This window comes from Clostridium sp. ATCC 25772 (genome assembly GCF_001573875.1).
Classification (GTDB): Bacteria; Bacillota; Clostridia; order Clostridiales; family Clostridiaceae; genus Clostridium_J; species Clostridium_J senegalense.
This window is the reverse complement of record NZ_LFRG01000002.1, coordinates 57672-139306: the sequence shown is the minus strand read 5'-3', so window position 1 is coordinate 139306 and position 81635 is coordinate 57672. Positions and strand designations below refer to the sequence as shown.

General features: G+C 27.1%; 68 protein-coding genes and 2 other annotated features (1 of these 70 only partly in view). Of the genes, 10 read left to right on the top strand and 58 right to left on the bottom strand.

Features of this window, described 5'->3' with window-relative positions:
* Positions 1-117: 117 nt before the first annotated feature.
* From AZI32_RS01190 to AZI32_RS01135, 12 genes are all read right to left on the bottom strand, one after another.
* Entirely contained in the window at positions 118-1077 is a 960-nt protein-coding gene (locus tag AZI32_RS01190; RefSeq protein WP_345968943.1) for an ABC transporter permease, read from the bottom strand.
* A gap of 70 nt (positions 1078-1147) precedes the next feature.
* The gene (locus AZI32_RS01185) at positions 1148-2737 is read right to left on the bottom strand and encodes an ABC transporter substrate-binding protein (RefSeq protein ID WP_061994091.1); all 1590 of its coding nucleotides are present in this window, start codon (positions 2735-2737) and stop codon (positions 1148-1150) included.
* Between the two features lie 167 nt (positions 2738-2904).
* Complete coding sequence (gene upp, locus AZI32_RS01180; RefSeq protein ID WP_061994090.1) at positions 2905-3534, bottom strand: uracil phosphoribosyltransferase; 630 nt, start codon at positions 3532-3534, stop codon at positions 2905-2907.
* 12 nt (positions 3535-3546) lie between these two features.
* Positions 3547-3996, bottom strand: coding sequence for a ribose 5-phosphate isomerase B (gene rpiB, locus AZI32_RS01175; protein WP_061994089.1), 450 nt, complete (start codon positions 3994-3996; stop codon positions 3547-3549).
* A gap of 39 nt (positions 3997-4035) precedes the next feature.
* Entirely contained in the window at positions 4036-4488 is a 453-nt protein-coding gene (locus AZI32_RS01170; protein WP_061994088.1) for a low molecular weight protein arginine phosphatase, read from the bottom strand.
* Positions 4489-4530: 42 nt separating this feature from the next.
* On the bottom strand, positions 4531-5583 hold the full coding sequence (locus AZI32_RS01165; protein WP_061994087.1) for an L-threonylcarbamoyladenylate synthase: 1053 nt from the start codon (positions 5581-5583) through the stop codon (positions 4531-4533).
* A gap of 52 nt (positions 5584-5635) precedes the next feature.
* The gene (locus AZI32_RS01160) at positions 5636-6361 is read right to left on the bottom strand and encodes a ZIP family metal transporter (RefSeq protein WP_061994086.1); all 726 of its coding nucleotides are present in this window, start codon (positions 6359-6361) and stop codon (positions 5636-5638) included.
* A gap of 141 nt (positions 6362-6502) precedes the next feature.
* A complete protein-coding gene (locus tag AZI32_RS01155; protein ID WP_061994085.1) occupies positions 6503-7075 on the bottom strand; it encodes a hypothetical protein in 573 nt (190 codons plus the stop codon).
* Positions 7076-7393: 318 nt separating this feature from the next.
* Positions 7394-8473: a peptide chain release factor 1 gene (prfA, locus tag AZI32_RS01150; protein WP_061994084.1), complete on the bottom strand. Its 1080-nt coding sequence runs from the start codon at positions 8471-8473 to the stop codon at positions 7394-7396.
* A gap of 199 nt (positions 8474-8672) precedes the next feature.
* The gene (prmC, locus tag AZI32_RS01145; RefSeq protein ID WP_061994083.1) at positions 8673-9521 is read right to left on the bottom strand and encodes a peptide chain release factor N(5)-glutamine methyltransferase; all 849 of its coding nucleotides are present in this window, start codon (positions 9519-9521) and stop codon (positions 8673-8675) included.
* Positions 9496-10467 (bottom strand): DUF1385 domain-containing protein, encoded by a 972-nt coding sequence (locus AZI32_RS01140; protein WP_061994082.1) that lies wholly within the window; start codon positions 10465-10467, stop codon positions 9496-9498. The genes prmC and AZI32_RS01140 overlap by 26 nt, the downstream gene beginning before the upstream one ends.
* A gap of 25 nt (positions 10468-10492) precedes the next feature.
* Positions 10493-11095, bottom strand: a complete 603-nt coding sequence (locus tag AZI32_RS01135) for a thymidine kinase (protein ID WP_061994081.1) — start codon at positions 11093-11095, stop codon at positions 10493-10495.
* Positions 11096-11332: 237 nt separating this feature from the next.
* On the opposite strand from AZI32_RS01135, the gene rpmE reads away from it, so the two are divergent.
* A complete protein-coding gene (gene rpmE, locus AZI32_RS01130; RefSeq protein WP_061994080.1) occupies positions 11333-11536 on the top strand; it encodes a 50S ribosomal protein L31 in 204 nt (67 codons plus the stop codon).
* 107 nt (positions 11537-11643) lie between these two features.
* On the opposite strand, the gene rho is transcribed toward rpmE, so the two are convergent.
* From rho to AZI32_RS01060, 13 genes are all read right to left on the bottom strand, one after another.
* Entirely contained in the window at positions 11644-13077 is a 1434-nt protein-coding gene (gene rho, locus AZI32_RS01125) for a transcription termination factor Rho (protein ID WP_061994079.1), read from the bottom strand.
* A 438-nt stretch (positions 13078-13515) separates the two neighbouring features.
* The gene (locus AZI32_RS01120; RefSeq protein ID WP_157450815.1) at positions 13516-13944 is read right to left on the bottom strand and encodes a DUF1934 domain-containing protein; all 429 of its coding nucleotides are present in this window, start codon (positions 13942-13944) and stop codon (positions 13516-13518) included.
* A gap of 10 nt (positions 13945-13954) precedes the next feature.
* On the bottom strand, positions 13955-14938 hold the full coding sequence (locus AZI32_RS01115; RefSeq protein WP_061994078.1) for a DUF814 domain-containing protein: 984 nt from the start codon (positions 14936-14938) through the stop codon (positions 13955-13957).
* Between the two features lie 344 nt (positions 14939-15282).
* Positions 15283-16314, bottom strand: a complete 1032-nt coding sequence (locus AZI32_RS01110; RefSeq protein ID WP_061994077.1) for a D-alanine--D-alanine ligase family protein — start codon at positions 16312-16314, stop codon at positions 15283-15285.
* 461 nt (positions 16315-16775) lie between these two features.
* Positions 16776-17471 (bottom strand): stage II sporulation protein R, encoded by a 696-nt coding sequence (gene spoIIR / locus AZI32_RS01105; RefSeq protein ID WP_157450814.1) that lies wholly within the window; start codon positions 17469-17471, stop codon positions 16776-16778.
* Positions 17472-17639: 168 nt separating this feature from the next.
* The gene (locus AZI32_RS01100) at positions 17640-18809 is read right to left on the bottom strand and encodes a Ger(x)C family spore germination protein (protein WP_061994076.1); all 1170 of its coding nucleotides are present in this window, start codon (positions 18807-18809) and stop codon (positions 17640-17642) included.
* A 3-nt stretch (positions 18810-18812) separates the two neighbouring features.
* Positions 18813-19904, bottom strand: a complete 1092-nt coding sequence (locus tag AZI32_RS01095; protein WP_061994075.1) for an endospore germination permease — start codon at positions 19902-19904, stop codon at positions 18813-18815.
* Positions 19905-19945: 41 nt separating this feature from the next.
* Positions 19946-21397, bottom strand: a complete 1452-nt coding sequence (locus AZI32_RS01090) for a spore germination protein (protein WP_061994097.1) — start codon at positions 21395-21397, stop codon at positions 19946-19948.
* Positions 21398-21953: 556 nt separating this feature from the next.
* Positions 21954-22796, bottom strand: a complete 843-nt coding sequence (ispE, locus tag AZI32_RS01080; RefSeq protein ID WP_061994073.1) for a 4-(cytidine 5'-diphospho)-2-C-methyl-D-erythritol kinase — start codon at positions 22794-22796, stop codon at positions 21954-21956.
* Between the two features lie 161 nt (positions 22797-22957).
* The gene (locus tag AZI32_RS01075; protein WP_061994072.1) at positions 22958-24520 is read right to left on the bottom strand and encodes an SPOCS domain-containing protein; all 1563 of its coding nucleotides are present in this window, start codon (positions 24518-24520) and stop codon (positions 22958-22960) included.
* A 409-nt stretch (positions 24521-24929) separates the two neighbouring features.
* The gene (locus tag AZI32_RS01070) at positions 24930-25166 is read right to left on the bottom strand and encodes a Veg family protein (protein WP_010293838.1); all 237 of its coding nucleotides are present in this window, start codon (positions 25164-25166) and stop codon (positions 24930-24932) included.
* A 404-nt stretch (positions 25167-25570) separates the two neighbouring features.
* Positions 25571-26476: a sporulation peptidase YabG gene (gene yabG / locus AZI32_RS01065; RefSeq protein WP_061994071.1), complete on the bottom strand. Its 906-nt coding sequence runs from the start codon at positions 26474-26476 to the stop codon at positions 25571-25573.
* Between the two features lie 573 nt (positions 26477-27049).
* Positions 27050-28051, bottom strand: coding sequence for a CotS family spore coat protein (locus tag AZI32_RS01060; protein WP_061994070.1), 1002 nt, complete (start codon positions 28049-28051; stop codon positions 27050-27052).
* 223 nt (positions 28052-28274) lie between these two features.
* Between AZI32_RS01060 and AZI32_RS01055 the strand changes: the two genes are divergently transcribed.
* Positions 28275-29399 (top strand): glycosyltransferase family 1 protein, encoded by a 1125-nt coding sequence (locus AZI32_RS01055; protein WP_061994069.1) that lies wholly within the window; start codon positions 28275-28277, stop codon positions 29397-29399.
* A gap of 74 nt (positions 29400-29473) precedes the next feature.
* Here the strand turns inward: AZI32_RS01055 and AZI32_RS01050 are convergent, their stop codons facing one another.
* From AZI32_RS01050 to AZI32_RS01040, 3 genes are all read right to left on the bottom strand, one after another.
* Positions 29474-30487 (bottom strand): CotS family spore coat protein, encoded by a 1014-nt coding sequence (locus tag AZI32_RS01050; protein WP_061994068.1) that lies wholly within the window; start codon positions 30485-30487, stop codon positions 29474-29476.
* A 92-nt stretch (positions 30488-30579) separates the two neighbouring features.
* Positions 30580-31344 (bottom strand): hypothetical protein, encoded by a 765-nt coding sequence (locus tag AZI32_RS01045; RefSeq protein WP_061994067.1) that lies wholly within the window; start codon positions 31342-31344, stop codon positions 30580-30582.
* 32 nt (positions 31345-31376) lie between these two features.
* On the bottom strand, positions 31377-32378 hold the full coding sequence (locus AZI32_RS01040) for a CotS family spore coat protein (RefSeq protein WP_061994066.1): 1002 nt from the start codon (positions 32376-32378) through the stop codon (positions 31377-31379).
* A 332-nt stretch (positions 32379-32710) separates the two neighbouring features.
* On the opposite strand from AZI32_RS01040, the gene AZI32_RS01035 reads away from it, so the two are divergent.
* Positions 32711-33835, top strand: a complete 1125-nt coding sequence (locus AZI32_RS01035; RefSeq protein ID WP_061994065.1) for a glycosyltransferase family 1 protein — start codon at positions 32711-32713, stop codon at positions 33833-33835.
* Between the two features lie 235 nt (positions 33836-34070).
* On the opposite strand, the gene AZI32_RS01030 is transcribed toward AZI32_RS01035, so the two are convergent.
* From AZI32_RS01030 to AZI32_RS01010, 5 genes are all read right to left on the bottom strand, one after another.
* Positions 34071-34985, bottom strand: coding sequence for a GNAT family N-acetyltransferase (locus tag AZI32_RS01030; protein WP_061994064.1), 915 nt, complete (start codon positions 34983-34985; stop codon positions 34071-34073).
* A 92-nt stretch (positions 34986-35077) separates the two neighbouring features.
* Entirely contained in the window at positions 35078-35830 is a 753-nt protein-coding gene (locus tag AZI32_RS01025) for a YdcF family protein (RefSeq protein WP_061994063.1), read from the bottom strand.
* A gap of 196 nt (positions 35831-36026) precedes the next feature.
* A complete protein-coding gene (locus AZI32_RS01020; protein ID WP_061994062.1) occupies positions 36027-37094 on the bottom strand; it encodes a mannose-1-phosphate guanylyltransferase in 1068 nt (355 codons plus the stop codon).
* A 164-nt stretch (positions 37095-37258) separates the two neighbouring features.
* Positions 37259-38368, bottom strand: a complete 1110-nt coding sequence (locus AZI32_RS01015) for a M20/M25/M40 family metallo-hydrolase (RefSeq protein ID WP_061994061.1) — start codon at positions 38366-38368, stop codon at positions 37259-37261.
* 206 nt (positions 38369-38574) lie between these two features.
* Positions 38575-40134, bottom strand: a complete 1560-nt coding sequence (locus AZI32_RS01010) for an AbgT family transporter (protein WP_061994060.1) — start codon at positions 40132-40134, stop codon at positions 38575-38577.
* A 487-nt stretch (positions 40135-40621) separates the two neighbouring features.
* Here AZI32_RS01010 and AZI32_RS01005 point away from each other — a divergent pair, with 487 nt between their 5' ends.
* Positions 40622-40840, top strand: a complete 219-nt coding sequence (locus AZI32_RS01005) for a hypothetical protein (protein WP_061994059.1) — start codon at positions 40622-40624, stop codon at positions 40838-40840.
* A gap of 102 nt (positions 40841-40942) precedes the next feature.
* Here AZI32_RS01005 and AZI32_RS01000 read toward each other — a convergent pair whose 3' ends face one another.
* The 3 genes from AZI32_RS01000 to AZI32_RS00990 all read right to left on the bottom strand — a co-directional run bounded on the left by AZI32_RS01000 (position 40943) and on the right by AZI32_RS00990 (position 47501).
* Positions 40943-42661 carry a phospho-sugar mutase gene (locus tag AZI32_RS01000; RefSeq protein ID WP_061994058.1) on the bottom strand — a complete coding sequence of 573 codons (1719 nt, stop codon included), beginning with the start codon at positions 42659-42661 and terminating at the stop codon, positions 40943-40945.
* Between the two features lie 227 nt (positions 42662-42888).
* Positions 42889-43272 (bottom strand): hypothetical protein, encoded by a 384-nt coding sequence (locus AZI32_RS00995; RefSeq protein ID WP_061994057.1) that lies wholly within the window; start codon positions 43270-43272, stop codon positions 42889-42891.
* 212 nt (positions 43273-43484) lie between these two features.
* On the bottom strand, positions 43485-47501 hold the full coding sequence (locus AZI32_RS00990) for an AAA domain-containing protein (protein WP_061994056.1): 4017 nt from the start codon (positions 47499-47501) through the stop codon (positions 43485-43487).
* Between the two features lie 824 nt (positions 47502-48325).
* Here AZI32_RS00990 and AZI32_RS00985 point away from each other — a divergent pair.
* Positions 48326-49822: a 4Fe-4S dicluster domain-containing protein gene (locus tag AZI32_RS00985; protein ID WP_061994055.1), complete on the top strand. Its 1497-nt coding sequence runs from the start codon at positions 48326-48328 to the stop codon at positions 49820-49822.
* 24 nt (positions 49823-49846) lie between these two features.
* Here the strand turns inward: AZI32_RS00985 and AZI32_RS00980 are convergent, their stop codons facing one another.
* The 3 genes from AZI32_RS00980 to ileS form a co-directional block, all read right to left on the bottom strand.
* The gene (locus tag AZI32_RS00980; RefSeq protein WP_061994054.1) at positions 49847-50842 is read right to left on the bottom strand and encodes a LacI family DNA-binding transcriptional regulator; all 996 of its coding nucleotides are present in this window, start codon (positions 50840-50842) and stop codon (positions 49847-49849) included.
* 174 nt (positions 50843-51016) lie between these two features.
* Positions 51017-51283, bottom strand: a complete 267-nt coding sequence (locus AZI32_RS00975) for a hypothetical protein (RefSeq protein ID WP_061994053.1) — start codon at positions 51281-51283, stop codon at positions 51017-51019.
* 158 nt (positions 51284-51441) lie between these two features.
* The gene (gene ileS / locus AZI32_RS00970) at positions 51442-54543 is read right to left on the bottom strand and encodes an isoleucine--tRNA ligase (protein ID WP_061994052.1); all 3102 of its coding nucleotides are present in this window, start codon (positions 54541-54543) and stop codon (positions 51442-51444) included.
* Between the two features lie 103 nt (positions 54544-54646).
* Positions 54647-54863, bottom strand: a binding site (T-box leader).
* 223 nt (positions 54864-55086) lie between these two features.
* Here ileS and nrdG point away from each other — a divergent pair.
* The gene (gene nrdG, locus AZI32_RS00965; protein ID WP_061994051.1) at positions 55087-55599 is read left to right on the top strand and encodes an anaerobic ribonucleoside-triphosphate reductase activating protein; all 513 of its coding nucleotides are present in this window, start codon (positions 55087-55089) and stop codon (positions 55597-55599) included.
* Between the two features lie 64 nt (positions 55600-55663).
* Here nrdG and AZI32_RS00960 read toward each other — a convergent pair whose 3' ends face one another.
* The gene (locus AZI32_RS00960) at positions 55664-56302 is read right to left on the bottom strand and encodes an MBL fold metallo-hydrolase (RefSeq protein ID WP_061994050.1); all 639 of its coding nucleotides are present in this window, start codon (positions 56300-56302) and stop codon (positions 55664-55666) included.
* A 295-nt stretch (positions 56303-56597) separates the two neighbouring features.
* On the bottom strand, positions 56598-58718 hold the full coding sequence (gene nrdD, locus AZI32_RS00955) for an anaerobic ribonucleoside-triphosphate reductase (protein ID WP_061994049.1): 2121 nt from the start codon (positions 58716-58718) through the stop codon (positions 56598-56600).
* A gap of 470 nt (positions 58719-59188) precedes the next feature.
* On the opposite strand from nrdD, the gene AZI32_RS00950 reads away from it, so the two are divergent.
* Together AZI32_RS00950 and AZI32_RS18715 are read left to right on the top strand one after the other, a co-directional pair.
* Positions 59189-59386 carry a cold-shock protein gene (locus AZI32_RS00950; protein ID WP_061994048.1) on the top strand — a complete coding sequence of 66 codons (198 nt, stop codon included), beginning with the start codon at positions 59189-59191 and terminating at the stop codon, positions 59384-59386.
* Between the two features lie 378 nt (positions 59387-59764).
* Positions 59765-59941, top strand: a complete 177-nt coding sequence (locus tag AZI32_RS18715; RefSeq protein ID WP_164474733.1) for a hypothetical protein — start codon at positions 59765-59767, stop codon at positions 59939-59941.
* Between the two features lie 92 nt (positions 59942-60033).
* On the opposite strand, the gene AZI32_RS00945 is transcribed toward AZI32_RS18715, so the two are convergent.
* From AZI32_RS00945 to AZI32_RS00905, 9 genes are all read right to left on the bottom strand, one after another.
* Positions 60034-60840 (bottom strand): hypothetical protein, encoded by an 807-nt coding sequence (locus AZI32_RS00945; RefSeq protein ID WP_061994047.1) that lies wholly within the window; start codon positions 60838-60840, stop codon positions 60034-60036.
* Positions 60841-61028: 188 nt separating this feature from the next.
* Positions 61029-61604, bottom strand: a complete 576-nt coding sequence (locus tag AZI32_RS00940; protein WP_061994046.1) for a hypothetical protein — start codon at positions 61602-61604, stop codon at positions 61029-61031.
* A gap of 470 nt (positions 61605-62074) precedes the next feature.
* Positions 62075-63499 (bottom strand): hypothetical protein, encoded by a 1425-nt coding sequence (locus AZI32_RS00935; protein WP_061994045.1) that lies wholly within the window; start codon positions 63497-63499, stop codon positions 62075-62077.
* A 233-nt stretch (positions 63500-63732) separates the two neighbouring features.
* Positions 63733-64575, bottom strand: a complete 843-nt coding sequence (rsmA, locus tag AZI32_RS00930) for a 16S rRNA (adenine(1518)-N(6)/adenine(1519)-N(6))-dimethyltransferase RsmA (protein ID WP_061994044.1) — start codon at positions 64573-64575, stop codon at positions 63733-63735.
* Complete coding sequence (gene rnmV / locus AZI32_RS00925; protein ID WP_061994043.1) at positions 64568-65119, bottom strand: ribonuclease M5; 552 nt, start codon at positions 65117-65119, stop codon at positions 64568-64570. Before rnmV ends, rsmA begins: the two co-directional genes overlap by 8 nt.
* Before the next feature lie 418 nt (positions 65120-65537).
* The gene (locus AZI32_RS00920; protein ID WP_061994042.1) at positions 65538-65825 is read right to left on the bottom strand and encodes a hypothetical protein; all 288 of its coding nucleotides are present in this window, start codon (positions 65823-65825) and stop codon (positions 65538-65540) included.
* Between the two features lie 104 nt (positions 65826-65929).
* Entirely contained in the window at positions 65930-66949 is a 1020-nt protein-coding gene (locus AZI32_RS00915; RefSeq protein WP_061994041.1) for a 3D domain-containing protein, read from the bottom strand.
* 436 nt (positions 66950-67385) lie between these two features.
* Entirely contained in the window at positions 67386-68150 is a 765-nt protein-coding gene (locus tag AZI32_RS00910) for a TatD family hydrolase (RefSeq protein ID WP_061994040.1), read from the bottom strand.
* Between the two features lie 32 nt (positions 68151-68182).
* A complete protein-coding gene (locus tag AZI32_RS00905; RefSeq protein ID WP_061994039.1) occupies positions 68183-69694 on the bottom strand; it encodes a DUF445 family protein in 1512 nt (503 codons plus the stop codon).
* A gap of 505 nt (positions 69695-70199) precedes the next feature.
* Here AZI32_RS00905 and gltS point away from each other — a divergent pair.
* On the top strand, positions 70200-71384 hold the full coding sequence (gltS, locus tag AZI32_RS00900; protein ID WP_061994038.1) for a sodium/glutamate symporter: 1185 nt from the start codon (positions 70200-70202) through the stop codon (positions 71382-71384).
* 386 nt (positions 71385-71770) lie between these two features.
* On the top strand, positions 71771-72541 hold the full coding sequence (locus tag AZI32_RS00895) for a histidinol phosphate phosphatase (RefSeq protein WP_061994037.1): 771 nt from the start codon (positions 71771-71773) through the stop codon (positions 72539-72541).
* A gap of 63 nt (positions 72542-72604) precedes the next feature.
* On the opposite strand, the gene rbr is transcribed toward AZI32_RS00895, so the two are convergent.
* From rbr to pstC, 8 genes are all read right to left on the bottom strand, one after another.
* Positions 72605-73198 (bottom strand): rubrerythrin, encoded by a 594-nt coding sequence (gene rbr, locus AZI32_RS00890; RefSeq protein ID WP_061994036.1) that lies wholly within the window; start codon positions 73196-73198, stop codon positions 72605-72607.
* A gap of 160 nt (positions 73199-73358) precedes the next feature.
* Positions 73359-75293, bottom strand: coding sequence for a methionine--tRNA ligase (gene metG / locus AZI32_RS00885; RefSeq protein WP_061994035.1), 1935 nt, complete (start codon positions 75291-75293; stop codon positions 73359-73361).
* A 64-nt stretch (positions 75294-75357) separates the two neighbouring features.
* Positions 75358-75608 (bottom strand) — a binding site (T-box leader).
* A gap of 139 nt (positions 75609-75747) precedes the next feature.
* Positions 75748-77064, bottom strand: coding sequence for an erythromycin esterase family protein (locus AZI32_RS00880; protein WP_061994034.1), 1317 nt, complete (start codon positions 77062-77064; stop codon positions 75748-75750).
* Positions 77065-77224: 160 nt separating this feature from the next.
* Entirely contained in the window at positions 77225-78544 is a 1320-nt protein-coding gene (locus AZI32_RS00875) for an erythromycin esterase family protein (RefSeq protein WP_061994033.1), read from the bottom strand.
* Between the two features lie 274 nt (positions 78545-78818).
* Positions 78819-79493, bottom strand: coding sequence for a phosphate signaling complex protein PhoU (gene phoU, locus AZI32_RS00870; RefSeq protein WP_061994032.1), 675 nt, complete (start codon positions 79491-79493; stop codon positions 78819-78821).
* A gap of 18 nt (positions 79494-79511) precedes the next feature.
* Complete coding sequence (gene pstB / locus AZI32_RS00865; RefSeq protein WP_061994031.1) at positions 79512-80267, bottom strand: phosphate ABC transporter ATP-binding protein PstB; 756 nt, start codon at positions 80265-80267, stop codon at positions 79512-79514.
* 14 nt (positions 80268-80281) lie between these two features.
* Positions 80282-81106: a phosphate ABC transporter permease PstA gene (gene pstA, locus AZI32_RS00860; protein ID WP_010293916.1), complete on the bottom strand. Its 825-nt coding sequence runs from the start codon at positions 81104-81106 to the stop codon at positions 80282-80284.
* 1 nt (position 81107) lies between these two features.
* Positions 81108-81635 carry the 3' portion of a phosphate ABC transporter permease subunit PstC gene (gene pstC, locus AZI32_RS00855; protein ID WP_061994030.1) on the bottom strand. The gene runs 366 nt beyond the window's last position, so the window shows 528 of its 894 coding nt (coding positions 367-894); the start codon falls outside the window, past its right edge — the gene reads right to left on this strand; the stop codon is at positions 81108-81110.

Sequence of the window (81635 nt, the reverse complement as noted above, 5' to 3'; positions counted from 1 at the left end):
GTTGCAAATTCTCCTATTGAGTAGTATTTCATACTTTATCACCTCAATTAAATTATACAACTATATCTATAAAATAACAATATTTTTTTATACATATTTATAGGTTTACTTTAACAGTTATTCACCTCTACGCATTCTTGGATCTATAATAAGATAACATATATCTGCCAGCAAATTACCTATAAGAACCATTATTGATGTTAACATAGTCATAGCCATAATCATTGGATAATCTAACGCTTGAATAGAATTTACACCAAGTCTTCCCATTCCTGGCCATCCAAAAACTGTTTCAGTTATAAAAGCACCAGATACTAGTGACGGTAAGCTCATACCTAGTATTGTTACTATTGGTAAAAGAGAGTTTTTCATAACATGTTTAAATAAAACTTTATTACGTGGCAATCCTTTTGCCATAGCAGTAGTTATATAATCCTCTTTAAGTTGACCTATTGTACTAGATTTTACATATTTAGTTAAAACTGCTGTACTTGAAAAGCTAAGAACAACAGTAGGAAGTATTCCATGTTTTATTATGTCCCATGCAGATTCTATACCAATAGTCCTCATCCCAACACTTGGTAACCACCTAAGCTTTAAAGAAAATATAGTTATTAATATCATAGAAAACCAAAAGCTTGGTATTGATATAGCAATATAACTTAAAAAATTTACTATATTATCTAATAACTTATTTTTATGTAATGCTGTATATAATCCTAATGGAATAGATATTGTTACCGATAAAACAAGTGATGCCCCCATAAGACCTAATGTTGGCAATATCCTTGAGCCAATTTCGCTAATTACTGGTTGTTTTGTTATTAATGAATATCCTAAATCTCCATTTAATGTTGTTTTAAGCCAAGAAAGGTATCTTATCATCACCGGTTGATCTAGTCCTAAACTTGCTCTTATTAAATCAGCTTGTTCTTTTGACATTCTAGCTGTTATAAAACCTTGCGCTGGGTCACCAGGTGCTAAGTTCATAAGCATAAATGATATAAAAGATATAAAAAACAACATAGGTATTGCTTGAGTAATTCTTTTTAAAATTTTTTTCTTCAAAAACTTCACTTCCTCACTAAAAAAAGGCTCAAAAACCTAATGTATCATATAAAAAGGTAAATGAGCCTAGTTTATTATTTTATTCTTGTTTCATATAAATTTTTGATAAATCTTCAAACATATATATAGGAACTAATTTAGCTTCTTCAATTCCACCAAACTTAGCATCTACCCCTATTAAAGACTTGTAATATTCAATAGGATAAACAACTGCATCTTCTGCTAGTGTCTTTTGAATTTTTATATATATTTCTTTTCTTTTAGCTTCATCGACTTCTTTTGCACCTTGTTTCCATAATTCATCTAATTCTTTGTTTTCATATAGTTGAGCATTCATCTCTCCATCTGAAGTAAATGCACTTGAATAGCCATCTGGGTCATTTCCCATAACATATCCATTATAAATTATGTCATAATCTCTTTCTACTTCACCAAACATTTTAGCAAAGAATGTATTTTTATCAAGTTTTTGAGGGTCAATTTCTATTCCTATAGCTTCTAATTGTTGTTTAACCATCATAACTAAATTGTCATCACCCTCTATATATTGAAAATTAATTTTTATTTTATCTGCTCCAGCACTTTTCATAAGTTCTTTAGCTTTTTCTATATTATTATCATACTTTTCAACGTCGTCACTATAATATTTAGTATCTGGTGTTAAAATTGAGTATGCCTTTTGAGTATTATCTAAATTTTTAAATATAGTTTTCAATAATTCTTCTTTATTTAATGCATAGCATATAGCTTGTCTTACTTCTTTTTTCTTTAAATTTTCATTTTTCTCATTAAATACCAAGTAATTTAGCATACCTTCTTCAAATTTAAAAGTATTAAATTTAGAATCTTGAGAAAATTTTTCATATCTTTCTTCTGTTAAATAAGATGCTGAAATTTCACCATTTTCAAAAGCAACTCTAGATGTATTAGCGTCTGGTATTATTCTATAAACTACACTATCTAAATGTGGTTTTCCACTATAATAGTCATCAAATCTTTCTAATGTAACCATTTCTCCTTTTTTCCACTCTTTAAATTTAAATGGACCAGAACCAATTGGATTATTATTTTTTTCTGATTTTGCTAAATCTGCTTCCCCTTCAAATACATGTTTTGGAATTATTTTCAAAGAACCTATTCCTGCATCAAATGGTGCATACGGTTGAGGTAACTTAAATTCAACTGTTAAATCATCAACCTTTTTCATTTCAACTTCCTTACCATCTACTATAAAAACTTCTCTATCTTCTATTCCTTGTTTTTCATCTTTAGCAACATTAACAGTATATATTAAATCTTCTGCTGTTATTTTTTCTCCATCATGCCATTTTAAATTGTCTTTTAATTTTATCTTATATGTAAGTTTATCTTCTGATACTTCCATAGAATCTGCTAGATAATATTTTGTTTCATCCTTATCTATTACAAATAATGGATCAAATAGTGCTCTATTTATAGTAAACGTTACCCTGTTTTGTTGAAAAAATGGATTTAAAGATGTTGGATCAGTAGATGATGAAAATATCATTGTTCCTCCATCTTTTATTTGTGTTTGTTCTGTTTTTGCTGAATCCCCTTTTGTGTTAACTGAATTTTTATTGCCACAGCCTACAAGCCCTAATGTTAAAAAAGCTGATAATGCAAAACATAAAAATCTTTTGCTCTTCATAAAAATCTCCCCTTATTTAACTTATTTTGTAAATAGTCTTAATAGAGAATAGCACAGAATTTGAGCATTTGTAACAATTATGTAAATTTATTATAATTAATATTTATCTATTTGTTTTTCAAATAAAAAATGATAAGTAGATAGGTTCTACTTATCATTTTAATAACTTATTTTGTTCCGAATAATCTATCTCCGGCATCACCTAATCCCGGAACTATGTAGCCATCCTCATTTAATTTCTCATCTAAACCTGCAAGATATATATCTACATCTGGGTGTACATTTTGAACTGCTTTTACTCCCTCTGGTGAAGATACTAAACACATTAATCTAATACTTTTAGCTCCTCTACTTTTTAGAGCACATATTGCATCAATTGCTGAACCACCTGTTGCAAGCATTGGATCTGTAACTATTACTTCTCTCTCTTCAATATCTTGAGGTAATTTACAGAAATATTCTACTGGTTGTAATGTTTCTTCATCTCTATACATTCCTATATGACCAACTTTTGCTGCTGGTATTAATTTCAACATACCATCAACCATTCCAAGACCTGCTCTTAATATTGGTACTATAGCCATCTTCTTACCTGAAAGCATTTTACAAGTTGTTTTGCATATAGGAGTTTCTATTTCTACATCTTCAACTTGCATATCACGAGTAACTTCATATGCCATAAGCATAGCTACCTCTTCAACTAATTCTCTAAAATCTTTAGCCCCTGTATTTTTATCTCTTATTATTGCTAATTTATGTTGTACTAATGGATGTGTTATTATTGTTACTTTACTCATTATTTGTTCCCCCTATTTTGAATATTTTTCTTCTATTTTAGTAATTTTATCTATTCTCTTTTGATGGCGGTCGCCTTGAAATTCTGCATTTAAAAAAGTATCTACTATGTCTAATGCAAGACCTTTTCCAACTACACGCTCACCTAAAGCTAATATATTAGCATTATTATGTTCTCTTGTTGCATGTGCACTGAAAGTATCACTACAAAGCGCTGCCCTAATTCCTGGTACTTTATTAGCTGTTATACTAATTCCTATTCCTGTACCACATATTAAAATTCCAAAATCGAATTCCTTTTTTACTACTGATTCTGCAACCTGTAGCGCAAAATCTGGATAATCACAAGAGTCTTCAGTATATGTTCCGAAATCTTTTATTTCATATCCCTTTTTCTCTAAATGTAGTATTATTTCTTTTTTCAAGTTTAATCCACCATGATCACTGCCTAATGCAATTCTCAAATTGAACACCTCCAAATTATATAAAAAAAAAGATATCAGTTAATTACTAGTATCTTTTTTTAAATTATCAATAAGCAATAGAATATTTTCTTCTAACTGGTTAAAAGTCTTTAAATACATATCAACGTCACCACCAAAAGGATCGATGATATCATCACTTTTACCTAAATACTCATTAAATGTGAATACCTTGTCCTTAAAGCTAGGCTCTTCATTTAATATGTAAGTTTTCATATATTTAGTCATTGTTAAGACTAAATGTGATTGCTTCATAATTTCCATATTTAATTGTACTGGCTTTCTTTTCAATATATCTATGTCATACTTATCTTTTAATACAAAACCTGTATTAAAAGAGGTTTTAGAAGAAGGATTAATAAATAAGCCTGCTGAAATTGCAGATACATTTTTAAGCTTGCAATGATAATTAAACAATGCTTCCGCCATATTGCTCCTACAGGTGTTACCAGTACATATAAACAATATCTTCATTATTATCCTTCTCCTTTCAATATTTATTCAAACTATATTTTTTTATTTAATTTCTATAATGTCAAAGCCTGCACTTTTGTTTAATCTATTCATTATAGCTAAACCAACTCCAGTTTCATCAAAGGCTTCACAAAATATAACATCCACATCTTCAGAATCAAAGCTTCTTAAAACTCTAAATAAATGTTTTGCAACATCATTTAAACTATCTCTACTACCTAAAGTTTTTACTAATCCACCATTATATTTTTCCATAGTTTCATCTGTTGCTATGATTCCTACCTTTTTTTCATTTTCTATATAATTTAACATCATTTCGTTAATTTTTGCAATAGTTTTTTTAATTTCTCCTTTAAAAATTTTCACAGGAGCTTTTGGTGCATAGTGACGATACTTCATTCCTGGTGCTTTTGGCTTAAAACCTTCCTTTGGTTTTGAACATACAGATGGATCTATATAAACATCTTTATCTATCTCTTTCAACATTTCTAATGTTATTCCACCTGGTCTTAATATGCATAGTGGTTCAGAAGTACAATCAACTATAGTAGATTCTATACCTACTTCACTTTCATTCCCACCTAATATATATTCTACCTTGCCATTTAAATCTTCAATACAACTTTCTAAATCTGTTGGACTTGGTCTTCCTGATATATTTGCAGATGGTGCTGCTATAGGTGCATTAGAGGCTTTTATAAGTTCTAAAGCGACTTTATTACTAGGCATTCTTACCCCTACTGTAGATAAATTCGCACTTGTAACTCCTGGTATTATATCTTTTTTTTCTAAAATTAATGTTATTGGGCCTGGCCAAAACTTATTTATAATCTCTTTTGCTGCAGCTGGTATTTCTTTTACATACTTTTCTATATCAAAATCTGCAACATGGATTATTAAAGGATTATCTTGTGGTCTTCCTTTTGCTAAAAATATTTTTTTTACAGCTTCTTCATCTAAGGCATTTGCACCTAATCCATAAACTGTTTCCGTTGGGAAAACTACTAATCCACCTTCTTTTATTACTTGTCCAGCTTCTTCCAATATAACATGGTCTAAATTTTCTTCTGTTAATCTTGCAACTTTTGTTTCCATAAAAACACCTCTATTTTTTATCTATTTAATGATTTTAATTTATCATAATGTTTTAAATAGTATTTAACATTATAAATCCTATAATTATCCCTAAAATTGTAGTTATTCCTGCCGTAAATCCATCAGTTAACTCATTTGTTTCCAACATCATTTGACCAAAAACTACATATATCATAACACCACTGGCAAAAGCTATACATCCACCTAAAATTAGCGGTGATATTGTACCTAATACTATTCCTAGCCACGCACCTATCATTGTTGGAAATGCAACCCAAAATGCATATCTTAATATTTTACTCGGTTTAACCCCTGATACAACTAAAGGTGTAGCAATAGCTAAGCCTTCTGGTATATCATGTATAGATATTAAAATAGCCATTTTCATTCCTAAATTACTTTCTTTTAAAAAACCAAATCCCATTATAAGCCCTTCCGGAAAATTATGTAACATCATCGCCAAAGCCAACAAAAAAGCAACTTTCAAATGAGAATCTCTTTTTTCATTTATCTTTTGACTTAATAAATCAGTAATTAAAATTACTATTATTCCTAAAAGAATATATATTAAAGTAATTCCAAAACCATTATATTTTATGGCCTCTGGAATTAGTTCTAAAAATATTATCGCAATCATTATTCCGGTAGCAAAGCCTAAAATACTTCCCATTAATTTTTTAGATGGCTTTTTCAATAAAACACCTATTGAAGCTCCTATTAGTGTTCCTAATACAGATATTAATGCTGAAAATATACCTATATAAATTATAGTTCCCATAAAAATCCCTCACTCATTACAAATTATAAGGTATAAAACTTTATTTTATAACTTTATCATTAGAAAATTTTGAATGATAAACTTAACTTTAAGTTTGACTCCCTACATAATCAATGTATTTTAAGGAAACTAATTTTATTCTTAACTTCTATATTCTTTTATCTTTTCTATAGCTTCATCTGTAAATGCAGCTCCAACACAAGTTTTATATAAAAAATCTAATAATAAATACTTTTTCACTCCACCTTTTCTTATTACAAAATAAAAATAAGGACCATCATTTTCTAATTTTACTCTATTGTAATATTTATTTATTGTTTTTTGTTTATCTAAAAATCTAAAATCTACATGTTTCAGCCTTTTATTTCTAAATCTTGATTTAGTTATAATTAAAATCTCAAAACTTTTAACAGATTTCATAATATGTATTATCGCCACTTTATCTGTTGATATAGTATATTTTCTTCTTAATACACCGACTTCTATCACTATTTTTTTGTTAACTTGTTTAAAATGTAAATGTTCCTCATTATATCTTATAAGTATTAGTTGAAATATTAATATTTCAAGTATTATCAAATATGCTATAAAGAAAGCACTCAACATCTTTGAATAGATAAGTACTGCTGGCAATAATATAAAAATAAAGCCCATAAACAGCACAAATCTCTTATAAGATTTTTTTTGCTTCTTTAGGACTTTATATATATCCATACTCTCACGCTCCAATAAAAAATTTAAATATAAAAACTTTTATTCATTATTCAAATTTTAACGCATTTTCACTTTTGTATATTACATGGATACAAGCTCGAATTTAAATTGAAACTACTTTCGAGCATGTGTTCCACTGTTATGAATGTCTAAAATTTACAATATCTAAATTAATATACATTTTAGAACCCATATAAGAACTCTAATTTAAATCAATTGTAATTTTAATATAATTAGAATTTCTTATGATTTTATACTAAGTAAGCCCCAAATATTATTAGGTATACCATACTTTTTGAGCATAGATTTATATAGTTATTAGCCAATATTATTTCCCATTGACTTCATTTTTTCGGCTTGATCTGCTGTTATTAAAGCATTTAACATTTCATCTATATCTCCATCAAGGAAACTTTCTAATTTATATAATGTTACACCTATTCTATGGTCAGTAACTCTTCCTTGTGGATAGTTGTAGGTTCTTATTCTCTCACTTCTGTCCCCTGTTCCTACTTGACTTCTTCTATCTTCTGCTATTCCTGCTGATCTTTCTGCTTCTGCTTGTTCATATAATCTAGCTCTTAATATTTTTAAAGCCTTTTCTTTATTTTTAAGCTGTGATTTTTCATCCTGGCAAGATACTACAAGTCCTGTTGGTAAGTGTGTCATTCTAACTGCTGAGTCTGTAGTGTTAACGCACTGTCCACCATTTCCTGATGCTCTAAATACATCTATTTTTAAGTCATTTGCATTTATTTCTATATCTACATCATCAACCTCTGGTAAAACTGCAATTGTAGCTGTTGAAGTGTGAATTCTACCACTTGATTCTGTATCTGGAACCCTTTGTACTCTATGAACTCCTATTTCATATTTTAACTTACTATAGGCCTTATCACCTTTTACCATGAATACAACTTCTTTGAAACCTCCAATATCAGTTTCATTTGCACTCATAACTTCTACTTTCCATCTATTTCTTTCAGCATATCTTGTGTACATTCTGAATAAGTTTGCAGCAAATAGTGCAGCTTCATCTCCACCTGCTCCACCTCTTATTTCGATAAATACGTTTTTATCGTCATTTGGATCTTTAGGTAATAGTAGTATTCTCAATTCTTCTTGTGATGATTCAATTATTTCATTAAGACTTTTAATATCTTCTTGAATCATGTCTTTCATTTCTTTATCACTTTCTTCAACTAGCATTGCTTTGTTTTCTTCTAAACTAGATAAAGCATTTTTATATTCTCTATATTTAGCAACCATAATTTCCATATCTGAATGCTCTTTGCATAGTTTTTGCCATTCTTTCTGATTTGCCATAACAGAAGGATCGCTTATTTTATTTGAAAGCTCGTCATATTTATTTTCTATGAATTCCAATCTCTCTAACATAACTTTATCACTCCGTACATCATAAATTTTATTTTTAAACCTTATTAATTCTTAAGGAAATTTTTATTATATTTCAATCTTTTAGATTTATTACCATTGCCATGAATCACTCTTTTTAACGTCCTATTTAAGTAATAAATTTCATCATTTCATTATACCAATATTTTTTTTTCTTTGCAATTTAATCAGATTTATTTAACTATTTTTGGCCTATAACAACTCTATCATTTTCATATAAATCTTTTAAACTATAAACCTTTGAAAAGCCTTCTATTTCTAGTATTTCCATAACAGCTTCCTTTTGATCATGACCAATTTCGAAAGCAATATATCCATTATTTCTCAATACATTTTTGCTTTGTTTAGCTATTTTCCTATAGAAAATTAAACCATCTTCCCCACCATCTAAAGCTAAATGTGGTTCATAGTTTTTAACATCATCCATAAGGTTTGGAATTACATCCCTTCTTATATATGGTGGATTAGATACTATCATATCAAACTCTATTTTATTTAAAATACTTTTTTCTAGTAAGTTGCTAAATTCTAAATGACATCTTTCATCCATGTTAAGTTTTTTTATGTTATCACCAGTAACTTCTATTGCATCACTACTAATATCATATAAATTTATATTAGTATTTTTAGTATGGTAAGCTATGGATAATCCTATAGCACCACTTCCACAACACAAATCACATATATCCTTAAGATTGTTATTTTCTATAATTTTTATACATTCTTCAACTAAAATCTCTGTATCTGGTCTTGGTATTAATACACCTTCTTTTACATTTAAATTAATACCCATAAACTCAGTTTCACCTAAAATATATTTTATAGGCATTTTTTCACTTCTTAATTTTATAAATTCTAGGAACTTTTCTACTTTTTCATTTTCAATGTCTTTGTCCCTATTAAGCATTATATACAATTTATCAACCTTTAAAACATTGCAAAGTAATAATTGGGTATCTAGCATATAACTTTCTATATTATTATTTTTTAATATATCATATCCTTTAGTTAATAACTGTGCTACTTTCATCTTTTACCTCTTCTTTAGAATCTTCTATTCCTTCAGCAGATTTTAATGCAATAATAGCAACCTCTAACATTTTTAAGTCCGGTTCTTTTGTTGTTAGTTTTTGTAACATTAAACCTGGTTTTGCTATTATTTTTGCTAAATTACTTTCACTTTTACCTAAAAATCTTATTACTTCATAGGTAACCCCTGTAACTACTGGCAATAATAATAATCTTGATATTATTCTTTGCCATACTGACTCCCAACCAGTTAATGAAAATATCATTATACTTATAATCATAACCAAAAATAAAAAGTTTGTTCCACATCTAGGATGAAATCTTGTGTATTTTTTCGCATTTTCAGGAGTCAACTCTTCTCCAGCTTCATAACATGCTATAGTCTTATGTTCCGCGCCATGATACATATATGTTCTTTCTATATCATCAAGCTTTCCTATTAATACTACATATAAGAAAAATATTAGAACTCTTATGACCCCTTCAGCTATATTTAAAATTATAGTATTAGCAGTTAAATACTTTTTTATAAAACTCGCTAGTACCGTTGGTATTATAAAAAACAATACCGATGCAAAAGCTACTCCTAAAACCAATGATATTCCTACTAGTACATCATTACTCTTATCTTTAAAAATACTTTCAAACCATTTATCAAACTTACATTCTTCTTCGTAATCTTCAAATAGTGATGCTGAATAATTTAAACTGTTTATACCTATAATAAGTGATTCTATAAGTGCAATAAAACCTCTTATTATAGGTAACGATAATATTTTAAATCTCTTACTCGCTATATTGCATTCTTTTTCATCAACTTTTATAGTCTTATCATCAACTCTAACAGCAGTGGCTATTCGTTCTTTTCCTCTCATCATTACGCCTTCTATTACAGCTTGCCCGCCAACAGAAGTCTTTCTTTTTTTACTATTTAAACCCTCTTCCATAATAAACACCTACTTAAATATAAAATTAATTTTTATCACTTTCATATATTTCTTTATAGTCAAAGTAACATTTTGGGCATAATGCTTCATATTCTACATTATCCTCTTTATCTATAGCAATTTGTTCTCCTTCAAATACGAATTTCCCATTTATTTTTCTACCATTTAAAAGAGCCTTTTTCCCACAATTACATATAGTTTTAAGTTCCTCTAAGCTATGCGCCAACATAAGCAATCTTGCACTTCCTTCAAACCCATTCATTTGAAAATCTGTTCTTAAGCCATAACATATTGTAGGCACATCCAATTTTACAGCTACTTCAAATAGCTCATCTATTTGCTTTGATGTAAAAAATTGAGCTTCATCTGCCAGTACACAATTCACACCTCCATTATTTTTTATATAATCATTTATCAAATTATATATATTTATATTTTTGTCTATCCAAAAATCAACGTTTCTTGTAACACCTAGTCTAGATACTACTTTGTCTGCTCCCTTAGTATCTGTTTTCGGTTTTATTATAAGAACCTTCATTCCTCTTTCCTCATAATTATGTGCTACTTGCAATAAATTTGTAGATTTTCCACAGTTCATTGCACCATACCTAAAATACAATTTACTCATAAAACACCTCCAAGATATATTTTTTCACTTCACTTTAAATTGCATATTTTATTGTAATCCATTATTATTTTTAAATCAAACAAAGAAAATTTTTCCCATCCTTTAGTTTCAATATTTTTAAAGACTATAGTTATTAAATATTGGATATAATGTTAATGTTGTTGACTTTATATTTTATGCCGTGATATAATTTAGTAGTTGACAATACGGATATGTAATTCGAAAGAGGTGAAATACATGAAAAACGGAATACATCCAAATTACAATCACGAAGCAGTAGTTAAATGTGCTTGCGGTGAAACTTTCACAACTGGATCTGTTAAGGATGAATTAAAAGTAGAGATTTGCTCTAAATGTCACCCATTCTTCACTGGAAAACAAAAAATTGTTGATGCTGGTGGAAGAGTTGACAAGTTCATGAAAAAATTCAACCTTAAGTAGTAAGGTTATAAAAAGCAAGATGTTTTCTTGCTTTTATTTTTTTGTAATTTATAAAAATAAAGCTATGAATTATTTTTTTAATTCATAGCTTCTATTTTTTTAGTTATTTATTTTAATAAGTCAGAACTTTTTCCAATTATATCAAAAAAATCTTTATTATTCTTTGTTTTTGATAAAAGATTTATTAATTTTTCCGTAACCCCTTGTGAATTTCCATCACTATACATAGTTTGCCTAATGTTATATGTAATTTCCAACTCATTTTTACTTAATAATAAATCTTCTCTTCTAGTTCCTGATTTATATATATCTATAGCCGGGAATATTCTTCTTTCTTGAAGTTTTCTATCTAGATGAACTTCCATGTTTCCTGTACCCTTAAATTCTTCGAAAATCATATCATCCATTCTACTTCCAGTTTCAACTAACGCTGTTGCAAGTACAGTTAAACTGCCTCCTTGCTCAACATTTCTAGCTGCACCAAAAAACTTTTTAGGCATTAAAAGTGCACCGGTATCTAATCCACCAGATAAAGTTCTTCCTGTTCTTGTTATTGTTAAATTATATGCTCTTGCAAGTCTTGTTAAACTATCTAAAAGAATTACAACATCTTGACCTTGTTCTACCATTCTTTTAGCTCTTTCAAGAACCATATAAGCAACTTTTGCATGATGTTCTGGTTCTTCATCAAAAGTAGAATAAATTACATCTCCTTGGATAGAACGTTGCATATCCGTTACTTCTTCTGGTCTTTCATCTATTAATAAAACAATTAAATTAATTTCAGGGTGATTTTTTGATATGCTTTGAGCTATTTTCTTTAAAAGTGTTGTTTTTCCAGCTTTAGGAGGTGCTACTATAACTCCTCTTTGACCTTTTCCGATTGGGGATATTATATCCATTAATCTAGAAGATAAATCACTTGAATCAGTTTCTAATTGTATTCTTTCCTTTGGGTATATTGGAATAAGTTTTTCAAAAGATGTTCTTCTTGCAGCTATCTCTGGGTTTTCTCCATTTATACTTTCAACAAACAATAAAGCCTTATATTTTTCTCCCTCTTTAGGTATTCTCACCTTTCCGGATACTTCATCTCCAGTTTTTAAATTAAATCTTCTTATCTGAGATAAAGAAACATAAATATCATCTGGACCACTTAAATAATTGTTTGACCTTAAAAGCCCGAAGTTTCCATTATCACTAATCTCTAAAACACCTTTCGAAGAACCAGACTCACTTATAAGTTCCTTTAATCTTTCTTTCTTTTCTTCAAAAGATTCTCGTTCTGTTACCCCATTGTTTTGGCTTTGTCTATTATCTATGTCATCGCTTTCAATAGTTTTAGTATCATCATTCTTATTGTCCTTAGGAGCAATCTTTTCTCTTAATACTACTCCTGATTTTTCTATTGAAACAGGTGAAACTTTTTTTATTGCTTCTATTAATTCCAACTTTTTAAACTTAGAGATTCCTTTTATAGAAAGTTCTTTTGCAATTTCTTTAAGCTCTGATAAATTCATATCTTCTAAGTTCTTTTCCATTAATTTTTCCACCTACACAATCCTCTCTTCCTAGTTATTTTTAAAATTTATTATAACTATTTTTATAATAAAATTTATATCACAAACAATATGTTAACATTTTTTAAATTATTTAAATATACGTCATTGAAATAAATTATAACGTATATAGTTTATTTTATCCATATTATTCAAATAATTAACATGTTTTTTTATATTATTAATAAATTTTTACAATAATTTAATATTAATATGTGTTAAAAAGCAAAAATCATTACTCTTTTTAACATTTCAATTATATTTTTATATTTTTTCAAACTATAATAGTCCATTATACATACTGGTACTATAAAATTCAACAAATAGAAAATATTCATATTGAATTATACGCATTGGGATTTTATTAATATTTTATAATTTTAAAAGGTGACATTTTCCATGTCACCTTTTTATCTCACATTACTCTTTTATAGTTATTTTTGCAATTAATTTTGTTTCTAATGGTGGTTGACCCATAGCAGACATATCATATTCTACTTTTATTTCTCCTCCAAAATCACCTATATCAATTTTAATAGATTTTGTTCTTATTTTTAAAGATAACCCACCATGAGGTGTACTATACAGTATATCATCTTCTTTATTTCTTTCAAAGTTCATTTTTGTAGTTATAGAACCTTCTCTTATTAAAGAAAATCCTGTTTCATTTATTTTTAGAGTAGTATTAGTGTCTTCCATACCAGATGCTTCTGTTTCTTCATAAGTAGCATAATAATAGCCATCTTCTTTATAAAAAGACCCAGCTGTCACAACTTCTACTGCTCCATCATCCCCTTGTGTACTTATAATACTTATTATAGCTTCTTTTTTTATAGATTCTTTCTCCATATGCCCTCCACTAGTTTACAATATATTTATCTAATTCCTTATCTGTTATCGTTTCTACTTCTATTATGTTATTTGATGGTTTACCATATTTTCCATATTTAACAACAACTTTTTCTGAATCTTTTCCTTTTGAATATCTAGCTGTTACTTTTGCTGCAAACTCGATATCTTCTTGTGATAATTCTCCTACACCAATAACCATAGAACCTTTAAAATCTCTAGCTAAGAATATAGTATCATCTTTACCTAATAATTTTTTAATGTGTTCTGCTTCGTCAGCTGTTCTTGTTGATATTATTTTTGCATTTTCGCTTACTCTAAAGTGTCTACCAAATCTTAAAAGTTGTATTTCTCTTTCTTCTACATCTTTTTTATTTTGTAGTATATCCTTTAATCTTTTTGAGTAATTTGGTTCTGTTAACTTACATCCACCTGCAGGAGACGGATATTCTTTAATACCCCACTTTTCTGCAAGTTCCATCTGAACTTTTCTACTTCTTCCACTTATATCTAAAAGTTTTTCCCTATCAACTAAACCTTGCTGTTCCATCTCAGTTGGTTGAAGATTTTTAGCACATAACGGTCTTAATATCTTATTTCCTATTCCACTTTCCTTTTTAACTTTATCTAAAGCTGTTCTATTTTGAGACATAGGCCTTTGATTTAAAACTTCACCAGTTATTATAAAATCAGCCTGGAACTTTTCTAACAGTTCTCCAGAATATCTCATCATCATAGCATGACAATCTATACATGGATTCATATTTTTTCCGTAACCATTTTTAGGGTTTTTAACCATTTCAAAATGTTCTTTGCTAAAATCTACAACTTCAAGTCTAACACCGATTTGGTCAACCATCCTTCTTGCACTGTCTTCATTAAAAAAATATGATTTAAAACATATTCCTATAACTTCTATCCCTTGATCCTTCATTAATTTAGCGGCTAATATGCTATCAAGCCCACCTGAAATCATCGCTAATGCTCTTGTCATATATATTATACTCTCCTTATTTTTTTATTTATACGTTAAACATTATATATAATAATTTACTATAGTTTATATCTCTATTATTTTGTTCAATATGTATTTTTTTATAAACATAATAATAAAATCATTTAAATTTAAATAATTATTACATTTTATATTATAATACAAAACTTATTTATGCAAATACCGTTTATACTATTTATTTTTTATACCTCTAACTTTGATTTTATTTTATCCTTTTTTAATATAACAATACAAAATTATTTTCAACTTATACTTTTAAAAAGTTTTTTCCTATATAAAGCGATAACACTGCTAGATTCCTCTAACAGTGCCTTATAGTTTAATTATCTATTATTTCTTTCTATAGCTAATTCTATTAAATCGCTTATTAATTCTTTATAAGGTTTTCCTGTTGCATCCCACATTTTTGGATACATACTTATACTTGTAAATCCTGGAATTGTATTTACTTCATTTAAATAAACTTCATTTGTATCTTTATCTACTAAGAAATCTACTCTTGCCATACCAGCACAGTCTAATGCTTTAAATATTTTCACAGCTAAATCTCTTATTAATTCTATATCTTTATCATTGAACGCAGCTGGAATTAATAGTTTTGAAGCTGCATTATGATATTTAGCTTCATAATCATAGAATTCCTTTGCAGGTATTATTTCTCCTGGTGTAGATGCTGATGGATTATCATTTCCAAGTACAGCAACTTCAACTTCTCTTGCATTTATACCTTTTTCAACTAAAACTTTTCTATCATGTTTTAATGCTTCTTCTATTCCTTTTTCTAATTCTTCGCTATTGTGAGCTTTAGTTATTCCAACTGACGATCCGCTATTAGCTGGTTTAACAAACACAGGATAAGTTAAATGGTTTTCTATTTTATTTATTAATTCTAATTTATTCTTATTATATTCACTATTTACAACAACAACATAAGGTGCTTGTTTTATACCTGCATGTTCTAAAATATATTTTGTATATATTTTATCCATACAAACAGCTGAACTCATAACTCCAGGACCAACACATGGAACATTCATTAACTTGCATAAACCTTGTATTGTACCATCTTCTCCAAATTGACCATGTAAAACAGGGAATACTACATCAACCTCTTTATTAAATATTATTTTTTCTCCTGATGGAATCTTATAAAATTCATCATTTTCCCAGTTTCCACTTTCTATATTATCTACATTTCCAGTGTATTCAAACCACTTTCCTTCTTTGTTAATACCAATAGGATATATATCATATTTATTTTGATCTATATTTTTTAATACAGAAGTTGCAGATACTCTAGAAACTTCATGCTCTGTTGATTGTCCACCAAATAAAACTGCTACTTTTTTCTTCATTCTTCATCTCTCCTTAGATTTCATTTAAAAAGTCAATCATCATTTTATACTATCATAATAAAATTTTACTTTAAATCTGTTCATATGTATATAGAATTGAACTATGAATTTTTATCCTGTTTATTTAGATAAAAATTTTTTCAAATGCCGTTTTATACATTTATAGTTTTATCAATTGCTACATTTTTAATATGATATTGATAAATGTAATCTTATTTTAAATGAACTCACCTAATAGTTTCAACCTCAATTTAACCCTTAAAACTTTTTACTTTTTGATAAATATAGGTTTTAAATCAATTTTTCGCCCACTACCGAAATATAGATACTTATTTTTACGATTTATGTAGGTAGTTTAAAATGAAATCGATTTTAATATTACATTTATTGTCTAAAACAAAAAAATAAAGTAGTAATTATATTAATTTCCAAATAATTTCATTACTACTTTATTATATAATTTATTTTTTTATTATTTCTTTTATTGTTTCTACTGCTTTTGATTTTATAACTATATCATTTTGTTGTGTATTATCTATTATTTTATCACTTGTAGGATTATTCTTTAAGTTATTAACCATATCATACTCTTTGTCATCTAAAACTTCTTTCATTTCTTTTTCTGTTTCTTGATAGGCTACCTTCCCCTGTTCTACATCTACAAAACAAAGAGGTGGAAACATGACACACCACCAATTTTGGCCTTCTCCGTTCCCTATTATTATTCTATAAGCTTCATATTTTCCTTGTGGTAATGTAATATTTCCATATGTTTTAACAGGAAAATACTCATTAGACAATGTACTTTGTAATTTATAATTATATCCGTTTTCTTTTAGAGTATTCTGTGCAATATCTAATATTTCTTTATCTTCTTTTTTTAGTATTTCTCTAGATTCACCTATAGATTTTGAATCCTTTAACTTTGGAGATATATATTTTAAAACATTGTCTCTAACTTTTAATTTTACAGCTTGGTCATTTTCATCATCACTATTTGCAATAACATGAAATCTTATAATCTTTTTAGATACTTCCTCTATAGATGGATTTGAATTTTTTTTATATATTGAAAAACCTAATATACTTCCCAAGGTTATAGTTGCTACCATTGCTGATGCTATTATTTTTTTTATATTAACTTGTACACTTTTCATTTTAACTCCCCCTATAACTTTCAACTTATATTTTAATTATTTACATGATTTCAAATTTTATACATTAAAAATTATTTTTTTAATATATTTTTATAAAAAACTTATCTTTAAATTTATAATTTTTCAAAATAAAAAGACTGCTGACTTTCAGCAGTCTTCTTGTTAAATTTAATTAGAAACCCCTACATTTCTTATCTTGCTTTCTACATCAAAAGTTATATCTGCATCTTTATACAATTGACTCCAATTGTCTTTTATCTCACTCCAAAGCATTGGCTTAAATTTTATTATATGATCTCGTATTTCTAGTGGGTCTATATTGTAGTCCTTTTGCAATACTTTAAAGGTTTCCAAAAATTCTCTTTCCATAGAATCACTTAGTTGATTTTGTATATTATTTATTTTATCACTATCAAGCATTCTAGCACCCATATAAGCCCCTGTTATTTCACCTTCTGTAATAACATGATAATTTAAATGCAGCTTATTTTTTTCTTTATCATAAGAAACTCTAAGTTTTGAATCAGTATCATCAATTTGATAATCAACTATTTTATCTTCTATAAATGCTATTTTTTCAGTAGCTCCTATATCACCCTTTATAAGCTGAATATTAGATACTTGAGAATTATTTAAAATTCCCTTTGGTGTTAATTTTTCTAGCACCTTCATACCATAAATCTTTAAATCTTCCCCTTCTATTCCTATATAAGGTATTAGCACCTCATCCCTTCCAATACTTGAAAAATAATTATGAAGGGTAACTGGTACTATTATACTTTTCTTACTGCTGTTAAGCATAAGCCCTGATATGTAATTTTCTATATTATCTTCTGTTACAGGTTTATATCCCACATAATCTTTAGCATCACCTTTTGTTATAACCATAAGCATAGATCTATTTAAAATAGAATCTCTACTTATATAATCCAAAACTCCACTTAGCACATCTGGATAGTCAAAAATTCTTTCACTTAATAATAATAATTTACTATGTCCAAAATGCAATTCTCTACTAGTTTTAGATAATGCATTAAAATACGCATCTGTCATAGAATACCCAGTAGATGTTATAGATATTTCTTCTGCGGACCCTTTTTCTGGCTCCATATTTCTTATATCAGGCATACCATAAGTAACTTCTATTAATGCTAATCCTTCTTCAGTAAATGGATCCTTTGTTTTAATTTCTTTTATATTATTTCTATTTTCTATGTCTTTGCCTACATCTATAGCTATAGTTGATACAAATGCTTTATTATCAATTTCTACACTATCTGAGCATCCAACTAACATTAAACTCATAATCATTATTACTATAATTCTTTTCATCTTCATAATTTAAGCACTCCTTTTCTTCTTTATCAGATTTATAAAGTAAGATAGGAATATAACTATTATTAAAGCTACTCCAAATATGATTTTAAACGGTCCAAGCCCAGCAGTATATATTTGAGCCATATTCTCTGGATATAAGGACATAGCATAGACTAAAGGTATGTATATTATAGCCGCAATCTTTATGTCTTCTATATTAAATATATCTTTAACCATATGTGTGGAAAAATAATATGTACTAACAAATGTTGCATAATAAAATAAAACCCATAAAGCCATAACCAATCCATCCCATCTTTCTAATACACCACTTCTTACATTGATTGATCTTAGCATAGTTATGGTAGGAAATATTCTTTCTGCCGTTTGAGCAACAGATAAATTAGCAGTTACTAAAATTATAGTAATTGTATAGAAAACACCTATAAATATAGTACTTCTTCTTAAGATTTTATTTATATTTTTCTTATTTTCTACAAGTGGCAATAACACAAATGCTATGCAAAATCCATTTACCAGAAAAAATAACTCAAAAACACTCTTCATATACTCTGTAGGTGTGTGGGTAAACACTGGTAATATTCTTTGAAAATCTGCAGTTGGTATTGCAAGTAGTAATATTATTGTTACCGGTATGAATAATAAAAAGAATATTATTTCATTAAAATATACTAAATTAGCTAAACCACCTCTAACTAAATATATACCAACAAATATTATTAACACTATTACCACTTCTAGTTCTGTCTTTGGTAGTAAAAATATTTTAACAACATCAGCAAATGATCTCAATGATACTGATAAAACAATTATCATGGCTATTGAATATGCCAGAGCTATTAGATTGCCCCAAAACCGTCCATATGTATTTCTTAGTATTACTACTATTCCTTGATAATCATTCATCTTAATTAAACTATGTATCATATAAAGAACTATAAATAGAAATATTGTCATAAGTATACATGAAATCCAACTATCTTGTTCCACTATTCTTGCTACAAAAGAGGGCCCATAAAATAGACCTATACCAACCATAGAAGCTACTAAAGTGGTAAATAATCCATAGTCTTTTATCATAAATTTATCTTTCATTTTTAAAACCTCCATTAAGATTTATGCCATATAATTTTAAATTACTCTTTTTGTCTAATCTTATCTTGAGTATGCATAAATCTAGGTCTATATTTAAAAATGCTAAATGGCAGTCTTACATACATATCCTTCATATCTTTCTCTGAAAGATTTACTCCTGGAGATAAATAAGGTATTCCAAAACTCTTTAACCTTATTAAGTGAATAAGTAAAAATATAACTCCTATAACCACTCCATATAAACCTAAAAATGCTGCCAATATTATAATCATTACCCTGAAATAAGAAAAGGCATAGGTAATAACATAATTTGGTATCAAAAACGTAGCTATTGCTGTAATTCCTAAAACTATTACCATTATAGGACTTGCAAGTCCTGCCGTTACTGCTGATTGCCCTAAAATCAAACCTCCAACAATACCTATTGTAGAACCAACAGGTTTAGGAAGCTTTGTTATAGCTTCTATAAGAAGAGCTAAACTGAACTCCATAAATAAAGCTTCCATATATGCAGGAAATGGAACACCCTCTCTGGACCTAGCCATTGCATAAGCAAGTTTCGATGGTATTAATGAGGTATGGAATGAAGTTATAGCAACATATAATGCTGGCAATACTATTGCTAACATTATAGCTAAAAACCTTATGATTCTAACAATTGATCCATTTAACCATCTATTATAATAATCATCTGGAGATTGAAGAAAAGTAGCCATTACTGCTGGTACAATTAATGCAAAAGGTGAATTATCAACTAATATACCAATTCTACCATCATATAAACCAGCTGCTACCACATCTGGTCTTTCCGTACTTTGAATTTGTGGAAATGGACTAAAAGGATTTTCTTCTATATACTGCTCTATATATCCACTATCTAAAATAGCATCTAAATTTATATTGTCTAATCTTTCTTTTAATTCTTCTAATATTTCTGGATCAACAATATCTTCAATATACATTATTGCAATATCAGTTTTAGATCTTACTCCAATTTGTTTAGACTCTACTTTTAATCTAGTATCTCTTATTCTCCTTCTTACTAAAGCGGTGTTAAATCTTATAGTTTCAGTAAACCCTTCTCTAGATCCTCTAATAACAGTTTCACCTGCTGGCTCTCCAATACCTCTATTAGGCCAAGATCTATTTGCTATTACATGGGCATAAGGAAGTCCTTCAACAAACACTAGTGTTTCCCCTGAAAGAACAGACAGTATTCCATCACTCATTTTAGTGACATCTTTAATATCAGAAACCGATATTATACTATTTTTTAAAGTTTCAAACCCATCTATTTTATCTTTATTTGCCATAGCTGGTTTTAATAAAAAATCATTTAGTAAATCTTTATCTGCCATACCATCAATATAAACTAATCCCAATTTTCTATTTCCAGCATAAAAATCTCTAAAAACTACATCAGTAGCATTTTTAAATACAGCTTTAACAAAATCCATATTTTCTTTAGTAGATAAATGAATTTTTTCTTCCATATTTTCTAATTTATATTCCAAACTATCACTCCCAATCTTGAAAAACACAATAGTATATTAATCTTATTATTAAATTACATATATTAATCTTATAAAAAATAATATTATTGTTAATAACATAACCCCGCCACTAATATATCTTGCTTGTTTATACGCTTTATAATTTCCCTTAAGCTTAAAATACTTAGCATCAGCAAAAAATACCATACTCCCGGAAATTATCACTAAAATCAATAAATATAAATCAAATTTTTCAATTAGCTGCAAAATTATCACCTCTCATTTTTCCAGTCAGTTTATTGTTTGCAATATTTTGTTTCTATATTCAAAAAAAATGCTAATTTTAAAGTTACCTTTAAAATTAGCATTTTTAATTTCTAGTCTGTTTTTATATCTTACAATAAATTCTTCTTAATATTATAGGACTCCAATATAAAGTTTTAATTCATACCTTTAGCAAGTAAAAGTTTTTCAGATTATATAAACTCACCTTTCAGCCTGTGTCCCTATATAACATCCTTAAAACATATAATTAATTCAATTAAATTCTTATTAATTATATTGTCCTTGTTATATAACAATCTCTATATTTTTCTTTTAGTTTATCATAGCAATCTTGTGCTTTTAACATATCCTCGAAGAATCCAAAAACTGTAGGTCCACTACCACTCATCATAGAACCTAAAGCTCCGTTTCTCATCATTTCTTCTTTTATTTGTTTTATAAGTAAGTGTTTTTTTATAGTTACATTTTCAAGCACATTTCTCATATTTTTAGATACATATTTTATATTTTCTTGCTTCATTGCGTTTATTAATTTTTCCGTTTCTGGATGTTTATGTATTTTATTTATTTCTAATGCTTTATATACATCTTTTGTAGATACTCCAAAATTAGGTTTTACTACAACTAATATTTTATTCTTAAATGGCTTTAATTTCGTTACAACCTCGCCAATACCTTCGCACAAAGCAGTTCCCCCCACTACACAATAAGGAACATCAGCACCTATTTTAAGCCCTAACTCCATTAACTCACCATCAGTGACATCTTTTTTAAACATACTTCTCATAGCTTTAAGTGTAGCAGCTGCATCTGCACTTCCACCTGCCATGCCAGCAGCAACCGGTATATTTTTTACTATATTAACTTTTACCCCAGATGAAATGTTATACTTTTCCATAAATAATTTTATAGCCTTATACACTAAATTATTTTCATCAACAGGCAAATACTTCTTATTACAATTTATAATTATATCTTCGTCACATTTTTCAAACTCTAATTCATCATATATATCAACTGTTTGCATTATCATTCTTAATAAATGATAACCGTCTTCTCTTTTTCCAACTACATCTAATGATATATTTATTTTACCGTAAGCTTTAACTCTCATAAAGTTATTCACCACCAAATTAAATTATTTTACAATTTAGTATACCAAAGCTATTGAAAAGTTTAAAGATTAATTCGTAATTTATATATAAACTTTAAATTTAAGCTAAAAAATAGACTATCCCTTAAGATAGTCTATTATCATAATATAATTTTTCTAATCTAAATAACTGCTCTACCTGGTATTATTAATTTATCCATAGGTTTTATATCTTTCTCATTTTCAATACCATTAATATTTAATATTTTTTCTTTTGTAGTATAGTATCTCTTGCATATTTTCCATAAATTATCGCCCTTTTGAACTACATATATAGTTACACTTGCTTTCTTCTGTGGAATTTCACCTTCAATTACATCCATTTCAACTAAAAACTTTTGTTTAATAGGATACGATACTATTCCATATCCTTTTATTATAGCTCTAACACATACATTTCCAGCCTCAATAGAGGATTCTAACATTTCTAAGTTCAATTTACAAATACAGTCCATATCTATTTTAGCGCCATCTATATCTATAGTTGTTGAAAATGGTATTTCATCACTTGCACAAGCTAAATATTCTTTATCATCGCCAGTAGAATAAAGCACATCTGCTTTTAATACTCCTTCTACTAAAATTTTATCATCCATTAACTTTTTATCTGTGATATTTACATCTGCAGTTGTCATTATAACCTTACTAGGTTTAGGCATATCATCTGAAATTTCTATATCACCTTTTGCTAATGTTTCTATTTGATTTTGTCCTTGAATAACATTAATATTAAATTCTTCTTTGTCCATCTTAATCATTTTTGTTGGACAATACCCATCTTCTATCATTTCTATTTCTTCTTTAGCCATAACATGAGTGATTGTTTTAACTAAAAATTCTATATCTAAAATTCTATTTTCTCCCATATCATCTTCTTTTATATCATATTCAAAAGAATGTACTGAAAAATCTGTATTATGTTCCATACCATTTTTTATTTTATCGTTTTCTAATTCTTTTGTTATAGGTACATTTTCACTTATACATATAATTTCTTTACTATTTTTCCCTTTATATAACACTTGAAGATTTGCTACACATTCTAAGTGTATACCACCATCATATAACCTTACTTCTTTTTTTCCTAATGTAATGAAGTATTTAATTATTTTTCCTATTTCCGGTCTATCCATATCAATTTTAAGTTCTGTTTTACCTATCATTTCTCCCTCAAAACTACCAATAACTTTATCAAGAATCATAGGTTGTTTTAAAAATTGTAAATCTCCATCACTTTCAACATCCTTAACAATCTCAAAAGTATTTTTCTTTATCACATTACAAACAATATTAGCTACTCCTTGAATGCATATTTTTCTTTCGTTTACAATTATGCATTGAATATGTTCAATATCTACATTTGAGTCGCAATTCATATCAGCAGTTGCTCCATCTGCATCTACATTTGTACTTATTTTTGTTGTGTAGTTTACAGCATGCGCCTCTGTGTTATCTTCCTCTTTATTCATATAAAGAACGTTAAAATCAACCTCAAACTCCACTAACACCTTACCATTCATAACTTCCTTATTTACAACTAAAGGTTTTGCATTTAGCATCAATACATCTGAAACATCTGGAAGCGTATCTGGTATGACATATTCTTCTTTTATTACAACGTCTTGAGAATTTTCTCCAATTGATTGCTCGTAGTCTATATTATCTTTAACTAGATTCAAATCCATAAAAGAATCCCTCCTATCTATTAAATACCTACTAGTAATTTATATATATAATTTATATTATTTATTACTAAATCCTTATATTTTTTAATAAAAATAAATTACATTTATCTTCAAATTAAACAACTAAATTACAAAATTTTTCTTGTTATCTTTTTTAAATTTATTGTTGACATTTGTCGATATTTGTTATATTATAAAATTGGTTATTGACCATATAACCTCTCATAAATTCTCAATACCCTTTTATACCATAGCTGAAAGATGGATCCCCCATCTTTCATTTTTTTTATAAACTAACTCTTATAATATAATATTATTGAGAAAAACTATTTAATAGAACATTATAAAAATATTTTTATATAAAAAAAAGGATACATTTTCATGTATCCTTTTCTATTTATGTCAATGTCTAACTAGCAAATACTAACTGAACTGTTTTAGTTAATACATCTGAATAACTATATGAAACGGTTCTTTGTGCACAATCTTCTAACCTAACTGTAAAGATGCTCTCATATGCCTTTTCTAATACTCCGTCATTAATTAGGATTTTTCTTCTGCCTCCGTTAGCTTTTAATGTAACTTTTTCACCTACATGACTTTCAATGTCTTGTTTTATTGAAAGTAGAACATTTTTGGTATGCATGGGAAACACCTTCTTTCATTATCATTATATCGTAAAACCTCTTAAAATTCAATGCAAAATTTTAATTCTATTATTTTCAAGCCATATTGTCAATGCTTTATAGCTGTTATAATAATTAAGTTTTTATTGAATTTTATAGTTTTTCCTCATTATAAATCCATATTCCTTTGTTTTTCAACTTATGAATTAAACAATAACGAGTTTAGTATGTGTAGTCTTCTAGTTTTATATACTTAACAACTACTTTTGTTTTCAAATTGTTAACATAAAAAAGTCTATAATCCTGAATTCTAACGATTCAACTCACTTAAAATACATAAAACGAGTATACAATTTATAGTTAAATACAAATTATATACTCGCTAAAAATATACTTATACACAAACCTTAATTTCTATTATTTATTACTTTATATATTGAGATTTTGGATATCCTTCTCTATATTTCCCCCTAGTTTGTAATCCACCTACCCCCCTTATACCGGTTATACTGTTTTCTAATGCATCTTGTATATTCACTATAGAATCTATACTTGTATAGGCTATTTTTTCACAAATCAAAACTGGGTCTAAGCAATGGATAAGTACCCTATTCGGAGAGCTAGCGAAATTAGCACCTGCATCTAGAAGGGCCTCATAGCACGATTGGCATGCTCCTGCAAATATAACTAAATCATCATAATTAGATTTATAAGATCTTAGTATAGAAACTGCTTCCACAAAATATTTAGAATTTCTATATTGACCTAAGTCCATATAATCATTTATCTCCTTATTCATTCCATCATGACCTGTTATTATAACTATATCCGGATTAACTTCTTTTACTAAGTCTAATATTACTTTGGGCTGGTCACACTCTTTTACAATTCTCCCCTCAGCATCAATAGATAATTCTTTATAAGTTTTTAAACATATCTCTAAATAATTTAAATCTCCATCAATATGAAGTATTTTTCCTGGTCTTCCAAAAAATAATTCTTTTTTATCTATAACACTATTATGCCTTTTCATATAATCATAATAAGACTTGTCTAATATATGTGCAGCTTCACCTCTATAATTACCTTTTCTTTTATTTACAATTCTTTTTAAAGAACTATTAACTTTTTTATTAAAAACTTTATCCATCTCACCTAATCTGCTTCCACTTAGTACTTCTAAATCTTCTTCCGTAGCATCCGCTTCTATTCTTATATTTAGTCCCTTAAGAACATAAACATTTTTTCCATTTTCATTTTTTATGTCAATTATTTTAAAAGCTATATAACCTTCATAGGATTTTCTCACAACGACATCTCCTACTTTCAAATATATCATCTCCATATTCCAAGCTTTAATACCATTTTATTACAAAATATTATTATTGTTACTACTTTTGGTCATTATGGATGATTGATATTTTTTATTATTCTTTGAACTAACATCTGTTTTTTTCATCTATAGGGTTCCAAATTAAATTTTAAAGTTATTCATTTATCAAATGAAAAAACTCAAATTAATATTTTATCAATAACTAACAGATTATTTTAGTTAAAAGTTAAGAGTGAATAATTCTTAACTAAATATATTTGCACTTATTTTTCTCAACTGATAACAAAAATTTGATGAATAAATTTAAATTGGAGCTTGTTTCCATATATAGGGTTCCAAGTTGACTTTTAAAATTATCCATTCCAAAACTTGGATACCCAAAATAGTGAGACATGCTCTGAATCGCTTAGAATTCAACACTACATTTTGTATTAAAATATTTTAAAGTTATTGAATAAATTTAAATTTGAGCTTATTTCCCTATATATATGTATTGTTTTAAACAAATAAAGAGTCGAAAAACTAAGTTTTTCAACTCCTTTATTATTCAAAATATAAATTTAATAATAGCTATAAATTATAAAGTTCTTTGAATTCTTCAATAAATTTTTTGAATTTTTCTTGCTCCTCTATAAGCTCTTCAATCTTCTTATTAAAAGTACTTTGAATCCAATTAACTTCGTTATAATAATACCTATTTGATAGACGCCAAAAACGTTGAGGAAATAATAAAAAAGCATATATAACCTTATATTCTTCCTCTTGTATTTTACTTTCTGAATTATATGCATCTATTATAAGCTTGGCAATATTTAAATCCCAGTCTCTTCTTTTTAATACTTTCATTAAAAAATTTGCTATATCATAGGCCCTAACTTCTCTCTTGCAATAATCAAAGTCAATAACATTAATATTATTTTCATTATCTATAATAATGTTATGATAAGTATAATCATGGTGGCAAAAACTTTTTTCTTCTTCTGCCCTTTTACATATTTCAAAATAATTAGAGCTATTAAGGACTTCCAATGCTTCTTTTCCAAGTTCTTTATAATAGTCTACACTTTTTATATAATTCATATCAAAATCACGTTTATGAGTCTTTTTTCTTCTTACCATCTCCCTCATCCTATCAAAAGATTTTATTCTTTTTTCCATAAGATGTGGCCATCTTCCCAAATCTGTTTTTAATTTGCTATTCTCAGGTGGTTCATATCCTTTTGATGCACTATGAAGCCTTGCTAAGCTTTTACTAGCTATAACTAAGTCTTCATCATTTTTAAAATCACACTCTCTTCCATCTATCCATTGGGATAAGGTATAAATATCTTCATTTACTAATGCATACGGGTTTTCATCTTTGTTTAAATAATACCTATCTATGTTATGAAATCCATTTTTATATAGGTGCTCTTTAGCACCGTATACAAATAAAAGCTTTTGAGTGCCATAATTTATTTTTTTTAAGCATCTCGTTCCACTATCTGTTTTCAAGCAGTATACGCCTTTACTTGGTTTTATGCTTTCAATTTTCAAGTCAAATTGGCGCTCTATTTCAAATTCTCTCATCATTTTTAACACCTCCCATATAATTTATATGTTTAATAACAGATAAATAGAATTGCTTAATTTTAGCTAAATATTATATAAGCATTTTTTATTGATAATTAAGCCCTTTTAATTATTAAATTAAAATTTAATAATTATAATACTATTTATTAACATATTTTAATATAAATAGTTAATATACTTTAATTAGAAGAATTCACATACTGATTTATTAAGGAGTTTTATTATGAAAATTGGAATAGATGCAAGAGCTGCAAAATGGTATAGAGGCACAGGAATTGGTACCTATACCTATCAGTTAATAAATTCATTAAATAACATAGATGATTTAAATAAGTACTTACTTTTTATTAACTGCAATTATAATAATGATATAAAATTTAAAGATAATTTTATTTTGAAAACCATAGCCGACAAAGAAAATTCTCCGTTCTGGGATCAAGTGAATATTCCTAATTCCATTTCAAATACGAACCTTGATATATATCACGTTCCTCAAAATGGTGTAGGATTACCTATTCAAAAGAATTGTCCCTTTGTTATAACATTACATGATACAATTCCTCTTCATATGCCTGAAACTGTAGGTGATAGATACTTATCTATATTTAATAGCAATATGAAATGGATTGTAGACAACAGCGATGGCATAATAACTGTATCAAATTTTTCAAAAGAAGATATAGCTAGAGATTTTAATTATCCTAAAGATAAAATTTTTGTTACACATCTTGCTAGCGAAAGTATTTACAAACCACTTAATAAAACTATTTGCAAAAGTATTATTAGTAAACATTACAATTTACCTTCAAACTATATATTATATGTAGGTGGGTTTAGTCCTAGAAAAAATATAGTAGGACTTATAAAGGCATACAGTAAATTACCAAATAATATTAAAGAAAAACATAAGTTAGTCATTGCAGGTAGTAAGGGCAAATCTTATTCTATCTACAAGAAATGTACTTATGATTATAATGTTGAAAATAACGTTATATTTCCAGGTTTTATATCTATGAATCACATGCCTTATCTTTATAATTGTTCTAGTTTATTTGTATATCCATCCTTTTATGAAGGTTTTGGACTACCTCCAATCGAAGCTATGGCTTGTGGCATACCAGTAATTTCTTCTAATGTGACATCTATGCCTGAAATCATAGAAGATGCTGCCCTATTTTTCACACCTGAAGACATTGATGAATTATCTAGTAAGATTGAAGAGGCGCTTTGTGATGAAAATATAAGAAATTCTTTAATTATAAAGGGATTTAAAAAATCTAGTTCTCTATCCTGGAACAATGCAGGTAAAAAAACTTTATACGCTTACAATAAAATAATTCATGGTTAACAAATTTAAAAATTTCATAATAAAAAAGGTATCTCAATTTGATAATTTATCATTTCATGAGATACCTTTTTGCATTATAAATTATAATAATTTTTAAACTCTTTTAAAAAATCTTCACGTTCTTCTTTATAGCTAACTTTTCTTTTTAATCTTAAAGTAAAAGTCTCTTCCTCCCACATCTTTTTTCTTTTATAATAATCTTTAACTATACTATAAAAATCTTGTGGAAACACTAACATTCCATATAATATTTGAAAATCTATTTCTTCTAAATTATAAAATTTGTTATATTCACTTATTAAAAACCTTGCTTTTTTAAAATTAAATGCAAAATTTTTCAAAACCTTATTTATTAAGTTACATAAATCATGCACTCTTAAATCAATTACTGAGTAATCAAAATCAATAAAATAAATTTCTTTATCTTTTATTATCATATTGTGATACACCAAATCATTATGACATAACACAATCTTATCTTCCCAACTACATGCTTTTAAATACTGATATTCACTTAAAAGTTTAATACTTTCATCCATGCGTTTCAAATTATAATCTACATTTTCTAGAAATATTTTATCAAATTCACTTTTTTTCTCATATTTACTTACTAAAGATTTAAATATTTTGATTTCTTCTTTTTTTATTGTAAGATTTCCAATCAAAGTTCCAGGATTATATCTATATCCATTATTATCATATCTAAATCCTTCTGAAGCATTGTGCATTTTTGCTAAACCCTCAGCTATCATTTTTAACTCTATTGGATTATTAAATTCACATTCTCTTCCTTCAATCAAATTCATAACAATATAATACTTATTATTATGTTTTGTGTAATAATTACCATAAATATTTTTTTCATATTCTATGACATTTAAAAACTTATTTTTCTTTAAGTATTCCATAGCTTTACTTATAAAATCTAAGTGTTTTATATCATAATTTATTTGTTTTAAAATTTTATTTCCTTTATCAGTAAATAAAATAAGCACTTTTCTTATTGGTATAACATCATATACTTTATAATCATATTTTTTAATAACCTCATCATATAAAGTGTATTCTTCGCTGTCACCCCTAACCATAAGACAACTCACCCCACTTTTTTAAAGCTGTAATTCAAATTCTATATTTTTTCAATTATAGTTTTAATTGAATCTTAAGTTTAAATCTAAAGCTATATCAAAGTTTCTCCATCTTCATCTACAGATTTATTCATTTTTCTTATATAATCTTCATCATTCCAATTTCTTTTATTTTTTCTATACTTATCATAAGTCCTCATAAATTCATGGGGATAAGACATCATAGCTAATATAAATTTTTCACTATCTTCCCCTAATCCTTCTGACTTACAAAAATGTTTTATATGCTCTTCCCACTTCAAATTTGCACCTTTTCTTTTTAATTTACTTAAAAGAAAATATCCATCCATTTCTACCATATTATAAGATATATCATAAAAGTTAACTATTTCTATACTCTTATTTTGTTGTAAATTATCAAAGCCAACATCAGTTAAACATATTTCTACATTTTCCATACTTCGAGCTATTAGCTCCATGTAATTATTTTCGTATATGTGATCAATGCATTTTTGCGCTCTTTGTAAATTGTCATCTCCATTTTTTTGTAAAAATTCTTCAAACACACCATCAGGACCATCTCTTTTTATTTTATCCATATGTTTATTCAGTCTTTTTATTTGAACCTTATACTCCTCAACAGCCTTACAGGTATCATTGTTTATTCTATATTTCAAATAACCATTAAAACCACAAGCTTTTTTATGAAATTCATTTATAATTTCAATTTGATTGAACACTCTTTCATCTAAACCTCTTTTACTTAAAGACTCATTATCTTTTAAAATAAAATCTATTTTCCTTACACCCTTTTCTTTTAAATATTCTTGAAAATTATCATAAAAAAATCTTCTCATTACTTAAAATACCTCCAATCCCAGTTATCCTTTTATAACTTATATTCTTTAAAAATATCTATAAATTCTTGTTTCTCATTTCTATCACTTATATATAGATTTAATTTTTTCAAGAAAAATTCTTCACCCCATGATTGTTTTTCCCAATAATATTGAATTCCTCGTTGCCAATAATCTTGAGGAAATTCCATAAAAGATGCCATTATAAAAATATCATCTTGATTTAATTTATGACTTTCCATATAAGCATAGAGTACCTCCTGTGCATTACATATATCCCATCTACTATATTTCATTCTTCTTATAAGCAAACTGCTTAAATCATGAAGATATGAGTCCAAAATGCAATAGTCAAAATCTATAATATTTATTCCATTTTGATTCACTAATACATTATGATGGGCATAGTCATGATGACAAAACCCCTGTGATTTCACATGGTTTTGCATAGTTTCCATATATTTAGAATTAAATAAATCATTTATACTTTTTTCACATCGGTCCAACTCTTCATCCATTATAGATAAATAAAGCTTATCAAAGTCGCTCTTTTCAGCCTTACTATCTATTCTCCTTTTAAAATCTAATATCTCATTTTTTCGTATCTTATATGTTTCTATCCACCTAAACCACCCTACCCTAGGATTCATATTAGGTTTAATTATAAAACCTTCACTTTTATTATGAAGCTCTCCTAACTTTCTAGCAGCATTTTTTACATCAATAACATTATTGTAATTACACTCTCTTACGCTTATCCATTTAGTTAAATATCCATAATTATTGTTAAACTTTATATAATCACTACCTTTAGTAGTTTTTATAATCTCTGGTATATGTTCAAACTTACTATTTTGAAGATGCTTTATAGCACCTAATATAAACATAAAATGTTCAAAATCGTATTTTATAATTTTTAAACAATATATATCTTCATCAGTTTCTATTCTATAAACGTTTTTATTTTTTTCTACATTTAATACATTAAGATTATATTGTAATTTTATAAATTCCTCTATATTGGGGTTATTCAAAAGTATCCCTCCCTAAATTCCTTATATATGTAATATATGAATTTTTATGTTAATATGTGTTTTATTTTTCTAATTTGTAACATATATTTTCCATTGTTCTAATATAGTAATATATACTTTTATATTTTTTTAAACATCCCTAAAAAATTATAAACATAAGAGAATTTATATGTTTGCTATTAGGTTATATATTTTAATAATATTTAAATTAATTAATTTATATAACCTAAATTCTATTGATTTCTTAGTCTTATATTAACTTTTAACATATTTGCACTATATTTTAGTTTACTTTTTGATTTAACAAGAACTATTTTAAGGGGGATATTTTTATGAAAATTGGGATTGATGCACGTGGTATCAATTGGTATAACGGTACTGGTATAGGTACTTATACTGAAAATGTTTTAAAAAATTTAATTAATATAGATAAAGATAATTATTATCACATTTATTGGTCAATGGATAAATATGAATGCTATCAAAAACCTAATACTAAAATCATATCAACATCTCGAAAACACCATAAATTTTTTCAAGATTATTTTTTCCCTTATGATTTAAAAAATCAAAATATAGACCTATACCATGTTCCCCAAAACGGTATAGGCCTTAGCAGTTCTATCAATTGCAAAAAAATCGTTACTATACATGATTTAATTCCATATATAATGCCAGAAACTGTAGGCAAAGGCTATCTTTTAAAATTTTTAAAAGAAATGCCTAATATAATAGATAATTCTCAAGGAATAATCACAGTATCAGAATTTAGCAAAAGAGATATATTGAAATTTTTTCCTATAGATGAAAATAAAATATTTGTAACACCATTGGCTGCTGATGCCAAATACAAGCCCCTAGATAAAACCATTTGTAAAGATCTATTAAAGAAAAAATATAATATTTCTAAAAAATTTTTATTATATTTAGGTGGTTTCAGTGAACGAAAGAATGTTAAATCATTAATAACTTCTTTTAGCAAAATATGCAATAACTTAGATGATGAGTATAATTTAGTTATTGTAGGTTCATATAAAGATGAATCTCAATATCTAATAAAATTAATGAATAGTTTAAATATGAATGATAAAATAATATTTACTGGTTTTGTACCAGATGAAGATTTACCTATTTTTTATAACGGCTGTGAAATATTTGTTTATCCTTCGCTATATGAAGGTTTTGGGCTTCCGCCACTTGAAGCTATGAATTGCAAAACACCTGTTATAACTTCTAATTTAACTTCAATTCCAGAAGTAGTTGGTGACGGAGGGATTTTAATTGACCCTTATAACTCTGATAAACTCGGTGATGCTATGGGCAATTTGCTTAGCAATGAAACTTTAAGAAATTATTATGCCGAAAAAGGATTTGAAAGAGCTCAAAACTTTTCATGGGGAAATACAGCTAAAAATACATTAAATGTTTATAAAACTGTTTATGAGACAATTGTTTAAATTAAAAAACTAAAAGTGTATGAACAAAAGTTCATACACTTTTAATTTGAGCACATTTAATAAATTAATAGATTAATAGATTAATAGATTAAATTACCTAATAATTTTTTTCATATGCCTTAACGAATTAGTATTCAAAATATATTCCAAGTTTTTATGCCTATACAGATTTTAAATATTTAAAATCCTAAAAATAATATATTGTTACTTAATACTTTATAACCTATCATAAAAATCAAAACTTCATATTTTTTACGTACCATTTTGAAAAAATATATTCTTCTTCAAAACCTATATTCTTATAAAGTTCAAATGCAACATTATTTGAACTTATAACTAATAACCTCATTGTTAATATGTTTTTATCTATAAAACCATCTATACATTTATATAATACCTGTCTTCCAATGCCACGTCCTCTATGCTCCTCTAAAACACCTATATTATCTATCCAACCAACATTATCAACTTCTGCTAACATATATATTCCTATTGGGAAATTTTTTTCATATATTAAACCTAAGAGTTTTTCATTTTCTCTATAAATCTCCAAAAATTCTCTAGCATCCTCTTTTGTTATAGTAGCTGCATTAATAGTGTCTTTAAATGCTTTATTATACAGTTCAACAAAAATGTCCAAGGTTTTTACTTCTAACTTTTCTAAAGTTATATTACTATCATTAAAATGTTTATGTTTTTTTATAAAATTATATCTCATAACAATAGCATCATATTTCTTTATAAATCCATGTTTAATAAAAAATTCCTCTATTTCAAACATTTCAGACCTAATACCCAGCGAAATTTCTGTTGCTTTTACTTTTTTACAAATATTAATGGCTTCATTCAATAAAATTTTAAATTGTTTTTCATATTTTTTTATAAGTTCAAAATTAAAATAAGTTTCAGTTATATATCCAACTCCACAAATTTTAATCTCTTTTGTTATTACACCAATAACTGCTACTATATTTTCATCATCTACTATAGTTAAAATTTGAGTACCAAACTGAAATACTTCACTTTCAAAAAAATCTGTCATTTCATTAAAAGTTTTAGTATAATTCTTATCACATTGAAGAATTAAATTATATAAATTTTCTTTCAAATCTCTTGATAATTCATTGAATTTTTTTATCTTAGCAGTCATCAATACTCCCTTTGTTTAAATATTTTTATAATATTATATATTTATATTATAACATGAAATTTACCATAAAAAAGTAAAATATTTTTTTATTTTTATTTATCAAAAACTATAGATTTTCCAAAAGCAAAAAATTCTCTTGCATACATAACTGGAACTAAACACCATCTAGTCCTACTAGTATATAACCTAGTATTTTTATATTTATTTCGATTCGCTAGCATTTTGCTCCTTGCACCATGAAAATCTGTTGTTACAATTGTAACATCATTTTCTCCTATTTCTGTACCAGTTATATTTTCTATTACACCCCTAGAGTAATTAAAATTTTCATAAGTATTTGTAGACTTATTCTCCATAACAATCCTATTATTATCAATTCCTTTAGATACTAAGTACCTTTTCATACCTTCTGCTTCGCTAATATTTTCTTTAGAGCCTTTTCCACCAGACACTACTATTATGCCTTGAAAATTGGTTTTATCTATATAATCAAGTGTAGCATCTAATCTATCCTTTAATGTAGTACTCAACGTTTCTCCTTTAATACCTGCTCCTAATACAATTACATAATCACAAGACTCTATGCTTTTTTTGGGATATAGAATTATATATGCCTCTGTTATGATAAATATTAAAATACAAATAGCTACAACAGTTTTTATAATCTTGTGTGTTTTATTTTTTATACTATAAGAAAATATTTTTTCTCTAAACCTTCCATATAGCATAAGAACTATACCTATAACTAAATAAAAACCACTAAAAGTGATGTACCCCAAAATTGTATTTATGCACAAAAAATATCCTATACATAAAACACCTAAAACAAACAATATTTTTTTCATTCCCCCTCCTAATTAACCTAATTAATTCCATTATATATCTATTATACTTGATTTATATAAGTTTATATATTTTAATTTCAGCTTATATTTTATCAAATAAAATTTTTTTACTTCTCAACCTTCACTGTAAATTTTTATAATAAAAAACACTACCAATTAAATAATTGATAGCATTTTTTATAGATAGCACATTATATTATAAAAATTCTTTTAACCCTTCCTGCCCTTTAATAGAATTTAATAAATATTTCATTTCTTGATCCTTCGACTTATCCATCACAAGTATAACATCCCCAGCATCTACAATAACCAAATCTTTTAGTCCAAAGCCAATAATTAGTTTATCTTTGCCAAATATTGAACAGTTCTCACTTTCATCTAAAAATGATGGTCCTGATATATTGTTACCTTTATTTTGTTTTAAAAATCTAGTTAATGCATTGAAACTTCCTATATCATCCCAAACAAAACCGCATTTTATAACATATGCCTTTCTAGTTTTTTGCATAATTCCAAAATCAACAGATATACCATCAATCTTTTGATACTGTTCACTTATAACTTCTTCTTCTTCTTCCTCTCCAATACTTTGATATATTTTATTTATAAACTCATACATCTTAGGGAGATATCTTTGCATCTCCCTCAAATATATATCAGCTCTCCATACAAACATTCCACTATTCCATAAATAGGTCCCTTTCAATAGAAAGTCTTTAGCCACTTCAGAATTTGGTTTTTCTGTAAATCGTTCCACTCTAAACGTTGGTATAGCAGCTACAACTGGTCTTCCCATTTCTATATATCCATATCCAGTTTCTGGTCTAGTAGGATTCACCCCTATTGTTACAAGCCCTCTTTTTTTATCTGCTATTTCTATTGCTTGATTTATAGTTTCGGCAAACTGCTTTTCACCTTCAATATAGTGATCAGATGGTAACACTACCATAACAGCTTCTTTATCTTTTTTTAGAAGCTTTGCAGCAGACAAACCTATACAAGTAGCAGTCTCTTTATTCTCAGGCTCCATAAATATATTTTCCTTATTTATTTCAGGCAACTCCTCATATATTTTATCTATATATTCTCTATTAGTAACAACAAAGATATTTTCTTTATCGATTATTGGCTTAATCCTATCAACAGTATTTCTAAGAAAACTTTTATTGTTTACAGTTTTTAAAAACTGTTTTGGATTATCTGATCTTGATAAGGGATATAATCTTGTTCCTTTTCCACCTGCTAAGATTAATGCATATAACAAAATATCACCTTTATTTATTGCTTAATTCTATTTTATGTAAATCTTATTTTTTTTGTGATAGTCTTCTGCATAATTTTTGTTAATTAATTTATTTTTTTGTTAATATATAAAAAAAGCATGCACTAGATATACCTCAAAGTATACCTAGACATGCTTAATTTCAATTATACTGTTTTAATTATTTCAAGAACTAATTTAGATGCACTAACTAAATCTTTAACATGAAGATGTTCTTCTAATGTATGTGCTTTTCTTTCACCAATTCCTAAGTTAACTGCTTTTAAACCATTAGCATTTAAAACGTTAGTATCGCTTCCACCACCTGTTCCTTGTAACACCATTGGTAAGTTAAGGTTCTTACATGCAGTTTTAGCTATTTCAACTACATTTTCATTTTCTGAAACATTAAATGGTTGATACATTCTAGTAGCTTTAAATTCAATTTCAGCTCCAAACTTCTTACCTGCATCTTCAAAACATTTACGCATATGACTTGTTTGAGCATCTAATTTTTCTTTATTTAAACTTCTAGCTTCTGCCTTTATTTCAACTATTGGAGATACTATATTATTTGGTCCATCTGCTACTATTTTTCCTATATTCGCAGTTGTCTCTTCGTCTATTCTTAGAAGTTTCATATTACTTATAGCATCTGCTGCAACTTGTATTGCGCTTACGCCCTCTTCTGGACATACTCCTGCGTGAGCTGGAGTTCCTTTTACAGTTACTGTAATTGCATCTTGTGCTGGTCCTTTAACTATTATTTGTCCTGGTTCTCCACCGCTATCAAGTACAAATGCAATTTTTGAATCTAACTTAGAGTAATCTAAATTTTTAGAACCAAATAATCCGCCTTCTTCAAATATAGAAAATACTATCTCTAATGGTCCATGTTCTATATTGTTTTCTTTTATAACTCTCAAAGCTTCAACTATTGCAGCTATTCCAGCTTTATTGTCTCCACCTAATATTGTTGTTCCATCACTGTATATAACATCATCCTTTATTATTGGTTTAATTCCATTACCAGGAGACACTGTATCCATATGACAACTAAATAATATAGGTTGTACTTTTTTTGTTCCACTTAATTTAGCTATAACATTTCCTGCATTAGATCCAACTTTAGACCCTGCATCATCCATCTCAACTTCTAACCCCAAATTTTTCAACTCTTTTAGTATAAAATTTGCAAACTCTTTTTCATTTTTAGTTTCACTATCAATTTGAACATATTTTAAGAACTCGTTTAATATTCTTTCTTTATTTACCATGTCACCCTCCTATTTTATGTAATTTATTTACTTTCATTACAATTATTATTTATTTTAAATTATATTAATAACAAAGTAAACGTGTTTTGTACAAATCATTAAATTTTTTTCATTTTTTAATAAATTGATTCATTTAAAGTAAAAATAAGTACCAAAGTTTTTAATACTTTAGCACCTATTTTCATTATATAAAAACTTAAATAACTCTATATTGGAAAATGTAATGGTGCTCCTGGTCCTAGCGGTAATCCTAATGCAAACCATACCATAAGTAACATAGTCCATCCTACTAAGAAAATCATTGAATATGGTAACATTGTTGATATTATAGTACCAATTCCAGAATCCTCATCATAAGTTTGTGCTACTGTTACTATAAGTGCAAAGTAACTCATAAGTGGAGATATAATATTTGTTGTTGAATCCCCTATTCTATATGCAACCTGTGTTAATTCTGGCGATAATCCTACTTGCATGAATAACGGTACAAATATCGGTGCCATAATAGCCCATTTAGCTGATGCAGAACCCATAAATAAGTTTATAAATCCTGTAACTATTATAAAGGCCACTATTAATGGTATTCCAGTAAATTTCATAGCTTCTAACCCTGCTGCTCCTTTTACTGCAATTATTGTTCCAAGTTGAGTATAGTTAAAGTATGCTATAAATTGTGATGCAACAAAGGCTAATACTAAATATCCACCCATACCTGCCATTGCTTTACTCATAGCTGAAACTACTTGCTTATCGTCTTTTATTGTTCCTGCTCCTATTCCATAAGCTACTGCTGGAATTAAAAAATACATCATTATTACAAAAACTATTCCATTCATAAATGGAGAGTGTTCGATAACCGAACCTGTTTCAGGATGTCTTAATATAGCTGCTTTTGGTGCCACTAATAGTATAGTTCCTATTAATAACACTAGTAATGATAATCCAGCAAATTTCATTCCTTTCTTTTCTTCTTTGCTTATTTTATCTAATTTTAATTCATCCATAGAACCTTTGTATTCACCAAGCCTTGGTTCTACTAATTTTTCAGTTATCAACGTACCTAAAATAGTTATTAAAAATGTAGATACAAACATAAAATAAAGATTTGACATAGGATTAACATAATATGATGAATCAGCCATTCTAGCAGCTTCTGTACTTAATCCTGCTAATAATGGGTCTATAGTTCCAATAACTAAATTTGCACTAAATCCTCCAGATACCCCTGCAAAAGCAGCTGCAATACCTGCCATTGGATGTCTTTTAAAACTAGCAAATATTAATGCTCCTAGTGGTATTAATACTATATAACCTGCATCTGATGCAATGTTTGACATTATACCAGCAAAAACAACTACTGCTGTTATTAAGCTCTTTGGAGTTGATAAAACTAATTTTCTTATTAACGTTGATATAAGTCCTGTACCCTCTGCAACTCCAACACCTAACATAGCAACTAAAACTGTTCCTAGTGGCGCAAAACTTGTAAAATTCTTCACCGCATTTTCAAATATATATCTTATGCCATCTGGTGTTAATAAACTTACAACTGAAACTACTGAATTTGTAACTTCTTTAGTTTCTTTGTCAATTTTTGTAAAATTAACAGCAACACCCATCTTATAACATATATGTGATACAACCATAACTATAAGACATAAGATAAAAAATATTGTCACTGGATGTGGAAGAGCGTTTCCAACTCTTTCTACTCCATCCAAAAATCTTTGAAACAAACTTTTTCTTTTCTCGACTTTAGCCTCCATAAGTTCTCCCCCTAAATTTATTCTGTTTTTGAAAATTTTGTCCTTAAATTAATTATTTGGAAAAATTTTTAGACAATTTGAATGTTAGCATATGAATTTGTTTCAGTCAATTAAATTTATACTATAAAATTTTCTGAATATACATATTTTGTTCATTTTTATTAACTTTTATATGTATATCGCTATTTTCCTATATTTTTTATATTTTATTATTTTTTTAATTTATATTGTTCATTTTCTATATTGCAATTTATTTTTAAGTTTTATTCTTTTGTCTGTTTTTTTAATTTGATTAATCTTGTTAATTTTCTGTTAATATTTAATTAATTTTTTTTAAATATTTAATTAAATACTTCTTATATTTCTGATAATCTTCTTATTAAATTTAATTTTTATAAAAAATATATTTTTTAATGAATATTTTCTATTGAAATTACTAATTCTATATTTGTGAAAGATTTTAATTTTAAATAGGGAGGTGTTAATTTTGTATATGTATGAAATTGATAGTCCTTTAAATAGTAATGATTTAAAACATCCATCTAACTTAGTAGAAAATGAGCCTAATAGTAATTCTAAACCTGCACTTAATTCAAAATTTGATTTAGATTATAAAAGAACCGTAGATTTTACTAATGCAAATGGTGAAGATATTACACATTTTAAACACAATGTGGTAAAAACAGGTTCTTATGACTCTCAATAATTTTTTACAATTGCCAGTGTTTATGCTCTTTACTCTGTAATCGAGCAATTTATCTTATAAAATACCTCTAGCCCTCATTATAAATAATGAGGGCTATAATTTTTAATTAATTATTTTATTAATTATTTTTTCAAGCTCATTAATTTTATCTATACAGTCCTTTTCTGATGCTCCCGTTGTGGATAAGTAAAATTTAATTTTAGGCTCAGTACCAGAAGGTCTAACTACAATCCAGGAACCATCTTTTAATATAAATTTTAAAACTTTAGCTTTAGGTAAATTTAATTTTTCACATGTTTTGTCTTCTACAACTTCCCTTTTGCCACTTTCATAATTTTCTAACATTTTTACTTCCATATTATTTTCTTTAACTATATAATAAAATTCATCTTTAAAATTCTTTATTATAGACTCTATCTTTTCTTTCCCTTTTATCCCCTTAAATTCAAAGGATAATAATTTTTCTTTATTGTACCCATATTTTTCATATATGCTTTTCAGCTGCTGATGTAATGTTAATCCTTTAAGTTTATAATACAGTGTCATTTCACAAATAATTGATAATGCAATAACAGCATCTTTATCTCGAACAAAATCACCCATTAAGTATCCATAACTTTCTTCAAATCCTAAAAGAAAATTTTTATCCTTATTTTCCTCTATCAATTCCCCAATATATTTAAAACCTGTAAGCACTTCTAAAACGTCAAATTGAAAATCATTTTTAAACTTTTTCACCATATCTGTGCTTACTATAGTTTTCACTATAATAGAATTTTTTAAAAGTTTATCTTTTTCCGTTAAACTACTTAATATATAATAACTTAAAAGCACTCCAACTTCATTTCCTGTCAGAATTTTATAGTCACCTGTAAAATCTTTTGCCATAACTCCAATTCTATCGCAATCAGGATCTGTAGCTAATATTATATCTGCATTTTTCTCTTTTGCAATTTCAATTCCTAATTGAAATACTTCAGGCTGCTCTGGATTAGGATAAGGTACAGTAGGAAAATTTCCATCTGGCTCTTCTTGCTCCTTTACAATCTGAAATGTATAATTTAAATCCTTCATAAGTAACATTATAGGTTTTCTTCCTGTGCCATGTAATGGCGTATATACAATATTTAAATTTGTTCCATATTTTTTTATTATATCTTTTCTAATTAGTATACTTTTTACCTTATTTAAATACTTTAATATAAATTCGTCACCTATATGTTCTATAAGATATTCTTTTTCTAATTCGGTTTTACATAGCCCTTTTATATTTTTAAATCCTTCAACAATACTAATTTCTTTAAGTATGTTTTTAGCAATATTATCTGTAACCTGAACTCCTTTATCATCATAAACTTTATATCCATTGTATTCTTTAGGATTATGAGATGCTGTTATGACTATTCCACCATTACATTTTAATTCTCTTACTGCAAAAGATAATATAGGTGTAGGTGTCAATTCTTTAAACATATACGCTTTTATTCCATTACTAGCCAATACATTAGCTGCAAATCTAGCAAATTCTTTGGAACTATTTCTTGAATCATATGCAATGACTACAGAAATAGGATCTTTATATTTTTTTATTAGGTACTTAGAAAAACCTTCTGTAGCTTTACTTACAGTGTATTTATTTAATCTATTAGTTCCACTTCCCATTATCCCTCTAAGCCCACCAGTTCCAAACTCCAAATCTTTATGGAATCTATCTTCTATTTCATCTTCATCTATATTTATAAGCTCTTTTTTACTTAATTCGTCTATAACTTCACAACTCATCCATGAATCATATCTTCTTTTATAATCATCATTCTTCATTCATTTTCTCCTTTCTTACCTATACATAATCAAATAAACAATAGAATCAGTATTATCACAAATCTTTAGCCTCTTATTTCTTTTTATATGCCTTAAAAAACATGTGCTAATTTGAATTAAGTTTTTACACCTAATATAAGTTATGCAAATGTATAGAATGCAAACTTTTAAATAGCACATGTCATAATATTAATATATGTAATTATATTAGAAAATTTCGTTTAATTTTATTCTTCAGTTTTCTCTTCTCTTTTTTCTTCTGTCTTTTCTTCTATTTTCTCTTCTTCATTCTTATCCTCAGATACAAATTCTAAATTGTCTTCAGCTAATTTTCCACCAGTTTTTTTAAGTAAGTCGAATATTTCTTCATCGTTAAGATGTTCAGCAGCTAATCTCTCTTTAAATTCTGTAAAAAGTTCTTCTTTGAAATACTTAGCATTTATTCTTGGGAAATTAGATAATGCCTCGAACCCAAATTCTTTAGCTTTGTTAACGCCTTCAATATTATACTTGAAATAATATTTGCTTTCTTTTTTTAACATTTCTCCAACATTTATTTTTTCACCACTATTATTAAATATTAAAATTAACTTTTCATATGTATTTTTCATATAACTAACTCCTTTATATATGACTTTTATATTTTATTATATATAAAATAATATATTTAAACCACAACATTCAACATTTATATATTATATATTATTCTAATATCTATTGCACAATTAATGCAATATAAACTTTATATAACTTTTATATTGAAATTGTATAAAATCACTTTTAAATTATGTATAGAAAAAATGGAGAGTGCTCTCCACTTTTTCTACTTCACAAATTCCTCCAACTTATCAAATGCAACCTCTGGATTTAAGTAAAATTCACTACTTCTTAGTTTATAAAATTTCCACCCAACACGTTCTAAGGTATGCTGCCTTTGCAAACTTTCTTTCCATGAGTATTTATCACTTCTTTTTCCACCTACGCACTCTACTGCTATACGTTTTTCTGCATCTACCATAAAATCTATATCATATTTTCCAACTTTAACCTTTGGGGTAACTTTAAAATTATTTTTTTCTAATTTTTTCAATACATCTTCTTCAAAGTCACTCAATACTATATTATTGCTATAATTATCATTATTATGCTTTTTATAGTTCATACAATAATCTAAAAGCTTATATCTTATACATTTAGGGTTTAAATCTTCTAAATCTACAGAATGGAATAGCCACATTTGATTTCTAGCTCTACTTGCAGCTACATTAAACCTTCTAATATCAGATTCTTTTGCAAGTGTATTATATTTAACATTGTTTGCAATAACTAATGTTAAGAAAATAACATCTCTTTCATCTCCTTGGAATGAATAAGCATCACCACAAACAATATTCCTTTTTACCATTTCCTCCATGCCAATTCGCTCAACTAGTAAATTTTCAATAACTTCAGCTTGAGTATCTCCTAGTAAGGATATAACCCCTATGGTCATATTTTCATAAGTTTTATCACTAAGACATTCTTCTATTTTATCAACTATAGCATAAGCCTCTTTTAGATTTATGGATTTTTTCTCATCTCTAAAGGCTTCATCTACTTTAGTAGCTTTTAATGGTTCTTTTAACGGATTGTCATTTTTACTACATCTTAATGGAATTATTTCATTAGAGTATGAAATACTATTACTAAACCCTATTATATCCTCAACACTTCTAAAGTGTTCTTTTAAGACTAATCTATTTGGGAATACCCTTAGTGCAGTTGTATACAAACTTGTTTTTAAATCAAACCACTGTGAATCTGGTATATCTTTTAAATATGTTTCTATAAGCTTTTCTACAGTTTCTGCATCTTTTCCTATTGCCTCTGGACTTATCTGTTTTTCATCTCCGACAATGACCGCTCTTTCTGCCCTCATAAGAGTTGTTAGTGCAGTTATATCACTTTGACTACTTTCATCAACAATTATTACATCAAATAAATTTTCATTTACCTGTAAATTTTCTATAACTCTATTAATTGGCATTATCCACACTGGAATAACATCTTTGCACTTTTCCATTTCCTTTTGAGCCATTTTTCTATATTTTATAGCTTGTGCTCCAGTACCTTTACCAATTCTTTTTATAGATTCCATCCATGCGAAGAGACTTCTCTTTTGGGATTCAGTGGTTCTTTGTATTTGATTATACCAACTTTGCTTACTAACAATTTCTTTTACTAGATTATTTTCTACTATCTTTTCTTGATGTAAATTTTTTTCTAATTTCATAATGTCATTAACATGCATCATAATTATATAATCATAGAAAACCTTATACTTAAATGCATCATGAAATTTTACAAACTCATTTGTTAAAACATCTCCTCTTAACGCAAACATGTATTTAGTAACTTTGGGACATACTTGTAACATCTTATCTCTAAGCATTATAAGCTTGTCTAATCTATATGCATTGGTCCTTACATAAGAAACCTTTGCATTATATGCCTTTATAAACCTCACATTACCTTTTTCTATATTATTTGATAGTTCATCAAAAACATCATATTTTCTTAGTTCTTTTACTATATTATTTATTTCATTTTTTATCGAATTTATATTTTTTATTGAACGCAAACTTATTAGTGACTCTTTTATATAGCTAAAAGTATCTTTATTATATAGATTTATTTCTTTACTAAAGTGTTTTGCCTTTAATAAATTTAATATTTTATCTTTATAGCTAGAATCCCAACTTGTAACTATTTCTATTTTTTGTATTGCATCCTCTACTTTAACTATATAATTTTTTTCATTTATATCTAAAGTTTCTCCGTCTAATTCTGTAATACCATTATTAAAATAATTTTTAAAGTCACGTTCTAATTCATTAAGTTTTATATACATATTTATTACTTCTACTTGTTCTTTTGATGTTATATTATTATAATTTACCTTTATATCTTCCAATATATACTTAACATTTCCATGTAACATCTTAAAGAAAGTTGTCACTTTTCCTTTTTCATTGATAACTTTATCTACAGATTTAAAATCCTTTTTAAACTTATCAAAATCTAAATCTGATGGTAATTCTACAGTGCTCTTATTCAATTCAGCTTTCAAATTTGATATTTCGCTAATTTGTTCTTTACAATGCTTTAAAAAACTATCCCAAAACTCTCTCGAAGTATTACTGCCATGATAAACTTTCATAAGTTTTTCAACATAAGTGTTTTCTATTTCACACAGCGTTTTATAACCATCGTCTAATAGATTAATTAAATGACTATTATTATAACTAGTTATATCTTTATCACTCCAATTAGATAAAACTTTGTTATGATGTTCTATATTAGCTACCTCTTTTATATACTGAGTCATAAGTTTTATTACAATTTCTAAGTTAGGAAGTTTTGAAATATTTCCTTTTATACCTTCGTAAAACTCTAAATCACTATTATCAAAAGTTTCTAAAAGTTGTATAACGTTATTTAACTCATCCTCATTTATTGGAGGATGATCTTTTATGCAAAGATTATCATCAATATAATTTAAATCTTCATGTTCTCTAATATACTGAGCCATATCCATTAAAGTATATTTATCCCCATTATATTCAATGGTTAAATTTTCATTTTCTTCTATTTTCTTTAACTCTTCATATATGGCCTCTTGATTAGCCCTGCACTCTTTCAATTTATATCTTAAAAACTTAAATTGTTTTTTTAACTCCAAAGTATCTAAAGATAAATTTTCTGTTATTTTCCTTACAGAATTATCAAGATCATCCATAGCTTTAGCATCATCACCTAAAATACTCATACATAATGATCTTATTTCATCAGGTATTTTATTGTTTAAAACCCTAAGAGCTCTATCCGTTTGGCTTGTTACTAATACCCTTTTACCATGAGCTAACAAATGACAAATCAGATTTACTATAGTATGACTTTTTCCTGTTCCTGGAGGACCTTGAACCACAACTCCAAAGTTCTCTGAAATCCTTTTTACAATATCTTTTTGCTCTTCATTATATGGTAGTGGAAATAATAAATCTTCTCCTAATTCATTCCATTTTTCAACAGATAAATCATCTTCTTTCACTTCCTCATTTTTCACCAAAGCCTCTATGGTCTTAGGTATTACACCACCATTTTTTATATGTTCAATCATTGAGTTCAATTCTACATTCCAAAGTCTAGTATCAACTTTTCTAAAAATAATAATTGGTTCATTGTAAAAAAACAATCCTTCTTTATCGTTTATATCTAAAAGAGAAGTAAATTTACCATAATTGCCATCAAAATCTATTTTAAAAGAATCTGATATATATTTTATACCTTTTATAACTTCTTCATCACTTTTCACATCAATCCCTAAACTTTTTAGTTCCACTGAATTTTTAATTACATTTTCAAGTGATATATTATTTATGTCAGTTAAAAAATCAAGCTCAGCATTAGTAATATTATTATATGGTTTTAAAATAAACTTACTATTTTTTTCATCAAAATTCAATGTCATTTTTGTAGTTAGTATAGGGTGACTTATATTAATATTATCAATATTTCCTACAAGTAATCCGTGACCATAAACCACTTCTAAATTCTCACTATTTTTCTGTAATTTTAAATATATTTTAGAAAACTTATCATATAATTCTTTATTAACTTTATCTATTTCAACCCAATTTTCATCAACTTCATTATTTAACTTAACTCCTAATAAATCTGATAAACTAGACTCAAAAAATACCTCTTCATACTCATTTACATTTCTTATTTTTTTATCATTAATATTTTTCACGCTAAGAAGATATGTAAATATTTGCTCTACCTTTTTATTTATATCCAAATTTTACCCCTCCATATTTTTTATATTAACTTATCATAAATTTTCCTATTATTTATATTTTCAGTTACATTATAAGATTTTAACCTAGAGTTTTAATTTACTTTTATTAAGTAAGAATTTTTTAGATTAAATGAAAATATATAGTTAGTAGACTTTTATGGTAATTAATTAATTTTTTACTACTTATCTCTATAATAATTTGAATTTAAATCTTGATGTATACGTTAAAATTTAATTTTCAAACCTATATTTTTATTATAAAAATTACTTTTAGATACCTTATTATGGTTTAACTCTTATCCTTTATTATAGTTTATACTAGTATTTTACACAATAAATTACTTTTTCTATATATAAAGATATATAGCCTTATTAACCACATTATATAAATGATAATTTTTTATCTTATTTTGTTATTTTTTAGTATTTTTTAGTAAATTATTTATTTTTATTATAAATTTATCTTTTAAATTGTATCTTTTTTACAATTATTTAGTTTATACTAAATCTTTCTGAAAAATGTTCTAAATAATTCATATTTTTTTAATTTTTGCAAGTTAAGTTGGATATTTTTTTAACATTTTGTAGTATAATAATATTGCAACGTAAACATTTACTGTATATATATTGAAGCTTTTATATAAAAAAACGATTCAACAATACATATATTACTTAAATTGTTATTAATTTTTTAATGCTATTTTAACAATTAAATTTTATTATTTATTACATAATTTAATTAACATAACTATTTTTTTACTGAAAGGTATTTTATTTACCTTACTTTACAACTTAAAATTATATGAATTAAAGGGGATGCTCATATGTTTATATTTGAAACACAGTTAAAAAAAGTTAAACACAATGTTTTAAAAAGTGTTGCAATTTTAGCTAAAGAAGATAGACTAACGACAGAAGAATTAAGTAAAATTCATGAAACTATAGTAGATGAAGACAAACCACAATACAGGTGTTGTGTCTATAAAGAAAGAGTGATCGTTGGTCAACGTGCTAAATTAGCAGCTGGATACTTACCTAAAGGAGATGATATGAATCATCTTGAAGATATAAAAAACAGGGATCAAGTTATATATGTTGTTGAAGCCGCTTGTGATAAATGTCCAATAAATAAATATACAGTTACTGAAGCCTGCAGAGGTTGCGTTGCACATAAATGCATGGAAGTTTGTCCAACTAAGGCTATGGTACGAGTTAATGGAAAAGCCTTTATAAACCAAGAACTTTGTAAAGAATGTGGATTATGTAAAAAGCAGTGTCCATATCATGCTATTTCTGAAGTTCTAAGACCTTGTAAAGTTGTATGTCCTACTGGTGCTCTTTCAGTAGCCGAGGATAGACGAGCTTTAATTAAAGAAGAACTTTGTATTGAATGTGGTGCATGCATGAAAGCTTGCCCTTTTGGTGCAATCTCTGATAAGAGCTTAATCGAACCTGTAGCAAGAAGACTTTCAAACAAAGAAAACCTTTATGCTGTAGTTGCACCTGCAATTGCTGGTCAATTTGGCCCTAATGTAACTTTAGGACAAATTAAAGCTGCACTTATTAATGTAGGGTTTAAAGATATGTATGAAGCTGCTTGTGGTGCAGATATCGTAACAATAAACGAAAGTAATGAATTTGTTCATAGAATGAATAATGGTAGCAAGTATATGACAAATTCTTGTTGTCCAGCTTTCTTAACGTATATAAATAAAAAATTTCCTAAAGAATCTATGAATATATCATCAACAGTTTCACCTATGATAGCTACAGGAAAATATATAAAATCTATAGATCCTGATGCTAAAGTAGTTTTTATTGGACCTTGTACAGCAAAAAAAGCAGAAATGCGCAGAGATGATGTTAAGGACATAATAGATTATGTTTTAACTTTTGAAGAAATTTCTGCTCTTTTAGATGCTTTTAATATGGATCCGGAGAACTGTGAAACTCTACAAGCCGATGACGCTTCAATTTATGGACGTGGTTTTGCAGCTGGTGGTGGATTAACTTCCGCTATTGAAAATTATATAAAAACTGAAAGTATTGATATTCAATTTAAGCCAATAAAAGTAAGTGGACCTTTCGATATAAAGAAAACTATGACTATGGCCAGTATTGGTAGACTTCAAGGTAATTTCATAGAGGGAATGATGTGCGAAGGCGGATGCGTTGGTGGTGCTGCTACTGTATTACCTCCACTTTCTACTAGAGCAACTTTTGCTAAAGAAAATGCAAGATCTACACATAAGGCAGTAATTGACAATCCTAAAATTGATGAATATAAAGATTTAGATTTAGAAAGAGATTTATCTGAATAAAAAAAAGAGGCTTTGCCTCTTTTTTTATTTACAAGAATTTCTTTCAACTATTTCATATGGTAAAACAAATTCTTTAGTATCAATTTCGTCTTTATTTAAAATTTTAATTAAAGCTCTCATACTTAAAGAACCCATATCATATAGTGGTTGAGATACTGTTGTTAAAGTTGGATAATACATAGCTGCTAAGTCTGTATCATTAAATCCCATAACACTTACTTCATCTGGCACTTTTATATTTTTTTCTCTTAAAGCATTTATAGCACCAACTGCAACTTCATCACTGCTACAAAAAATAGCATCAAAAGAATTTTTACTTAATATTTCGTTTGTACCTTTAAATCCTTCTTGCGCATTTAAGGATGAAAAATACACTAAATTATCATTGTACTCTAAATCTTCTTCAACAGCTTTTTTATATCCTTCAAAAAATTTTTGGTAATTTCCTCCATACATTTCAGGGAAAAATCCAATATAAGCTATTTTTTTATTACCTTTTTCTATAAGATATTTTGTTGCATCATATGCAGCTTGAAATATATCTATAGTTACACTTGGATATTTTTTTTGAGAATCTTCTGTTCCCACAGTTACTACAGGTATTTCTAGTTCATTTATAAAGTCTTCTACTTCTTTTACAAGAGCATTTCCCATATATAATATACCGTCAACCATTTTTTCTTTTAACATTCTAAAACTATCTTTTTCTTTTTCTATATCCAAGTCTGTATTACATAACATTATATTGTAGTTATATATATTAGCAACATCTTCTGCTCCCCTAACAACTTCTGGGAAAATATCACTTGCTATATCTGGAATTATAATCCCTATAGTGCTAGATTTATGAGTCTTTAAGCTCCTAGCTAAGATGTTAGGTCTATAGCCTAATTTATCTATAGCATCTAGCACTTTTTTCTTAGTATCCTCATTAACCACATTTATACCATTTAATACTCTAGAAACAGTTGCTATTGATACTCCCGCTTCTTTAGCTACATCTTTTATTGAAGCCGCCACATTAATCACTCCTATTATAAATTAAACTTACTATCTATAGTAAGTTATACTTGTGCAATTTACAATAGTTTTTCCCTATAAATTAAAATATATGTTATAAAACAACAATATGTCTACATTCTTTTAAATATAAATTAAATTTTCTAACAATTAATCCTGTTTTTATTGAAACATTCACAGAATTTCCAACATTTTTATACAAATATAATAATCAAAAAATATTAATAGTGACGGTATGCAAATTGACTTTATAAGTTCTTTAGCTATAACTTTCTTATTATTAGCTTTAACAATTGAGTCTTCATCTAAATTTTCATTTTCCTCTAAATTTCTTTTATTAATTTTATTATTAATATTATTTCTAAAAAATACTAAAAACATAATTATTATAGGTAGGTTAAATGCAATAATTATATAAAATATATTTTTATCCCAAACCATAAAATCCTCCCAATAAAATAACTATAATTATTATCTTGATATCTAATATATTTTATTTTTATTCCCTACATTCTATACCTTTTATTACAAATTTTAAAAATAAAAGGAGAGTATCTCCTAAAATAATAAAAATCATTTTAAATACTCTCCTAAATATACTATAGTTTTTCAACTGTAAGTTTTAAATTTTCTCCGTTAACTTTAACTTCTTGATAGTTTGCATTTCCACCATAAACAATTTCTACTGCAAGAGTATCTTTTGCTATTTGTTCTTCAAACTTCTTAATTATATTTTCTAACATTTCATTTCCTGAAACATAGATATTAATTTTATCTGCAACTTCAAATCCACTTTCTTTTCTCATGTTTTGGATTTTACTTAATATCTCTCTTACATGACCTTCTTCTCTAAGCTCTTGAGTAATTGTAGTATCTAAAACTACTCCCATTTCACCTTCACCAGCAAATGCATATCCCTCAAGACCTTGCATTGTTATTAATAACTTTTCACTATTTAATTCTATATCAGTTCCATTAACTTCTATATTTACAGTGTTTCCATTATTTATAGTTTGTGCAAGTTCCATTTGGTTCATTTCGCCAATAGCTTTTCTTATTCCTGGTATTAATTTACCATAAGCCTTTCCTAGTACAGGAAGATTTGGTTTTATTTCAAAGTTAACATATTTAGAAAGGTCTGCACCTAGCTCTACTTCTTTTATATTAAGCTCATCCTTAACTATATCTCCATAATACTCTGGAAGAGACTTTGCAGAAACTAACATTTTACCAAGTGGCTGTCTATTCTTTATGTTAGCTCCATTTCTTGCACTTCTTCCAAGCTTAACTATTGTATATGCTCTATCCATATCTTCTTCTAAATTAGCATCTGCTAATTCAGCTTTGTATTCTGGCCATTTACATAAGTGAACACTTTCTGGTGCATTTTTATCGAATGCAACTACTAAGTTTTGATAGATTTCCTCTGTTACAAATGGTATAAATGGAGAGGCAATCTTAGCTAAAGTAGTTAGCACTCTATAAAGTGTCATATATGCGCCTATTTTATCTTCTGTTAATTCTTCAACCCAGTATCTAGATCTATTTCTTCTTACATACCAATTTGAAAGTTCATCAACAAATTCTTCAAGTTCTTTAGCACCTTGTGTTATTCTATAATTTTCTAAATGTTCATCAGTGGATTTAACTAATGAATTAAGTTTAGACATCATCCATTTGTCCATTACATTCTCAGATACAAAATCTTCGTATTTAGTTGGATCAAATTTATCTAACTCAGCATATAAAATATAGAAAGAGTATACATTCCATAATGTTCCTATGAACTTTCTTTGAGCTTCTATAACTGCCTCTTCATAGAATCTTGATGGTAACCATGGTGCACTAGCAGTGTAGAAATACCATCTTAAAGCATCTGCACCTTGATTTTCTAATACAGTAAATGGACTTAATACATTTCCTTTATGTTTAGACATTTTTAATCCGTCTTTATCTAAAACGTGTCCAAGTACTATACAGTTTTCAAATGGATTCTTTTCAAATACTACTGTTGATATTGCAAGTAATGTATAGAACCATCCTCTTGTTTGGTCAACAGCTTCTGAAATAAATTGTGCTGGGAAATTCTCTTCAAATAGTTCTTTATTTTCAAATGGATAGTGATGTTGAGCAAATGGCATTGAACCAGAGTCAAACCAGCAATCTATAACTTCCTCTACTCTTGTCATTTCTTTAGAACAATGAGGACAATTTAAATGCACATTATCGATATATGGCTTATGAAGTTCTATATCGTCTGGAACATTTATTCCTTTTTCCTTAAGTTCTGCAATGCTTCCTATCATTTCTCTATGTCCGCATTCGCATTCCCATATTGGAAGTGGAGTACCCCAGTATCTATTTCTTGAAATTCCCCAGTCAATAACACCTTCTAAGAAATTTCCCATTCTTCCTGTTCTAATATTATCTGGCATCCAGTTTATTTTATTGTTATTTTCTACTAATTTATCTCTAACAGCTGTCATTTTTACAAACCAGCTATCTCTTGGATAATAAAGAAGAGGTGTATCACATCTCCAACAATGTGGATATGAGTGTAAGAATTTTTCACTCTTATAAAGTTTTCCTTCTTCTTTTAATGCATTAATTATTTTTTCATCTGCTTTTTTTACAAATATTCCAGCCCAAGGAGTTACTTTATCTACAAATTTACCTTCTGCATCAACTAAATTAATCATAGGTAATCCATATAATTGACCGATTTTACTATCATCATCACCATATGCAGGTGCTATATGAACTATACCAGTACCATCAGTTAGTGTTACATAATCTCCATGAACAATGTAAAATGCTTTTTTATTTGGAGTTTCGAATGTGAACATTTGCTCGTACTCTTTGCCTAAAAGCTCTTCACCTTTAAATTCACTAACTATTTCATATTCACCTTGTAATTTTCCTAATAAAGACTTAGATACTATTATATGTTCTTCTTCTTGAATAACTTCTACATAATCATATTTTTTGTTAACAGCTAAGGCAACATTACTTGGTAAAGTCCAAGGAGTTGTTGTCCAAACTAAAACATATTTATCTTCATCTTTAAGTTTAAATTTAACATATACAGAGCTGTCTTTTACATCTTTATATCCTTGTGCAACTTCATGTGAAGATAATGTAGTTCCACATCTTGGACAATAAGGCATTATTTTAAAACCTTTGTAAATTAATTCTTTATCCCACATTTGTTTTAATGCCCACCAAACAGATTCTATATAATTATTATGGAAAGTTACATAAGGAGTATCCATGTCTACCCAATAAGCTAATCTTTCAGACATTTGTCTCCACATTTCAACATATGTAAAAACGCTTTCCTTACATTGTTTAACGAAATCCTCTACCCCGTACTTTTCTATTTGTGGTTTTCCTGATATTCCAAGCTTTTTCTCTATTTCAAGTTCAACTGGAAGTCCATGAGTATCCCATCCAGCTTTTCTTAAAACTTTATATCCCTTCATAACTTTATATCTAGGGATTATATCCTTCATAACTCTTGTTAAAACGTGACCTACATGAGGTTTCCCGTTTGCAGTTGGAGGTCCATCATAAAAAGTGAAATACTCTCCATCTTCATTTGAATCAAAGTTCTTTTGAATTACATTTTTTTCTTCCCAAAGTTTTAATACATCTTTTTCTAAATCCATAAAACTTTTAGAAGCATCAATTTTCTTATACATATTTTTAGCTCCTTTCCTATACCTAATTTTATATAGTAAAACATAGAAGTTATACTTACATCCTAATTTGTATTAAATTTTAAAAATAAAAAAACTCCGTCCTAAATAGGACGAAGATAACTTCGGTATACCACCTATGGTAAGATAATTCAAGTACAATTTAATACTCTATTCTTTAACGCAGAAATACGGATAAACTTACTAAAATTCAGTTTTCAGCTCCTAGGTGATTTTCATTTATCCATCACTGCAAGGTTCACACCATCCCTCGCTCTCTTTAAGTTACATGATAAAATACTTTTCCTATTCGTAGCTTTTTAAAAAGAAATTTTCAATTTTAAATAAATTATAGTACAGTACTTTTTTATTGTCAATTATATAAAACTTATATTAATCAAAAACTTAATGTTAATTTAAACTATACCTAATATTATGTAGTCGATTATACAATTTTATACACAAAATAAGAGTATTTTTATATCATTAATATTATAGTATACTTAGTATTATACTAAGTATTACATAAGTTAGGAGTCGTTTGTCATGGAAGAAAAAGTTAATTTAGCTGGTATCATACATGAAAGTTTAAATAATGGTCCTGGTATTAGACGTGTTCTATTTGCTCAAGGTTGTAAACATAACTGTAAAAAGTGTTTCAATCCACATACCCATGGTTTTGGTTGTGGAACAGACTATAAACTAGATATTCTAATTGAAGACATAAATAGAAATCCACTTATAAGTGGTGTAACATTTAGTGGTGGTGATCCTTTAGAACAGGCAAATGCTTTTGCTAAAATTGCTAAAGAAATAAAAAAAACTAATAAAAACGTTTGGTGTTATACAGGGTATACATTTGAGCACATTGTGAAAAATTCCGAAAAAAATCCTTCTTGGAATGAACTACTTAAAAATATTGATGTGTTAGTTGATGGAAAATTTGATGAATCAAAAAAAGATGATAATTTAAAATATAGAGGTTCAAGTAATCAAAGAATCATAAATGTAAAAGAAAGCTTAAATAAAAATAAAGTAGTAGAGTTTAATTTAGACTAATGTAAAACTCTACTACCTATTCACTTTTAAACTATAACTCTATTTTTTATTCTTAAGTTACTATCTAGGAAAGTGTTAATACTAGCACTTTCTTTTTATTTTCTTCTATATATTCTTCAATATTTATTGAACTATTACTAACCTTTTCTCCAATTTTCATATGTGTTAAAAAGTTTTCTACTCCATCTAATTCAAAAGTTAATTGTGGAGTTTTATAATGCATAGGTATAGTTATTTTACTATTTATCATTTTTGATAATTTAGCACCTTCTTTTCCACCTAATGTATAGTTATCACCAACTGGAATTAAAAGCACATCTACATCTCCTATAAGGTCTATATCTTCCTCTGTTAATAAATGTCCTAAATCACCTAAATGACAAATTTTTATTCCATCACACTCTATTTTAAAAATAGTATTTTCTCCACGTTTTGCACCTTTAACTTCATCATGAAATGATGGAAATCCTTGTATTGATACACCTTTAAAATCAAAGGACTTTGGCGTACGCACTATTTGAGCATAATCACTAAAAAACTTAGTGTAATTATGATCAAAATGCTCATGGCTTACAGTTACAATATCTACCTTCCCTTTATAAATAGGATATCCTACAGTCTCATCAAAAGGATCTGTAATAATTTTAGTACCTTCATTTGTTTCAATTAAAAAGCACGCATGCCCTAACCATGTTAAATTCATAAAAAACCTCCAAAACCTAATATATTATTTAATTATATTCTATCAAAATATAGTTTTCTTAACTAATCTTATAATTATGCTATACTGTAAAGATTGTAAAAATATCCTTTTACATTTACAAGATTATAGAAATTTCCTTTTTCTATTATATTACCATTTAACCAATAGGATTATAACCTCTGATTAATTTTAAATTTAGATAAAATGCTGTTACAATGCTAACTAAAAAAGGATGTTACAAAACTAACCATCTTCTAGTTAGCATTGTAACACCCTTCCTTATTATAAAATTATATTATTCCTCTATTGCATAGATTTTTTTATGATTTTCTGTATGTGCTAATCTGTCTTCTCTTTCATGGTATTTTCCCGGACCAAATCTTTCATCTAAGCTTAAGTATCCAGTTACTCTTGATACACCTTGAATATTTGAACTTCCGCAAGTGGGACATTCAAATTTATCTGGTTTTAAGTACGTACCACAATCTCTACAATATTTAATATGGAAATTTATACCTATATAGCTTATGTTACTGTTATTATAAGCATACTTAATAATATCCTCAACAACTTCTGGTGATGGATAATCATCAACTTCTAAATAACTTATATGACCTGAGTTACAAAGCTTGTGATATGGAGCTTCTATTTGAATTTTATCTATTATTGATATTGGGAACCCTACTGGTATATGATAACTATTTGTATAGTAATCTTTATCAGTTACCCCTTTTACTTCTCCAAATACCTTCTTATCTTGTAATATAAATTTACCACTTAAACCTTCTGCTGGTGTTGCATAACATCCCCAGTTTAGACTAGTTTCTTTAGTTAACTTGTCCGTAAAGGCTCTCATAAATGTTATAATTTCTTCTCCAAGCTTTCTTGACTCTTCACACTGACCATGATGCTTTCCTGTAAGTGCTATTAAAGTTTCAGCAAGACCTATAAATCCTATTGCAAAACTACCTTGTTTTAAAATAGGTTCTATAGAATCATCGGATCCTAATCCCTCTGAACCCTTTAAAAGTCCTTGACCTGCAACAAATGGTAAATCTTTAATTCTTAAGTTTTTTAATACATTATATCTATGCATTAATGATTCACTTGCTTGTTCTAATCTAGTTTCTAATAAAGAAAAGAACCTTTCTTTATCGCCTTTAGCAAGAATACCTACTCTTGGAAGATTTATAGTTGTTGGTGCTATATTACCTCTTCCCTTAGTTCCCGGCTCTCCATTACAATTACTCATAAGGTAAGTTCTACATCCCATTGTTGCTGGCATATATCCTTTATCGTAATATTCCTTATTGAAATCCGCATCTATATTCATAAATGTTGGATTCATTCTCTTACTAGCTACTCTACAAGCTAATTTAAATAAGTAGTAGTATGGATCATTAGGCTCCTTATTTATTCCTGTTTTAACTCTAAATATTATGTTAGGGAAAATAGGTTGTTCTCCTTTACCTAATCCTTTTTCATATTCAATTAAAAACTTTTCACATATAAGTGCTGCATCTTTATTATCAGGCGTTCCAATATTTATTGATGAAAAAGGAACTTGTGAGCCTGCTCTAGAATGCATTGTATTTAAATTATATACAATCCCTTGCATAGACTGTTCAATCATTCTATTAACTTTTTTCTCTACTGCTACTTCTATGTTTTCTTTTGGGATTCCTAATTCTTCAAATTCTTTTCTTAATTCTTCTCTTGTTGGTTCTACAAATACAGATAAGTCATTATCAAAATCTGGATGAGATTGTCCTCCAAACATATCATTTTGAGTTGATTGAAGTAATATACAAGACAGTTCTGCTGCTGAGTCTATACGTTTAGCTTTTCTTAGATATCCATAACCTGTGTTAAAACCTCTCTCTAACACCTCTTTAGTTGGTATATGTAGACAGTTTACTGTTAAGTTATAACTATCTAAGTCATGATAATATAGATCTCCATTTTCATGGGCTTTAGATAAATGCTTTGGCATTGTTGATAAATTAAACCATTTATTTGATTCACTTGCTATTCTAAGAAGTTTTGAACTAAAGTTGTTTCCAACATTTGCATTATCTCTATCTGTTTCCACACCTATTTGTTCAATGGCCTTCATTAAATCTGATTTAATTTCTCTTAATCTAGTTCTTTCTTTTCTATAGTTAGCATAAGCTACACCTATAGGCTTATGCCCGTTTTCTAATAATGTTTCTTGAACCATATTCTGTACTTGCTCTACAGTAAGTTCTTCTACATTTAATTTTTCAATTCTTTTAATTATCTTTTGAGTTAATTCTATTTTTTCGCTTTCAAGTAGATTATATGAAATTTCATCTGCTGCACCTTTAATTGCATTTGTTATTTTAACAGAGTTAAATTCAGCTCTTCTACCATCTCTTTTCACAACATATAGCATAAACTACCCCCTCAAACACGATATATTGCACTCGGTCTATTATACTCTAGTAAAATATTTATATCAATTAGCGAATGTGTATAGAAAAATGACTTAAAACTTAAAATTCTCATCTTAATGTATTCTTATTTCCTTTTTCACTTATGTAGTCAAATTGACATGTTTTTTTTCTAGCTTTATATTATAATTTTTTATATATTAAATTATGCACTTAATTATTAACCCTATTTGTTATTTTCAAATTATTTTGCTTATTTTAATATATTGAGTATAATCCTTGCATAGTACCGTATGTACTATTTTTATTAACTTAATTATGAAATTTTATAAATTAATTTTTTATATTAAACTTATAAAAAAGATTAAATTTAAATATTTAATAATATTTATAGTATAAAAATTTATAAATAGTAAAAACTAGTATCAAATTTAAATTTTATGAATTTGTTTTATTTAGGAGGAATTTTTTTATGATAGGTACTGTAAAATGGTTTAATGCCGAAAAAGGATTTGGATTTTTATCTGTAGAAGGTGAAGAAGACGTTTTTGTTCATTTTTCATCCATAAAAGATGATGGTTATAAATCCTTAGAAGAAGGACAAAAAGTAGAATTTGATGTAGTTGAAGGTGAAAAAGGACCTCAAGCTACAAATGTTTCTAAATTATAATTTTTGATCCTATTTATGATAATTTTTATAATTTTAAGATTATCATGATTTCAATAAATGCTTAAACTATAATTTAAAAAACTTTAACCTGTAAATTATTTTATTTACAGGTTATTGTTATGAAATAATTACTAATCATATTTATTTTTATACTTCTAATGAATACTGCAATTAATATTTGTTTAAAATATAAATACAATATAAAGTTTCAAGTTAACTTTTAAGGTTATTAATTTCAAAAGGTGGCTATTTACAAAAGTGCTCACATCATAGAAAGTACCTTAATTTCATAAATATATTTAGAATAAATTAAAATTCTATCTTGTTTCACCATAGCTATTTTTAATAAACAAAACTTACATAAAAGAGGTGTTTTTATTGTTTGGTAAAATTATAGATTTAAATAGTACTGACGCTTTTGTTGAAATTTCTAATAGTTTTATAATAAATATTCCGCTTAATTCATTACCATCAAATTCTAATGTAGGGGACAATGTAAATCTATCTACATTACATAATAAAAAAGATACACTAAATATGTCTAATTTTTTTTAATGCAACTAAAATAAACACTATTAACTTTTAATAGTGTTTATTTAAAATTTCTATATAATCTTTTTAATTTATCAAAACTAAATATAAATGAACTAAAAATTTTCTGGTTTTTCTTTAGTTATACTAATATTCCAACCGCCGTTCTCATATACATCATTTATATAATAAATTTGATCATTAGATCCTGCTTTTCCTGAAAATGTTATGATGCCTTTATACTTAGTTGATGTATATCCCTCTGTTTTCAAACTCATTACTGCATCAAACTCTTCTTCTTTTTTATCACCAATAAGAGTTACATTATTTAGCTTACTTAAATTCTTTTCAAATTTAAGCAAATCTGTTGATAATACAAATTTAGCCATTTCTAAATCTTTATCTAAGTTTACAGCAACTTTTAAACCTTTGCCTTCATTATTTAAATATTGATCTAGACCTTTCAGTATAGAATTATAATAAACTTTTTCAAAATCTAAGGGCTTTCTTATGTTCCAAAAGTTCTTTATTATGTCATTATCTAATCTTTTAGAAACTATATAATTATTATTTCCATCATAAAAATTAGCACCTTCAGCTTTATCTAATCCTGTAATATAATTAAATTTATGTATATTTTCAGGGCCTTCATATATTTCAAAAATATAGTCTGGTGACAATGTACTCTTTTCCTCAACTTTTTTTGCCTTTAAAAGTATTTTATAAATGTCATTTATTACATCTTTATCTGTAACAGTAAACTTATAACTTTGGTCTCTCGTACTTTGAATAGTTATTTTCATAACATTGGTATCTTTCATAAAACTAAATGCCCCATTATCTTTTTTTAAAGAACATCCATTTAAGGCAATCATTGCAGTAAAACATATTATGATTATTAAATATTTTTTATTTTTTTTCACATTAGCCCTCCAAAAATCATTTAAATTTATTTTCATATATTCTTTTTATATATGATTCCAAAATCACCATATAATTTATTCATTTTTAACTTTATACTTATTGTATACCTATATTAATAAAAGAGAAGCCAATGCTCCTCTTTTATTAATATCTTTATTATAATACTTGTATGTTATTTAATCAAACATTAATTGCATTGAATATTTTTTACAATTTTATCTAATAACGTAGGTGTATTTTCTTTATAGCTTTTATCATCCATATAAAAATTAACAACTATATTTTTATTATTTAAATTTATTATATAATCATAATTTCTATACACTTTGCTATCCGATAATTTATTTTTATACTCTATCAAAGTTCCTTTACCATTTTTCAATTTAACAGTTCTTCTTTTATATTCTTTTATACCTAATGACTTCAAATTGTCACTATGCTCTTTTAATAATTCATTTTGTTTAAATTCATCTTTATATAATTTAACGTTTCCTTTTATTACTCCATCCTCAGATATAAATTCACTATTATATTCTATATCATTACTTGCCTTCCCTTCACTGTTAATCCATGTGTCAGGAAGGCTATAATTAATAGTTTCATTAATTTTATATATTTTGAATGAAGATATATTGTTTTGTGTTAAAGTAGTTTCCTTTAATTTATCTTGAAAAAAATTTCCTATTCCTATTACCATTATCATAAGCCCTACCATAATAATTGCTAATCCAGTTTTTTTTCTATCAAATTCATTGAAACTCATATTTTTATCCCCCTAAACATTACTTGTAAATATATGTTAAACAACTTATTACAAAGCTTCAAAGCAGCATTTTTAAAATAGAAGCTTTTTATTTATAGATACTTAATTCTATTATTTATAGGATTCCAAAATAATACTTTAGCTTATAAACTTTAAATTTTGGATAGAGCCATGACCGGAAACACTTTAAAATTAGCAAAAATTTCAGGTGAGAATATTTTTCCGATTCATATATAACTTTAAATTCGAGCTTATTTACATATATAGGGTTCCAAGTTAACTTTTAAAATTATCTATTCCAAAACTTGGATACCCAAAATAGTGAGACATGCTCTGAATCATTTAGAATTCAACACTACATTTTGTATAGAAATATTTTAAGGTTATTGAATAAATTTAAATTGGAGCTTGTTTCCCTATATGTATCCACAAAACTATAATTAAAAATGAAGGGGTCTCCCCCCTCATATTTATTTTTTCACAGGAACTACTACTGTTGAATTTTTAAAATCATAAAACATTATCCAATATCCATAATCATCGGTATTTTTACTTGGCATCCATGTAACAAATCCAGTTTTGCCTCCATATGGTTGTTCATGTTCAGCTTTTTTGCCTGGGATTGCATAAATAAGATATTTTAAATCACCATTTTTATCATGTTTATGACCTACCATACAATGCTTATATTTTGAAATGTATGGATAATAACATATCAAAGGGTAATATACTACCGTATATTTTTTATAATCATTTATACAATACATATCTTCTAGCTGATATATATTTACTTTATACCATGTACAATTTTTAATTTCATCATATCCTAATACTTTCTCAAAATCTTTAACTATATCCTTAAAAAATTTATTCATTATTCCTTGACTTTCATTAACCATTTTTTCATTTAAATTAAAGATATTTTCCATATTATGATACTCTTCATGTAGATTTTTTTTACCTTCATTGTGAGGTTCTTTTTTATTTATTTTTTCTTCTTTAGATTTTTTGTCATGTTCATGTTCCTTACATTCTTGGCATTCTTCTTTTTCCTTTTTCTTTGATTTTTTTTCTTCTTTATGTTCTTCTTTACACTCATTGTCATGTTCATGTTTTTTCTTATGTCTTTGTATCTCGCTTTCCTTTAACATCTCAAATTCATCATCATTAACTTGTTCTAAATTTGTAATGTTCTTATCTTCTTTAATTTCTAAATCACATTCTTTTTGTATCTGTGGTTCATTTCTTAAAATTTCTTTTTTATCTTTCATGATTGTTTCATTTTGTAAACTATTTTCTTTACCCTTACCTTCTCCCACCTTAAAGTCAGGTTGAACTCCTATATTTTTTTCTTCCACTTTTTCTATATTAGTTTGCCTTTGTAAGTCACTTTTTTTCTCTTCAATTTCTTTCTCATACTGATCAAATTTAGTCTCTACATTTTGCTCACGGGATAAGGTTTCTTCTGAAATTACTCTGAAATTTTTCCAATCCTTTGATATTTCATTAGTTATAAATCCACTCATAATAGATTTCATTCTATTACTGCTTAGGGATATTATTGCAGAACCACTTATTTTGTCTAAGGATACTCCCGTATTTCCTATATTGTTAACATCGTATTCGCATGCAGTATCTGCCTTTCCATTATCGTCTATGTTCAACTTTGATACATTTATTATATTTTTAACATCATCCTTATCACAGATTAATGCCATATAATAATTTTTATCATTCTTCTTTAAATTTTGAACATAATAAGACAATTTACATTTATTATTTTTAACTTCTATTTTCGTGTAACCTGATGGCGCTTTATCAGAAGTCAATCCGTGACCTTTTTCATCTTCTTGCAGAATAATAAAAAACCTACTATAACTTTTTTTAGATGCCACTTTTGCTACCTCCATTTAATTTATACACTATAAATATATGAAACTATACTATAAAAAATGATAATTTTATAATATATCTAATATCTCTTTTATTATCTTATTATTTTATTATTTAAATAATTCCTCTTTTTAAAATTGATTCCATATATAAAAAAATAAAAGTTACAAATTAGGCGTTCTACCTATTTTGTAACTTTTAAAATTATTTATAAAGTTTTAATCTACTATGTATTTTATCCATTTTTTTGATCATATATGGCATCACTTAACTTTCCGAATTCTTCTATAGTTAAAGTTTCACCTCTACGTTTTGGGTCTATTCCCGCAGTATTAAATGCTTTTTCTAATTTTTCTTTTTCTAATCCTATATTTTTCATACCGTTCCATAAAGTTTTTCTTCTCATATTAAATGATTGACGTATTACATTAAAAAATAATTTTTCATCTTTTACACTTATTCTAGGCTTTTCTAATTTATCTAATCTAATTACTATAGAATCTACCTTAGGAGAAGGTATAAAGCATGATGGTGATACCCTTCTAATTATTGCAGTATCACAATAATATTGTACTAATAATGAAAATGCACCGTAATCCTTTGTGCTAGGTTCTGCATCTATTCTTTCTGCAACTTCCTTTTGTATCATTATTGTTAATGATTTAAAGTTATACTCACCATTTAAAAGATTTGCTATAATTGGAGTTGTTACGTAATAAGGTAAATTAGCTACAACTTTAACACTTTTCTCATCGCCAATTAACTCTGTATAATTTACTTTTAATGCATCTTTATGTATAAGGTTAAATGTTTCATAATCTTTAAGTTCCTCTGTTAAAATAGGTATTAATCTATCATCAAGTTCTATACTCGTAACTCTTTTAGCTTTACCTAACAATTCAACAGTAAGTGTTCCTACACCTGGTCCTATTTCTATAACATAATCATCTTTACATACTGCTGCACCTGCTACTATATCTTCTAATACAGTATCATCTGTTAAAAAGTTTTGTCCTAAACTTTTAGCAAACTTAAAATCATACTTATTTACAATATCTTTTGTATTTAAGTTACTCATTATCTATCTCCTTTTCAACTTTTTCCATCGCTTTTACAAACTCTTCTTTACTTATTCCATAGTTATTTAATCTTGTAACAAATTGAGTAGCATTGCCATAACCAATTCCAAGTATATTGCCTAAGCAATCTCTTCTCTCTTTTGACCTACTGTCTCCAGTTAATTTAAAAAAGTACATATCTTGAATATTAAATTCTTTACGGACATCTTTCATTTCACATTTTGCATTTTTTAGTGCTCTAATTATAGTTTCCGGAGAAGCATTTTCAACTCCTATATCATCACCTTTAGTTCCATCTTTTTGGCTTATATAGGCATGTTTTATTCCTGAAACTCTTTTTGATATTATTTTTCTTATCTTTTCTCCAGCAAAATCAGGATCTGTTAAAACTATTACCCCTTGTCTCTTTTGTGCTTCTTTTATCTTATTTATACTATTGGCATTTATCCCAAAACCACTAACTGAAATTACTTCTGCTTCTACAGCTCTTTTTACAGCTGTAACATCATCTCTACCTTCAACAACAATTACTTCTTTAATCATTACATTCCTCCAAGATTTATAAGATATTTTCTTAATATTAAAGATGCTATATAGTAGATAAAATCTTAAGATTTTTTACATAACTTTATTCTATACTTTCTAAAATTATATTATGCTAAGTTTCAAACATCTACTATATAGCATCCTTTAGAATTCAAATCAACTATAAAGCATATTAAAATAATCATTTTTAAATTTTAAATATATAAAATTTGTATTTTTTTCTAAGATGCTTCAATTCTAACTTTAATATTATAACTCATTATATATCATATGAAAAGTAAGCCTACTCTTACATAAATTATTTATTGCACTATAACAGTCTTATATTAGTATTCCTATAAATGCTTTATTTTAAATAGTTTTTATACCTATTTTTATAATAATTTAAAGTAACTCTAAATAATCTAATCTCTGCTTAAATATATTCTTTTAATAGTTCTTGTGCTAAACTATTAACCTCTTCATGGATAAAATTCAATTCATTAAGTTCTCCACTTTTAAGAAAATAAACCTTATCTGCTATTTTATATGCTTTAGATATGAAATTATCATATTCTTCATCCTCGATACTATTCAATTTATCATTTATAGGTTTTGGAAAATACACTTCATTTTCTACACCAAATTCATTTATTGATTCTAACTGTTCCAACATAGCCATAACAATTGTTATAACTTCACTTATTGTAAATTTAAAATTCATTTATAACTCCTTATCTTAAATTATACTTATATAAATTTTATTTTATTATATTTTCAGTATAACAACTTAAATTTTGGGAAAAAGAAAAAATAGGAGCTTAGCTCCTATTTTAAAATATAAACCTTAACGTTTCTTCTTCCCCAATTCATAGTTTCACTATAACTATTAAAGTAAACATCAATTATATTTCCTTTAATTGCTCCACCGGTGTCTTGAGCTATTGCGTACCCATAACCCTCTATATATACTTTAGTTCCTAACGGAATCACTCTTGGGTCAACTGCAATAGTACTATATCCATTTGGGTCACGAACACAACTTGTACCAGATGCTGTTATTCCATTATCATTTCCTCTATCTGCTGTATAGGCTGTGGATTCCATGACTACCATATCAGTATAATTTTCCTCTGCTCCACGTGAAGTTCTTACAGATGCTAAAGTACCAATGTCTACTATTTTATTTACTGGATTTTTTTGAACTTTTTCACCTACTACTTTACGTGAAACTTCTTTTCCATTTTCGTAAACAACTTCTGAGGTTATTAATTTCTCCCCATTTTGGCCTTCTTGAACTATATTTTCAGCACCTTCCGCTAAATCGTTATTTTCTCTTTTTTCTACTGCATATTCTAACGATTTAACTTCATTTTTAACTTCTTTGGCTACTCTTGTTATATTAATTTTCATTCCATCTTGCAGAAGTTCGTCTTTTGTTGGTGATATTTTATCTAAATCATTTATTGCAATTTTTTTAGAATCTAACATATTTTCCACATTATCTTCTGATGATTTAAATTTCAATACCTTGCCATCAACATTTACTTCAACATCTACAGCTTTCTTTATATAAATTTTGTCTCCATCTTTCACTTTACTGTCTAATGCTACAGATACCTTATCAAATGATTCTACCTTTATTTCTTGTTTATCTAATATTTTTCCTAAATCACTTGCTAATGTTGTTATTTGTACTTCCTGGCCATCAATAACTACTGATATAGTTTTCTTCATATTTACTATAGTAACTGCGCCCCCTATAACAGTAACGCACGTCGCTACCGCTAGAGTTTTTTTCCAAGACTTAAAAATACTACTTAGTCTTGTTTTTATATTACTAATCATAAAAATACCTCCCTTAGACAAGAGTACCTCGAAATTATACCTAAGATTTTTATTCCTGTCAAATTTCAAACTATTCTCTTGTGAATTGACTCCGTAAACGCATGAGTTTGAATCATACCTCACGACTTGTAATTGCAGATAAATCAATCCTTAAGGGTAGACTTAGTAGAAGACTTTTAATAAATTTTTTTGATGATGTTAATTAAATATATTACTTAAAATAATTAATTATTACTTTATGACAGTCAATGTTTTAAATTATTTTACAAATTCTTATAAAAATACCCTTTAAATTTTTTCATTATTAGTCATATTAAAGTACGAATTCCAAGTTATTCATCTACAAAACAAGTTACTTATAACTTAAATTAGATATCAATGAAAATATTTCATTATTTATTACTTATATGGAACAAGAGTAAAAATTATTAATAAATTATATATTAAATAACCTCTTAGTGTTTGATACAGTTATATTTTCCACATCCGCTCTGTTTATTCCTTTTATTTCCATAATATTTTCTATAATATATTTTATATAATCTGATTGATTTCTTTTACCTCTATTAGGAGTTGGAGCCATATATGGACAGTCTGTCTCAACTAATATTTTTTCCATTGGTATTTCTTTTAATACTTCTTTTATAGTTTTAGCATTTTTAAAGGTAACCACTCCTGTTACCCCTATATAGTAACCTAATTTTATACATTCCTTAGCAAATTCAACACTTCCAGAAAAACAATGAACTACTCCTGTTACATCTGGATATTCTTTCATTATATCTAGTGTATCTTTGTGTGCATCTCTATCATGTATAACTACTGGAATTTTAAGCTCTCTTGCAAGTTCCATCTGCATTTTAAAAGCCTTTTGTTGAATATTCTTTGGTGGATTTTCCTCCCAATAATAGTCTAGTCCAATTTCACCAATAGCTTTTACTTTTTTATTTTTTTTATAAATATCTCTTAATTCATCTATTAATTTTTCATCTACAATGTCAGCATAAGATGGGTGTATACCTATTGCTGCATAAATAAAATCATGCTTATTAGACAATTCCACTGACATTTTCATACCATTGAAATCAGATCCACAATTTAAAACACCAATAACACCATTGTGTTTTATTTCTTTTATAACTTTATCTCTATCTTCATCAAAGCTTGTGTCATCATAATGTGCATGCGAGTCAAATATCATAATAAATTCCCCCTAATCAGTTTATATAATTACTACAGAATAGTTCCTAAAATCGGTGATAGTAGTCCCATAATTCCTCCAAGTAATCCTCCAAGCCATGTTATAGCTCTTAATTCCTTACTTGCAATTTCCAAAATTAATTTTTCTGCAAACTCTACTTCAAAGCTATTAATTTTATCTTCTATTATTCTTGATATATTAAAGCTATCAACAAGTTGTTTCCCACTATTTTGCATAAATCTATTATAAACTTCAACAATATTATTTGATATATTATCAATTATCCTTTCATCAACACTAACTAAAATATCTTTGATTTTTTTATTTTTAATTATTGTTATTAAATTTTCAACCATTGAATTTACAACATTTTTAATAATATCATCTTTCAAAACATCTTTATTGACAATATCTATAACTTTATTAATTAAATCCTTTGAATCAATATCCACTGTTTTTAATACTTCTTCTATATTATTTTTATTTTCAAATAATCCATTTTGAATTTTTGTAGCAAAACCGTCTACAATATTATTATCTTTTGCTTTAAAAACTATTAGATTTGATATGTTTTTTACAACTTCCTCTTTATTTTCTAAAGAAACACTATTTAAAACTTCACTTATAGACTTTTCTGAAAAACTATCTATAGCATTAGTTATTAACATAGATAGGTCATCTATATTTTCTTCATTTGATAAAAAAGCATCTCCATATTCTAAGACTTTACCATATATCATATCGCTTTTCAAAAACATAGATATCATAGGACTCATTCCAGATATAGCTTTGTCTATGCCATCTTTAATTTTAATCTCTGTTCTTTCAGTTTTTAATATATCTTTTAAATACTCTGCTATTTTTTCACGATTATCACATGCATAAACTTTTAAAGCTACTATTAATCCTTCTGGTAATACATCCTTTAGTTTCTCTTCTGAGTCTTGCAAAATTTTTATATTTTTTTCTAATATGTTATTAATATTTCCAATTAACTCTTCACTATCTAAATACTCATTACCCTTATGTATTAAATTGTTTTTAAGTTTATCGTAATCCTTATGTAGTAATACTTCTTTAGGATTCTTTTCTATAATTTTTACAAGTTGTTTTTCAATAATTAAAGAACATTCTCTCTTTATTTTTTCACTAATTTCAGAGTTTAAAATAGTTGATGAAATACTTTCTTTTAAAATATTGTCAACATTTAGTTGTAAACTTGTATCTAAAATATTTCCAATTGTTTTTTCACTTTCCTTAACTTTTAAAAACTTATCCTTAAAATATGATTTAATAGAATTGCTAATTTTTTCGCTACATAATGACTCTATAATTGTTTCCTTATCAAGCAAATGCTCTCCAACAGCATCTCCAACACTTTTAGCAATTCTATCTTTTTCTTTTGGTATTAATCCCGGAGTAAATGGTACTTTAACTCCAAGAATCCTTACCTCTTTATGCGGTTTAAATAACATCTTAATAGCTAACCAATTGGTAAAATATCCTATTATGGCACCTATTATAACACCTATTAAATATTTCAAATTTATCACTCCTTTAATTTAATTGTAAATAAATGCATTGATATTCTTTTAACATTAATAGCAGGTGTTATTACAATTATTTTAAATTATGTAATAACATATTAACATTTAGCCCACTAAATATTATATTCTATTTTCTTAGTTTATCCAATTCCTTCATATATTATATAGCATAGTTTTTTATATTTTTTCCTTTTCTATAAAAAAATTATATGATATTATTTTATCTTAACATTTTTTTATTTCTATTTAAATATATATTCACCATATTTGATAAATTTTTAACTATTTCTTTCATTTATCAGTATTTTTAGCTTAATTCAAAAAATGAAATAATTTTCAATTTTAAAACTAGTATATTTGAAAAAATTAGACATTTTATCGTGTTAGCATAAATTATTCTCGAAATTTGGCTTATTTTGAATTTGACTGAATTTTTTATATTGTTGTAATATTAAAATGTAGTACTTTTATTTTTAATTAATTACATAAAGGAGGATTATTAATGGTTATTGACTTAAGTATGATTCAAACTCTAGCAGTAGCAATAATTTTTTACTATGTTGGATCCTTTCTGCAAAAAAAGGTTTCACTTTTAGAAAGATTTTGTATTCCTGCCCCTGTAATAGGCGGTCTTATTTTTGCAATTATAAACTTTTTACTTAGACAATATAATATTGCAACTATAAACCTAGATGTAACATTACAAGATCCATTTATGCTTGTATTCTTTACAACAATTGGACTTGGTGCTAGTTTTAAGCTTATTAAACAAGGTGGAAAACAAGTTATAATGTTCTTTATAGCAGCAGTATCTTTGGTTGTTTTACAAGATATAGTCGGACTTACTGTTTCAAAACTTATAGGTGCTAATCCACTTCTTGGTCTTATTGCAGGTTCTATTACTATGACTGGTGGTCATGGAACTGGTGCAACATGGGGACACACTTTTGAAGCTCAATATGGATTAGCTGGTGCTTCAGCTACAGCAATGGCAGCTGCAACGTTTGGTCTTATCTGTGGTAGTATTATCGGTGGACCTATTGGAAAAAAATTAATTCAAAAGAATAATTTAAAAAGTGATTCTCTTGAATACGCAGCAGCTACAACTACTGTTAAAGAAGAGTTATCATATAAATCATTATTTACTACACTATCAATCATATTTATATGTATGGGTGTAGGTAGTATATTAGAAATCTTCTTCACTAAAATAGGTGTAACACTACCTGCATATATAGATGCTATGATAATTGCAGCTATAGTTATAAATTTCGGTGAAGTAACTAAGAAATTTAAAATCAATACAGCTTGTACTGATGCAATAGGAAATATTGCGTTAAATGTATTCCTTTCAATGGCCTTAATCAGTTTACAATTATGGCAATTAAAAGAGACGGCTGGACCACTTTTAATATTACTAAGTTGCCAAGCAGTATTAATGTTCATATTCGCATACTTTATAACATTTAGACTTATGGGTAAGGATTATGATGCTGCTGTTATGTCTGCAGGTCACTGTGGATTTGGAATGGGTGCAACACCTAATGGTATGGCTAATATGAATGCTGTTACTTCTAAGTTTGGACCATCTCCAAAAGCATTCTTTATATTACCAGTAGTAGGAGCATTCCTTGTAGACTTTACAAATTCTGTTATTATAGCTGTATTCGCTAACCTTTTTGGCTAGTTTTTAAAGTTAAATAAAAGAATTTAAAACATATAACATATAACATATAAGTTTAAGAATAATTTTGTATTTTAAAATATCACAATTAAAATAAAGTTTTAGAACTATTTTAATAAGAATTTAATTTTTATTAAAATAGTTCTTTTTTATATTAATGTACCTTAAGTGGTATAATTATATTATGTAATTACTTTTATAGGGAAACAAGCTCCAATTTAAATTTATTCAATAATCTTAAAGTATTTTTATATAAAATGTAGTGTTGAATTTGAAGTGATTCGGAGCATGCCCCACTATTTTAGGTATCCAAGTTTTGAAATGGATAATCTTAAAAGTCAACTTGGAACCATATATAAACTAATTATTAAATTTAAGGCGGTGTTTATATGTTTGATACCCACATACATACTAACTTTTCTAGCGATTCTGAAATGAATATAGATATTGCTATAAAAAAAGCTAGAGAATTAAATTTAGGGTTAACTATAACTGATCATATGGATTTAAATTATCCAGATAAAACAAAATTCAAGCTTGACATAGATAGTTATTTTAATGACTATATTAACTATAAAAGCAATGATTTACTTTTAGGCATTGAACTTGGAATGGATGAAAATTTTTCAGATGAAAATTTAAACATTGCAAAAAAATATGATTTTGACCAAATAATTGGATCTCAACATTCTGTAAATGGTATTGATATTTTTGATAAATCATTATACAAAGGTAAATCTAAAGACTATATCTTTACTACATATTTTACTGATATGATAGCTTCTATTAATACCCATAATTATATTGATATTTTAGCTCATATAGATTATATATGCAGATATTGTACTTTTGAAGATAAAGAAATGCATGTAAGTGAATATGGTGACTACATAAAGGAAGTTTTTAAAATTTGTATTGAAAATAATATAGTAGTTGAACTTAATACACGAAGATTTAACGATGATAAAGCTATTAAATCTTTAAAAGACATCTATTCAATTTATACTTCATTAGGTGGAACCCTTGTTACTATTGGTTCTGATTCTCATGTTCCTGAAAATATAGGTAGATCTTTTAAAGAAGCTGTTGATTTTTGTAATGTTTTAAATTTAAAACCAGTACATTTTAAAAATAGAAAAATAGAATATGAAAAAATATAAAAAAACCTATGGAATTATACATTTATAAATATAATTCCATAGTTTTTTTATTTAAATTATATATTATTGTTCAATACCATAATATCTTTCATAATATCCTTGAGGATATTTACACAATGGACATGCAAGTGGTGCTGTTGTTCCTTCATATATATATCCACAATTCATGCATCTCCATGAAATCTGCTCATCTCTTTTATAAAGTTTATTCTCTTTCATAAGTTGATATAGTAATTTATATCTTTCATAGTGGGATTTTTCAACTTCTATTATATGCTTAAATGCTATAGCTACTTCCTTAAATCCCTCTTCTTCTGCTATTTTTTGAAACTCTGGATAAACAGTAGTCCATTCATTATTTTCTCCATTAGCTGCATAATTCAAATTTTGTTCTGTTGTTCCTGTTGCTACTGGATAAGTTCCATCTTCTATTAATACTTCACTCTCTGGTGTCAATGCTTGAGCTAATAAATCAAAAAACACTTTTGCATGGGCTCTTTCGTTATTTGCTGTTTCTGTAAAAACATGATATAAATATTCATTATTTTCTTTTTTAGCTGCTTCTGCATAAAATGTGTATCTGTTTCTTGCTTGAGATTCGCCAGCAAAAGCTCTCATAAGATTTTTTTCAGTTTTACTACCTTTTAAAGTTGGCATATAAAAACACTCCTTTTAAATCTATTCTACAAATTAGAATTCCCTAAAATTTAAATATAATTCTTATACAGTGCTTTCTAAACATCCAAAATTCTTATAAATTATAGTTTAAAATAAAAATAAAAACTGTCTTATTTCGAGACAGTTTTTATTACTTATACTATTTTACTATACTTCCAGCTGGAACATCACCAGGATTTACAGCAAATAATTTACTATCATCATCAGTTGATGCGCATAGTATCATACCTTGCGATAATTCACCTCTTAATTTTACTGGTTTTAAGTTTGCAACTAAAACCACATTTTTACCTACTAACTCTTCTGGTTTATAATGCTGAGCAATTCCAGATACAACTTGACGTACCTCTCCACCTAAATCAACTTTTAATTTTAAAAGTTTTTTAGCTTTTTTAATTGGCTCACATTCTAAAACTTTAACAACTCTTAAATCTATTTTGTCAAAATCCTCTATTGTAATTTCTTCCTTTATAGGTTCCATTTCTTTAACTGCTGCTGCTTTTTTAGCTTCTTCTGCAATCTTATCAAGTTCTGCTAATTTAGCTTCAACATCTATTCTTGGGAATATAGCTTCGCCTTTGCAAACTTTAGTTCCAAAAACTGTTCCATTAAATTCTTTTAAGCTGTCCCAAGTTATATTTGTTGCATTTATTTGTGCATTTATTTTCTCACTTGTACTTGGTAGGAATGGAGAAACTAAAACAGAAACTATTCTTAAAGACTCTGCTAAATTATATAAAACTGTAGCAAGTCTTGGTTTTTGTTCTTCATCTTTTCCAAGAACCCAAGGAGTTGTTTCATCTATATATTTATTTGTTCTTCTTATTAATGTCCATATATGATCAAGCGCAGCAGGTGCATTAAATTTATCTAAAGCTTCTTCTGCAAGTTTAGGAGTATTTAATGCAAGTGAAATTAACTCTTCATCTAAAGACTCTTTTACTTGTGGCTCTGGTATTACTCCATCAAAATATTTTTCTATCATTGTAACTGTTCTTGAAAGTAAGTTTCCAAGATCATTTGCAAGGTCTGAGTTTGTTTTCTTTATAAATATTTCATTATTAAATAACCCATCAGCTCCAAATGGAATTTCATGCAATAAATAGTATCTTACTGCATCTACACCAAATTTATTAACTAAAATAACTGGATCTACAACGTTACCTTTTGACTTAGACATTTTTCCGCCATCAACAAGTAACCATCCATGACCAAATACTTGCTTTGGTAGTGGCATATTTAAAGCCATTAACATTATTGGCCAATAAATTGTATGGAATCTTAATATATCTTTTCCTATTAAGTGAACATCTGCTGGCCAATATTTTTCTAAAAGCTCAGTATTTTCACTATTATATCCTAATGCAGTTATATAGTTTGATAATGCATCTATCCAAACATATATAACATGACCTGGATCAAATTCTACAGGTATTCCCCAAGTAAATGAAGTTCTTGATATACATAAATCTTGTAATCCCGGTCTTAAAAAGTTATTAAGCATTTCATTTTTTCTTGACTCTGGTTGTATAAATTCTGGATGAGTTTCTATATACTCAATTAATCTATCAGCATAATTAGACATTTTAAAGAAATATGCTTCTTCTTTTGCCTTTTCAACTGGTCTTCCACAGTCTGGGCATTTTCCGTCCACTAATTGTGTTTCAGTCCAGAAAGATTCACATGGTGTACAATATAGTCCTTCATATGAACTTTTGTATATATCACCTTGATCATATAACTGCTTAAATATTTTTTGAACAGCTTTCTTATGATAATCTTCAGTTGTTCTTATAAATTTATCATATTTAATATCCATTAATGTCCAAAGACTTTTTATTCCAGCAACTATTTCATCTATATATTCTATCGGTTGAACGCCCTTTTCTTCTGCTATTCTTTGAAGTTTTTGACCATGTTCATCTGTTCCTGTTAAGAACATTACATCATGACCTGTTAGTCTTTTAAATCTAGCTATGGCATCTGCTGCAACTGTAGTATAAGTATTTCCTATATGAAGATTTGCAGATGGGTAATATATCGGTGTTGTAATATAAAACGGTTTTTTACTCATTTTTATTCCTCCTATGATTATCTTAATTTTATACAAATAAAAAGTCTCTATACGAAATTAATCGTATAGAGACGTAATATACACGTGTTACCACTCTAATTTATACTTACCTTACAATAAGTACCTCAGCAAGTGACTCAACCCTAAAGTATTTATCACCTTGCAATATATCGGTTGCCACCGTACTTTCCTAACTATTGCTCAGAAAGTCTGCTCCAAGGCCATGTTCATAGTGTTTTCTGACGCTAGCTTTCACCTACCCTAGCTCTCTTTGGACATTATTATCACCATTACTCTTCTTTTCATAGCATTATTTCAATATTTATTAATATAATATGTTAAATTAAAAATTCTGTCAATATAAATTTTAATATTTATATACGTTTTATTTATTATATCCATTAAAACTCTAAATATAATTAAATCAATTAATTTTTTATTATTAAGATTTTAATCACTTTCTTAACTCTTTAAAAAACTCTTCGTCATTCCATTCAATCGGCCTTGGGTTTTTTATTACAATTTCTGCTTGAAAAAAGTCTGTAGTTACACCTTTATCATTTTTAAACATTTCTTCATCTCCATATGCATATTGAAGTTCAAATAACTCTTTATACATTTTCTTCTTGTAGGGGCTTTTTTTATTATCTAATGGAATTATTCTATTACTATTTTCTATACCAGCATCTTTTAAAGTATTTTGTAATTCTGTAGTAATACTATTATACCTCTCAGTTTCATAACTAAAATTATTAAATCTCTCACCCTCTTCATATACTGTATTTATACTATATATTTTGCCGTTAAATTTCAAATCATCATTAAGATTTTTTGCTAAAAATTTTACTCCATTAAATTGGCTTTGATATGCATGAGCTATTCCGTAATGAATATATGTTTTTCCTTCACCAAAATGATCATATATACTAATAATATTTTCATAACTTAACTTATCCCTTGTCTCATAAAACTCTTTATTAACATATGGTCCGCCCTTTTCTGGGTTGCCTATTTGAGACATATTTTTTAAATTATTTAATATAAATTCTATGTTAAACACCTCTTCTTTATTTAAATGTTTTATATATGCTTCATTATTTTCTTTAATATCATTTTCAAATTCCTCAATTGCTTTTATATATTCATTACTTCTTTCAGTATAAAGTTCTTCCTTCTCATTACACTCTAAAATTTTTTCAATTTTAGCTATTTGTTCTTTAGGTAAATTATTATATTTCTCTAAAATATTATTGAAATAAAATTTTACTCCATTATATGATTCTATTGCTTCAATACCAACAAATTTTAACTTTTTTTCATCTGGCAATTCTTTATTTTTCAAATAAATTTTTTTAAGCACTTGCTTTTCATCCTCAGTATATACTATATTAAAAAAATTATTAAAAATATCATTTAATAGCTTTTCATCCCCAGTTTGTAAATATTCATTTATGAAACTACATTCTGCATATCCATTCTCCACAAAAAAATATTTTAAATTCCAATTATCCATTAAATAATTAATAAATTTCTCTTTAATATAAGTATTTTCCTTCATGCCATGGGTTTCATTTGTAAAAACTATATTTTTATCTTTTATATTATCCAATATTAAATCTAAATCTTTGTTATCGTTAATATCATTGAGCTTTAATTCTCTACTATTCTTTTTAACATAATCAACATTATTCATCGGCACGTTGTAAACAATTCCCATTCCAACAGCAATAATTATAATGATTATCCCTATAATTATTCCTTTTTTCTTCATGATAAATCCCCCTTTTATCAATTTAAAATTTATATAAAATTAACTTTTAACACAATTAAGCCTCCAAATATATCACAGTTACATCTACACATATTACTAAATGTTTCTTCACCATTACTAAATCCCTTAACTATAATATTCATTCTCTCTCCCTGCATACTTAACGTTTTAATTTTTTTATTATTTCCTCTCCATACCATTTAATTGGTGTTGGATTTTCTATTATTATTTCTGCTTGAAAATAATCTGTAGTTACACCTTTATTAGATTCGAATAATTTTTCATCATTATATACATCGATAAATGTAAAACATTCTTTAAATATTTTCTTTTTATATGGACTTTTTTTATTATCTAATACAATTATTCTATTTCCATTTTCTATGCCAGCTTTTTTTAAAGTTTCTTCTAAATCTGTAGTAATACTATAAAAACTATAAGGTGATAGATCATCATAATTATACGCCTCACCATTTTTATACAGTGTATTTATACTATAAATCTTATCTTTAAAATTAGAATCTTCTTTAAGATTTGCACCTAAAAATTTTACATTATTTATTTCTCTTTGATAAATATGATCCATACCATAATGAAGATAATACTTTCCACCACCAAAATGGTCATATATTTTTTTAAAGTTTTCATAGTTCATTTTATCTCTTGCTTCATAGAATTCTTTATTATTACTTATTCCGCCATCTATTAGTGGAAGTAATTTAGAAGTGTTTTTTAAATTATTTAGTATACATTCAAAATTGAATACCTCTTCTTTATTTAATGATTGTATATATATCTCTTCATTTTCCTTTATATCTTTCTCCAAATCTTCAATTGCTTTTAAAAATGTGCTACTTCTTTCACCATTAATCATTTCTTCTTCAGAACATTCTAAAACCTTATTTATTTTTTCTAACTGATCTTTAGGAATATTATTATATTTATTTTTTATGTGTTTAAAGTAATAAGTTATGCTGTCACCTTGTTGTCGAACATCTAGTCCAATTATAATTAATTTTTTTTCTTCCGGTAAATCTTTATTTTTTAAATATAATTTTTTTGCCAATTCCTTTGAAGACTCATCACTCATAGCTCCAAATACTCCGTTTTCAAAAATATCATCTAATAATTTTTCATCTCCAGTTTGTAAATATTCATTTAAAAGAGTTCCTGATGCTTGCCCACATTCCATTAAAAAGTATTTTAAATCCCAATTATCCATTAAATAATTTGCAAATTTATATTGAATATCTGCATTTTCATTAATACCATGATTCTCATTTGTGCACACAATTGTTTTATCTTTTATATTATCTAATATTAAATCTAAATCTTTATTATCGTTAATATCATTGAGATTTAATTCTCTACTATTTTTTTTAACATAATCAACATTATTCATTGGCATGTAATAAATAATTCCCACACCAATAGCAATAATTATAATGATTATCCCTATAATTATTCCTTTTTTCTTCATGATAAATCCCCCTTTTAACAAAAAAATTTATATAAAGTTAATTTTTACCACTTCATATGTTTTTCATTATAAAACCATTAAACATAATTTTATTAAATAAAATATGAATTTTATTAACTAGTTTTATACATTTTGTAAAGTTATCTTTTTTGCACTTTTATTTAAATAGAATTAAATTTTTATATAGTAAAAAAACTGCTACTCATAGATTTTTCTCTATGTTATAACAGTTTTTATAATATGCCTTTTATATTTATAATGTAACTTCATTTTTTTACAATCTATATCTTTTTCCTTTTATATAGTACATAACCTCTTCAACTATGTTTGTTACATGATCTCCTGCTCTTTCTAAATGTTTGTTTACCATTATAGCTTGCAAGTACTGATCAATTTCTTGTTCATTTTCTGTTTTCTTAATTCCTTGAACAAATTTCTTTAAATTTGATTTATAAATATTATCAATTTCATCATCTAAAGTTGCTGCAATTTTAGCATCTTCTAAGCTTTCATTTTCATAAGCATCCATTGTCTTATTAATCATATTTGTCAGAATTGAAATTGCCTTTATAAACTCGTTATTTAAACTTTGTATTCCTTCACAATTAGACGTATTAAAAGCTAGTATATAATTTGATATGTTTTTAGTATAATCTGCTATTCTTTCAATTTCAGTAGATATTTTAATGATTGTTATTATAGTTCTTAAATCTATTGCTACTGGTGATTGTTTTGCTATTAATATTACTGCCTCATTATTTATTTCATCATTTAGCTCATTAATAACAGAATCCTTTTTTATTATCTTTAAAGCTAACTCCTTATCATTTTCTTTAAGTGCTTTAACGGTGTTTTTATACATTTCTATTGTAATGTTCCCCATACTAGTTAACTTCTCATTTAGTTTTAAAATCTCATTTTCAAAGTTTTTTCTTATATTAGCATTCATTTAATCCCCTCCTCATTTTTAACCAAATCTTCCAGTTATATAATCTTCCGTTCTTATATCTTTAGGGTTTGAGAATATACTTCCTGTATTATCAAATTCTACTAATTTACCATTTAAGAAAAATGCTGTTTTATCTGATATACGGGCTGCTTGTTGCATATTATGAGTAACTATTACTATAGTATAATTATCTTTCAATGATAATATTAGTTCTTCAACTTTCAATGTTGAAATAGGATCTAATGCTGATGTTGGCTCATCCATAAGAATTATTTTAGGCTTCATAGCTATTGTTCTTGCTATGCAAAGCCTTTGTTGCTGACCACCTGACATTCCCATAGCTGATGCTTTAAGTCTATCTTTAACCTCTTCCCAAAGTGCTGCTGCTTTTAAGCTTTCTTCAACTATTTTATCTAAGGTAGCTTTATCTCTTACCCCATGTATTCTTGGTCCATACGCAACATTATCATATATACTCATTGGAAATGGATTTGGTTTTTGAAACACCATTCCAACTTTAGTTCTTAATGCAATTACATCATCATCTTTGTATATATCTTTACCATCAACTTCTATTTTACCTATAACATTAACATTATCTATCAAATCATTCATTCTATTTAAAGTTCTTAAAAATGTTGACTTTCCACATCCTGACGGTCCGATTAATGCTGTAACTTCATTTTCTGATATATCTATATTAATTTTAAAAAGTGCTTGTTTTTCACCATAAAATAAATCTAAATCTCTAACAGAAATTTTTTTGTTATCCATAAACTCACCTCTTTTTAATAATTTCCTTTAGTAAATCTTTTAACTATAAATTGAGATAATAAATTTAATACCAAAACCATAACTATTAAAACAATTCCTATAGCTGCGGCTAACCCTATATCTCCTTGCTCTTTTGTAACTAAGTATGCATGAACAGTAAGTGTTCTAGCACTAGACATTATATTTTCTGGTATAGCTACTGCAGTTCCTGCTGTAAGTAATATCGCTGCTGATTCTCCTATAATTCTTCCGATTGATAATATTACTCCTGAAAGTATTCCTGGCATAGCTGCTGGTAAAACAACTTTATACAAAGTTTGAAACTTTGTAGCACCTAATGCTAAAGAGCCTTCTTTATAAAATGATGGTACAGTTTTTAGTGATTCTTCTGTTGTTCTTATTATTACTGGCAATATTATTATTGCTAATGTTAAACTTGCCGCTAATATGGAGTAACCCATTTTTAATATGGTTACAAAGAATATAGAACCAAATAATCCATATATTATAGATGGTATACCAGCTAACACTTCTGTTGAAAATCTTATAAATTTAACAATTACACCTTGTTTTGCATATTCTTGAAGATATATGGCCGATAATATTCCTATTGGCACTCCCACTAAAAGAGATAATCCAACGGTATATAGTGTTGTTATTATCATAGGAAGTAACCCACCCTGGCCATCTGATGAATAATTACTAAATAATAATTTGAAATTTATTACTCCTATTCCCTTTGCAAATATAAATATTAATATTACTCCTAATATTATTACTGTTAAAATAGCCGATAGCCATAATAAGCTATTTAGAAAAAATCCTTTTATTTTTCTCATTCTACTTACCTACCTTTGAAGAAAGTTTTAAAATAGTTAAGTTAATAATCATTATAAATATAAACAGCACTATACCTGTTGCGAATAACATCTCTTGATGAGTACCAAATGCATATCCCATTTCTAGTGCAATGTTAGTAGTAAGAGGTCTAACGCTATCTGCAAGTCCTCTTGGTATTATTACGCTATTACCTGCAACTAAAATCACTGCCATAGTTTCTCCAATCGCTCTTCCAATTCCTAATGCCACTGCTGCAAGAATTCCTGATTTAGCTGCTGGAAGTACAACTTTAAATATAGTTTCTATTTTAGATGCTCCAAGTGCTAGTGATGCTTCTTTATAACTTTTAGGTACTGCTTTTATAGATGTTTCTGCTACTGTAACTATTGTAGGTAGCATCATTATAGCAAGGACTATTATAACTGCTAGCAACGTTTGTCCTTTCGGTAAATTAAATAAATTTTGTATTGTTGGTACTATTACAGCTAATCCAAATACACCATAAAGAACTGATGGTATACCTGCTAA

What these genes read in the sequence shown, in the direction of transcription:
- AZI32_RS01185 (WP_061994091.1), bottom strand. Translation starts at nt 2,737, where the DNA reads ATGAAGAGCAAAAGATTTTTATGTTTTGCATTATCAGCTTTTTTAACA.
- upp (WP_061994090.1), bottom strand. Translation starts at nt 3,534, where the DNA reads ATGAGTAAAGTAACAATAATAACACATCCATTAGTACAACATAAATTA.
- AZI32_RS01170 (WP_061994088.1), bottom strand. Translation starts at nt 4,488, where the DNA reads ATGAAGATATTGTTTATATGTACTGGTAACACCTGTAGGAGCAATATG.
- AZI32_RS01165 (WP_061994087.1), bottom strand. Translation starts at nt 5,583, where the DNA reads ATGGAAACAAAAGTTGCAAGATTAACAGAAGAAAATTTAGACCATGTT.
- AZI32_RS01160 (WP_061994086.1), bottom strand. Translation starts at nt 6,361, where the DNA reads ATGGGAACTATAATTTATATAGGTATATTTTCAGCATTAATATCTGTA.
- AZI32_RS01155 (WP_061994085.1), bottom strand. Translation starts at nt 7,075, where the DNA reads ATGGATATATATAAAGTCCTAAAGAAGCAAAAAAAATCTTATAAGAGA.
- prfA (WP_061994084.1), bottom strand. Translation starts at nt 8,473, where the DNA reads ATGTTAGAGAGATTGGAATTCATAGAAAATAAATATGACGAGCTTTCA.
- prmC (WP_061994083.1), bottom strand. Translation starts at nt 9,521, where the DNA reads ATGAAAGTAGCACAGTTATTAACTAAAGGATATGATATATTAAAAAAT.
- AZI32_RS01140 (WP_061994082.1), bottom strand. Translation starts at nt 10,467, where the DNA reads ATGGAAGAGGGTTTAAATAGTAAAAAAAGAAAGACTTCTGTTGGCGGG.
- AZI32_RS01135 (WP_061994081.1), bottom strand. Translation starts at nt 11,095, where the DNA reads ATGAGTAAATTGTATTTTAGGTATGGTGCAATGAACTGTGGAAAATCT.
- rpmE (WP_061994080.1), top strand. Translation starts at nt 11,333, where the DNA reads ATGAAAAACGGAATACATCCAAATTACAATCACGAAGCAGTAGTTAAA.
- rho (WP_061994079.1), bottom strand. Translation starts at nt 13,077, where the DNA reads ATGGAAAAGAACTTAGAAGATATGAATTTATCAGAGCTTAAAGAAATT.
- AZI32_RS01120 (WP_157450815.1), bottom strand. Translation starts at nt 13,944, where the DNA reads ATGGAGAAAGAATCTATAAAAAAAGAAGCTATAATAAGTATTATAAGT.
- AZI32_RS01115 (WP_061994078.1), bottom strand. Translation starts at nt 14,938, where the DNA reads ATGACAAGAGCATTAGCGATGATTTCAGGTGGGCTTGATAGCATATTA.
- AZI32_RS01110 (WP_061994077.1), bottom strand. Translation starts at nt 16,314, where the DNA reads ATGAAGAAAAAAGTAGCAGTTTTATTTGGTGGACAATCAACAGAGCAT.
- spoIIR (WP_157450814.1), bottom strand. Translation starts at nt 17,471, where the DNA reads ATGAAAAGTGTACAAGTTAATATAAAAAAAATAATAGCATCAGCAATG.
- AZI32_RS01100 (WP_061994076.1), bottom strand. Translation starts at nt 18,809, where the DNA reads ATGAAGATGAAAAGAATTATAGTAATAATGATTATGAGTTTAATGTTA.
- AZI32_RS01095 (WP_061994075.1), bottom strand. Translation starts at nt 19,904, where the DNA reads ATGAAAGATAAATTTATGATAAAAGACTATGGATTATTTACCACTTTA.
- AZI32_RS01090 (WP_061994097.1), bottom strand. Translation starts at nt 21,397, where the DNA reads ATGGAAGAAAAAATTCATTTATCTACTAAAGAAAATATGGATTTTGTT.
- ispE (WP_061994073.1), bottom strand. Translation starts at nt 22,796, where the DNA reads ATGAGAGTTAAAGCTTACGGTAAAATAAATATATCATTAGATGTAGTT.
- AZI32_RS01075 (WP_061994072.1), bottom strand. Translation starts at nt 24,520, where the DNA reads ATGGATTTGAATCTAGTTAAAGATAATATAGACTACGAGCAATCAATT.
- AZI32_RS01070 (WP_010293838.1), bottom strand. Translation starts at nt 25,166, where the DNA reads ATGCATACCAAAAATGTTCTACTTTCAATAAAACAAGACATTGAAAGT.
- AZI32_RS01060 (WP_061994070.1), bottom strand. Translation starts at nt 28,051, where the DNA reads ATGATGAGAGAATTTGAAATAGAGCGCCAATTTGACTTGAAAATTGAA.
- AZI32_RS01055 (WP_061994069.1), top strand. Translation starts at nt 28,275, where the DNA reads ATGAAAATTGGAATAGATGCAAGAGCTGCAAAATGGTATAGAGGCACA.
- AZI32_RS01050 (WP_061994068.1), bottom strand. Translation starts at nt 30,487, where the DNA reads ATGGTTAGGGGTGACAGCGAAGAATACACTTTATATGATGAGGTTATT.
- AZI32_RS01045 (WP_061994067.1), bottom strand. Translation starts at nt 31,344, where the DNA reads ATGAGAAGATTTTTTTATGATAATTTTCAAGAATATTTAAAAGAAAAG.
- AZI32_RS01035 (WP_061994065.1), top strand. Translation starts at nt 32,711, where the DNA reads ATGAAAATTGGGATTGATGCACGTGGTATCAATTGGTATAACGGTACT.
- AZI32_RS01030 (WP_061994064.1), bottom strand. Translation starts at nt 34,985, where the DNA reads ATGACTGCTAAGATAAAAAAATTCAATGAATTATCAAGAGATTTGAAA.
- AZI32_RS01025 (WP_061994063.1), bottom strand. Translation starts at nt 35,830, where the DNA reads ATGAAAAAAATATTGTTTGTTTTAGGTGTTTTATGTATAGGATATTTT.
- AZI32_RS01015 (WP_061994061.1), bottom strand. Translation starts at nt 38,368, where the DNA reads ATGGTAAATAAAGAAAGAATATTAAACGAGTTCTTAAAATATGTTCAA.
- AZI32_RS01010 (WP_061994060.1), bottom strand. Translation starts at nt 40,134, where the DNA reads ATGGAGGCTAAAGTCGAGAAAAGAAAAAGTTTGTTTCAAAGATTTTTG.
- AZI32_RS01000 (WP_061994058.1), bottom strand. Translation starts at nt 42,661, where the DNA reads ATGAAGAATGATGATTATAAAAGAAGATATGATTCATGGATGAGTTGT.
- AZI32_RS00995 (WP_061994057.1), bottom strand. Translation starts at nt 43,272, where the DNA reads ATGAAAAATACATATGAAAAGTTAATTTTAATATTTAATAATAGTGGT.
- AZI32_RS00985 (WP_061994055.1), top strand. Translation starts at nt 48,326, where the DNA reads ATGTTTATATTTGAAACACAGTTAAAAAAAGTTAAACACAATGTTTTA.
- AZI32_RS00975 (WP_061994053.1), bottom strand. Translation starts at nt 51,283, where the DNA reads ATGGTTTGGGATAAAAATATATTTTATATAATTATTGCATTTAACCTA.
- ileS (WP_061994052.1), bottom strand. Translation starts at nt 54,543, where the DNA reads ATGTATAAGAAAATTGATGCTTCTAAAAGTTTTATGGATTTAGAAAAA.
- nrdG (WP_061994051.1), top strand. Translation starts at nt 55,087, where the DNA reads ATGGAAGAAAAAGTTAATTTAGCTGGTATCATACATGAAAGTTTAAAT.
- AZI32_RS00960 (WP_061994050.1), bottom strand. Translation starts at nt 56,302, where the DNA reads ATGAATTTAACATGGTTAGGGCATGCGTGCTTTTTAATTGAAACAAAT.
- nrdD (WP_061994049.1), bottom strand. Translation starts at nt 58,718, where the DNA reads ATGCTATATGTTGTGAAAAGAGATGGTAGAAGAGCTGAATTTAACTCT.
- AZI32_RS00950 (WP_061994048.1), top strand. Translation starts at nt 59,189, where the DNA reads ATGATAGGTACTGTAAAATGGTTTAATGCCGAAAAAGGATTTGGATTT.
- AZI32_RS00940 (WP_061994046.1), bottom strand. Translation starts at nt 61,604, where the DNA reads ATGAGTTTCAATGAATTTGATAGAAAAAAAACTGGATTAGCAATTATT.
- rsmA (WP_061994044.1), bottom strand. Translation starts at nt 64,575, where the DNA reads ATGAGTAACTTAAATACAAAAGATATTGTAAATAAGTATGATTTTAAG.
- rnmV (WP_061994043.1), bottom strand. Translation starts at nt 65,119, where the DNA reads ATGATTAAAGAAGTAATTGTTGTTGAAGGTAGAGATGATGTTACAGCT.
- AZI32_RS00920 (WP_061994042.1), bottom strand. Translation starts at nt 65,825, where the DNA reads ATGAATTTTAAATTTACAATAAGTGAAGTTATAACAATTGTTATGGCT.
- AZI32_RS00915 (WP_061994041.1), bottom strand. Translation starts at nt 66,949, where the DNA reads ATGATTAGTAATATAAAAACAAGACTAAGTAGTATTTTTAAGTCTTGG.
- AZI32_RS00910 (WP_061994040.1), bottom strand. Translation starts at nt 68,150, where the DNA reads ATGATATTTGACTCGCATGCACATTATGATGACACAAGCTTTGATGAA.
- gltS (WP_061994038.1), top strand. Translation starts at nt 70,200, where the DNA reads ATGGTTATTGACTTAAGTATGATTCAAACTCTAGCAGTAGCAATAATT.
- AZI32_RS00895 (WP_061994037.1), top strand. Translation starts at nt 71,771, where the DNA reads ATGTTTGATACCCACATACATACTAACTTTTCTAGCGATTCTGAAATG.
- rbr (WP_061994036.1), bottom strand. Translation starts at nt 73,198, where the DNA reads ATGCCAACTTTAAAAGGTAGTAAAACTGAAAAAAATCTTATGAGAGCT.
- metG (WP_061994035.1), bottom strand. Translation starts at nt 75,293, where the DNA reads ATGAGTAAAAAACCGTTTTATATTACAACACCGATATATTACCCATCT.
- AZI32_RS00880 (WP_061994034.1), bottom strand. Translation starts at nt 77,064, where the DNA reads ATGAAGAAAAAAGGAATAATTATAGGGATAATCATTATAATTATTGCT.
- AZI32_RS00875 (WP_061994033.1), bottom strand. Translation starts at nt 78,544, where the DNA reads ATGAAGAAAAAAGGAATAATTATAGGGATAATCATTATAATTATTGCT.
- phoU (WP_061994032.1), bottom strand. Translation starts at nt 79,493, where the DNA reads ATGAATGCTAATATAAGAAAAAACTTTGAAAATGAGATTTTAAAACTA.
- pstB (WP_061994031.1), bottom strand. Translation starts at nt 80,267, where the DNA reads ATGGATAACAAAAAAATTTCTGTTAGAGATTTAGATTTATTTTATGGT.
- pstA (WP_010293916.1), bottom strand. Translation starts at nt 81,106, where the DNA reads ATGAGAAAAATAAAAGGATTTTTTCTAAATAGCTTATTATGGCTATCG.